79 protein-coding genes (1 of these 79 running past the window's edge) are annotated in these 115,343 nt (G+C 45.6%); 31 read left to right on the forward strand and 48 right to left on the reverse strand.

Annotation, left to right across the window (positions count from 1 at the left end):
* Window positions 1–7,785 (reverse strand): Ig-like domain-containing protein (locus KIT90_RS00005; RefSeq protein WP_285374343.1); only part of this gene is annotated, 7,785 nt, incomplete at its 3' end.
* A gap of 291 nt (window positions 7,786–8,076) precedes the next feature.
* Between KIT90_RS00005 and KIT90_RS00010 the strand changes: the two genes are divergently transcribed.
* The 3 genes from KIT90_RS00010 to cqsA all read left to right on the forward strand — a co-directional run bounded on the left by KIT90_RS00010 (window position 8,077) and on the right by cqsA (window position 11,921).
* Window positions 8,077–9,063 (forward strand): peptidoglycan DD-metalloendopeptidase family protein, encoded by a 987-nt coding sequence (locus KIT90_RS00010; protein ID WP_285374344.1) that lies wholly within the window; start codon window positions 8,077–8,079, stop codon window positions 9,061–9,063.
* A gap of 321 nt (window positions 9,064–9,384) precedes the next feature.
* Complete coding sequence (gene ylqF / locus KIT90_RS00015) at window positions 9,385–10,329, forward strand: ribosome biogenesis GTPase YlqF (protein ID WP_009704187.1); 945 nt, start codon at window positions 9,385–9,387, stop codon at window positions 10,327–10,329.
* Between the two features lie 290 nt (window positions 10,330–10,619).
* Window positions 10,620–11,921 carry an alpha-hydroxyketone-type quorum-sensing autoinducer synthase gene (gene cqsA / locus KIT90_RS00020; RefSeq protein WP_285374345.1) on the forward strand — a complete coding sequence of 434 codons (1,302 nt, stop codon included), beginning with the start codon at window positions 10,620–10,622 and terminating at the stop codon, window positions 11,919–11,921.
* 155 nt (window positions 11,922–12,076) lie between these two features.
* Here cqsA and KIT90_RS00025 read toward each other — a convergent pair whose 3' ends face one another.
* Window positions 12,077–14,122: a hybrid sensor histidine kinase/response regulator gene (locus KIT90_RS00025; RefSeq protein ID WP_032801937.1), complete on the reverse strand. Its 2,046-nt coding sequence runs from the start codon at window positions 14,120–14,122 to the stop codon at window positions 12,077–12,079.
* A gap of 303 nt (window positions 14,123–14,425) precedes the next feature.
* Here KIT90_RS00025 and KIT90_RS00030 point away from each other — a divergent pair, with 303 nt between their 5' ends.
* Window positions 14,426–15,043, forward strand: coding sequence for an HAD family phosphatase (locus KIT90_RS00030; RefSeq protein WP_285374348.1), 618 nt, complete (start codon window positions 14,426–14,428; stop codon window positions 15,041–15,043).
* A gap of 67 nt (window positions 15,044–15,110) precedes the next feature.
* On the opposite strand, the gene KIT90_RS00035 is transcribed toward KIT90_RS00030, so the two are convergent.
* Window positions 15,111–15,659 carry a GNAT family N-acetyltransferase gene (locus KIT90_RS00035; RefSeq protein ID WP_005437703.1) on the reverse strand — a complete coding sequence of 183 codons (549 nt, stop codon included), beginning with the start codon at window positions 15,657–15,659 and terminating at the stop codon, window positions 15,111–15,113.
* 293 nt (window positions 15,660–15,952) lie between these two features.
* Here KIT90_RS00035 and KIT90_RS00040 point away from each other — a divergent pair, with 293 nt between their 5' ends.
* From KIT90_RS00040 to KIT90_RS00055, 4 genes are all read left to right on the forward strand, one after another.
* Entirely contained in the window at window positions 15,953–17,077 is a 1,125-nt protein-coding gene (locus KIT90_RS00040) for a fatty acid desaturase (protein ID WP_020197465.1), read from the forward strand.
* Window positions 17,078–17,452: 375 nt separating this feature from the next.
* Window positions 17,453–18,820, forward strand: a complete 1,368-nt coding sequence (gene dcuC, locus KIT90_RS00045) for an anaerobic C4-dicarboxylate transporter DcuC (RefSeq protein WP_005437706.1) — start codon at window positions 17,453–17,455, stop codon at window positions 18,818–18,820.
* Between the two features lie 244 nt (window positions 18,821–19,064).
* Window positions 19,065–19,655 carry a LemA family protein gene (locus tag KIT90_RS00050; RefSeq protein WP_285374352.1) on the forward strand — a complete coding sequence of 197 codons (591 nt, stop codon included), beginning with the start codon at window positions 19,065–19,067 and terminating at the stop codon, window positions 19,653–19,655.
* On the forward strand, window positions 19,655–21,538 hold the full coding sequence (locus tag KIT90_RS00055; protein ID WP_285374353.1) for a M48 family metallopeptidase: 1,884 nt from the start codon (window positions 19,655–19,657) through the stop codon (window positions 21,536–21,538). The genes KIT90_RS00050 and KIT90_RS00055 overlap by 1 nt, the downstream gene beginning before the upstream one ends.
* A gap of 65 nt (window positions 21,539–21,603) precedes the next feature.
* Here KIT90_RS00055 and KIT90_RS00060 read toward each other — a convergent pair whose 3' ends face one another.
* Window positions 21,604–21,960 carry a hypothetical protein gene (locus tag KIT90_RS00060; protein WP_009704179.1) on the reverse strand — a complete coding sequence of 119 codons (357 nt, stop codon included), beginning with the start codon at window positions 21,958–21,960 and terminating at the stop codon, window positions 21,604–21,606.
* Window positions 21,961–22,536: 576 nt separating this feature from the next.
* Here KIT90_RS00060 and KIT90_RS00065 point away from each other — a divergent pair.
* Together KIT90_RS00065 and KIT90_RS00070 are read left to right on the forward strand one after the other, a co-directional pair.
* Entirely contained in the window at window positions 22,537–23,769 is a 1,233-nt protein-coding gene (locus KIT90_RS00065) for an OFA family MFS transporter (protein WP_009704178.1), read from the forward strand.
* A gap of 95 nt (window positions 23,770–23,864) precedes the next feature.
* The gene (locus KIT90_RS00070; RefSeq protein ID WP_285374354.1) at window positions 23,865–25,481 is read left to right on the forward strand and encodes a VRR-NUC domain-containing protein; all 1,617 of its coding nucleotides are present in this window, start codon (window positions 23,865–23,867) and stop codon (window positions 25,479–25,481) included.
* An 18-nt stretch (window positions 25,482–25,499) separates the two neighbouring features.
* Here KIT90_RS00070 and KIT90_RS00075 read toward each other — a convergent pair whose 3' ends face one another.
* Both KIT90_RS00075 and KIT90_RS00080 read right to left on the reverse strand, forming a co-directional pair.
* Window positions 25,500–26,573, reverse strand: a complete 1,074-nt coding sequence (locus KIT90_RS00075) for a tetratricopeptide repeat protein (protein WP_285374356.1) — start codon at window positions 26,571–26,573, stop codon at window positions 25,500–25,502.
* 10 nt (window positions 26,574–26,583) lie between these two features.
* Window positions 26,584–27,906: an anaerobic sulfatase maturase gene (locus tag KIT90_RS00080; RefSeq protein WP_005437723.1), complete on the reverse strand. Its 1,323-nt coding sequence runs from the start codon at window positions 27,904–27,906 to the stop codon at window positions 26,584–26,586.
* Window positions 27,907–28,082: 176 nt separating this feature from the next.
* Between KIT90_RS00080 and KIT90_RS00085 the strand changes: the two genes are divergently transcribed.
* From KIT90_RS00085 to KIT90_RS00100, 4 genes are all read left to right on the forward strand, one after another.
* Complete coding sequence (locus KIT90_RS00085; protein WP_285374357.1) at window positions 28,083–28,871, forward strand: SUMF1/EgtB/PvdO family nonheme iron enzyme; 789 nt, start codon at window positions 28,083–28,085, stop codon at window positions 28,869–28,871.
* Window positions 28,872–29,043: 172 nt separating this feature from the next.
* The gene (locus KIT90_RS00090) at window positions 29,044–30,024 is read left to right on the forward strand and encodes an HAD family phosphatase (protein WP_005437725.1); all 981 of its coding nucleotides are present in this window, start codon (window positions 29,044–29,046) and stop codon (window positions 30,022–30,024) included.
* Window positions 30,025–30,161: 137 nt separating this feature from the next.
* Window positions 30,162–30,809, forward strand: coding sequence for an AcfA family outer membrane beta-barrel protein (locus KIT90_RS00095; protein ID WP_005437726.1), 648 nt, complete (start codon window positions 30,162–30,164; stop codon window positions 30,807–30,809).
* Between the two features lie 17 nt (window positions 30,810–30,826).
* A complete protein-coding gene (locus KIT90_RS00100; RefSeq protein WP_005437727.1) occupies window positions 30,827–31,162 on the forward strand; it encodes a YgiW/YdeI family stress tolerance OB fold protein in 336 nt (111 codons plus the stop codon).
* Between the two features lie 65 nt (window positions 31,163–31,227).
* On the opposite strand, the gene yegS is transcribed toward KIT90_RS00100, so the two are convergent.
* The 20 genes from yegS to KIT90_RS00200 all read right to left on the reverse strand — a co-directional run bounded on the left by yegS (window position 31,228) and on the right by KIT90_RS00200 (window position 50,874).
* Entirely contained in the window at window positions 31,228–32,130 is a 903-nt protein-coding gene (yegS, locus tag KIT90_RS00105; RefSeq protein WP_285374361.1) for a lipid kinase YegS, read from the reverse strand.
* A 12-nt stretch (window positions 32,131–32,142) separates the two neighbouring features.
* Complete coding sequence (locus KIT90_RS00110; protein ID WP_005437729.1) at window positions 32,143–33,045, reverse strand: LysR family transcriptional regulator; 903 nt, start codon at window positions 33,043–33,045, stop codon at window positions 32,143–32,145.
* Window positions 33,046–33,184: 139 nt separating this feature from the next.
* Complete coding sequence (locus tag KIT90_RS00115) at window positions 33,185–33,610, reverse strand: bifunctional diaminohydroxyphosphoribosylaminopyrimidine deaminase/5-amino-6-(5-phosphoribosylamino)uracil reductase RibD (protein ID WP_027726810.1); 426 nt, start codon at window positions 33,608–33,610, stop codon at window positions 33,185–33,187.
* 207 nt (window positions 33,611–33,817) lie between these two features.
* Entirely contained in the window at window positions 33,818–34,255 is a 438-nt protein-coding gene (locus KIT90_RS00120) for a F0F1 ATP synthase subunit epsilon (protein ID WP_005431788.1), read from the reverse strand.
* A gap of 15 nt (window positions 34,256–34,270) precedes the next feature.
* Complete coding sequence (gene atpD, locus KIT90_RS00125) at window positions 34,271–35,656, reverse strand: F0F1 ATP synthase subunit beta (RefSeq protein WP_005431749.1); 1,386 nt, start codon at window positions 35,654–35,656, stop codon at window positions 34,271–34,273.
* A gap of 23 nt (window positions 35,657–35,679) precedes the next feature.
* Complete coding sequence (gene atpG / locus KIT90_RS00130) at window positions 35,680–36,540, reverse strand: F0F1 ATP synthase subunit gamma (RefSeq protein WP_005431811.1); 861 nt, start codon at window positions 36,538–36,540, stop codon at window positions 35,680–35,682.
* A 21-nt stretch (window positions 36,541–36,561) separates the two neighbouring features.
* Window positions 36,562–38,100 carry a F0F1 ATP synthase subunit alpha gene (gene atpA, locus KIT90_RS00135; RefSeq protein WP_005437731.1) on the reverse strand — a complete coding sequence of 513 codons (1,539 nt, stop codon included), beginning with the start codon at window positions 38,098–38,100 and terminating at the stop codon, window positions 36,562–36,564.
* A 12-nt stretch (window positions 38,101–38,112) separates the two neighbouring features.
* The gene (locus KIT90_RS00140; RefSeq protein WP_005431763.1) at window positions 38,113–38,655 is read right to left on the reverse strand and encodes a F0F1 ATP synthase subunit delta; all 543 of its coding nucleotides are present in this window, start codon (window positions 38,653–38,655) and stop codon (window positions 38,113–38,115) included.
* Window positions 38,656–38,663: 8 nt separating this feature from the next.
* Window positions 38,664–39,134, reverse strand: a complete 471-nt coding sequence (locus KIT90_RS00145; protein ID WP_005431830.1) for a F0F1 ATP synthase subunit B — start codon at window positions 39,132–39,134, stop codon at window positions 38,664–38,666.
* 43 nt (window positions 39,135–39,177) lie between these two features.
* Complete coding sequence (gene atpE, locus KIT90_RS00150; RefSeq protein WP_004727739.1) at window positions 39,178–39,414, reverse strand: F0F1 ATP synthase subunit C; 237 nt, start codon at window positions 39,412–39,414, stop codon at window positions 39,178–39,180.
* 49 nt (window positions 39,415–39,463) lie between these two features.
* A complete protein-coding gene (atpB, locus tag KIT90_RS00155; RefSeq protein WP_005533315.1) occupies window positions 39,464–40,231 on the reverse strand; it encodes a F0F1 ATP synthase subunit A in 768 nt (255 codons plus the stop codon).
* Window positions 40,232–40,630 carry an ATP synthase subunit I gene (locus KIT90_RS00160; RefSeq protein ID WP_005431832.1) on the reverse strand — a complete coding sequence of 133 codons (399 nt, stop codon included), beginning with the start codon at window positions 40,628–40,630 and terminating at the stop codon, window positions 40,232–40,234.
* Window positions 40,631–41,236: 606 nt separating this feature from the next.
* Window positions 41,237–42,544, reverse strand: coding sequence for a BatD family protein (locus tag KIT90_RS00165; protein WP_285374365.1), 1,308 nt, complete (start codon window positions 42,542–42,544; stop codon window positions 41,237–41,239).
* Window positions 42,541–44,292: a VWA domain-containing protein gene (locus KIT90_RS00170; protein ID WP_285374366.1), complete on the reverse strand. Its 1,752-nt coding sequence runs from the start codon at window positions 44,290–44,292 to the stop codon at window positions 42,541–42,543. Before KIT90_RS00170 ends, KIT90_RS00165 begins: the two co-directional genes overlap by 4 nt.
* Entirely contained in the window at window positions 44,285–45,376 is a 1,092-nt protein-coding gene (locus tag KIT90_RS00175) for a VWA domain-containing protein (RefSeq protein WP_039989357.1), read from the reverse strand. Before KIT90_RS00175 ends, KIT90_RS00170 begins: the two co-directional genes overlap by 8 nt.
* Window positions 45,369–45,920 (reverse strand): DUF4381 domain-containing protein, encoded by a 552-nt coding sequence (locus KIT90_RS00180; RefSeq protein WP_285374367.1) that lies wholly within the window; start codon window positions 45,918–45,920, stop codon window positions 45,369–45,371. The genes KIT90_RS00175 and KIT90_RS00180 overlap by 8 nt, the downstream gene beginning before the upstream one ends.
* A complete protein-coding gene (locus tag KIT90_RS00185) occupies window positions 45,921–46,883 on the reverse strand; it encodes a DUF58 domain-containing protein (RefSeq protein WP_285374369.1) in 963 nt (320 codons plus the stop codon).
* Between the two features lie 12 nt (window positions 46,884–46,895).
* Complete coding sequence (locus KIT90_RS00190; protein WP_020196641.1) at window positions 46,896–47,879, reverse strand: MoxR family ATPase; 984 nt, start codon at window positions 47,877–47,879, stop codon at window positions 46,896–46,898.
* A gap of 65 nt (window positions 47,880–47,944) precedes the next feature.
* Window positions 47,945–49,261, reverse strand: coding sequence for an anaerobic sulfatase maturase (locus tag KIT90_RS00195; protein WP_285374371.1), 1,317 nt, complete (start codon window positions 49,259–49,261; stop codon window positions 47,945–47,947).
* Between the two features lie 95 nt (window positions 49,262–49,356).
* Entirely contained in the window at window positions 49,357–50,874 is a 1,518-nt protein-coding gene (locus tag KIT90_RS00200; protein ID WP_045414723.1) for an arylsulfatase, read from the reverse strand.
* A gap of 139 nt (window positions 50,875–51,013) precedes the next feature.
* Between KIT90_RS00200 and KIT90_RS00205 the strand changes: the two genes are divergently transcribed.
* On the forward strand, window positions 51,014–51,871 hold the full coding sequence (locus KIT90_RS00205; protein WP_285374374.1) for a LysR family transcriptional regulator: 858 nt from the start codon (window positions 51,014–51,016) through the stop codon (window positions 51,869–51,871).
* On the opposite strand, the gene KIT90_RS00210 is transcribed toward KIT90_RS00205, so the two are convergent.
* The 3 genes from KIT90_RS00210 to KIT90_RS00220 all read right to left on the reverse strand — a co-directional run bounded on the left by KIT90_RS00210 (window position 51,858) and on the right by KIT90_RS00220 (window position 57,727).
* Window positions 51,858–54,212, reverse strand: a complete 2,355-nt coding sequence (locus KIT90_RS00210; RefSeq protein ID WP_285374375.1) for a tetratricopeptide repeat protein — start codon at window positions 54,210–54,212, stop codon at window positions 51,858–51,860. The genes KIT90_RS00205 and KIT90_RS00210 overlap by 14 nt on opposite strands.
* Before the next feature lie 142 nt (window positions 54,213–54,354).
* Window positions 54,355–55,902: an arylsulfatase gene (locus tag KIT90_RS00215; protein WP_122070712.1), complete on the reverse strand. Its 1,548-nt coding sequence runs from the start codon at window positions 55,900–55,902 to the stop codon at window positions 54,355–54,357.
* A gap of 277 nt (window positions 55,903–56,179) precedes the next feature.
* Complete coding sequence (locus KIT90_RS00220; protein ID WP_009704161.1) at window positions 56,180–57,727, reverse strand: arylsulfatase; 1,548 nt, start codon at window positions 57,725–57,727, stop codon at window positions 56,180–56,182.
* Window positions 57,728–58,072: 345 nt separating this feature from the next.
* Between KIT90_RS00220 and KIT90_RS00225 the strand changes: the two genes are divergently transcribed.
* The 6 genes from KIT90_RS00225 (at window position 58,073) to KIT90_RS00250 (ending at window position 66,672) form a co-directional block, all read left to right on the forward strand.
* Window positions 58,073–59,638: an arylsulfatase gene (locus tag KIT90_RS00225; RefSeq protein ID WP_005437756.1), complete on the forward strand. Its 1,566-nt coding sequence runs from the start codon at window positions 58,073–58,075 to the stop codon at window positions 59,636–59,638.
* Window positions 59,639–59,844: 206 nt separating this feature from the next.
* On the forward strand, window positions 59,845–60,603 hold the full coding sequence (locus KIT90_RS00230; RefSeq protein ID WP_285374377.1) for a response regulator transcription factor: 759 nt from the start codon (window positions 59,845–59,847) through the stop codon (window positions 60,601–60,603).
* Complete coding sequence (locus KIT90_RS00235) at window positions 60,600–61,940, forward strand: sensor histidine kinase (protein WP_285374378.1); 1,341 nt, start codon at window positions 60,600–60,602, stop codon at window positions 61,938–61,940. The genes KIT90_RS00230 and KIT90_RS00235 overlap by 4 nt, the downstream gene beginning before the upstream one ends.
* Window positions 61,941–62,048: 108 nt before the next feature.
* Window positions 62,049–63,974 carry a TonB-dependent receptor domain-containing protein gene (locus tag KIT90_RS00240; RefSeq protein ID WP_285374380.1) on the forward strand — a complete coding sequence of 642 codons (1,926 nt, stop codon included), beginning with the start codon at window positions 62,049–62,051 and terminating at the stop codon, window positions 63,972–63,974.
* Window positions 63,975–64,104: 130 nt separating this feature from the next.
* Window positions 64,105–66,462 carry a fatty acid cis/trans isomerase gene (locus KIT90_RS00245; RefSeq protein ID WP_285374382.1) on the forward strand — a complete coding sequence of 786 codons (2,358 nt, stop codon included), beginning with the start codon at window positions 64,105–64,107 and terminating at the stop codon, window positions 66,460–66,462.
* A gap of 18 nt (window positions 66,463–66,480) precedes the next feature.
* Complete coding sequence (locus KIT90_RS00250; protein ID WP_005447215.1) at window positions 66,481–66,672, forward strand: hypothetical protein; 192 nt, start codon at window positions 66,481–66,483, stop codon at window positions 66,670–66,672.
* Between the two features lie 66 nt (window positions 66,673–66,738).
* Here the strand turns inward: KIT90_RS00250 and torS are convergent, their stop codons facing one another.
* Window positions 66,739–69,702 (reverse strand): TMAO reductase system sensor histidine kinase/response regulator TorS, encoded by a 2,964-nt coding sequence (gene torS / locus KIT90_RS00255; protein WP_038896261.1) that lies wholly within the window; start codon window positions 69,700–69,702, stop codon window positions 66,739–66,741.
* A gap of 43 nt (window positions 69,703–69,745) precedes the next feature.
* Between torS and torT the strand changes: the two genes are divergently transcribed.
* Window positions 69,746–70,795 (forward strand): TMAO reductase system periplasmic protein TorT, encoded by a 1,050-nt coding sequence (gene torT, locus KIT90_RS00260; protein ID WP_080637388.1) that lies wholly within the window; start codon window positions 69,746–69,748, stop codon window positions 70,793–70,795.
* A gap of 63 nt (window positions 70,796–70,858) precedes the next feature.
* On the forward strand, window positions 70,859–71,314 hold the full coding sequence (locus KIT90_RS00265) for a methylglyoxal synthase (protein ID WP_005437764.1): 456 nt from the start codon (window positions 70,859–70,861) through the stop codon (window positions 71,312–71,314).
* A gap of 79 nt (window positions 71,315–71,393) precedes the next feature.
* Here KIT90_RS00265 and helD read toward each other — a convergent pair whose 3' ends face one another.
* Window positions 71,394–73,463: a DNA helicase IV gene (gene helD / locus KIT90_RS00270; protein ID WP_285374384.1), complete on the reverse strand. Its 2,070-nt coding sequence runs from the start codon at window positions 73,461–73,463 to the stop codon at window positions 71,394–71,396.
* A gap of 292 nt (window positions 73,464–73,755) precedes the next feature.
* On the opposite strand from helD, the gene yccS reads away from it, so the two are divergent.
* From yccS to KIT90_RS00285, 3 genes are all read left to right on the forward strand, one after another.
* A complete protein-coding gene (gene yccS / locus KIT90_RS00275; RefSeq protein WP_009704156.1) occupies window positions 73,756–75,909 on the forward strand; it encodes a YccS family putative transporter in 2,154 nt (717 codons plus the stop codon).
* Window positions 75,910–76,152: 243 nt separating this feature from the next.
* Window positions 76,153–76,314, forward strand: a complete 162-nt coding sequence (locus tag KIT90_RS00280; RefSeq protein WP_162998341.1) for a hypothetical protein — start codon at window positions 76,153–76,155, stop codon at window positions 76,312–76,314.
* 114 nt (window positions 76,315–76,428) lie between these two features.
* The gene (locus KIT90_RS00285; protein WP_005437768.1) at window positions 76,429–76,695 is read left to right on the forward strand and encodes a hypothetical protein; all 267 of its coding nucleotides are present in this window, start codon (window positions 76,429–76,431) and stop codon (window positions 76,693–76,695) included.
* A 99-nt stretch (window positions 76,696–76,794) separates the two neighbouring features.
* Here KIT90_RS00285 and KIT90_RS00290 read toward each other — a convergent pair whose 3' ends face one another.
* Together KIT90_RS00290 and KIT90_RS00295 are read right to left on the reverse strand one after the other, a co-directional pair.
* On the reverse strand, window positions 76,795–95,424 hold the full coding sequence (locus tag KIT90_RS00290; RefSeq protein WP_285374385.1) for a retention module-containing protein: 18,630 nt from the start codon (window positions 95,422–95,424) through the stop codon (window positions 76,795–76,797).
* 282 nt (window positions 95,425–95,706) lie between these two features.
* The gene (locus KIT90_RS00295; RefSeq protein ID WP_009704152.1) at window positions 95,707–95,970 is read right to left on the reverse strand and encodes a hypothetical protein; all 264 of its coding nucleotides are present in this window, start codon (window positions 95,968–95,970) and stop codon (window positions 95,707–95,709) included.
* 322 nt (window positions 95,971–96,292) lie between these two features.
* On the opposite strand from KIT90_RS00295, the gene KIT90_RS00300 reads away from it, so the two are divergent.
* Window positions 96,293–96,541 carry a YgjV family protein gene (locus KIT90_RS00300; RefSeq protein WP_005431786.1) on the forward strand — a complete coding sequence of 83 codons (249 nt, stop codon included), beginning with the start codon at window positions 96,293–96,295 and terminating at the stop codon, window positions 96,539–96,541.
* 80 nt (window positions 96,542–96,621) lie between these two features.
* Here KIT90_RS00300 and KIT90_RS00305 read toward each other — a convergent pair whose 3' ends face one another.
* Together KIT90_RS00305 and KIT90_RS00310 are read right to left on the reverse strand one after the other, a co-directional pair.
* Complete coding sequence (locus tag KIT90_RS00305; RefSeq protein ID WP_009704151.1) at window positions 96,622–96,903, reverse strand: DUF2218 domain-containing protein; 282 nt, start codon at window positions 96,901–96,903, stop codon at window positions 96,622–96,624.
* Between the two features lie 79 nt (window positions 96,904–96,982).
* On the reverse strand, window positions 96,983–98,989 hold the full coding sequence (locus tag KIT90_RS00310; RefSeq protein WP_285374388.1) for a TonB-dependent siderophore receptor: 2,007 nt from the start codon (window positions 98,987–98,989) through the stop codon (window positions 96,983–96,985).
* 116 nt (window positions 98,990–99,105) lie between these two features.
* Here KIT90_RS00310 and KIT90_RS00315 point away from each other — a divergent pair, with 116 nt between their 5' ends.
* Entirely contained in the window at window positions 99,106–100,077 is a 972-nt protein-coding gene (locus KIT90_RS00315) for a helix-turn-helix domain-containing protein (protein WP_285374389.1), read from the forward strand.
* A gap of 109 nt (window positions 100,078–100,186) precedes the next feature.
* A complete protein-coding gene (gene cueR / locus KIT90_RS00320) occupies window positions 100,187–100,573 on the forward strand; it encodes a Cu(I)-responsive transcriptional regulator (RefSeq protein ID WP_005437780.1) in 387 nt (128 codons plus the stop codon).
* Window positions 100,574–100,617: 44 nt separating this feature from the next.
* Here the strand turns inward: cueR and vctC are convergent, their stop codons facing one another.
* Genes vctC through KIT90_RS00340 form a run of 4 tightly spaced genes read right to left on the reverse strand, consistent with a single transcriptional unit; the run spans window position 100,618 to window position 104,184 of the window.
* Entirely contained in the window at window positions 100,618–101,373 is a 756-nt protein-coding gene (vctC, locus tag KIT90_RS00325) for an iron chelate ABC transporter ATP-binding protein VctC (protein ID WP_285374391.1), read from the reverse strand.
* Between the two features lie 2 nt (window positions 101,374–101,375).
* A complete protein-coding gene (gene vctG, locus KIT90_RS00330) occupies window positions 101,376–102,326 on the reverse strand; it encodes an iron chelate uptake ABC transporter permease subunit VctG (RefSeq protein ID WP_285374393.1) in 951 nt (316 codons plus the stop codon).
* Complete coding sequence (vctD, locus tag KIT90_RS00335; RefSeq protein WP_038867975.1) at window positions 102,319–103,254, reverse strand: iron chelate uptake ABC transporter permease subunit VctD; 936 nt, start codon at window positions 103,252–103,254, stop codon at window positions 102,319–102,321. The genes vctG and vctD overlap by 8 nt, the downstream gene beginning before the upstream one ends.
* Window positions 103,255–103,275: 21 nt before the next feature.
* The gene (locus KIT90_RS00340; RefSeq protein WP_285374397.1) at window positions 103,276–104,184 is read right to left on the reverse strand and encodes a siderophore ABC transporter substrate-binding protein; all 909 of its coding nucleotides are present in this window, start codon (window positions 104,182–104,184) and stop codon (window positions 103,276–103,278) included.
* A 246-nt stretch (window positions 104,185–104,430) separates the two neighbouring features.
* Between KIT90_RS00340 and KIT90_RS00345 the strand changes: the two genes are divergently transcribed.
* Window positions 104,431–104,595 (forward strand): DUF3012 domain-containing protein, encoded by a 165-nt coding sequence (locus tag KIT90_RS00345; RefSeq protein WP_285374398.1) that lies wholly within the window; start codon window positions 104,431–104,433, stop codon window positions 104,593–104,595.
* A gap of 76 nt (window positions 104,596–104,671) precedes the next feature.
* Here KIT90_RS00345 and KIT90_RS00350 read toward each other — a convergent pair whose 3' ends face one another.
* The 9 genes from KIT90_RS00350 to rbsD all read right to left on the reverse strand — a co-directional run bounded on the left by KIT90_RS00350 (window position 104,672) and on the right by rbsD (window position 113,503).
* Window positions 104,672–105,352: a Crp/Fnr family transcriptional regulator gene (locus KIT90_RS00350; RefSeq protein ID WP_122070733.1), complete on the reverse strand. Its 681-nt coding sequence runs from the start codon at window positions 105,350–105,352 to the stop codon at window positions 104,672–104,674.
* A 121-nt stretch (window positions 105,353–105,473) separates the two neighbouring features.
* Window positions 105,474–106,205 (reverse strand): nucleoside phosphorylase, encoded by a 732-nt coding sequence (locus KIT90_RS00355; RefSeq protein WP_285374399.1) that lies wholly within the window; start codon window positions 106,203–106,205, stop codon window positions 105,474–105,476.
* A 4-nt stretch (window positions 106,206–106,209) separates the two neighbouring features.
* Window positions 106,210–106,947 (reverse strand): nicotinamide riboside transporter PnuC, encoded by a 738-nt coding sequence (gene pnuC, locus KIT90_RS00360; RefSeq protein ID WP_285374401.1) that lies wholly within the window; start codon window positions 106,945–106,947, stop codon window positions 106,210–106,212.
* A gap of 501 nt (window positions 106,948–107,448) precedes the next feature.
* Window positions 107,449–108,462, reverse strand: coding sequence for a substrate-binding domain-containing protein (locus tag KIT90_RS00365; RefSeq protein ID WP_285374402.1), 1,014 nt, complete (start codon window positions 108,460–108,462; stop codon window positions 107,449–107,451).
* A gap of 15 nt (window positions 108,463–108,477) precedes the next feature.
* Entirely contained in the window at window positions 108,478–109,398 is a 921-nt protein-coding gene (gene rbsK, locus KIT90_RS00370; RefSeq protein ID WP_285374403.1) for a ribokinase, read from the reverse strand.
* Between the two features lie 204 nt (window positions 109,399–109,602).
* The gene (gene rbsB, locus KIT90_RS00375) at window positions 109,603–110,481 is read right to left on the reverse strand and encodes a ribose ABC transporter substrate-binding protein RbsB (RefSeq protein WP_009704137.1); all 879 of its coding nucleotides are present in this window, start codon (window positions 110,479–110,481) and stop codon (window positions 109,603–109,605) included.
* A 92-nt stretch (window positions 110,482–110,573) separates the two neighbouring features.
* Window positions 110,574–111,557: a ribose ABC transporter permease gene (gene rbsC / locus KIT90_RS00380; protein ID WP_005435746.1), complete on the reverse strand. Its 984-nt coding sequence runs from the start codon at window positions 111,555–111,557 to the stop codon at window positions 110,574–110,576.
* The gene (gene rbsA / locus KIT90_RS00385) at window positions 111,554–113,059 is read right to left on the reverse strand and encodes a ribose ABC transporter ATP-binding protein RbsA (RefSeq protein ID WP_045483229.1); all 1,506 of its coding nucleotides are present in this window, start codon (window positions 113,057–113,059) and stop codon (window positions 111,554–111,556) included. Before rbsA ends, rbsC begins: the two co-directional genes overlap by 4 nt.
* A 24-nt stretch (window positions 113,060–113,083) precedes the next feature.
* The gene (gene rbsD / locus KIT90_RS00390) at window positions 113,084–113,503 is read right to left on the reverse strand and encodes a D-ribose pyranase (RefSeq protein ID WP_005435742.1); all 420 of its coding nucleotides are present in this window, start codon (window positions 113,501–113,503) and stop codon (window positions 113,084–113,086) included.
* 505 nt (window positions 113,504–114,008) lie between these two features.
* Between rbsD and KIT90_RS00395 the strand changes: the two genes are divergently transcribed.
* Window positions 114,009–115,343 carry the 5' portion of an EAL domain-containing protein gene (locus KIT90_RS00395; protein WP_285374406.1) on the forward strand. Its footprint extends 1,002 nt past the window's final position, so only the first 1,335 of its 2,337 coding nucleotides appear in the window; it begins with the start codon at window positions 114,009–114,011; its stop codon lies beyond the right edge, outside the window.

Raw genomic sequence — 115,343 nt, forward strand, 5'->3', positions numbered from 1 at the left:
CAAGATTGGGGTAATTGGCAATTCATATGACGTATTATCCTCGCCCACATTTCCTACTAAGTCTTTATATTGGCTCACCACTAGGCCAACGCCTAGTTCTGGTGAGTCCGGCACATTCACGGTTCCGGTCCAAACTTTCTTATCAGCAGGATCAGCCGTTAGCGAAGTAACATTGTTCGTTCCCAATGTTGCCGTGGCCTCTTGCAACTCTTTGTCAAACTCAAGCTTAACGTCTACTGCCTTTCCAATTTCTTGATGCAGTGGATCAAACGTTACTTTAGTAAGCGTAGGTAACACACCTTCTACCCCCAGAACCAAACTATCCCCTTTTCCGGGGATAGTGTTGATGCTCTTATAGCTCTCATCATCGACCCGAATGGTTATGTCTTTATTTTCTCTTTCTGGTGTTATGTATTTGACTGTCCAAGTTATGTTGTCAGTGGTACTCCAAGATAAAGGTTTTAACTCACCACCATTATTCTCATCTAACTTTACGTCTGAAATATCGAATTCTGTGACTTCTTCAGTAAAAGTAAACGTAAGTGGGACTTCGACGCCACCAGCCAAAGGTGTGCTTGCTGTAGTCGATATTGTTAGCTCAGGGACTGTTGCTGCTTCTACTTTGTATATTGTCGTTTTTTCCGTTTGATTGCTGACAGCATCAGACGCGATTACTTTTATCGTGTAATCTCCTGGCGATAATAAGTAGTGGAACACATAAGGGTCGCCATCGTTAGTAGGTTCCGTGATTGACTGCGGCCCTACTGGTAGACCCGAACCATTATCAGCCGTTGATGTTACCGAACTTAAGTTTTTATCAGTCACATCAGCAGTTACATCCAACTTATATTTATCATCCGTCGGCGTCATAGAAACTTGATCCGCAGTGATACCAGTGATAACCGGTAACTCATGATCAACAACAGATTCGATACCTTTGGCATCATAAGTCTTATTAAAAAGCTTAAAGTCTGTAACAGCACGTCCCATTGAGTCAGTGACTGTCACTTTGTACATGTATTCAGCTTGGTCATCAATTGCAAAATCCATGGTACCAGTCGCGCTTGACGACGCGACTCTTCCCTCAAAATTAAGCTGTTCTCCGGCTGTTGGAACCATATCAATGGAATAATGAATTGCCTTGACATGCTCCCCCTCTGTAGACGTAATCGTGAACGATTGACTTTCTTTGGTGAATGCTAGCTTGCCTCCCAGCAAGCTAGTCATGTCATTAAATGAGAGAGTAATAGTCGGCGCTGTCAGATCAATATCGATTGTCTGGTTTTCACTCCAACCTACTTTATCCGTAGCTTGAATGCTAACTCGAAGCTGACTTAACCCTTCTAATTCAGTTTTTGGAAGTTCAAAATAGAGATGTGAGTTATCCACACTTGCCTCTTTGTTGAAAACATGACTCGGGTTCGTTGTTGTATATTTGACAGTAGCGATACCGCTGCCTTCATCTCTGATAGAAAACAGGAATCTAACCAAACTAGGGTCTGTAGGTGATTCACTGACAGTAACATCGCTATCAATTATTGGTTTGCTGTTATCAACCATCACGTCAACTTTGGCTGAACTTGAATCCTCCCATACATCAAGCGCTTGAATGGACGGACTGATCACCTGACCATCTAAAGTGTCACTAAGAGGCGCTTTAAACGTAGAGCATGAGTAGTCATCTCCGCAGTCATTAAATCGTGAGAAATTATCAGGGTTATCTTTTAAGCTATATGACTGACCATCCACTGTGGCAATGAGATTTTCTAGGATAGAGTTATTCCCAACCTTCACTTTGAAGTCCATTGAAAGTTCTGAACCTCGGATAATACTATCGTTCTCAGGGTTCGTTATTGCGATCTGAACTGAACCAGGTGGCGGCAACAACAACTCTAACGCATGATCAGGAGCTGCATTACCTGCTCTATCGGAAAGGTTCTTGATAGTGTAAAGATGCTTTGATATCCCTGAAGCGATAATGTCTGAATAAAGCTCAGTATAGGTGCACGTAGTGAGATCTGCACTAGTACTACAACTTTTCGGCTCAAACGTTAGGTTAAACTTGCTTCTTACCAGTACAGGACGCTTAGTTAGCTCAGTGTTCACTCCGGATAAATTATCTCTAAAGTTCAGAGTGATACTTAAGATTTTGTTTCCATCAGCATCGAAACCAACATTGTTGCTATCAAGCTGGTAGGTATCTTCCTGAGCGGTTGGCGCATCAATATCCATCATGCTAAAGCTAAATTTACTGACCGTCTCTTTATCGTTCTTACCAACAGTTCTGGTGATTAAAACGACAGGCGATACCGACATATTTACGTCCGTCGTCACACTACACTTATAATTTTCTTGCGGATTATTGATCACACCAGAATACGCGTTGCTTGAGCCATCATCTGGCGCTTTGTCCGAGGTGTAATTTTCTCTTACCCAACACTCGAGCGTCTCGGCTTTAACCTCACCCGCAGGTCCGAACTCTACATCCAACGTTTTCCCGGAAATATGAGCTTGGAAGTTCTCAGGTTGAGCAACTGATAGCACCACCCCTTCACGTTGAACGTTTATGATTTCGGATCTTTCAGTTACGGGGCGATCTCCGGTGTTGTATAAAACATTGTTGTATACTTTAAATTTCAACTCGTAGCTACCGTCATTAGAAAGCTCGGCAGAAGTTAGCCTGCCTTTCCATTTTCCAGACTCCTCTTCGCTGAATTGTATACTGTTTGTTGTATCACCGTACTTATAAGTAGCTTCTACTTGAGGAATGCCACTTGCGTCCTCAGCATCGATGGTAATGATCACAGGATCATTACGTGTAATTAATCCATTTGTAATCTCTGTCCCATCTTCATAAGAAAACGACACACTCTTTATGGTAGGCAGCTTATTTTGAACCCTAATTTCATAGTCTATTTCCGTGGTATTTCCACGAACATCAGCACCCTTCAGTCTTATAGTTCTAGTAGAGCTATCACCGTCATTTTGTCCGCCTAAGTTGACCTTCATATCCTCTTCGACTTGAGTATCGGGATTAGAAGGTGTGTCGATAAAACTATTGAATTTCAGGGTATCTTTGTTTACCCCTTCAGTAGATGGCGCACCTGTTTCATTCAAGTCTTGAGCATAAAGAGTAAAGACATAATCACCACGATAGTAACTTTCAGGCTTAAACCCATTCAGTTGTAAGTCAGGTCCTTCCCGATCCAAGATTATGCTTCTTGCCTCTGTATCGGAATAAAAGCCATATTCATCTATCGCTTTAACAAATAGATCAGCTCTATTGTTCTCATCGATCGTAATATTGCCACTTTGAGTACTATTGATCTCAATGTCGAAAGGCTGAGCAGGGTCTTTAGGTTCAATTGAACGTATCGCTTCACTGCTTCCAACCTGCCAAATTTCTACATTGCTCACTTTTGAATCATCTTTCACAGAGGTTAAGCTAACTTTAAAGTTCGGACCTAACACTCCACTCTTTCCAGAGTTGCTGTCAACCACCCAAGGAGTAGCAAGCTCAATCTCAGGGCCTTTGTTATCTACTTGAAAAATGAACTCACCAGTTGCTTCCGCTTTAGGATACGCGCTGTCAATCGCCTTGACATAGAACGTATTTGTCTCTTCATATTTAAATGCGTCAGCAACTAGACGTACCTCTACATTCGGTTGGGTACCAAATAGATAGGGCTCTTCACTCTCAACTGGTTCAGTTTCATAATGCTGTAACGTAAAACGCTTACCAAACTGAGTTTTCATATCCACTTGCACTTCACTCAGTGGACTTAAGTCACCGGCGTCAATATCAGGAACCCACGCTGAGTTCCCTCCCAACCGTTGGTCAATTACCCCACCGTTTACTGCAGGTGCTTCCGAGTCAATTAGTATGTCGAATTTAGGCACATTCACAGTTTGCTGGTTAACTAGGTTTCCTAGGTTATCTTCAGCATTAACATTGACTTTCCAGTTACCATCGCCAGGATAGATAACTTTGCCTTGGCTCTCACAAAGTACTCCTGTACAAAGTTTTACAACAAAAGCATCTTGTTGATTGCTAGCGAACTGCTCGCTCGAGTATTCAACGGTCGCGTTGTTCGAATAGTTCACAAATGACAAGCTTCTTTTATCTAATTGGTCACCAACTACATCTTCAACTTTGAAGGTTAACTCATGCACAGAGTTCGCGTTCAGATAAACATCTTCCCCAATAGGTTGATTATCTGTGTCTTTAGGCGGTATGTAACTCGCCTTCGGATAGTCATTATCAACGTATAAACTCTCAACATGAGGTTCCGCCTCGCTATATCCATTGCCTTTGGTATCGAATGCCGCTGTCTCTAGCGCAAACTCGATGATATCGGTGAGATCTGTTGATTCTGTATTCAGGGTAAAGAAGTACTCTTTTCTAAATTTATTACTATCGCCAGATTCTTGTGGTTTAAGTTCCAATGGAATTTCAGTATTAGGGTCTCCCATTGCATACCACATACTTTGGAATTTCGGGGCTTGGTCACCTTCCTCTACAACCCCAGATGGATCTTCTAACACTACTCTAGATACCACTTCACCCGCGATATAGCGCTTGTTGCCAACCATTGTTTCACGGCCAGTCTCTATTGTTAGTGTTTGTTTCGGAGGATAAATATCAATACTACCGCCACCACTATCAAAGATATTGTCTTCGCCAAGTTTAGGATTAGCCGTAGAAATATCATCGGCATAAAGCTGAGCAATATTATCTGGGATGCCGTATTTTTCAGTCATGATATCGTAGTAAGACTGAGCAAGGTCTTTGCGGTAGGTATCAGAGTCGAACTCGTAATCATCCAATTTGATTTGATTCCCACCAGCGCCAATTCCGTTTGCTTTACCATCGTAGCTAAGATCGTCATAAATAGCGGAGGCGAAATCAGAAGAGTTATTACGAGGTGTGTCCTGAGCTAAGTCGTCAATGGCTTCAACAAGAAAACGATGCAGGTAGTCGTTAGAGAGATCGCTAGGAATTGGCTCCTTCAGCATCTCGTTTGTAGCGTAAGCCGTTACGGTTGGATCGAATCCAAAGAACGATTCGTTACCGCCCGCTAAAGCGTATTTCACTTCTGTCAAAATTTGTGAGGCGCGTTCTGACGTTTTGTCACCGGCTTCTACCTGATTCCAACGATAATCGAACAAACCTGTCTGGTAAGTGGCAAGCTCGGTCACGTAATACGTATTCGAACCGTCAAGTTCAAAATATGCGCCGATATTGGCATTGTTTAGATTAACGCTCGCTTTGGCGCCTGCATCATCTTTCCATTGGTAGTAGTGAGGGTCTGTCCCTTCTACACCAATTAAACGTACTCGCATGAATTCATAATTGACAACGTCAGTCGTGGTCTCACACGAAGCCACATCAAGCGCGCTAGTTTGATCACTTTCTGGCTGCTGAATGGTGGTACAACTTGCTAGAGAGGTGAATTCACCATTTGGGTTCAAACCTTCTAATTGCACACGTGCACCAATGAAAGGGGTCACAACCGTCATCGTAGGTAGGTCAAAACTGCTTCGGAAGTAAACTTCTTGGGTCGCACTTTCATTGTCGGACTCGTCGATGGTTTGAATCACCAGTTTCTGACTGGCGTTTTCTGAAACGTTTTTAAAACCATCACCAAGTACCTCTTTTACGAAAGGAACGTAGTAAATAACCTCATCGACTCTGCCTTCGCTATCTAAAATAGTTTCGTGAGGAATACTCGCGGTGATAGTGTCCGTCGAGGCCACGGTTTGTGTTGTGTTTTGAAATGCGTAGTTGTTGTCGTTGTTTTGGCTTACGTAGTACTTCACGACTAGTTTAAGTTTGTCAGCACTTGAGCCTAAAACAGTATCAGAGTTCACATCGGAAACTCGAACTCGTACGTAAGGGATCTTATTCTGTTTTAACAGGTTAACGTTAAAGTTCGCGAAATCAACGCCATCAATTGATTTCAAGCCAGAAGCAGCATAGACATAATCGATCTTCAAGTAGTCTCTACTCGACTGAACATTGTCTGATGTATAAGTATCTTGCGTGTAAACCCCTTCGTACGTAGACCTTTCTCCATCGACGGTCACATTAACGTAGTTCATCGATGTCCCTTCAGGGTACGTAATGATCTGAGCAGGAGCTTGATCGTCACGGCTTACTGCATGCTGGTATTCACCGACGTTGTCTTTGGTGTCAGTGGCCTTAACATCGAACGTAGTCGTAGATAAGAATTCGTCCGTCGAATAGGCTTTACTAAATTCACAAGCACTGCCCGACTCTGCCGTTACAGGAGTACAAGCCACATCTTCTGGGAGCCCGCTTTTAAATGAAACGCTGACAGACTTAATGTCTTGAGACGCTTCTTTTACTATGCCTTTTAATACGTACTCTTGAAGTTCGTTGTTGATAGCGCTTGCAGAAGTAACAGAGATGACTGGGGCATCATTATCCCACTCGAAATTTATGTAATGGCCTGAATTGCTACCAGGAACAAGTTCATTACCTAAAACGTCTGCCGTGTAAAACACCAAACGAGCAGCTGTTACATTAGAAAGGCCTGTGTCTGAGTCAATCTCAACGGCATCAATGGCTTTTGTATCGACACTTACTTTGATGTTTGTTTCACGAACACCGACTTCAAATCCGCTTGCGTCTACCGAACAAAACTCACTGCCAGAAGTCTGTTGGTCGTTACATTTGAATTCGCCTGACCAAGCACCATGTAATTGGTATTGCACATAAGCAGAAACAGATTGAACACCGATATCATCATTAAGTCTGATATCTACGCTATCTGTTCTTGCTAATACATCACTATCGGTGCGCGTTACGGTCGGTGGTGTTGTATCGATTTCGGTTTCATCACGTGGTGGAATAACACCATCGGTCGTACCATGGCTTCCCAAGTCATTAATTTTTTGACTAAAAGCAACGTAATCATCAGCATCCGTACCTGAGATGTTAAGCTCTGGGTCGTTCACTACAATCAAAACGTGTTGAGAAAGATCTTGAGTGTAAATGTCGCTGGTAATTCTCTGCTGACCAAACGTAAGCGGCGTCACTGCACCTGTCGAGTCACTGATTTCTAAGCCGTCTAGAAGACCATCAGCGATGACATCACGAAATTGAATGTCAGCGAAATGCATTGAGGTATAGACGTTATCTTCTGACTGACCGTATTTTTCGATAAGATCATAAGAAAATGAAGAGTATGCTGTTAGCAAAGCTCCATATTGGTGACCAGGAGTGGCAAAGCTACTTTGACCACCTTTCGTTATGTCAATCGGAGTGGTTTCATTGACATTGAACCCGTACATCCCATTGATGCTATCTAAGGCTTCAGAGACCGCATCTGAGCCAGATTCCCCACCGGAAATCTTAAACTTAGCTAAACCAGAAACGATATTCGTCAGTGGTGTGAGCATTAATTTTTGGTCACTACCTTCACTAAAGTTCACGACCCCCTCTAAACGCAAGGTTTTATTCGCGCTCGATGACACAATTTCTTTTGTGAGAGGATCGGTGTAGCTACCTTGCTGCGCGACGACATACAAAGGCATCGAAGAGGATTCGAATTCAAGCTTGTAATCACCAAAGGCATCAGAAGTCGTGCTTGCAAGCAATCTGCCGACTTTTCCATCCTTGTATTCAAACACCTCGATCTTGGCGCCATTGACCGGAGCGTCAAAAACGTTACCTGAGATGCTTCCTGTATTCCTAGCTGGCGGTGTATTGTCACCACCATCCCCACCGCCACATGCACTCAATAAAAGTGAAGCAGCCATGAGACCTAACGTTGGTTTTAGCGTATTTTTAGTGAACATAGTAATTTGGCAGAGTATATTTTGCCGCGATTATATTATTGTCTAGGATTTTCTCAACGTGACAAAATAACCATAAAATCAAACATAAACGCTAAGAAAATAGGTAGTTTTAAACCTCTTTAGCAGCGCTACTTCACATCTATCGTTATTTAATTAGTAAAAACACAGGAATTGGCTATAACGGCGTGTAAGATTTTATTTTAAATATTATACTCCCCTCAATTTTTCGCCTTTAAGCATAATTTCGATTTAATGACAAGTTTAATATTAAGACAACATACACAAAACATTGCTCTACCCCTTGTGCTCATTGCATTCGTCATCATTGCCGGCGTGTCTTTTACTCATCATCTACTTACTCCTGAAGAGCAACCAAGCGTAGCCACCCAAAAACCTCAAGCCGTTGTTTCTAATAAAATAATCCACAGTAACATCGAACACATCTACGAGACGTACTTTCAGCGAACCAAGATCACCACAGGCGTGATCGATTACTCTTTCGTGACTTCTTTGATTAATGCAGGATTATCTCAGCGAGAGATAAAATCTTTGATAAAATTAATCGAAAATGAATTCGACATTATTGGTTCGGTAAGAAAAGGTGACAAGTTCTCAATAAAAACCCGAACCAATAGTTATAATGAAAAATACATCAGTTCTTTTTACTATTCCGGTAGTAAAAGAGACTTCTTTGTTATTAACGATGGCGACAATAACGCATACGATGAATATGGCAATAAGTTAATTCGAAAGCCATATTATTCATTTCCACTAGCGAAAAAGTACAAAATTAGCTCTGGTTTTAATTTGAAGCGAAAACATCCAGTAACAGGTTTAATCGCACCACACTTGGGTACTGATTACGCCGTCCCAATTGGAACACCAATACAGAGTATTGCAGATGGTGTCGTCGTGAAGTCACGCTACAATCGTTTTGCCGGTAATTACATTAATATCCGCCACACCAACGGTTCTATGTCTCGTTACTTACACCTGTCTCGTAGCGATGTTCGTGTGGGTGACCACGTAACGAAAGGACAAACCATCGGCCGAACTGGTAATACGGGAAGAACAACAGGCCCTCACCTGCACTTAGAATTAATTGTGGATGGTGTGCCTGTTGATTACGCTCGTTACATCCGCACTAACCCTGCTCCACCGGTGAACATGCAAATGATGTTAGCTGCAAGAACTGAGCGCGCAGAACTGATCAACGAACTACTCGACTCCGCCTCTTAACGCCCTCTTGTCTCTTCTAATTCAGCTCATTGCGGCATAGTTTTCTACGACACAATGAGCTGATTACGCTTGAAAGAGAACACCCTTCGACTTGAAAGTAACCGCATTGCCGCTAAAACAGGGCTTAAGCCCCTAAATATCTGTCTGTCAGTCTGCTCTAACATTTCCGCTCTCTCAATAAAGTGTTAAGATCCTCACATGACTCGCTGTAGTGGTAACGAGTGGTGATGATTACTCCACTCCCTAAACATCCCCATAAATGATGTAACTAAGCTAAGTAACCCACCAGCATAACCATGAAACAATAAGGCGATTTTTCAAATGGTTAACAACTCTATCCAGTGGTTCCCGGGCCACATGCATAAAGCACAAAAAGAGATTGCAGAAGCGATCCCTCAAATAGATGTCATTATTGAAGTGCTTGATGCTCGTATCCCTTTTAGTAGTGAAAACCCTATGATCGCGGAGCTCAAAGGCGATAAGCCAGTAGTAAAAGTGCTTAACAAACGTGATCTTGCGGACCCGGAGTTAACTCAAGTTTGGATTGACCACTTCGAGAAAGAGCACAACGTAAAAGCGATTGCTATTACCACCTCTCAACAGGCTGAAGTCCTAAAAATTATGGAGTTGGTACGTAAACTTGCCCCGCATCGTGAAGAAATTGGCAAGAACATTCGTACCATGATCATGGGTATTCCAAACGTTGGTAAATCCACCATTATCAATGCGTTAGCGGGCCGCACTATCGCAGTGACGGGTAACCAACCAGCGGTTACACGTCGTCAGCAACGTATTAACCTTCAAAATGGTATCGTTCTTTCTGACACTCCGGGGATTCTATGGCCAAAAGTAGAAAACCCACACAGTGGCTTCCGTCTTGCTGCAACCGGCGCGGTAAAGGACACTGCAATGGAATACGATGAAGTCGCGTTCTACACGGTGGAATACCTAGCGGCTCACTACCCTGAAAAGCTAAAAGAGCGCTACCAAATCGACGAACTGCCACAATCGGATATCGAGATGATGGAAGAGATCGGTCGTCGCCGCGGTGCATTACGTGCTGGCGGACGAGTAGACCTTCACAAAGTGTCTGAGATCCTTCTTCATGAACTTCGTCAAGGCACATTGGGACAAATCACTCTTGAACTGCCTGAGATGATCACTCAAGAATTGATTGAAGTAGAGATTGAAACCGCTCGTAAAGAAGAAGAAAAAGCAAAACGCAAAGAAGAACGTCGTAAGCGTTACCTTCGTAACAAGCGATAATCCCTCTCTTAACTTCCCTCCTAAGGCACGTGATACACGTGCCTTTTTTTATGCTTAAATTTTTTCATTGCAGTGCAAAAGAGCGACGCTTTTCTCATTATTTATGGAATGAAAACCACTAAACGTAGCGCTACCTACATCCACTAACAATTTGTCCTCCAGTTAAATTTTGTAGGAAAAATCGAACAAATTCATAAATATTAATTATGTGTTTTAACGGTTATTTTTTAAGCGCGATCTTAGTTAGACCCCCGAATGGTAAGGAGTTACAAAGCTCACCCAACCCTTAAATGCCGAGTTTGCAGGCGCACGCAAACTTATGCAACTTGGCTAATGACACCTCACTCATATTAGTCAAACTATATAACTGTCAGCGCTGGCGTTTTTCTGTATTACGAAGAGAACTTATTATGAGTGATAAACTGAAAACGAAACGACTTCCTTCCTTTGTTGAGGAACGCCTGGACTTTTATATTCAAGATCTGATTGAACAGAACGAGAACCAAAAGCACTTGGTATTAGGGAAACGACCGCAACCCGAAGCTGTGGTCATGCAGAGTAACGATTACTTATCGCTATCTCATAACCAACAGATTCAAAAAGCTCACCGAGATGCGATATCTGAGCATGATGATAACGTCGTTATGTCTGCGATTTTCTTGCAAGATGATGATTCGAAGCCTGCATTTGAAACGCAACTTGCGGATTACGTCGGCATGGGGAGTTGCTTGCTTTCCCAATCGGGATGGGCTGCGAATATAGGATTGTTGCAGACCATTTGTCCGCCTGAAACGCCGGTCTATATCGACTTCTTTGCGCATATGTCCTTGTGGGAAGGTATTCGGGCCGCAGGAGCACAAGCGCATCCGTTCATGCACAACAACATGAGCCACTTGCGTAAGCAGATCCAGCGTCATGGGTCAGGCGTTATCGTGGTAGATTCGGTCTACAGCACGATAGGCACGATCGCCCCACTCCACGACATCTACGAAATGGCGCGTGAGTTTGATTGTGCTTTAGTGGTGGATGAATCCCACTCGTTAGGAACACACGGCCCCAACGGCTCTGGCTTGGTAAAAGCGCTGGAACTCACTGATCAAGTAGATTTCATTACTGTCAGTCTGGCAAAAACCTTTGCTTATCGAGCAGGAGCGATTCTCGGCCCAGAAAAACTGGCGCGAACGTTACCATTCGTTGCGTTCCCGGCCATTTTTAGTTCAACGGTTCTGCCACAAGAAGTCATTCGACTAGAGAAAACGCTCGAAGTGATTAAAGAAGCCGATGATAAACGAACTATGTTGTTCAATCGCGCTAAAGAGCTCAGAACGGGCCTTAAGCAGATTGGTTTTAATATCCGCAGTGAATCACAAATTATCGCGTTAGAGTGCGGTAGCGAGCGTAATACCGAGCGAGTACGTGACTTCTTGGAAGAACGTAATGTCTTTGGCGCTGTATTTTGTCGCCCGGCAACGGGAAAGAATAAAAACATTATTCGATTCTCAATCAACGCCGACATGACGTCTCGTGACATTGACCATGTGCTGACAGCATGTCAGGAAGCGTATAACCATCCAGAACTAGAGTTTGTTTAACAGATCATAAACGGCACGTTTGAATGGAAGCTTGTGACTGCCGAAAAACAAAGAGCTCAGCGTTATGCTGAGCTCTATTATGACCGTTTGCTTCCCCGTGGTGATACCGGGTTAACAATACGAGGAGTTAAGACGACTAGGTTAAGAACGCTAGGTTATATCCAATTAGCAATCTTGTCGAACAGCCTGTTCTTGTCGGCTGGTTTTACGATGAAATCCGACATCCCCGATGAGCCAATCTTATCTAGTGTAATCGGTGAGCTGTCGCCAGTATGCGCAATGATAGGCACCGTTGAATACGCCTTGTTTGAACCTCGAATCCGACGGGACGCCTCCACACCATCCATCACAGGCATTTCAATGTCCATTAAAATCAAATCGACATCGTTCGCATCTAACGCGTTGATTGCTTGCTGGCCATCTTCTTTCTGAATCACGTCGAAGCCCTGCTTCTCGAGCAACATAGCCGTAAACTTGCGTAAAGACTCGTTGTCGTCCACCACCATAATGGTGCGCTTGTTTGTCGAATCCAGAGGTTTCACCGGCATCACTGGCACTACGTAATTTGCATCATAGAGCAGACGGTCGATGGTTGCTCTGGTGTTTAGCAGCCATGCTTGGGTTTCTACCCAAATCGGCTCGAAAGACACGTTTCTTGCGCGTTGAATTGGATGGTGCTCAAAGAGATACACGATTCGTGCTTCAGTAAAGGAGAGCAAAGATTCAACTTTATCGAGGTGACTCCCTCGCACGTCTAAGCTTTCCATGTCGATCAGTATTAAATCAAACTCGAATTCGTACTCTTTCTTCTTCATCATCGCTGGTACATCAAGTACCGTGAGCTCGAATCCCATAAAGCGCGCAATATCAGTGACTTTCGAGACTAAAATGTTTTGCTCACTCACAAACAAAATCGTTTTTAGCTTCGTTAATTCACTCTTAATCTCTTTGACTGCGTTTGAGCCAATAGTTGGGAACGTCATGGTAAATTGTGACCACTCGCCGACTTCCGATTGACAACGGATATCGCCACCAAACGAGCGCATCACTTTCTTACAGAAAGGCAAACCAAGGCCGTAGTTTCCGGATTTACCCGTGGTATAAAAGTCTTGGAAAATACTCTGAAGTACATCCGGAGAAATGCCCGAACCATTATCTGTCACCACGATTTGGTTAGTGAACTCATCGCTATACATGGTGACGTGAATATGGAAATCTTCGGAACTACGATGATGGAACGCATTCTTGAATAAGTTGTACATCACATACTTAAGCAATGTATCGCTGCCTAAGAAATCGAACTCACTTCTTACGTCTAAAGAGATCGCGAAACGGTCGGTGGAACGTTTGTAACTGAAACTTTCGATCGCACTCTCGACAACGGTTTGTGCTGAATGCTTTTTGAATGTTGAGCGAGATACACGGTTCTCATCAATTGAAGTAAGCAGCAAATCAATGGTTTCATTCCCTGAGTGGATGATCTTCATCGCGTCACTGCTAACTTCTCGTAACAGTGTCACGTCTTCATCGCTTAACGTGTATTGCGCCTTCTTACCCTCTTTTGGATTTGGCAGAACCGATTGAATGACATCAATAGAAGTCAGCAAACCGCTCAGTGGGTTTCGCATCTCATGTGCAATGCCGGCACCAAAAGATTTCGCCAATGATACTTTTGCTTCGTGCTCAACCTGATTTCTGAAGTAGAACAAGTTACCGAACAGGTAGATAAACAAGAAGATTGGAACGTGTGTCCAATCCATTGTGAGTTCGAGGTGGAACCCTTGCGCTATCCAAGCGAAGAATGTCGCAAGCCCAATACCGGCAAAGGTCTGAGCAAACATGACCCAAGTGATATGGACGAGCAGAATATGAAGAAATATCGCCGACATAAACGACATCACCCATACATTCGACCAGTTGTTCATCAGCAACATGTAAAAGAAGAAACAGGGTAAGCAGAGCGTTATGGCGACTTGATAATAAGCAGGTAAAAACCGACGCCATTCAAATGGCACACGGTTACGATAAATGATACCGAAGAATAAAATTGAGCAAAGGACACGAAGTGGCAAGTTTTCGTATGGTTGTGGGAACATAAATGCCCAGACCACGTAGTAAATTGGAAAGCCGACAAAACCCATCCATCCTACAAGGGTAAGATTGGGTTCTGCGTACTGATATACTTTGCGAATCGCGTCCATATTTACTTTATCTACTGAGCCTAGCGTTTACTGATTTTGTGTTTTGCATTGTTTTGTTTATATTTGCTTTCCAATTATATATTAGTTAACGCACATAAGCAGTGAGACATTAATCAAATATTTCGCGACGCTCTACTTTAAATTCAGCGCTTTATATTCACAAAACTAATAATTAGGCAAATTTGATTGTTAATTCAACAGAAAATGGGATGTAACGCAAAGCCTTGTACATGAATGCCGTGCAACATACACACAGCGAAGCAACCCACTCTCTCCTATTCAACTTATCAAACAAGGACACCTATGCAATCAATAGCAATCAAAAATGTCGTATTCGATGTAGGTAATGTGTTAGTGAGATGGTCGCCATTAGAAATTGTAAGGCTGACATTTGGCAATGATGTCGACGCCGAGGCGTTAGCCAAAGACTTGTTTATGAACGCAATCTGGTTAGATTTGAACAAAGGGCTTATTACTGAAGCACAAGCAAAACAGCGATATCAATCAGAAAAAGCACTTTCAGATAGCGATGTCGAACGTTTCTTTTATTACGTGAAACACACCCAATTACTGATGTATGGCAGTGTCGAGCTTCTCAAACGCATCAAAGCCGCAGGATATAACGTGTTCGCACTGACCGACAACGTGGTAGAGATCGTCGAATTTCTAAAAGCCACTTACGACTTTTGGCCACTATTTGAAGGCGCGACAGTATCAGCAGAGCTGGGATTGTTAAAGCCTCAGCCAGAGATTTATCAAAGCTTGTTGGAAACCCATCAACTCCTAGCACAAGAAACCGTGTTCCTTGATGATATGCCTTATAACGTTGAAGGGGCACGAGCGGTAGGGTTAGCGGCAATTCAATTTAAACATGCAGAACAGTGTGAACATGAGTTAAAAGCGATGGGATTACGTTTTTAGGGTGATACGAACTAAAAAGAGCAGCACGTCGCTGCTCTTTTCTGAATTAGGCTTCTGGTTACAACCGTTACGAGTAAACCACGTTTTCTTCTATGCCATTAACCAGTGATTGTGCATTTGACCAACGGAACACTTTCTCAAGGACTTCACCACCACCCGGCGCTTTCCAATTGCGTTCTTGGCATTCTTGTCCACCAATATGCTGGTAGAACTGGATGGCTGGTTCATTTTGAGAAATCACTTCAAGGTACAAGCCACTGTCTTTAAAGTACTGTTGTTGCCATTCTGCAACCGCCAATAAAAGTTGCTTCCCGATCCCGCGACCGCGATAACTGTCATCCACATGAAGCGCTTCAATAAAACTGCCGCGTTCAAAATCATGATTCCCAAACACACAAACAAAACCGAGAAGAAGCCCGCCCTCTTCGGCTAACACAACATGCTGGTTGAATGGTGGGTTGGTTAAGCGAGTTTGCCAAATCAACAATTTATCGTCGATGGCTTCGCTATCAAGGTAACCATCACTTAGCATACCACGGTAGTGACGCTTCCAACTGTCCACGTGCAACTGCGCGATGCGTTCATAATCCTTATATTCCGCTAATCGTAATTCCATTACGTATTCCTATGTTCTTTTATTGCTTCTCTAACGAGCTTTGGCATTTTCCACCTCTTTAACTACATATTTTTGGCAGATTTTACAAATCTATAGCCACAGCTCATTGATTAATACTACTCATTATTCGTTTAAAAGCAAAAAATCCCACTGACCACACCAGATTATTGCGAGTTTGACCTTAGCGATAGAACTGTCACAACTCGAAACAAAGTCGCCTAACTTTAGTTTGACTTACACGTGTACGCTGATATTCTAGCGAACAGTTGTTAGCTCAAAGTTAGGGACACATCGTGACGCATAATAAACCGCCCATTATCTGGTTGAATCTATTGATATTTTCTGCCAGTTTTATTCTGACTTTTGTTGTATTGCCTTGGTATGCATACCACTACGGATTAGGTTGGGAACATCTGATCTGGGGTATCATCGCCTTTAGTTTTACCAATCTCTCCATTACCGCGGGTTATCACCGTCTGTGGAGCCACAAAACCTATGAAGCCCACCCAGTTTTACGATTCATCTTTGCCATCGGTGGTGCTTTCTCTCTTCAAAACAGCGCAATGCATTGGTCTTCTGACCATCGTGTTCACCACAAACATGTAGATGACAATGACAAAGACCCGTATTCAGCGAAGCGCGGTTTTTGGTACTCCCATATTGGTTGGATGCTTCGCGATTACAACAAGTCAAAAGAGAACGAGTACACGAACTGCCGTGATTTGAAACGAGACAAGATCGTTGCATGGCAGCACAAGTATTACGTTCCTTTGGCCATTGCCACTAATATCGGCTTCCCTCTTGCACTAGGTCTTATCTATGGTGACATCTGGGGAATGTTCTTGATCGTTGGTGCCGCTCGTCTGTTCTTGAGCCATCACACCACATTCTTCATCAATTCGCTGGCGCATGTTTGGGGTAAACAGACTTTCACCGATAAAAACACCGCTCGTGACAATGGCATCTTAGCCTTCTTCACTTTTGGTGAGGGTTATCATAACTTCCACCACATCTTTGAGAACGATTACCGAAATGGTGTGTACTGGTGGCATTACGACCCGACTAAATGGTTGATCAAATCATGCTCTTGGCTTGGGTTAACAACCAAACTTCGTACGACATCGACTTTCCGTATCGAAAAAGCGCGCGCAACTCAGTTGCTGAAAAAGGCAAAAGAAAAGTTAGAAACGAAACCGAATAGCCAATCGATTCGTGACCAACTTCAGCAGGAATTCGATGCACTCGTACACCACATGCAAGAATATTATGAAGCGCGAAAAGAAGTGCTTGGTGAGAAAACAGCAACCGTAGTGAAAAAGTACGAACGTTCCGTATCAAAGCTGAAATACGAACAAATTAAGGAAGAATTTGAACGTCAACAACGCAGTTGGAACCTCTTAGTGCGACGCTACGCATAACGTGTAGCTCGCGCTTCAATATAACGACGTCAAAACAAAAGCTCCGTTCATTCGGAGCTTTTTTGTTCAATCAAGCCCCTTTAACGTGATCTAGCTCGAACTATCGCTTTTCCCACTTTTTAATCATTTCGTACGATTTTTATTCGACAAATTGTTCATATTTTCGTTTCTTTAAAAACAACAAAACCAGTACATAACACCTGAAAAACGTAATTTAAACAATATAATCCAACGCAATTATTTATTAATCTATTATTTGTTTTAGATCATGCTAGCTCTAATTTAGTCTCGTGCCACAGGAAAGAATTCTGTAAATTCTCTGACATAAACTGAAACAGTTTCTTTCTTTTTTTCATAATATCTGGAGACAACCCTATGTTAGAGCTCTTAATTGGCTTGGTAGTGACCATTGCTGTGGGTTATTTCATTGTCAAAGGCTACAAAGCCGCTGGCGTGTTATTAACCGCAGGTATTAGTTTGCTTCTTATGACTGGTCTACTTGGCCATGACGTTCTGCCATCAAAAGTAACCTCAACGGGTAATATGGTGACGGACGCACTAGAGTACGTAAAATACATGCTTCAATACCGTGGCGGCGGCCTTGGTATGCAAATCATGCTACTTTGTGGCTTCGCGTCTTACATGACCCACATCGGCGCAAACAATGTAGTAGTAAAACAGTTCTCTAAACCGCTTTCTGTTATCAAGTCTCCATACGTCCTTTTGGTAGCGGCTTACATCGTTGCATGTTTGATGTCTCTTGCAGTGAGTTCAGCAACAGGTCTAGGCGTGCTATTAATGGCTACCCTATTCCCAATGATGACAGCAATGGGTATCTCTCGCCCTGCTGCGGTGGCAGTGTGTGCTTCACCAGCGGCAATCATCCTTTCACCAACTTCTGGTGACGTGGTTATCGCGGCAGAAAAATCTGGCCTAGCGCTTGATGTGTTCGCGGTTCAAACCGTACTGCCTGTGTCTATTTGTGCAATCATCGTAATGGCTGCAGCGGCATTCTTCTGGAATAAATACCTAGATAAGAAAGACAACACGCCAATGGAAAAGATTGACGTATCTGAGATCAAAGCAGATGCGCCAGCGTTCTATGCAGTTCTTCCTTTCCTACCAATCATCGGTGTATTCCTATTCAACGGTCGCACAATTCCTGGTCTGACTCTAGACATCTACACTATCGTGGTAGGTTCTATCTTCTTGGGTGCTGTAATTCACTACGTCGTGAACAAGTTTGACGGTAAGAAGTCACTCGAAGATCTTGATTCTTGTTATGCGGGCATGGCAGATGCGTTTAAAGGCGTGGTAATGCTGTTGGTTGCGGCGGGTGTGTTCGCGCAAGGTCTTATGTCAATTGGTGCTATCGATAACCTACTTCATCTTGCAGACAATGCAGGCGCTGGCGGTATCGCGCTAATGCTTATTCTAACCGGTCTAACTGTTGCTGCTGCGATTGCGACGGGTTCTGGTAACGCTCCATTCTACGCATTCGTAGAGCTTGCTCCTTCACTGGCTGCGAAGATGGGTCTTAACCCTGCGTTCCTAATCATCCCAATGCTACAAGCATCTAACCTAGGCCGTACTATCTCGCCAGTATCTGGTGTAATCGTTGCGACTTCTGGTATGGCAAACATCAGTCCGTTCGAAGTAGTAAAACGTACATCAGTGCCAGTTCTGGCAGGTCTGATTACTGTAATCATCGGTACTATGGTGCTTGTACCAATGACGGCATAAACTGCGGTTACATCGCGTCAATCAACAAAGGCTCGGCTTCTATGTCGAGCCTTTTTTATTCTACGACTCTTCTCTTACGCCCTTCTCTTCTTCATTCATCAGTCCTTCGTTTTATTAGGTAGTGCGTTTTATTAAGCAATGCGTTCCATATTTTCAAAGTGCTCCACATTCTCAGCAGTCTGATTTGCTTACTATCTCAACAGCTTATATAAAAATCTCATACATTCACAAAATGGAACTTACTATGACTTCACTTATTGTTTTTATCGTCATCATTTTGCTTATCGCGGTGTTTGCGGTCAGCATTTACAACAAGCTAGTGACGCTACGTAATCGCTTTAAAAACAGCTTTGCTCAGATTGAAGTACAGCTGAAACGACGTTACGACTTGATCCCAAACCTTGTTAGCATCGCAAAAGGCTATATGGAACATGAGAAAGAAACGTTTGAGCGAGTGATTCAAGCTAGAAACCAAGCAATCTCTGGTTTAAAAGCAGCCAGTAACGCACCAGACAGCGACGCAGCCATCAGTCAATTAGCACAAGCAGAAGGCATGCTACAAAATGCGCTAGGTAAGTTAAATGTGGTTGTAGAAGCGTACCCAGAACTGAAAGCCAACGAAACCATGAGCCAACTGCAAGAAGAGTTAACTAGCACAGAGAACAAAGTCGCTTTTGCTCGCCAAGCCTTTAATGATGCAGTCACCAGCTACAACACCTACAAGCAAACTTTCCCACCAGTCTTGTTTGCCAATATGTTTGGTTTCCAAGACGGCAAGTTGTTGGAATTTGCAGATACTGAAGCCATCCAAGAAGCACCTAAGGTTGAGTTCTAATGAATTTCTTTGACCATCAAGATACCGCGCGACAACGCACCGGGCTTTTGGTGTTTCTGTTTTCCTTAGCGGTATTTGTCATTACGGGTTTGGTCAGCGTCCTATCGATTGGTATTTACTATGGGGTGACGGGTGAGCCATTTGATCAAAACACGGCCATTAGCTATGTCTTACTGTGCTTTGCGGGTGTCGTGTTGATCGTAGCAATAAGTTCGATGATTCGCCTATCTGACTTATCTTCGAACGGTGGCCGAGGCGTTGCAGAAAGCATTGGTGGTAAGCTGATTTCCTCCAACACGATAGACGCCAAACACAGGCGACTGCTTAACGTGGTAGAAGAAATGGCGATCGCGTCAGGGATTCCCGTTCCTCCTGTTTATGTGATGCAAGAAGAACGAGGCATCAACGCGTTTGCTGCAGGTATGAGTATTGATGATGCTGTAATCGGTGTTACACAAGGCGCACTAGACACCTTCACACGTGATGAATTACAAGGCGTGATTGCTCATGAGTTTAGCCACATCTTAAACGGTGACATGCGCCTGAACACACGTTTAATCGGGGTACTCTTCGGCATCACTTGCATTGCCCATTTCGGTCATCTGGTGTTAGACAACACACACCACACCAGTCGCGTCTCAAGAAGCTCTTCCGATTCAGATAAAGGCTTTGCCGTCATTATGTTGATAGCGATTGTCTGCTTGATTCTAGGCTGGGTTGGCACTTTGTTTGGTTCAATGATCAAAGCGGCAATCTCAAGACAAAGGGAGTTCTTAGCCGATGCGAGTGCGGTTCAGTTTACCCGTAACGATCAAGGCATCGCTGGCGCTTTAAAAAAGATAGGTGGTTGCAACGCTGGGTCTTATCTTAACGCCAAAGCAAGCAGCCAAATGAGCCATATGATGTTTGGTCAGAGCAACTTATCTGGCTTTACTGGTTTATTTGCTACTCACCCACCACTTGAAGAAAGGATTCGCCGGATTGAGCCTAATTGGGATGGCAGCTTTTTGAGTAAAAGTCGTAGCCAAGGAGCAACTTTCGGTAATGAACAAGTCAGTGGATTTGCGTCGGATGCCGACTTTAGTACCCAAGACTTAAGTACCCAGAACGTTGAGCCACAGAGTGTCGCGCCAACTTCCTCAGAGTTAAGTGAGACAGGGAAACAGCTCATTAGCCAATTGCCACAAGACTTGGTCGACATAGCACGTGAGCCTTATAGCGCTCGTTTTATTGCATTGCTGCTGATCTTTGATGGCAGCGATTTGCAACGTGAGATGATCAAAGGTCATATTCCAATGGTGTCGCACGCAAAGCTATTACCTTGGTTAGATTACGAATTACCAACGCATTTACGCCTTCCTCTTTTGGAGCTAGCGATCCCTGCCCTAAAAGCACTCAGTGAAGGCCAAAAGAACCGGCTGTGTGAAGTGCTGCGTGAATTATCACAAACTGACAATCATTACTCTCTCGGTGAGTGGTGCGTCATTAATTTACTTGAGAAGCAGCTCATCGCACCTTTTGGATTTACTCGCCAGAACAAAACCCTTAAGCAATTGGAAGAAAGTGTACATTGGTTACTGAGGGAGCTCGCTTGGGTCAGTCACTCAGAGCCACAAGCGGCGCAACTTGCATTTAATTCAGCCCTAACATCTTTAGGTTTCGCGGAAGTAACGTTAGAGCCTGCAAACAAGAATTGGCGCTTGAGCCGCGCTGCATTAGAGCTGTTGTTGCAACTGAAACCGGTTCAACGACGTCAGTTCGTTAAAGCATGCCGCTTGGCCATTGAATCGGATGGGAAGATCACCGTTGCAGAGGGCGAATTGTATCGAGTGATAGCATGCTTTTTGGAAGTACCAGAGCCTCCGCTGACTGTGACGCTTTAAACACAGAAAGCAAAACGCCAGCGATAATCGCTGGCGTTTTTGTGTTCATCAATTGATTACTTTGATTAAGCGGCTTTGAAGCGCTCAGGAATCTTGGTGATGCTTTGACGGTAGCTGAACCATAGGTAGGTTACTGCTAGTGAGAAGAACAAGTAAGACAAAGCAAATACGATTGGAGACGTAATCAGCTCAGCTGACATACCCCACATCACACCGACCACAGTAATCGTCAATTTAGACAACATGCCACAGATCAGTAAGAACAAAGCAAGCTGTGGGAAACGCGAACTACGGAATGCGAAGAAGTAGCAGCTACCTACTGCAAGCGATGCAATAGAAAGACCTAGCATGAATGAATGGATGTGATCTGCTGATGCGACACCTGCAGAAACAGAAGCCATAAGTAATAGGAACAATTTCATAAGTCACCTCACTACAAGTAGAGAAAAGCATCCTTTCATTAATGAAAACTCATTTTGCGCCCTATTTTGCTTATCTATTTAGCAATTACAAGCACATTTTTTGCTCGCTTTGTGTTCAACCCTCCCTTTTGAATCTAGTTATTACAAGCGGTTAACATTCTCGAATTTATAAACCCTTTAGATCCTGCACTTACAAAAAGCAGTCTCTATTTTGGCCATTTTTGTTACAGAGCATTAACACTTAAACATTTTGAAACTTTTTGCTTAAACTGTGAGCCAAACACCCATGTTCGAGCTATCAACCTTGTTTCACTTAGGATCTCACTACCAAACCAAAGCTTCTTTACGTTAGATCAACATTTTCTTCATATATAAAACGCTCTCATTACAATCATTTTTAATGTTTCAAATTATTTTTAGCCACTGGGGTAAAAAGAGATTCCAATCACACATTTATTGGTTATAATCCGCGCTCATTACGTTATGTGTTGAAAAACGCAAACTTATTTTGAGTAAACCCTATCTTTAAACCGACCCCTCTTTGCTATCTGCCAAGAGGTATTACTGAGAACAAAAATGAGCAAGATTGATAAAGCTATGCGCATCCTGTTAGCAGGATTCTGTATCAACCTTTGTCTTGGCATCCTGTATGCTTGGAGTGTATTCAACAAAGCACTAGTGACTGAGTCAGGCTGGAGCGCAGCAGAAGCATCTGCACCTTACGCGACTGCAACTATTACTTTCTCTATCTGTCTTCTTGTTGCAGGTATTCTTCAAGACCGTATGGGTCCACGTTTGATCCTAATCCTAGGTACTGTTCTAACAGGTCTAGGCATGATCGCGTCTGGTTTTGTTAACTCACCACTAATGCTGAACATCACTTTCGGTGTAATCACTGGTGCAGGTATCGGTTTTGGTTACGCGTGTCTTTCTCCTTCAGCAATGAAGTGGTTCCACGCATCTAAGAAAGGTATGGTTAACGGCATCATCGCAGCAGGTTTTGGTCTAGCAGCTATCTACCTGGCTCCTGTGACTTCTGCACTGATCGACAGCATGGGCATCCAAACGAGCTTCCTAGTTCTTGGTGTTGGTATCCTTGCTATCGCTGTTCCTCTAGCAGCAACAATCAACAACCCACCAGCGGACTACACGCCAGCTGAACCTAAAGTAAAAGAAGGTCAAGCACCTAAGGTTGTGAAGAAATCTGACGACCTAACTTGGAAAGCAATGCTTAAAACGCCACAGTTCTACTCTCTATGGATCATGTACGCGTTTGCAGCTTCTGTTGGTCTTATGATCATCGGTAACATCACAACTATCGCAAGCGTTCAAGCGAACCTACCAAACGCGGTTTACCTAGCGTCTATCCTTGCGGTCTTTAACTCAGGCGGTCGTGTAGCGGCAGGTATGCTTGCAGACAAGATCGGTGGCGTGCGTACTCTTCTTCTAGCGTTCGTTCTACAGGGCATCAACATGGTTCTGTTCGCAACGTTCAAAACTGAGTTCACGCTAATCATCGGTACAGCAATCGCAGCAGTAGGTTACGGTACGCTTCTAGCAGTATTCCCTACTCTAACGGCTGAATTCTACGGTCTGAAGAACTACGGTACTAACTACGGCGTGCTTTACACAGCATGGGGTATCGGTGGTGCAATCGGTGCAGCTGTTGTTGGTTTCTCAATGACTAACGGTGACGGCTACGGTCTTGCTTACACTATCTCAGCAGTAATGATGGCAGTGTGTATCGTACTAGCGTTCATCACTAAACCACTGACTGAAGCGAAAGTAGCACAACTGAAAAACGCTTAATCGACAGTCCAGTTCTATTTATCTAATAGATCTGCAGAAATTGATTCGAAAAAGGCTTAACCTATGGGTTAAGCCTTTTTTATTGTTAGTTGGTTATGGAAAACACCGTCGAACTCGCGCCAGATTACTATCTCGATAACTTCTTCAAGCTCACACAGCACGCTACCGAGTGGTACAGCGACTTACTTAGTGCAGGTGAACATCAATGGCTGTCCGCGTTTGGTTGCTTAAACAAGCCTGCACAGTGCCTTCTCGTACGTCTTTACAGCCGCAAAGGGTGTTGGTTTCGCAGCGACAAACTCAACTATCAAGAAATCGAGAATATCCAGTCGGCTTTGGACGAATTGGCAGCTCATGATTTTGTCTCGCTCTCCCCTGACCTAACAACGCAAGAGTTAGCAGCGAATCTACTAACCAAACCAGAGATCGTCACACTCTATCCTGAGCATCCTAAATCCCTCAAGAAAGAAGCGTTAGTGGCATGCCTAAGTGAAGAGCGTTTCGAGCTATTTGAGGCTCTGGATTTCATGGTGATTAAGCTTAACTCCGCACACATGATTGATGTTTTGCTGACACTGTTTTTTGCTAATACCCATCAAGACCTCAGCCAGTTCGTGCTTGATGACTTAGGCTTACACCAGTTCGAACAATACCAGTTAAGTAAAGCGCGTCGATTCTTCGAGAGTAGAGAGCAAATCGATCGGCTTATTGAACTCAGCCAACTCTCCAACCTTTATTGGCAATGCGACAGAAAACAAAAAGCGAACCTCGATATGCTTATCGAAGCAATGCCAGAAAAGGTTGAACATCGCTACGTCGACCGTAAACGCGAGCACATGATTAACGACATTGCCCGTGATTACGAACGCATAAACGAACTTGAGATTGCAATTGCGTTGTTTGAAACAACGACACTCGCGCCAAGCAGAGAGCGTCGTGCTCGCATATACGACAAGCTAGAACAAAACGAATTATTTAGTGACATTGTCACTGATATGCTTACCCACCCTATTGATGTCTCTGAGTTTGAGGTGGCACAGAAGCTCGAACAACGCGTTAAACGTAAACAAGGCTTGAAAGTCCCGAGAGCCACCAAGCCAAAATGCAGCGAATACCACATCGAATTGGATCTATCTCAGCAACGTGTGGAGCTGGCAACCAAAGCGCATTTCGAAAGTTTAGGTTGGACCGTCTTCTATTCCGAGAATACCCTGCTCAACAGCTTGTTAGGTTTAACCTTGTGGGATGCGATTTTTGCACCGATAGAAGGCGCATTCATTAACGCTTATCAACATCGACCCTTGGATTTGTATCACGCCGATTTTGTCGATAAAAGAAAGCAGCTTATCGACAATGCACTTGGGCAAGTTCAACAAGGGAATAAACCGGCGTTGTTTGATACATACAGAGATAAAGTTGGGATCAGTAATCCCTTCGTCAGTTGGGCATATGTGAACGAAGAGCTGATATCTCTAGCTCTTGAACACATCCCTAATGACCTGTTGGTCGAACTGTTTAACGTACAGTTAAGCGACTTAAAACTCTATCGAAACGGTATGCCGGATTTGATTGCTTTTAAAGATGGGAAGTTTGAATGGATAGAAGTGAAAGGTCCAGGCGATAAACTCCAAGATAACCAATGGCGTTGGATCAAGGAGTTCAATCGCCTCAATGTGCCGTTCTCAGTCTGTTATGTAACAGCACAAGCTTAGGAAAAGAGCCAAATAGCCTTAGCTGCTTACTTTGGCGTTCTTCTGACCTTTCTTCTCTTTCAATTGATCAATCACGTAGCTTGGTGCGACTTTCTCTAGTTCGCCCAAGCACTCATCTGTTTTCGGGTTGTCGTAACGAACATAGATGTCGCAAACCGCATAAAGTTGCTCTGGCGCACCAGAGATCAAATATGCTTGCTCAAAAGACTTCACCGATTTGTCTAGGTTGTAGTCTTCTTGCAGTACGCCATTTAGATACCAGTAGTAGCTGTTATCTTTCGCCATGTTGGCCGCTTTTTCGATTTCTGTCGCTGCATTCTTCTTCTCATCCAAACGTACTAGTGTCAGCGCTTTCGAATAGTGCAAAGACGCATTGTCAGGATGAAGTTTGATCGCAGAATCCAACGTCTTGACCGCATCAGCATCGCGTTGCTGCGCTCGGTAGTTGTCGGCCAAGCTTAGCCAGATTTGTGGATTTTCAGGCTGATTGGTCACCAAAGCTTGATAGATTTTATCCGCTTTATCCCATTCATGGTGCCAACGATAAACATCCGCTAACAGCAGTTTGGAGCCGTCGTCTTTCTTGTGCTCTAAGTAGCTGATCAGTTCAGCAACCGGCGCTTCCAGCGTTTGCTGTTGCTCGCTGCTCACGTTGGAAAAGTCACGCACTAAGTTGGTCGCAGCAGTAATACGGACCATGGCCTCTGGATCACTCAACAGTGGCTCAATCATGCGCCAGCGATGTTCAATCGTGTAAGGTTCTGCTCCCACAATCGCGGCCTCACGAACCGCTGGGTCTTGGTCTTGAAGACTGCGTGCAACTGCCACCAGCGCGTTTTGACTTGGATATTTTGCCAACTCATGCAACGCTTCAATGCGCTTTTCTACTGGTTGTTTCACGTCTTGTGCTTGATAAGACCACTTCGCAACCACTTGCTGTGGCGACATCTGTGCTGAATGGGTTTCCTCAGCACTTGTCACGCTCGCAGAAGAAACTTGGTCCGGTGCCAGCAAGGTCTCATCCTGCGCTGCAACAGATTGGCTTACGGTGACGCCTAGAGCGATGGCTATTAACGTTTTTGAGAATGTCATATCAATCCCCTTAAAATTTGGTTTCGAATACAGGACGCTTCGCCGCTTGTTGGCGTAACACTGCATCACTGTATTTGCCATGTGCCACAGGGTTACCCGTTGCACGAAGAATGTATGCCATTGCCTTATCAGCATGAGAGAAGAACTTTTTCCAACCTGCACACAGGTAGTTCAACCCAGGTTCACCGTCTTTGGTGCGAATGAAACGGTTTTTCGGACACTCGCCGTAGCAAGCAAATTGGTAATCACACTGTTGGCACTGCTTGGTTAGCGAGCGAGTCTTGGCAAAGCCAAACTTTTGTTGCTCAGGACCATACGCCAAGGTGTCTAACTTTTCGTGGTGGATGTTGCCAATCTTGTATTCTGGATAAACGTAGTGGTCACAAGCGAAAACATCACCGTTTGGTTCCATTGCCAAGCCTTTGCCACAAATCTCACCTAGCGTACAAAGTGGGTTTTTACGCCCCATCCAAGTCTCTACACTTGCTTCAAAGTACTGAACAAACACCTTGCCAATGTCGTGTTGAATCCACTCATCAAAAATCGCGATAAGAAAGTTACCCCACGCCTCGTCTGCCACACACCATGGCTCAACCACAGAGTCTTTGTGACCAGGAATAAGACGCTTGTCGCCTTGTTTCAGCTGCTCTTGCGGCTCCCATGTTTGGGGTGCGGTAGTACGGAACGTTTTCTGTTCTACGATGGGAATAAACTGCATTTGCGGAGAACGCACTTCATCACGTAGGAATCGGTACACCTCAAGAGGATTACGGCTGGTTAGATTGTTTACACAAGTTAGCGTTGCGAACTTCACTTCGTGTTTGTGCAGCAGTTCAACAGCCTTCATCACTTGGTTAAACGTGCCACGTCCTGCGCGGTTGGTTCGGTAAGCGTTGTGCATCATTTCTGGCCCGTCGATACTCAAACCGACCAAAAAGTTATTTGCTTTTAGAAATGCACACCAATCGTCGTTGAGCAACGTGCCATTGGTTTGTAAATCGTTAGAAATGACCACGCCTTCAGGCTTGTACTTAGATTGAAACTCAACAATCTTTTTAAAGTAATCCAAGCCCAACATCGTTGGTTCACCACCCTGCCAAGAGAAGATGATTTCCGGCGTGTTCTGTCCTTCAATATACTGACGAATGTAGGTTTCTAACGTCTCTTCATCCATCACAGGCGTGCAGCCTTTTTTGTACTCAAGTAAGTCCTGTTTGCTGAGGTAATAGCAGTAAGTGCAATCAATGTTACAAGCCGCCCCAATGGGCTTTGCCATGACATGTAAACGCTTAGAGGCTTTACCGTTGAACTGAGGACCTTGAGTAATGTGCATACGTCACCTTTTTCGTTATGAAATGCAGCTGAGAACGCTCATAAGCGTGCCATTCTCACCTTGATGACCTAATCATAAATCCCATTAATACAAGAGGCTTGTTATACCGTTTATAACCTTTTTTCATAGCGTTTATTGCTAATATTTATCGTGACTTTTTTGGCGAGAAACTATTGATGAAATCATTTAAAAGCAAATCGTTAGCCGCACTTTCCATTCTATCATTCAGCGTATTAATGAGTGGTTGTGCGACTCAATCACCGCACCCTATCGCGCTCAACATTGATCAAGACATGGTGTTGGTTGAAGGCGGTTCATTTGTCATGGGATCGGACAGCGACTCCGCCAAGAAGGCAGAAACCCCAGCACGCGAAGTAAAGGTAGACGGCTTTTACATTTCCAAATTTGAGGTCACTCAAGAGTTGTTTGAATCTGTCATGGGTTCTTCAATGAGTTACTTCCAAGGTGCAGACATCCCGGTTAACAACTTGAGCTGGCAGCAGGCGAATTACTTCATCGAGAAATTGAACGAGCTGACCGGTGAAAACTACCGCTTACCGACAGAAGCGGAATGGGAGTTTGCCGCAAAAGGTGGTAACAAGAGCCAAGGTTTCACTTACGCAGGTTCAAACAACATTGCTGATGTGGCGTGGTATGCCGACAACTCCAAAAACCAAGCTCACCCCGTTGGTCAAAAGCAGCCTAATGAACTTGGTCTGTATGACATGACAGGTAACGTTGGTGAGTTCGTGATCGACGCGTATGACGATACTTTCTACCGTTATGGCCCAATCGAGAACCCAAACAACGCTAAAGATGAAAAAGCCGGCCTAGCACACAAGTCTGTCAGAGGCGGTAGCTTTGCCTATGATTCTGATGAATCAGAGAATTTCCGTCGAGATTTCGCAAGCCAGTCTATAATTATGTCGGACATGGGACTTCGCCTTGCTAAAGATGCTGATTAAGCACGATTACGCATGAGAAGCGACGTTACTGCCCCTTTGCGCATTCTTACCAATTAACACGTCTCTTGGTTAGGGAAATGGTTAGGGAAAGAGGCTAAATCCACGTTGTTCTCATTTACATTTCACCTCAAATGTATACAAACAATACATTCAAACTTAGGTAAATAATAATATGAAGAAACACATCTGTGCCCTTGCAGTCTTATCTGGTTTATCGTTCTCAGCGATGGCTTTAGATTGCGACCCAAGCTTGCTGCCTTCTTGGAAAGATGGAGCGAGTAAGACCGCCATCGTAAACTACGTTGACCAATCTTTGGATACCACAAAATCGACATTCATCCCTGAGCAAGATCGTATTGCCGTGTTCGATAACGACGGTACGTTATGGTCAGAGAAGCCTTTCTACTTCCAACTGGCTTATGCGCTAGACGAAGTAAAAATCATGGCAAAAGACCACCCAGAATGGAAGACGCAAGAGCCGTTCAAATCAGTATTGAACGATGATATCGAAGGCGTTTTTAAGGGCGGTGAAAAAGCACTGCTTGAGATCGTTAAAGTCACGCACAGCGATATGACGGTTGAAGAATATCAAGAGAAGGTCGCACAGTGGCTGAAAGCTGCAAAAGATCCACGTTTTGGTAAGGCGTATACCGAACTGACTTACAAGCCAATGCGTGAAATGGTGACCTATCTGCAAGAGCATGGCTTTAAGACCTACATTGTCTCTGGTGGCGGCGTGGACTTTATGCGTGTTTGGGCACCAGAAGTGTATGGCATTCCTGAAGAACAAATCATTGGTAGCGCGCTAAAATACAAGTACGACTACAACGACGGTAAACCAACCGTGACTAAGTTAGGTGAAATCCTAACGATTGATGACAAAGCCGGTAAAGTGGAAAACATTCAACACATCATCGGTAAGAAACCTGTTCTCGCAATTGGTAACTCAGACGGTGACCACGCGATGATGCAGTGGGCAACCAGTCAGCCAAACTCGATGGCGATGATCGTTCACCACACCGATGAAGATCGAGAGTGGAAATACGACCGTAAATCCAGCGTCGGCCACTTAGATAAAGCGATGGATGAAGCCAACCAACGCGATAACTGGCATCTTATCGACATGAAAAACGAATGGTGCACCGTCTACTAACACCATTACGACTTCTTTAAAAGCTCCCCTTTTGGGGAGTTTTTTTATTCATTTTCAATCGTTAGCCTTTTCTTCACGATCACTTCACGACTCTTCACACACAATGCCTCCCATCAAAACGAAGAGGTAAAAACAGAATGAAAAGAACAGTCCTGACGATTCTAGCAGCAAGCTCATTTTCGGTAGCAGCAGCGCCTTATGTGGGTTTGGAGTATGGATTCGGCACCACCGACCACGATTTTGAAACATCTTTTGACGCTGACGGTGTGAATCTAAACCCTGAATTGGAAGACGGTATTTTTGGTGGCTTTGTTGGCTACTCTATCAACGACTCTTGGGCGGTAGAACTGGGTTACAACCAATTTGAACTAGAAGATAGCCGTTCAAAAAACCTAGGCATCCAGAATATTGATGGAAAAGATTACCACCGCGAAATGGAATGGGATTCATCCATCAAGGCAAAACAAATCACCCTTGCGCCTGTGTTTAGCTACGCATTAAACGACAAATGGACCACCAAAGTAAAAGCGGGTCTGAGCTACACACAATACGAATCGAAAGCCGGTAAGTACGAAGAGCACGAGCTGGTTTCAAATGACGATGTGGAAATGAGCAAAACACTTTTCCACAGCACAGAAAAGAATAACGAGTTGGGTGCCGTGTTCTCTGTTGGTGCGGAATACAAAATCTTCCCTCAATTGACCATCGGCGCAAACGCGAAGTACCAACTTGATAGCTACGCAAACACAGCATCAATCAACGTAGGTTCTACTTACTATTTCTAAATTAGGAAGCCATTAGCATGAAAAAACTGATTCTTGCGTCAATGCTCGCCCTACTTTCAGGCTCAGCATTGGCTGCCTTTACCGGTCCTGAAACCGCTGCAATCAATACCGTCAAAGAAGCACAAAAAGCGGCTGATGACAGCTATGTGTTGTTAACGGGTAACATTGTGCAAGCGTTGGGCAATGAGACTTACCTATTTAAAGACAACACGGGTGAAATCCAAGTCGAGATCGACAACGAAGACTGGATGGGACAAGACGTGTCGCCAAAAGATCAAGTTGCTATCCGTGGTGAAGTGGATTCGGAATGGACTAAAACTCAAATTGAAGTCGATACCATTCAGAAACTTTAAGCACTAGCGATTATCCCTTGTTTCAATTAAGCAAAAGCCACCGTCAGCGGTGGCTTTTCGTTTTTCTAGTGAACACTCAAGCAAGGGCAATGTGGTGGAAGCACCAAGCGAATGCTTCGTGGTTTGACATCAAATCGAATCTTATTAGAACGGTAAGGCTCGCCGTCTAAGTTCAATGGTAGCGTTTTAGGAAAATCAATCTCCAACCAACTCGCCTGAGTATGCTTAACAAACTGCCCAGTCTCAGTTGGATTTTGAATTTCATCAATTACTTGAGGTAGCTCATGGGGCAAGAATGGATGCACCAAAGTAATGTCCATTAAACCATCATCAATAAGTGCGTTTGGCGCGAGCTCTTGTCCGCCACCAGCTAAACGACTATTACAAAACGCGCCAACGAGAATTTCTCCCTGATAGCTGCCCTGTTCTATCGTCAACGAGCCATCATAAGGTTTAAAGCCTAACGCTTTTACTAGTCCTGTTAATGTGTAAGCGCCACCACCTAAAAAGTTCTTCAGCTCTACGGGCGTCTCTGCGGTAATCTCTGCACCAAAGCCTGCTGCTGCAATGTTCATAAAATAACGGTCGTTGGCTTGAACGCTATCTACCGCAACGGCGTCACCATTAACCGCAAGCTCAATGGACTCTCGAATCGTAGTTGGGATTTTGGTTGCAGTCGCAAAATCATTCGCCGTCCCCATTGGTATAATGGCCAATTCAGGCCGAGCATTCGCGTCAATCTGGTTGAGCGCTGTGACTGCTTCGTTGACAGTCCCATCACCACCCGCGACAACAATACGTCTAATGCCTTCATTGACCGCTTCTTTAACTAAGCGCCCCATGTCTGCAGATTCCCAAGTCACACGAACTTGCAAATCTACCCCCTGCTCTCGTATTCGCATGATCTCATTACGGAGTTCAGGGGTTCCGGCTTTCTTACCGTTTAGAATGGCACGTATTGTCTTCATGCTCGCTCCTCGTTATCGAATCGTTTTACCCGCTTGTTTTAGCTGAGCTCTTAACCATTGATGCGCGCTTTCATTACTGCGGCTAGAGTGCCAGATCGCACAAAGGTCATGCACACTGTCATTGAAAGGCAACGGCACGGCTTTAATGTCATAGGTTTTTGAGAAGTGTTCGATGGTCGACAGTGGCAACATACCGATGTATTCACTGCCGTTGATCACTGGCAACATTTCCATTGCACCCGCCGCACGATACACAATGTTGCGACTCGCCAAGTCTTCAATGTCTTCACCCGTTAACAAACTATTGCGAGCGTGCCAACGAGATACAACAACGTGTTCTTCCGCCAAAAATTGCTCAACCGAACAGGAATCTTGAATGCGCGGGTGCTCAGAGCTGCATACCACCATCAATCGCTCAGAAAAGATAGGGTCCATTTTTAGTACCGTTCGCCCACGCGGCGGCAAATCAATGATCAAATCGTATCTTTGTAAACGTAAGTCGCTTTCGTAATCTTCGGTAAACAGCGGATGCACTTCTAACCCGATATTAGGGGCTTGCTCGCGGATCTGACGCATCAGTTGTGGCATCAACTCATAGCTCGCGACAGATACACAGGCGATCGAAAAAATGCGGTTAGAAACTTTAGGATCGAAACTGCTAGAAGCGGAAAGCGTAGAGGTGAAGTTTTTTAACGCAGCAACCATGGCGGGATAGATATCCATCGCAAAGCTGGTTGGCTCTACACCAGAAGTACTTCGGTGGAAAAGTGGTTCATCGTAGATATCACGCAGGCGAGCCAGTGCTTTGCTCACCGCAGGTTGGCTGATATCAAGACGAGCAGCGGCCTTAGACAGGTTCTGCTCTTCGTAAATCGCCACAAAAATTGGGATAAGGTTTAAATCGGTGCTCTTCATTTTGCAAACATAAAACAGGACATGGTCTTATTTTAGCTAACAGTATGATAGTTAACGACTCAGAACACCGGATTTGAGCGTCTATGCATGTTTTCGCGAGTTTTAACCCTACATTGACGAAGAATATTCTGAAAATCGCTCAGGATTTTCCTAGGTAAGGGGTTAAAAAGGCACTCACCTCTTCGCCACACAAACCAATTTCTACTTCTACGCCGCCTTCTTTTAGGATGTCGATACCACGACCAGCATTTCGAGGGTCAGGATCTAACATGGCAACCACCACTTTTTTGATGCCGCAAGTCACTAAGGTTTTTGCGCAAGCAGGTGTACGTCCAACAAACGAACACGGCTCTAGTGTTACGTACGCGGTCACGTCACTTAAATCGCCGCTGTAAGCTTTGAGAGCTTCAACTTCTGCATGATTGCCGCCAATCGCCTGTGTATGCCCCTCTGATACGATTTCACCGTCTTTTACCAGCACGCAACCGACAGGTGGGTTTGGTTGACAAGCAGGCAGCGCGTTGCGTGACACTTCCAACGCACGAAGCATAAATTGTTGGCTCATTTGGATCTGATACTCGTTATTCAAAATTTGGGTGATGGATTCTAACGCCAGCATGCTTTCCTCGCTATATAAAAGTGTTTGCAAAGCTCTTACGTTTGGCCTCTCCAAACAAATCAATCCCTGTCGGATATTCATAAAAAATAAAACGGGGCGAACCGAAGTTGCCCCGTTGATTACCACTCTTCAGACCGCATTCCGAAAAAGTGACTAACGAATTCTCATCGTTAGTTCTACTGCACGAAGTTGCGCCAATGCCTTGTTCAACTCCATGTGTGCCTGTGCAAAGCTGATGTCGTCCACATGCGCGCGAATGTTTTCTTCCGCCGCTCTGCGAGCTTCTTCTGCCCTTGCTTTGTCGATGTCTTTACCATGAAGCGCAGTATCCGCTAGCACAGTAACCACATCAGGTTGGACTTCGACCAAACCACCAGAGACATACAGAATCTCTTCAGGCTTCGACAAGTCACCGGTAATACGAGCAACACCCGGCTTGATTTTACTGATCAGCGGTGAGTGACCAGGACGAATACCTAACTCACCATCCGCACCGGCTACCGCGATAGCGTGTGCCGGACCTGAGTAAAGTGTGCCCTCTGCACTTACCACATTCAGCTGAAACGTATTTTGTGAAACCGCTATGGCCATATTGCCTCCCGCGCTTTACAGTTTTTTCGCTTTTTCAAGCACTTCGTCGATGTTGCCGCAGTACATAAATGCCTGCTCTGGGATGTCATCGTACTGACCATCAAGCAGCGCTTTAAAGCCTGCAATGGTGTCTTTCAGTGGAACGAATACACCCGGTTGACCCGTAAACACTTCAGCTACGTGGTAAGGCTGAGTTAGGAAACGTTCAACTTTACGAGCACGAGATACCAAGCGCTTATCTTCTTCAGAAAGTTCATCCATACCTAGGATGGCAATGATGTCTTTTAGCTCTTTGTAACGTTGCAGCGTTTGCTGAACTTTACGCGCTACATCGTAGTGCTCTTGACCAACCACTTGAGGATCAAGCTGACGTGATGTTGAATCCAATGGGTCAATCGCTGGGTACAGACCCAAAGCAGCGATGTTACGAGACAGAACGACAGTCGCATCCAAGTGCGCAAACGTAGTTGCTGGCGATGGGTCGGTCAAGTCATCCGCTGGTACGTAAACCGCTTGGATAGACGTGATAGAACCATTCTTAGTCGACGTGATACGCTCTTGAAGCACACCCATCTCTTCTGCCAGTGTTGGTTGGTAACCTACCGCAGATGGCATACGACCAAGCAACGCCGATACCTCAGTACCTGCCAATGTGTAACGGTAAATGTTATCCACGAACAACAGTACATCACGACCCTCATCACGGAAACGTTCTGCGATGGTCAAACCTGTTAGCGCAACACGTAGACGGTTACCCGGTGGCTCGTTCATCTGACCGTAAACCATGGCTACTTTGTCGAGAACGCCCGCTTCCTTCATTTCGTAGTAGAAGTCGTTACCCTCACGAGTACGTTCACCTACACCGGTAAATACCGACAAACCTGAGTGAGCTTTAGCAATGTTATTGATAAGCTCCATCATGTTTACCGTCTTACCTACACCCGCACCACCGAACAGACCGATCTTACCGCCCTTCGCGAACGGACAAATCAAGTCGATAACTTTAACGCCCGTTTCCAGTAGCGCAGTGCTGTTAGATTGCTCTTCGTAGCTTGGTGCATCACGGTGGATCTCGTAAGACACTTGCTCACCGATTGGACCACATTCATCGATTGGATGACCCAACACGTTCATGATACGACCTAGGGTTTCTTCACCCACAGGTACCGTGATTGGGTTGCCCGTAGATTCCACTTCTAGGCCACGTTTAAGGCCATCCGAAGAACCCATTGCGATACAGCGAACCACACCGCCGCCCAACTGTTGCTGAACTTCCAGCATCAGTGAGCCATCGCTGCCATCGTTGATTTTCAGTGCATCGTAAACTTTCGGGCCTTTGCCTTGTTCGAACTCGACGTCGACCACCGCACCGATGACTTTGACGATTTTGCCAATACTCATAATTTAAACCTCAAATTCTCTCTCTAAACCGCTTGTGCGCCGGATACAATTTCACTCAACTCTTGAGTAATCGCCGCTTGACGCGCTTTGTTGTAAACCAGTTGTAGGTCTTCAATCAGTTGCGCTGCGTTATCAGTCGCGGCAGACATTGCCATCATCCGCGCGGCTTGTTCACAAGCGATACTCTCAACCACACCCTGATAAACCAGTGATTCCACATAGCGTTGAATCAGGTGGTTGAGAATGTCTTGAGGAGACTGCTCGTAGAGGTAATCCCAACGAGCCTCTTTATCACGTGAAATGTCTTCTTTCGGGAACGGCAGCATTTGCAATACCGTTGGTTTTTGCACCATGGTGTTTACAAACTGGTTGTAAACAAGGAACAAGCGGTCGATTTTGCCTTCGGAGTAGTGCTCCATCATGGCGTTAACCGCACCCAGCATATCTTCCAGTTTTGGTGCATCACCAAGGCCAGAAGTCTGTGCCATTACTTTCCCGAGGGACTGGAAAAAGCTGATTGCTTTCGAACCAATGAGCGTCGTATCTACTTCAACGCCCTTCTCTTGCCAGTCCTGCATTTCTGCCAATACTTTTTTGAACAAGTTACTGTTCAGGCCACCACACAAACCTCGATCGGATGAGATGATGATGTAAGCCACTCGCTTCACTTCACGTTCTTGAAGGAAAGGATGGCTGTACTCCAGCGTACCGGACGAGACGTGACCGATAACCTTACGCATGTTCTCTGCGTAAGGACGGGACGCCTGCATGTTCTCCTGCACTTTGCGCATCTTGCTGGCGGCGACCATTTGCATCGCACTCGTAATCTTTTGCGTGCTACTCACGCTAGCAATTTTGGTGCGAATCTCTTTGGTATTTGCCATAACGGACTCCTGTTAGTGGTCCTACGATTGCAGCGCAGTGAACTCTTTCAGCAAGCTGTGTAGCTCACTCTCGATCTCGTCGTTGTAATCACCGGATTGGTTGATCTTGTCCAGTAGCGGCTGCGCGTTTGTACGACCAAATGCCATCAACTCTTCTTCAAAACGAGAGATTTGGTTTAATGCCACATCAGTGAGGTAACCTTTCTCTGCTGCAAAGATCGCCAGTGCTTGCTCAGCAACCGTCATTGGTGCGTACTGTTTCTGCTTCATGAGTTCCGTTACTTTCTCACCGTGATCAAGCTGACGACGTGTCGCTTCATCTAGGTCAGAAGAGAACTGAGCAAATGCGGCCAATTCACGGTATTGCGCCAACGCAGTACGAATACCACCAGACAGTTTCTTGATCACTTTGGTTTGCGCTGCACCACCTACACGAGATACCGAGATACCTGGGTCAACCGCTGGACGTAAGCCTGAGTTGAATAGCTGAGTTTGTAGGAAGATTTGACCATCGGTAATCGAGATTACGTTGGTTGGTACGAACGCCGATACGTCACCCGCTTGGGTTTCGATGATTGGCAGTGCGGTTAGAGAACCTGTTTTGCCTTTTACTTCACCGTTAGTGAATCGCTCAACGTATTCTTCGTTAACACGAGCTGCACGTTCTAGAAGACGTGAGTGGAGGTAGAAAACATCACCCGGGAAGGCTTCACGACCTGGTGGGCGTTTTAGAAGTAGTGAGATTTGACGGTAAGCCACCGCTTGTTTTGATAGATCATCATAGACAATCAGCGCATCTTCACCACGGTCACGGAAGTATTCGCCCATGGTACAACCTGCGTATGGCGCTAGGTATTGCAGCGCTGCCGCTTCTGATGCCGACGCAACCACAACGATGGTGTTTTCTAGTGCGCCGTGCTCTTCTAGCTTGCGAACCACGTTGGCAATGGTCGATGCTTTTTGACCAATTGCGACGTAAATACATTTAACGCCCAGTTCTTTTTGGTTGATGATGGCATCAATCGCCATCGCGGTTTTACCTGTCTGACGGTCACCGATGATCAACTCACGTTGACCACGACCGATTGGCACCATGGAGTCTACCGCTTTGTAACCGGTTTGGATTGGCTGGTCGACAGACTTACGGTCGATAACACCAGGGGCAATCACCTCAACTGGGTCCATACGGTCGAATGACACTGCGCCTTTACCATCGATTGGTTGACCTAGCGTGTTCACTACACGACCTAGCAAACCGTTACCGACTGGCACTTCAAGAATACGACCTGTGCCTTTTACCTTCATCCCTTCTGATAAGTCCGCATATGGACCCATCACAACGGCACCAACGGAATGACGCTCTAAGTTCAGTGCCAACGCAAAGCGGTTATCTGGCAGTTCTAGCATCTCGCCTTGCATAACATCTGCAAGACCGTGAATTGTGATGATGCCGTCACTCACAGAGACGATAGTACCTTCATTTCTCGCTTCACTTTCGAGGTTGAAGTTAACAATTCGCTCTCTGATTAATTCACTGATTTCATTTGAATTTAATTGCATTTCTATACCCCGTTACACATGTAGGTTGGTCGCCAATCGGCTTAGGTTGGTGAGGACACTGCCGTCATACACGGTCTGCCCTGCTGTGATCACCACACCACCTACAAGGGATGGATCCAGTTGTGTTTCTAGTGTGATGGCTTTACCGTATTTTTCGGTTAACGCTTGTTTAAGCCTTGCCATCTGTTCCTCATCCAGAGGTTCTGAAACACGCACTGTTACTGTCATGGTTCGTTCGTAATCCGCTTTCATCTCTTGGAACTGAACGTTTACTTCACTGAGCGCTTTTAGACGCTTGTTCTCTTCCATAATGCGAAGAAAATTCTCGAAGTTTTGATTCAACCATTCACCACCAGCATGAAGAATCAGATCCAACAATGGTTGTTCAGAACCGTCTTCATCAAGGTCATTCAAGACCAGAAGCGTGTTAGGTTGTTCCAAGACCACTTGGGTAATCGCAAACATTTGTTGCCAATCGTCCAAGCATTCTGCGTCGCGTGCGTAATCAAACGCCGCTTTTGCGTAGGGTTGAGCTACCACTGTCAATTCGGACATGTGCCCTCCTACATTTCGTTGATGAAGCGGTTCACCAAGTCGCGGTTAGCCGAGCTATCCAGATTGCGATTAATCAGCTTGCTGGCACTTTCAATCACCAGATCCGCCATTTCATCTTTCAGCTCTTGGCGAACTTTGCTGCGTTCGCTTTCCACTTCTGCTTTGCCTTCTGCGACAATGCGCGCTTTCTCTTGATTTGCCAGATCAACCGCTTCCGCAACCATCTGTTCTTGACGTTGCTTACCTTGGTTGATGATGGCTTGAGCTTTTGAGCGAGCTTCTGTCAGTAGCGCTTCACCATTCGCTTTTGCCAGTTCTAACTCTTGTGCTGCTTTTTCTGTTTGCTCAAGACCTTGGGCAATTTCAGCACGACGCTCATCAAGCAGTTTTACAAGTGGTGGCCAGACATATTTCATGCACAGCCAAACGAAAATCACGAAGGAGATCGCCTGACCAAACATTGAGGCATTTAAGTTCATAGCACCCTCTCTTCTATAACGTTATGAAAATTATTAATTCGAATTACGCTACAGCGAAGATGATGTACAAGCCGATACCAACACCGATCATTGGCACCGCGTCCACAAGACCCATCATGATGAAGAACTGAGTACGAAGCATTGGGGTCAAATCAGGTTGACGAGCCACACCTTCAAGGTATTTACCTGCAAGGTTACCGATACCTGCTGCGGCACCCGCTGCACCAAGACCGATCAGTAGTGCACCCGCCACGTAAAGAACTGCGCTAACGATATCCATAACAACTCCTAGAATTGAATTTTTTAATTAAGAAACAAGATTTTTGAAATTAATGCTCTTCAACAGCCATGCCGAGATAAACCACGGTCAGTACCATAAAAATAAATGCTTGAAGAACAACAATAAGAATGTGGAACAGTGCCCAAGGAACACTTAGTGCCCATTGCATCCACCACGGCATTAATGCAATTAGAATGAAGATCATTTCACCTGCATACATATTGCCAAACAATCGAAGACCTAAAGATATTGGTTTAGAAATTAACGTTACCAATTCAAGAACTAAGTTCACTGGATATAACAGCGGATGTGAAAATGGTTGAGTAGTTAACTCTTTAATAAAACCTTTCACGCCTTTGTTTTTAAACGTATAACCTAACACCAAAATAAATACGCCTAATGCCATCGACATCGTAATATTGACGTCGGCAGATGGTAAGTCACGGAAGTGTTCAACGCCTACAGCACGAGTAAGTGCAGGAATTAAATCAATCGGTAACAAATCCACGGCATTCATTAATAACACCCAAACAAATATTGTCAGTGCTAAAGGACCAATTAACTTGTCCTTGGCTTGAAATATTTCTTTTACGATGTCATCGACGAACTCAAATATTATCTCGATCAAACACTGGAATCGTCCTGGTACTCCTTTCGTTCCTTTCGTCACCGCATAACGGAATGAAAGGATGAAAACGAGCCCCGTCAGCCAGACCATGATCATGGAATCAAGGTTAATTCCAAACCAACCGTCGCCGGCGGTGAGAAAGGTCAGGTGGTGCTCAATATATTCATGAGCGGACTGGACAGTCTCCATTTATGCCTTCCTTTCGAAGCGGTCTCTGAACAGCGGCGTTAAGAAGTGACCAAACATCGTCACACAAAAGCCTATCAGGACCACGATGTTGCGAAGAGCCATAAATCGAAACGTCAAAACAAACATCACAATGGTGTAAATGACTTTGATATTTCGACTCAGATGCATGAGGTCACGCAAACTCTCTTCTGGTTTCACCCTAGATTTAATGGACGCGAATACCATGCCGAACAGAGATGGAAGAATCGCGATAAGCACCCCAGTAATCGCTGACTCAGCACTGAGAGAGCCGCTTCGCATGTACTCATACGCGATGAATACCAGACCCAAAGTTGCTTGAGCAATCAGAATCCTCTTGCCTGCCACCAATATTGGATCGTCGTGAATATTAGCTTCCATAAATCACCCTTTAAAATAATTTCGAATTAAACTTCTGATAATTAAACTTCACAAAATAAAGCTGCCTAGTGACGACGGATTATATTAAGATAAATTTAATACACAGAATTAAATTTAATCTGATAATTATTATTCACATATTTAAAAATCAAAACGGAATCACTCCGTATTTCCGCTTCCCCAGAAATATACACCGATAATTTTAATAATCTAAATCGAAAAACTTGCAAATTATCATTCCATTTTTGAAGTGTTATTTTATTTGAACAAACCAAAAATGAAATATACATTGATTAAGCCGTCTTTATCAGGGTTAAGACGAAAAGCTTGTCACATGGAAGTGACACTCCATCAGAAAGGAATTAAAATGATTTTAGGTTATATATTTTCAAATATAGCAGTTGTAAATATATAACCAATTAATAAACCTGTTTAATATCGCAATGAAATATCTTTTAAATAGAACCTTAAAAGATAAGAATTAAATATATTTAAAATATATTATTTCTTTACGTCAGTTGTAGCACGTCAAAATAGACATCCCATTTACTTATTGCGATTAAAAAGAATAAAAAAAGGACGCTGAATCAGCGTCCTTTTTCGTTTTTATTTCTTTTTACTTGTCTGCTTATCGAGTTGCGGCAAAGCCTTTGGTATCGCCCACTTGAGGCGTTTTGGCTTCAGCGCTTGTATCCCTTTCCAAAGCGCATTCATCAAGCTTGCATCCTCCTGCCCCTCTTGTAGGCGCTGTGAACGCTTCTGCCAAACGTCAGTGTCACTGGCTTTACTCATTTCAAGACCACCTGTGTTGCTTCTCAGCTGCTTATACAAGCTTGCTCGAGCAGCGCCCCATCGATTCGCTTTCACCATTCGTCTGAATACCAACCATGGCGGCGTAGGACGAGAACGATAATAACGGTGAATGCTCAAGGCGGCGATAACGAGAACAAATAGCGTCACTGCGCTGCCAATCAACCAGCCAGAATAAGCTCTAACAAAGGATTTAAATGTATGCTTGGCTTTGAAGGTCTTACCCTCAATCACCACCGTTTCCAGCGCTTTACTCTTGCTATTCCACCATTGGAACTTGTGTTCAGGCAAGGTGAACTCACCGCCCTGTTGGATCACATACACGCTTTCTTCTATTCGACTCGAATGGTAATCGCCACGCGTTTGCTTATCGTCTAAGCGGTTTGGTTGAGGATACGCTTGATAACTGGCAGTAGAATCATTGGATAACAAGTCTGGAAGCAATACTGACAAACTGTCTTGTGCATTGATCGTTATGGTGCGAGTGATTGCATCACCGACTTTCAGCTCATCGTTAGACGTTGTCCATTTCTGATCCACACTCACCTTAGTCGCGGTAAACCATGCAGATTCATCACTGAGCAACCCAGAAGGCATAGACGCTTCGAACTTAATTGGCTGCGTATAAAGCGTACCAGCCACTTTCGAACCATCAGGCGCAGAGACTTGCACACCAACGGCGACAGGTGGAATCACAAACTGCCCTGAGGCTTGTGGATACAAAGTTATTTCCCAGCGCTGACGAGACCACGTTTGCCCCCCTTTACGTTCGGTATAGTTGGTTGCCAATTGGTTACGCTGCTTTGCAATCACGTTGGGGATTTCTACGCTGCCAATGCGTGTACCACCGGTGAACCAACGAGGCGTTGCAACTTCGATGTACAAGATCACCTGCTCATTCACACTGAACTTAGGGGCTTCCTTCGTATCGGCCCCTGCTCCCTGCTTGCCAACCCACGCTAATAACTCTACGTCATTGCTGCGCTGCAAGTCTTGAATATCTTGTGCGTTCGCCAAGCCAGTAAAAAACAAAGTAAACATCATCAAGATGGTACTTAAACGCCCAACCACGGAGTCAGCGCCAAGTTTGATTGCATTCATCATTGTGCTTGCTCCTCTTCTTGTTGTGGTTGCGGTTGTGGCTGCGGTTCTGTTTTCACGGGCTCACGCAGTTGAATTTGGAATTTAGCGCGCAAGAAGTACTTAGGATCGGCCTCTACGCGTTTTAACCACTTATCCGCCAATTCTTGGCTGCCAAGGATTTCGTTCGCATTGAGTTTCTCTTTCAGCATTAATTCAGCCGCGGTTTTTTCGTCCGCCCCATCTGCCGTTTGCGGGTTGTCACCCAGTTCAAACGACTCTTCGGGTCCGTCTGTTGTCCCTGCTTGGCTTTCACTGGTGCGATTAATTTCTTCGACAATGCCACCAATGACTTTTAGGTTGTGCTCAACATCTGGTCGCAATTGCTCACTCAAGGTGTCTTTGTCTACCAGTGTTTGCAACAAATTACGCGCGGCCAAGTACTCACGTTGACGTGCCAACGCACTCGCAGCGTTGTACAAGCCATAGTCTTTTACCGCATCTGACGGTTCGTTTTGCATCTCCAAGAAAGCGGTATGAGCCAGTTTGTATTCGCCTGCGTAGTAATAAGCCGTCCCTTTACGCAACGGATCCGTAAAGTGCTTTGCTGCCTCAAGGTATTCGTTTTTGTTGAACAAACGTTGCCCTTGTTGATTTGGGGTGAGCCATAAATCCCACCACCATTGAGACGCTTTATCCCAGACGGTTACCTCTTGCACCACTTCAGGCTTATCCGCTTTGAGCGAGACTGTTTCCGCCATTGCTTTTGGCGTCATAAATAGGGACGTTGATACCATCGCCACCACACACCATTGCACTAGCCAGCCTTTGCGGAACCAAAGCATCATAATGAGAGCAATTGGGAACAACAGTTGATAGCCCATGTCTTTCCAAGGCATGGATGATTCGCCATTGAGTTGCATGTTTCGCTCAACAAAACGATTCAGCTTCTCAATGTCGCTGTTATCTACCGTCACTTCAACAAGGCGTCCACCTGTCGCGCTGGCAAGATTATTTAACGAGTCCAAATCGACCGGGTTGTTAGAAACAATGTCCGAGTTACCCGCTGCCAAGATAAGCAATTGATAAGGCTTGTCTGCAAAGTAGTTTTTGTAAGCGGTAATGGTTGCAGGGTTCACGCCATCTGTAACCAACAGAACCGTAGAACCCGGTTGGCCTTGTAATTGTTGGTCAATCAAAGGTAACGCCGTTTCAGCAAGTTTACCTTCCACTGGCATGATTTCTGGCGTTATCGCCGCTAGAAACGGTTCGAATACTTTGCTGTCCTGCGTTACAGGCATCGCGACATGAGCAGAACCCGCATAGACAACCAACCCAGTACTGCCACCTTTTCGAGCTGCCAATAGGTCACGGATCTTTTGCTTTGAGCGTTCCAAACGGCTTGGCGGAAGATCTTTTTGCAACATTGAATCGTTGTTATCTAACACCACCAGCATGGAGGCTTTGTCTTCGCCAAACGGTGAAGCTTGGCGCTCCCAAGAAGGTCCGGCACAGATGATGATGGCAATCGCTACTATCACCATAAGTAGCTTGAGCGGCAGTTGTTTTCGCCAACCATAGTCGCCAATCGTTAAGGCTTTACGTAAATGTTCAGGAAGAATGTCTTTCCAGCTTGGTTTGGATTCTTCTCGCCATCTTAACCAAAGCAAAAGAAACATCGGGATGAACGCCAATAGCCACATTGGACGAATGAAATGGAACTGTGTGACAAACTGTTCTAGCCCCATGCTAGAGAAAGGAGAATCAAACATGGTGCTCTCCTTTTACGTTGTCTGATTGTGCAGAAGCTTCACTGTTCACTGATAGTCGACGACGCTTAAATGTCGCCAACGAGAACGCGGTTAAATACATCGCAACCACCAAAGCCATTAAGTAATGATGCAAACTTTGCTTAGGACGGTAAGTTGTACTTTCATAAAGCTGTGGCTCTAACTTACCAATCTCATCATAGGCTTTAGCAAGTTCGTCACGGTTGAGTGCTTCAAAAGCCTCACCACCGGACTCTTTGGCAATACGTTTGATCGTATTCATATCTAGTGCAGTTTCACCCACGGTTTGTGGGTCACCCATTGCAATCACGTGGATACGTACATCTTTGGCTTTCGCGACTTTCGCCGCATCAATCGGCTCAACGAAGCTTCCCGTGTCATTACCATCCGTTAGAACAATGGCGACTTTCTCTTTACTCTCTTCTACGTCGGTACGCGACTTTTCGCTTTGCTCAAACACCTTAATCGCCAAGCCAATTGCATCACCTAAGTGAGTGCTTTGCCCAGCCATCGCCACATCCGTTTGGTTAAGCAGCTCTAACCATACTTTTTGGTCTGGTGTGAATGGGGTTTGCACAAATGCCGCATCGCCAAACAAGATCAGACCTAAGCGGTCGCCTTTGCGCGTTTTGGCAAAGTCACTCAAAACTTCTTTAGCTGCATCAAGACGAGAGATCTTTTCACCGGTTTTGGATGTGAAGTCTTGCTCTGCCATTGAGCCAGACAAATCGACGACGACCATAACATCTCGGCCTAAGCTTTCACGCACCTGTGGCTCGCCAAGCACTGTTGGCTTTGCCATTGCGGTCACGACCAAAAGCCAAGAGATGATGAGCGTTGCGCGCTGCCACCAGCTAGGAGTGAGTTGGCTTGCGCCTTCTGACGGCGTTTCACCAATGGCGTCCACAAGCTGACTAAAGAACGGCACTTTGATGGCCATTTGTTTGGTGCGGTAAGCTGGGACGAGGAAATACACCACTAAAGGCAGCGGCAGGATGATGAACCAAAGCGGATGCTCAAATTCAAAACTGCTCATGCCAAGCCATGAAGCAAGAAGATCACCCATGGCGACCTCCTTTTAATGCACGCGCTTTGTAGGCAAGCGTGCGCTTTTCAATGTTGTGAGCGTTCTCATCGTGCTCTTTCACCCACTCAGTTGCGCGTTCAAGAAGTTGTAAACGCTCTGTTTTTTCCAGTTCAACACATGGGTCAACGATACTTTGCAGCCATCGCTTAGAGACTTCGTCATCAAACACTTTATGCTCTGGATTAAGCTCATCTAACTTGCGCAGGAACGCAGTATCAAATAAGCGAGCATGAGAGCTATCAAGGTGAATCAAGACGATTTTCAGAATCGAGAACAGCGCTTTCGGCATGCTGGCGTCATCTGGTGTTAAACGAGAAATCGCTTCAATAGCTTCTTTACGGTAACGGTTATCCCACCAATGGTGTGCCAGTCGGTAGCCGACATACATGAGTACAATCGCACCGACAATTGCAAGGATCTTCCAACCTATGGTTTGCGGCACCCAGCTTACGCTTTCTGGCACCGCGACGTCATGCAGCTCACGCAGAATATACGTGCTTGGAGGCGTGTGTAAGTCTGTCATTTATCGGCCTCCAACGAGTTTTTGGAATTGAGTAATGTGATCACCTGTTGTATCGATTTCGATATGAGGCAGCTTTTTGATTGCCATGAGTTGTGCCAGTGATTGACGTTGTAACTGGGCTTTCTCAACCAAACTGGCGCTGGCGGCATCGACTTTGGCTTTACTGTCTAGGTTGAGCTGGTAACGACCATCACCAATCACCCATTTCACTTTTGCCAAATCTTGAGGAAGCGACTGCTCTAAAGGATCGCTTACCATCACCGCGAGAACATCGTTGTGCTGTTGAAGCTGCTTAAGGTGATCAAGATGGTGCTCTTCGCAATCTCGCCAATCACTGATGAAAATCAGCGTGGATTGCTTTAGCTTCATCCGTTTGATGAGCTCAATCCATTTACTGAACGTCACTTTGTCTGAATCTAACGAGTCCACATTTAAGCGCTGGTTGGCCTGAGAGAGTCGTTTCAATTGAGCGAGCAAATCGTTTTGGGAACGCTGAGCTTTACTGTGATGTAGAGCAGAATCAGAGGCGATAACAAACCCGACTCGGTCACCGTCTTTCAATACTCGCCAACCACACATAGCCGCCACTTCAGCAGCAACCACAGATTTCATGACCTCGGTAGAGGCGAAAAACATCGCACTGCGCTGATCTACACAAACAATCACATTACGATCTTTTTCTTCGGTGTAACTGCGCACATGAGGCTTGCCTGTACGCATGGTGACTTTCCAATCGAGGTTTCGGATGTCGTCCCCTAGTTGGTAGTGACGCAGTTCTTCAAAGTTCAAACCACGTCCGCGGAACAATGAGTTATGACGACCAGAAAGCACACTGCCCGCTTTTAAGTGAGGCAGTAAGCTGAAGGATTCGGCTTGCGCTTGTAAACGCACCAATCGTGAGTAATCGCAATACAAGCGAGGGTCGAGCCCTTGGGATTGAGGAGCAAGCGTTGGCTTTGCCATAGTCCCTCCCGCTTATCCGATTTCTACACAATCAAGCAACTCTTGCACTACACGTTGATGATCAACACCATCGGCAAGTGCATCGTAAGAGAGTGAGAAGCGATGTCCCAGTACCGAAGGCACCATTGCACGCACATCATCAGGCGTTACATGGTCACGCCCTTGTAGCCACGCATAAGCGCGCGCACATTTGTCTAACGCAATTGAAGCGCGAGGACTTGAGCCGATTTCAATCCATTTTTGTAGCTGGGAATCGGCGTAACGCTCTGGTTTACGTGTCGCCATGACTAGCGCCACAATGTAGTTCTCGACTAAATCGGAAACAGTAATGTTTGGTAATTGGCGTCGCGCTTCAATAACGAGCTCTGGTTCAATGTGTTGTGGCGTCACTAATTCGCTACTGATTTCTGAACCCAACTCTTCGCTGCGCACCAAGCGAATAATGTCACGCTCTGCTTCATCTTCTGGGTAGTCGACGGTCACTTTCATAATGAAGCGGTCCATCTGCGCTTCTGGCAATGGGTAAGTACCCTCTTGTTCAACTGGGTTTTGCGTTGCAAGCACCATAAACAACTCAGGCAAGACGTGCGTCTTATCACCCACCGTAATCGTACCTTCTGCCATCGCTTCTAGCAGTGCAGCTTGTACTTTTGCTGGCGCACGGTTCACTTCATCCGCCAACACAATGCTGTTGAAGATTGGCCCCGGTTGGAAGTGCAACTGAGGCTTACCATCCAACTCTTGGTACACTTCGGTACCTGTTACGTCAGAAGGTAATAAGTCGGGAGTAAACTGAATACGACCAAAGCTGGTGTTAAGTAGGTTCGCAAGCGACTTCACCGAGCGCGTTTTTGCCGTTCCCGGTAAGCCCTCTAAAAGTACGTGACCATTGGTCAGTAACCCTATCACCAAAGCCTGAACCACATGGCTTTGTCCAATGACGCTTTTTTCAGTTTGTTCGATTAATTCATTAATGGCTTGTTGTGCGTGGTTCATAGTCTACCTATTGAGTTTACGGGAGCCTGAGCGTTAAAAGTTGAGTATAAGACTGAAAGTAATAACTAAAGGTTATATTCGCTATATTCACCTGAGTTGTAAGACTTTATTAACCTTGATATGCCAACCAGAATTGGCAGCGAATGGTCAAAGAACATTTTTATTCCCGGACACAAGTAGTTTAGACCAGCCTCACCATTCGGCGCGGTAAGTAGCCGATTTTTTGGGCATTCTCCCCAGCAATACTGCAAATAAGGGCAATCAAGGCAGTATTGCGGCAAAGAGGACTTTTTCGCCATGCCAAAGCTGTATTGGCGAGTCGAGATAGCAATTTCATTCAGAGATCGGTCATGAATGTTAGCCAGTTGGTATTCCGGATAAACGTAGTGATCACAGCTAAATACATCCCCATTGTGTTCAATCGCTAGACCTTTGCCGCAGAACTCTGCGCTAACACACAACTGCGAAGGCATCCCCATCACTTGCGCGACAGCGGTTTCGAAAAGGTTGACCAAGACTCTGCCAAGATCGTTGTTCACCCATTCTTCAAATACAGCAATCAGAAACTCGCCCCACTCTTCTGCATCGACCGACCAATCCGTAACGACCGACATCAAATGCCCCGGTCTTGCTAATTCGCTGCCAAGTTTTGGCGACATGTTTTCTTTCCAGAAATGAGGAGCAGTTTGAGTGAAAGAGCGAGGTTCAACACAAGGTGTGAATTGGATATAAGTGACACCGAGTTCTTGAGTGAGAAAGCGATACACTTCGAGCGGATATTTGGCGTTAAAGCGGTTTACTGTCACCAACGCATTGAATGACACATTATGACGCTTCATCAGATCAACGGCTTGCATGACGCGTTGAAAGGTCGGCTTTCCACTTCGGGTTTTGCGGTATTTATCGTGGATAAATTCAGGGCCATCTATCGATAGACCAACCAGAAAACCATGGTCATGCAGAAACTGACACCAAGCCTCGTTTAATAACAGGCCATTGGTTTGAAGGTCGTTTTCGATGCGAACGCCCGGCTTTGCGTATTTGTTCTGCAGTTCGACGATCTTCTTGAAGTAATCCAAACCCAACAGTGTTGGCTCACCACCCTGCCAAGAAAACACAATCTCGTCACCGTCTTGGCTTTCGATATAGCTCTTTATGAATGCCTCAAGTGTTGCATCATCCATTTTTGGCTGAGTACCTTGATTGAGTAATTCATCTTTATGCAGATAAAAACAGTACTGACAATCGATATTGCATTTCGCCCCGCCCGGTTTCGCCATCACGTGAAAACGTCGTTCAACTTTTTCACTGTTAGATGCAAACGCCGTTTTGAGGGGAGTTAATGCCATTTGAGTTGTATGAATGTGAGTTTGTTTTTTCATAAAGAACGATCTCGAAAGCAGAAGAAAGTCAGCGCCCAAGTTGGGCGCTGTATTTAAGGACAATAACTAGGGTCTATCGACCTATGGACAAAACGTTATTTCGGAACAAACGAGCCCGGAGCCATACGCGGCGGGTACTCTTTGAAGGTTTCCATGACCTCTTTTACTTTTTCAACCGCAGGCATCATCAAGAATGAACGTTCGTACATCCAACGGTCGTAACCCATACCAGTATCGCCACGCTCAAATGGGTCGATACTCAAATCATAGATTTGTGGTACACGGAGTTTGGTAAATGGTTTCTTCCAGATATCCAAACCGGTTTCGTTTTCTTGGATCATGAAATGGTATTTGTACTTACCGTAACGCAGAGCCAGTAAATCGCCGTCATCACTCCAGTAAACGAACTCGTTACGCGCAGACTTGTCCGTTTTACCCGTTAGGTATGGCAGTTGGTTGTAACCGTCTAAGTGAACGTTGTAGTTCATATCGCCCACTTTCTTGCCTTTCAACAGTTCTTCTTTGACGTTGCTGTTGCCCGCGGCAGCGACCAATGTTGGTAAGAAATCTTCCAAAGACACAATGCCGTTAAACGTCGTGCCCGCTTGGATATGACCTGGCCACTTAATTACTGCAGGAACGCGGAAGCCACCTTCCCAACCGGTGTTTTTCTCACTACGGAATGGCGTCATACCCGCGTCAGGCCACAAGTTGATCATTGGGCCGTTATCTGTGGTGTAAACAATGATGGTGTTGTCATCAACGCCAAGCTCTTTAATCTTATTGAGCAAGTGGCCAATTTGATCATCGTGTTGCTTCACGCCATCGGCGTAGAAACCTGCGCCTGTTTTACCTTTGTAGTCGTCTGGAACGTGCGTGAAGTTGTGCATGCGCGTGGTGTTAAACCACGTAAAGAATGGCTTGTCGGCTTTGACTTGTTTCTCGATAAACTTCTCAGCTTCATCTAGGAACTCGTCATCAACCGTTTCCATGCGTTTACGCGTTAATGGACCCGTGTCTTCAATCTTGCCATCCGCATAAGAATGGATCACACCACGAGGACCGAACTTCTTCTTAAATTCAGGATCTTGTGGGTAGTCTACGTTCTCCGGCTCTTCTTCCGCATTTAAGTGGTAAAGGTTGCCAAAGAACTCGTCGAAACCGTGGTTGGTCGGCAAGTGTTCATCGCGGTCACCAAGGTGGTTTTTACCAAATTGGCCCGTTGCGTAACCAAGGTCACGTAGCAGTGTCGCAATAGTTGGATCTTTCTCAGAAATCCCTTCTTTCGCTCCTGGCAAACCAACCTTAGACAAGCCGGTACGTTTTGGCATTTGTCCCGTGATGAACGCAGAGCGACCTGCGGTTGAGCTTTGCTGAGCGTAGAAGTTCGTAAACTTAGCACCGTCTCTTGCAATGCTATCAATATTTGGTGTGCTGTAAGCCAGCATGCCACCGTTGTATGCACTCAAGTTCCAGTAACCGACATCGTCACCAAAGATAACGAGGATGTTAGGTTGTTCTGCCGAATAAGCGGTCGCTGATGCCGCTCCGATCGCAAGCGTACAAGCGTTTAATACCAGCTTCTTGCCGCGTTTTTTATCGTGGTTTGCCATAAAAGGGCTCCATAAATCTGTTGCTGCTAATCTTGATAGAAAATCAGATACCAAGATTTGATTAAGATAAAACTTGTTATTTGACGGATAAATAGAGTTCAGATACGTTGATATATAAATTTAGTTTATAGGTAACAAGATGGACTTAAACTTGATTCAAACTTTTTTGGTGGTGGCTGAGTATCAGTCCTACACCAAAGCGGCCGACCATTTAGGCCTTACGCAACCTGCGGTGAGCGCTTCGATTAAACGGCTCGAACAAGTGGTCGGAAAACAGCTTTTCGTCAAACAAGGACGAGGAATTGCACCTACTTCAACCGCGTATCAACTCATGCCGCAGTTTCGTCAGGCAGTGAGCATCGTAGACAACGCCATTTCAGAAAGAACCACTTTTCAAGTCTGCTGCTCCGAAACCTTACTCCACAGTTTAAATCCGATTGAAAACGTGGTTTTCCACGAGTCTCCACCGGAAAAATACTTGTTGTTTGAACAAATTCGTCAGCAAAAAATGGACTTGGTGATTGATACCATCATCACCAAAGACTCCTCTTTCGTGATTGAAAACGCCTACCATGAACCTGCAATGATCATCTGTCGGCAAAGTCACCCAAGAATCCAAGGAACGTTGAGTCGAGAAGATTTTTATCGCGAAAATCACTGTATGTTTTCAGGTAAATGGAATAACACTTCTGGCTTCGAACAGCTGGCAAAAGAGCCGATTCAGGAGCGAAATGTAGAGATCGTAACGTCATCGTTAGCAGGTATGGCAATGTACGTAGCACAGCGAGATTGCTTAGGTGTCGTCTCTCGTTCGTTTGCGATGAAATGGAGTAAGGCACTCAAGTTACAGGTCCTTGAGTGCCCGATAGAAATCGACCATATTCCTTATAAATTTGTGTATCACAAGCGCGATGAGCACAATCCTGCTCATCAGCGCTTAAGGGAACAGGTCAAGCAACAACTTGAGTTTGCCCATGCTGCTCCTATTGATTTATAGAAGCTCTTAAACGCTGAATCACATCAGCTGGCGCAAACTCTCCTAGTTGCTTCAAACACTGCTCAAAAGCAAATGCAACAGAGCCGTCTTTGTAGTTTCTAGCCAGCACCTCACATTCCGCAAACAAGTGCTGTGGGTTGCCTCCCACTTTGTAAGCGGTGTTCAACGCTTTACTGGCCGCAAGCACGTCTGATTTCTCCAGAGCGAGCCCATAAACATACCAATACTGTGGGTTTCGCTCTGCGGTTTCCGCCGCTTGTTTTAAGTATTGGTTGGCCTTCACACTGTCACCCACTCGCAACCAAGCTAAACCCGCACTGTATGGCAAAGCACTCGATTTCGGCTGAGCTTCAATCCCTGCCATCAAGGTTTCTAATGCTTTTTTGTCGTTGCCCTGTGCACGATACAAATCGGCTAAGTTTGCATAGCTGTTCTCGAAATAAGGTTCAATTTCAATCGCCTTTTGGTAAGACGCAATGGCTTTGTCTGTGTCACCAAGGTCTCGATAGACATTCGCTAGGTTCGTTCGCCCAAAGCCTCGGTCAGCATTAAAGCGTTGGATTGCCATGTAGTCTTCCAATGGCTGTTTGATCTTGTCACGCTGCAGAGGATTCATTTCCGGATAATGGCGAACCAGTGCACCTGCGGCTTCTGCACGCACGGATAAGACTGGGTCGCTCAATAATGGTTCGAGGATTTGCCAACGGTCACTGAACTCATAACCAGAAGAACCAGCAACAGCCCCTAGACGAATCATGTCACTTTCATGCTTCACCGCACGAGCCAGAGATACTAGGGTGTTTTGTCCGGTATTGCCGCCCATGCGCTCTAACGCAGAGGCACGAATAATGTCACTCAACGATGAGTCTTGAGCGGAATACGCTAACGCATCAGGCGCACCACGATGACCAATAGAGTCGGCGTAGAATGCCACCGCAAAGTGTTGTTGGTTACGGTATTTCGAATTCGGGAACCATTCGCCTATTTTCTGATCCGCCCACTGGTTGGTTTCGTCTTCATGGCATGATGTACAGACGTTTGGCGTATTGATGTGTTGGCTTAGATCCGGACGTGGCACATGCCAGCTGTGGTCACGACGCGGGTCAACTTGCATATAGGTCGTTTCCGGCATGTGACAAGTGGTGCATTGGGATGCCTCGGTATTTGCCTCGTGGAACGTGTGATTCTCCGGCATGTAATCAGATGCAATATGGCACTGAGCACAAACCGCTTCTTCAGGGATTTTTAGCTCTGCGGTATGAGGATCATGACAGTTGGTACAGGTTACCCCTTTCTCTGCCATGGCTGACTGTAAAAATGAGCCATAAACGTAATCTTCATCGTAGATTTGACCATCGTGATAATAGAGCTCTGGTGTAATTAAGCTGAGGCGATATTTATCTAGGAACGAGCCTTTAACGTGGTCTGCACTTTCATTTAACTGTGTACGACGACTATGGCACTGCGCACAGGTTTGAACTTGATGAGTCATCGCGATTTCTTTTGGCTGGAGCGTACTGTGCCCTTCTTCGTAGACCCACTCTTTTACTGCCATACCTAAATCTCGGTCAAAACCATAATGGTTCGCTGAGGCGATGGTATTACCAGATTTTTCCGCTTGTTTGGCAAGCTCTACGTGCTCACTGGCAGGGCCATGACATGCTTCGCAACCGACATTGATTTCTGACCAGGTCGTCGAATACGTATTGGCTGTTGCATCGTAGTTTTTTTCTAGATTGGTTGAATGGCAATCGGCGCACATGAAGTTCCAATTCTGACCCGTGTTCGTCCAGTAGAACTCATTTTTTGGGGTGGTATCGGGATAAAGATGAAACCAGCGCTGTCCGCCTTCTTGCTTGGTTCTCGAATCCCAAGCGAAAGGAATTAACTGCACACGTCCGTCTTCGAACTCCACCATGTATTGTTGGAGCGGCTCCCACGCAAAGGTGTAGCTGATTTTGTAATCATGCCACTCACCATCAGAACCTTGGATATTGACCCAATACTCTTCCCCTTTTCGATAAAAGCGATTTGGCTTCCCTTCAAATGTGAATGTGTGGTCATCAAAGTCACCGAGTACAGATTCCGCATCGGCATGACGCATCGCCATATCGTGATGAGAACCTTGCCACGCTTCGGTTTCTTTCTTGTGGCAATCAATACACGCTTCACTACCAACATAGGTAAGCTGCGAGGAATCGATTGATTTAGGTGTGTCCGTCCCTACTTGCTGCTCAACAAGAGGTTCTTGTGAAGAAAGCGTTTCTTGTGCAAACAGAGAAAAACTGACGAGCGCTGCTAGGCCGATCAGAGCCTGCTTCCAACATGCCCACTGAGTCATAACTGTCCTTGTGTGTGATTCTTTTTATTCTAAAAACAAATATAGTTGAGATTTTGAGCAAAATGACTGAAATGTAAGAAAAACTTCCAGCCGACATCACAAAGAGGCTCATTGAGCCCCTTCGTTTTGTTAACTAATAAATCTATTGATGGTGATTCTCTTGAAGCTTTTCCATTACTTGATCAAGAGAGAAGCTAGCTGCCTTCTGTCTTGGAGGGAATTCTTCAAACGTCGCCAAGAATTTACCGACATAGGCTTGCGCAGGAACCAGCATATAGGCATGGTCAATCACCCAGTCATAGTATGTATTAGAAGTCACATCAGCCACTTCATATGGGTCCATACGTAGGTTAAAGATTTTAGGTACTCGCAGTGGCGTGAATGGTTCTGCCCAAAGACGAAGCGTGCCTTTTGCACGTTGCTCTAAGAACACGATTTTCCAATTGTGGTAACGAAGTGAACTCAAATCACCGTCATCAGTGAAGTAGAAGATCTCTTCACGAGGGCCTTGTTCTGTTTTACCGGTTAAGTACGGCAAGAAGTTGTAGCCATCAAGGTGAACTTTAAACGTCTTGTCCCCTGCAGTATGACCTTTCAACAGTTTTTGTTTGATTTGGTCATCACCCGCCGCAGCAAGTAGTGTTGGCATCCAGTCCATGTGGTGCATGATTTCATTAGAAACAGTGCCCGGTTCAATCTTACCCGGCCAACGAACCATTGCAGGAACACGGTATGCCCCTTCCCAGTTGGTGTTCTTCTCCCCACGGAAAGGCGTTGTGCCTGCATCAGGCCACGAGTTCATGTGTGGGCCATTATCGGTCGAGTAGAATACGATGGTGTTGTCTGTAATACCTAGATCATCCACTTTCTTCAACAGTTGACCTACGTGGTTGTCATGTTCAACCATCCCGTCTGCATAAAAGCTGATGCCAGTGCGGCCAAGGTTGTCCTCTTTGACGTGAGTACGAAAGTGCATGCGGGTTGCATTCCACCAAACGAAAAACGGTTTCTCAGCCTTTACTGCACGATCCATAAAATCAAGCGCCGCGTCTAACGTTTCTTCATCAACAGTTTCCATGCGCTTACGCGTTAATGGCCCCGTATCTTCAATCTTACCGTCAGCGAAAGACTTAATGACACCACGAGGGCCAAACTTCTTACGAAACTCCGGATCTTTCGGGTAATCCACATTCTCAGGTTCTTCCTCGGCATTCAGGTGGTAAAGGTTGCCAAAGAACTCATCAAACCCGTGGTTCGTAGGAAGGTGCTCGTCCTTATCTCCTAAGTGGTTTTTACCAAACTGACCTGTCATATATCCCATGGGCTTGAGCATTTCTGCAATCGTTGCGTCTTCAGCCTGTAGCCCTAAATCAGCCCCCGGAAGACCAACTTTACTCAAACCTGTTCTCAGAACCGATTGTCCAGTAATGAAGGTCGAGCGACCTGCGGTACAAGATTGCTCACCGTAGTAATCGGTAAACATCATGCCTTCGTTGGCAATGCGATCGATGTTAGGCGTTTTGTATCCCATTAATCCAAATGTATAAGCACTGATATTCGATTGGCCAATATCATCGCCCCAAATGACCAATATGTTCGGTTTCTCTGCGGCAAAACTACTACTCGTCGCCCCAATAAACGCTGTTGTAAGAATGGCTAATCGGCGTTTCAAACCGTATTTCGTTCTCATATAAACCTCTGTTTAGTAATGTAATGTGCCTCCTGCACAACAAATTTATATTTCACGAACCAATGAGACCAATAGGCATAATATAAATCTCACCCAAACTTAATGCCTAGCGAATTGGACATTTCGTCCAGTTATATAAGCAAAGTAACCAGACACCATTCTCTACCCTAAAACCGTATGACACTTGGTTTAACATGGGGTTAACGATGATGACAAAAGCTGAATCCAAGGCAAAAAAAAGAGGCTCCGAAGAGCCCCACGTTTACTTGCAATCAATTTATTTATTGTGACTTTCCTGCAACTTCTCCATCACCTGATCAAGTGAGAAACTTGCTGCTTTTTGTCGCGGTGGGAATTCTTCGAACGTTGCTAAGAATTTACCCACATAAGCCTGTGCTGGAACCAACATGTATGCGTGGTCAATCAACCAGTCGTAGTATGTATTCGACGTGATGTCCGCCACTTCGTATGGGTCCATGCGTAGGTTGAAGATCTTAGGCACACGTAATGGTGTAAACGGTTCAGCCCAGATACGTAGTGTTCCTTTTGCGCGCTGCTCTAGGAATACAATCTTCCAGTTGCGGAAGCGAAGTGAACTCAAATCACCATCATCAGTGAAGTAGAAGATCTCTTCACGTGGGCCTTTCTCTTCTTTACCAGTTAGGTAAGGCAAGAAGTTGTACCCATCAAGATGGTTCTTAAATGTCTTATCACCTGCCGTGTAGCCTTTTAGCAGCTTCTCTTTGATTTGATCATCACCAGCAGCGGCTAGGAGCGTTGGCATCCAGTCCATGTGGTGCATAATTTCGTTGGAAACGCTGCCCGCTTCAATCTTACCAGGCCAACGAACCATTGCAGGAACACGGAACGCACCTTCCCAGTTGGTGTTCTTCTCACCACGGAATGGCGTTGTACCCGCATCTGGCCAAGAGTTCATGTGCGGGCCGTTATCGGTTGAGTAGAATACGATGGTGTTGTCTTTGATGCCCAAGTCATCCACTTTTTTCAGTAGCTCGCCTACTTGGTTATCGTGTTCAACCATACCGTCGGCATAAAAACTGATGCCTGTTTTACCCAAGTTTTCTTCTTTCACGTGAGTACGGAAGTGCATGCGTGTTGCGTTCCACCAGACAAAGAAAGGCTTGTCTGCTTTTACTGCTCGATCCATAAAATCAAGTGCCGCATCTAGCGTTTCTTCATCTACCGTTTCCATACGCTTACGCGTTAGAGGACCGGTATCTTCGATTTTGCCGTCAGCAAAGGATTTAATAACACCGCGAGGACCGAATTTCTTACGGAATTCTGGATCTTTCGGGTAGTCCACATTCTCAGGTTCTTCCTCGGCGTTCAAATGGTAAAGGTTGCCAAAAAATTCGTCGAAGCCGTGATTGGTTGGAAGGTGTTCGTCTTTGTCGCCAAGGTGGTTTTTACCAAACTGACCTGTCATATAGCCCAGTGGTTTAAGCATTTCTGCAATCGTTGCATCTTCAGCCTGAAGACCTAAATCTGCACCCGGAAGGCCAACCTTACTTAAGCCAGTTCTCAATACCGTCTGTCCGGTAATGAAGGTAGAACGGCCTGCAGTACAAGATTGTTCACCATAGTAGTCAGTGAACATCATGCCTTCTTTTGCAATGCTATCGATGTTCGGTGTTTTGTATCCCATTAAGCCAAATGTGTACGCACTGATATTAGATTGACCGATATCATCGCCCCAAATGACCAGAATATTCGGTTTCTCTGCTGCGATACTGCTACTTGTCGCGCCGATAAAAGCGGCGGCAAGAATCGCTAATCGGCGTTTCACGCCATAATTCGCTGTCATATAAACCTCTGTATGTAATAGAAAAGTGCATCCTGCACACAAACGTATAGCTCACAAAACAGACTAATGCGAATCAAATAGCATAATTATACTTTGGTTAAAACTAAGGTCTTATATCCCTATTTAGAAAGCGGATTAACGTGACCTGAGTCTCGCTTCAGTTTTCCCCACAAATCCTAAGGTTGAAACAATCAACTGATAAAACAACAAGTTATTTCTCTACATAACTTATGGTTATAAACACTATAAAGCGACATTCTTCAATTGCATCATTAACTTAATAGCCAACGAAGCATGGGCGGTACCTAAGCTTCTTTTCCAACTTACAACCAATTTGGAGTTTTTATGGCTAACCAAATGAGCAAGCTGGCTGTCGGTCTCGGCGTACTGGCAACCTCAAGCGCAGCAGTGGCGGCAGACAAACCAAACATCCTAGCGATCTTTGGTGATGATGTTGGTTACTGGAACATCAGTGCATACAACCAAGGTATGATGGGTTACGAGACCCCGAATATCGACCGTATTGCAAACGAGGGTGCACTATTTACTGATCACTACGGTCAGCAATCTTGTACTGCAGGCCGTGCAGCATTTATCACAGGCCAAGAACCGTTCCGTACTGGCTTGCTTACAATCGGTATGCCAGGCTCTACTCACGGTATCCCTGATTGGGCACCGACCATTGCAGACCTGCTTAAAGGTCAAGGCTACATGACGGCTCAGTTTGGTAAGAACCACTTAGGTGACCAAGACCAACACTTGCCAACTAACCACGGTTTCGACGAGTTCTTCGGTAACCTTTATCACCTCAATGCTGAAGAAGAACCAGAAACTTACTACTACCCGAAAGATCCTGAGTTCCGTAAAAACTACGGCCCTCGTGGTGTAATCAAGTCTTTTGCTGACGGTAAGATTGAAGATACAGGCCCAATGACGCGTAAGCGTATGGAGCACGCGGATGAAGAATTCCTAGAAACGTCACTGGCGTTCATGGAAAAAGCCGTGAAAGCAGACAAGCCATTCTTCATCTGGCACAACACCACTCGTATGCACGTTTGGACTCGTCTACAAGAGAAATACCAAGGTAAATCAGGCGTAAGTATCTACGCTGACGGTATGCTTGAGCACGATGACCAAGTAGGTGTTCTACTAGACAAACTTGATGAGCTAGGCGTTGCTGATAATACCATCGTTATCTACTCAACCGATAACGGTGCAGAAACAGTAACATGGCCTGACGGCGGTGCAACACCATTCCACGGTGAGAAAGGTACCACTTGGGAAGGCGGTATGCGTGTACCTCAACTTGTTCGTTGGCCTGGCGTAATTGAACCAGGTACTAAGATCAACGAAATGATGGCGCACCAAGACTGGCTACCAACACTAATGGCAGCAGCTGGCGTTCCTGACGTGAAAGAGAAGCTAGCAAAAGGCTACAAAGCAAACGGTAAAGACTGGCGCGTACACATCGACGGTTACAACTTCATGCCTTACTTCCAAGGTAAAGAAGAGAAAGGCCCTCGTGAGTCACTACTTTACTTCACCGCAAACGGCGAGCTAAACGCAGTACGTTGGAATGACTGGAAACTGAACTTCGCGGTTCTTGAAGGTGATATCTCTAACGCGATTCGCTTCTCTCCAAACTGGCCACAAATCATCCACCTACGTGCTGACCCATTCGAGAAAGCACCGCACGAATCAGGTATGTACCTGCGCTGGATGGCTGACAACATGTGGTTGTTCGTACCTATCCAAGACGTTCTTGGTGAATTCTTCAAGACGCTGCCAGATTACCCAATGCAGCAAGGTCAGATGATGAACCCAGCGTCAATTAGCTACCAATCTCTTGGCCTGCAAGGCAAGATGAAGCAGCTAGAGCAACTTCAGCAAGAAGTTAAAAAAATGAACTAGTTTCTTTTGCAACTACCGAAAAAGCCCACCGACTCAGGTGGGCTTTCTTTTTGTCGCGGCCTTCCCCGCTCAAGCAAAACTTCTAAACAAGTCGCACTTTGAAGCCTCTTTATAAATAACTGATAGCTTTCTCATTCACCACGTTGATTTTAACCAAGTCATTATTGATAATAGTTCGCATTATCGATAATGAGTGATATGTCAACATGTTTAGCCCAACGTCAGCCCCCGTTCAGTCAAAGCCAAGCTGGTCATCGAGTTCACCCGTTCCTGCTCCTTCAATCTTATTGGTCGAAGATGACCCAGATCTCAACCTTCAACTCACCCGACTGCTTAAAGAGCAACGCTATCAAGTTATCTCGATGTTTTGCGGGGATGAAGCCGTTAAGGTTTTTCAGCAGCAAGACTTTGATTTGGTCATACTCGATGTCAACCTCCCCAACCTCGATGGTTTCGAAGTGCTTAATGTCATTCGTTCTCAGTCACAAACACCCGTAGTTATGCTGACTGCATTTGGCGCAGAAGAATATCGAATTCAGGGTCTTAAATGCGGAGCGGATGATTACATCACCAAACCCTGTAACTTCACCGAAGTGAGTTTACGTATAGAAGCAATTTTACGTCGCACCCAACTCACCAAGCAGCCCAATTCCGCAACGCAACTCAGTGAAAGAGAGTTACTTCTCGATAAGCAAACTCACACGGTAACAATCCATCATCGCCCTGAGATGGACCCCATTCAATTAACACCTATTCAATTTAAACTGTTGTGGACCTTAATCGAGCACCGTGAAGAAGTACTGAGTAAACCCTTCCTTTACCAGACCGTCCTAGAGCGTCAGTTTAGCCAATATGACCGAGCCTTAGACATGCACTTAAGCCGCGTGCGCAAACGCCTAATCGCGGAAGGTATGTCTAACGACCGTATCCAGACCGTGCATGGCAAAGGGTATATTTTCAAATGAAGAAAATGTTGTTCTGGCGACTGTTTGTCGTCTTATCTCTCGGCGTGGTCATCTTCTTTTCTTTGATTCATAGCGCTGCCATTCTTTCTAATGAAAAGATGAGCTACCTTAAGAAGTCTCATCGTCAGCAGATCCTCGACTGGGGCTCTACTGCACAAACATATATCGACCAACAAGATTGGCAAGGTTTGGACACTTGGTTAGAAGAACTCGCTGCGAATGAGTCTACTTGGGCAACGGTTCTGCAATCACACCTAGACGTAAAAGGCGGCAATCCACTCAATGAGCGCTTTTGGGAAGGCTACGGCATTGGTCGAAGTGTTGAGTGGAAAATCCACCTCGATTTTCCAGATAATCCAATCATGGAAGTGCCACTTTCTCCTTTTGGGTATCATTTTCTGATTCTACTGCCTGACCGAATGCGCCCCGGCACTTACATGTCCCATGCGTTTTGGTTGTTCCGTTTTGTGATTCCATTTCTCTCTTTATTGGCACTCACGGTGTATTTGTACCGTTACGTCATGCGTCCATTACAGCAGTTCCACCGAACAAGCCAAGCTTTCAGCCAAGGGGATTATTCGGCGCGGATCGGACAGACCATGAAATTAGGCAACGATGAAATAAGCCAAGTCGCACGCACTTTCGACAAAATGGCGGAGCGAACCTCAGATGTGATTCAGCACAACAGAAACTTAATCGCCGACATGTCACATGAGATACGTACCCCACTCGCTCGTATAGAAATGGCCATAGACTGCGTCGATAAAAACATTGAGCGCGAGCAAATGTTGCAACGCATTAAGAGTGACACTCATAAGATGCGCAGTACAGCAGAAGACACTCTCACCCTTGCATGGATTGAAAACGAACAACCAAACCTCAGAACGGAAGCATTTGACTTAGCGGAACTGGTTGAAATCATCGTTGAAGATGCACGATTTGAATACCCCGATAGGCACGTGTTCCTGCAGCAAGACGAACCATTACCTATCAATGATTCCAACCAAATGGCACTTAGCCAATCGTTAGAAAACGTCATTCGCAACGGTTTACGTTACACCCAACCCAATGAAACGCTAAGAATTGAGGTGCGAAGCAGTAGCGAGCATTATCAAATCGTCATTACCGACTCTGGGCCCGGTATCGACCCAAGTTTGTATCAACAAATTTTCAAACCTTTCTTTAAGGCCAATAATCAAGTCGCATCACGTAAGGGCTTTGGTGTTGGGTTGGCATTAGCAAAAAGGCATATTGAAGCCGTTGGCGGCAAGATCGTTGCCTACAATGCGCCGGAGCGAGGTTTAGTGATGGATATTACCTTGCCTAAACGACGTTAAGCATCACGCGTAACAAGGATTGTAACAGTTGTAAAAGTCGTTTACTCAGCGTGGAAGAATCACCAAAATCTCACTCGATAATAATTCTCATTAACAATGGAGGTTACGGTGTCTGCTTCAACCGTATTTAAGTTAAGCCCACTTACCATCGCGCTTTTAGTGGCGTCACAAGCGACTTACGCCAAGGATGATATGGAAGTTATCGAGGTGACCGGTCACACACCGGAAGGTGTAGATATCTCGATAGACTCTGACCAACTAGCAAAATCCCAAGCTCAAGATCTTAATGACATTTTCAGAAAGGATGCCGAAGTCAGTGTCGGTGGCTCATCAGGGATCTCTCAAAAGATCTACGTTCGAGGTCTAGAAGATACGATGCTGAATGTCTCTATCGATGGTGCAGAACAATCCGGTAACCTATTCCACCACCAAGGTCGATTATCTATCGAGCCAGAACTGCTTAAGCAAGTCGATGTGAGTGCAGGCGCCGGACGAGCAACAGACGGCCCTGGTGCACTTGGTGGCGCAATTAAATTCACCACAAAAGATGCACACGATCTACTCGCTGCGGACCAAACCTATGGTGCGATGTTAAAAGGTGGCTACTACACCAACAATGAAGGCTACAAAGTATCGGCAAGTCTTTATGGTGAAGTCGCCGATCAACTTGGTTTGTTGGCATCATTCGGTTACATCGATGGTGACAACATTCAAGATGGCAAAGGTGAAGAGCAGCCTTATACAGCGCTAGAGCAGCAAGTGGCCCTCCTTAAGCTATCCGGTCAACTTAATGACGAACACTACCTCTCAGTAAGCTACGACTATCGTAATGACGACGGACGACGCTTGAATCGCCCGCACTTCCAACCAAGTTTCAAAAACGAACCTTTAGACCAAGAGACGGATCGTTCTACGTTCACCTTAAACCACAAGTACAGCGCGAGTGATCTATTCAATCTCGATACGACCTTCTACTACACGGACAGTCGTCTTGCCCACAAAGATCACCCACGTTGGGGAACGAGCGATGGCTCAATTCAAACCTCGGGCGTGAAGATCTTTAATACCAGTAAACTCACCGACCATACTTTGGTTTACGGCCTAGATTACAAGAAAGACAAATCAGAATTTGAGACCAATTACGATGGCAAAAAGGATGATGAAGAGAAAGGCACTGTCTACGGTTTGTTTGTTCAAGACGATTGGATGCTGACAGACGCTCTCATTCTCACCGCAGGTGCTCGTTATGATTGGTATGAACTTACCGATAACATGGACCAAGACTTTGACTCAAGTGGCTTTAGCCCTAACGTTGGTATCAATTACAACGCCTTTGAAGGTTTGAACCTATTCGCGAGCTATGCGGAAGCGTTTCGTGGGCAACAAATCAAAGAGTTATTTGTCATCGACTACCGCGAAAATGATCCAAACCGTAAGCCAGAGGAAGCGCGCAACCTAGAGCTGGGCGCAAACTACCAGTATGACGAATTCTTTGCTGGCTTAACCTTCTTTGACAGCACCATCAAAGATGTCGTCACTAATCAAGGGGCCGTGTACACCAATGTTGGCGATTTAGATAACCAAGGCATTACCGCCTACCTAGGTTATGCGATTTCAGATGTGTCAGCTCGCTTGAGTTACAACCAATCACGCCCAGAACTCAATGGCACTCCACTTTCGGATGAAGACTTGACTCTAGGCACATCTATCGGTGACACTTGGGTGCTTGATCTAATCTATCAGCCGATGGAAACACTGGAGTTTGGCTGGAATGCTCGATTTGTTGAACGTTTAACCGACGTGGCTGATCCAAGCGTTCATCCAGAAAAGCCAGGCTACGGCGTACACGATGTTTACGCATATTGGATGCCAATTGCTGGCGAAGAGTTATCTCTAACCTTGTCAGTTAAGAACGTATTCGACAAATACTACTTTGACCATGCGTCGTACATGGCATACATCGGTAGCCCTGTTGCCCAAGGCTACGCAAGCCCGGGGCGAGACTTCCGCTTTAACGTGACTTACGCGTTCTAGGTTTGTCTCTTACTTTGGCATTGACCTAACAATAACAACCCGGAAATCGGAGCAATTTGCTCCGATTTTTGGTATTTGGCGACTTATTTTGCTTTAATTAACGCAAATTCAATTTACTCAAAATAACTCAATGAATTTACGTTTAATTTTCACACTGTGTATCGCCACTCTGTTTGCAGGTTGTGCGACCTATGCGGGCCTAAACTACGACAAACTGTTTGGCCCTGAAGAAGTTCGCGAGCGTACTGTTGCTCTTGAGACGCCCAAAGCGGACTTCTTTCAACATGAAGTAAAACCTATCGTCGATAATCGATGTGTGGTTTGTCACGCCTGCTACGATGCCCCTTGTCAGTTAAAACTCTCTTCCGTAGAAGGCATTGACCGTGGTGCAAGCAAAGCTTTGGTTTACGAAGGCACACGCTTGACTGCAGCGGCCCCAACTCGCTTATTTGAAGACGCGCAAACTACGCAAGAATGGCGTGATGCTGGCTTCCATCCTGTGCTCAACGAGCGTGAGCAGAGCATGGCGGCTAATATGGATGCAGGTTTGATTGCTCGTATGCTTCAACAAAAGGAACGTCATCCACTCCCTGATCAAGTTCAATTAGAAGGCTTCGATTTTTCCATCGACCGTGAACAAACGTGTCCGACGATTGAAGAGTACGCAAAATACGAACAAGACAACCCGACATGGGGAATGCCTTTCGGGATGCCGAATCTAACGGCGATAGAATATCAAACGCTCATGCTTTGGCTGGAAAATGGCGGCATCATGAATGCGCATATCCCGCTTACCGAGCAACAAAAAGCTGAGGTTCAGAAATACGAGACGCTGCTGAACAAGAGTTCTCGCAAAAACCAACTCGCCGCTCGTTATATTTACGAACACCTTTTCTTATCGCACCTGTTCTTTTCTGAACTGGATGCTGAGCAACCACGCTTCTTTACTCTCGTCCGCTCCTCAACGCCACCGGGAGAGCCAGTAAAACGCATCTCAACGCGTCGTCCGTATGATGATCCGGGTGTTGAGCGCGTGTACTACCGCATCATTCCCGAGCAAGGCACTATTGTCGATAAGACGCACATGCCGTTTGCGCTGAACAAACAACGTATCGAGAACTGGAAAAAATGGTTCATTGATGCCGATTACGAAGTGGCAAAATTACCAAGCTACGAGCCTGAAATCGCAGCTAACCCAATGACCGCCTTCATCGATTTACCGGTGAAGTCGCGCTTTAAGTTCATGTTGGACAACGCTCAGAACACCATCATGGCTTACATCAAAGGCCCAGTATGTCGTGGTCAGTTGGCATTAAACGTAATCAATGATCGCTTCTGGGTATTCTTCCTAGACCCAGACAAAGCCGACATTCCTGAAGTCAACGAGTTCTATCGCTCGCAAGCAGCTAACCTAAAACTTCCCGGCGAGCTTGAGAGCAATACTGTGCCAGTTACCAACTGGGTGAAATACTCACGTCAGCAAGCACGCTACCTAGAAGCGAAGTCTGACTTCATCAACAAGTGGTTTAAGAACGGTGAGCACCTATCGACCGACGTAATTTGGGACGGCAACGGTACAAATCCAAATGCTGCTCTTACAGTCTTCCGTCACTTTGATAGTGCGTCAGTTGTGCAAGGCTTGGTAGGTGAACAACCGAAAACGGCTTGGGTTTTGGACTATGCTCTGCTTGAACGTATCCACTACCTACTTGTTGCCGGTTTCGATGTGTACGGTAACTTTGGCCACCAGCTGATTACCCGAATGTTCATGGACTTCTTACGCCTTGAAGGGGAAAGTAACTTTATTGCCCTACTTCCTGCTGATATGCGCCACCAAGAACATTCAAGTTGGTATCAGGACCAACCGCGTCAACTGAGTGACTTCTTACAACGCAACGTTGCACCATTTAGCCAACCGACCAGTGTGGTGTATCACACCGACGATCCTAAATCGGAGCTATTGGATATTCTGCGCAAGCAAGTATCACCAGTCTTATTGCCACGATACGACATCGTTGATACCGCGCTTACCGTGGAGAATGAGCAGCAGTTGGCGAGCATCAACCAAGTTCGTGGTGAAGGGCTAAAAACGGTACCGCAAATCACAATGCTGATGGTACGCAGCAAATCTGGTGAAGATGAGCTTTTCACTCTTATTCATAACAACGCTCACATCAACATTTCTAGCTTGTTTGATGAGGAGAGCAATCGAGACTTCGCGAACGACGACATGACCATTGTTCGAGGCGTGGTTGGCAGCTATCCAGCGGCGTTTTTCTCTATCGAAGAAGATCAAGTAAAAGAATTTGTCGATCAATTTAGCACCCTTAAATCCGAGGATGATTACGTTAAGTTACTGGATAATTTTGCTATTCGCCGAAGCTCTGAAAAGTTCTGGCCATTTAGCGATCGTATCCACGATTGGTATCGTACAAAACAACCGATCGAATTTGGTTTACTTGACTATAATCGTTTTGAGAATCGATGATGATTTAAGGGGGTTCTCATGAGTATCCGAGACAACATCGCCGCTCTCGAGCAACAGATATACGTTGCCTGCTCAGAGGGGGATTACGACACGGTCAACATGCTTGAGCACCAACTCGAATACTTGCGTGGCAGAATGGAACATCCGTTCGAAGATGATCCTTATGCTCTAGACACTCGGTTCGAGTGGGAAGATGATCTGACCGAATAGAAAAAAACCTCCGGCGCAAACCGGAGGTTTTTGTATATAAGTGGCGCTGAAATCAAACAACCGACGTTATTCAGCCATTAGCTCATCCAGCGCAATCACTGAATCACTCACCTGCCCTTTCAAGTCGGCTCTAAGCATTGTGTAAGCCTCTAATGACTCTGATGCAATCTCGATGCTTTGGCACGTATTCATTAGAGCTGTCAAACCTAAACTGCCTGCGCTGCCTTTTAGTTTGTGAGCGAGATCTTTTACAGCACGACTTTCACCATTTTGTGCAGAACTTTCCATTTGGCTCAAAACATCAGCGCTGGTTTGTCGGAACAAGTCGATGATGTGAAGCATTTTCTCTTTGCCCAAAATCTTCATGTCTGACTGAATCACATTAGGGTTGATGATAACCATCGCTGGCTCCTCTGCTGTTAGGTCTGTTGTGACGGACACAGTGTCGTTGTCACTTGTTGTAATTATCTCATCCTGAGCAAGGCACTCCCCACTTTGGGGAAGCAGTAATTGTTTGCCATCCAACATATCTTGGATAAGTGCAGAAAGCGCTTCTTTTTCCATCGGCTTAGGCAGATATCCGTCAAAGCCCGCCGCCAAATAGCTTTCCACTTCTTCAGCGAATACATGAGCAGAAACCGCGACCATTGGCGTTGGATTGAGTGCTTTATCCGAAGGCTTATTGCGCTCGATACGTTTGAGGCGGTGGATTAAATCAGCACCATTGCAATCTGGCAAGTTGATATCGACCAATGCAATGTCGAAATCATGCTTGTCAATGATCTGTTCCGCCTCTAACCCATTTTCTGCCAAAATAACTTCGTGTCCCATGCTCTCCAAGAAGCCTTCTGCTACCACACGGTTCACTGGGTTATCTTCCACAACAAGCACCTTCGCTCGAATTTTACAACGCGCACTAGCAATCGATACGGTTTCTACCGGTTCGCTTTCCTCTAAAGGAATCGAGAACCAGAAACGGCTACCGTGTCCCTCGTCTGAGTCTACTTCCAAGCAACCACCCATCGCTTGGATAATGCGTCGACTGATCGCTAAACCTAATCCGGTTCCGCCAGTTTGATTCATGCCGCCTTCAGCCTGAGTGAAGGCATCAAACAACGTCTTTTGATCTTTCTTGGCAATACCGATACCCGTATCAGAAACTTCAAATAGCACCTGAGTTTCATCTTCTGGATTCAAGCTAACGTAGATGTCGATTTCACCCTGCTCGGTAAACTTAATTGCGTTACCAACAAGATTGTTCAACACCTGATTGATGCGAATGACATCACCTTTCCAGTAGCGGCCTACATCGCTTTCAATGTGGTAAGAGAACAGCAATTTTTTCTCTTGTGCTTTGCCGTTCATCAATTGGAACGTATCTTCAACCATCTGGTGTAAATCAAAGCCCAAGCTGCGGATTTCCAAATGTCCCGCTTCGATTTTCGAGTAATCCAATACATCGTTCAAAATCGCGAGTAGCGTTTTACCACTGCGGTTGATGATTTCAGCGTAACGTTTCTGAATTGGGTTCAAACCAGAATCAATCAATAGACGTGCCGTACCAAGAACACCATTCATTGGGGTACGAATTTCATGGCTCATAGTTGCCAAGAACGCCGATTTAGCACGACTTGCTTGTTCCGCTTGTTTGCGTGCTTTTGCGTGGTTCAGCACTTCTTCGTTCAAGCGTCGGTTCGCTTGTTTCAACTGAGAAGTACGCTGTTCGATCAACTCTTCTAAGTGTTCTTTATGCTCTTCCAACTCACGTTTCGCTTGCGCTTCACCTTCTGCCACCACTTTTAATGCTTGCGCGGTGTTTCTCGCCGTGATGATCGCCTGCCCCATGTGTGCCAGCTCATCTTTGCCCTTCACTTCCAGCTCTACTGCGAGGTTACCCTGCGCAACCGAAAGCAATGCAGAAGAATATTCACCCAGGCGTTTGATAACCGAAACATAAACCACGCGCCAAAGGATGAGTACAACGATAATCAAACCGATGATGGAGATCACCGTCAGTGACCACTGTGCAAACTTGAGCGTACTGGTAAGCTTTTCAACCGCAATTCTGGTTGTCTTGTTGGAATCATCCACCAGTTTGTTTACTGTCCCGTTTAGCTCAGAAAAGAGTTCGAGGGTTTTCTGCATTAACTGCTGAGATTGCTCGTTGTTCTCATACTGCTGAAGCAAAATAGTGAACACCACCTGACGCTTTCCAAGTTCGGTAAGCAATTGGCTCATTTGCTCTGAACGCGTCGGGTCTTCTACAGCAAGCACGCGGCGCTTCATGATTTTCAGGTTATCTTCAAAGGCGGTTTGAATTTGTTGGATGCGGTCAACATTGGTGAGCGTGCGCGCTTCTTCAATTTGGTTAAGCATTTTGAACGCCAGCAAGTGCAGCTCATGAAGTCGTTCTGTCAGGTCTAGATCGACTTCAACAAGAGCATCCAAAGCTTGGAATGCTTGCGCTTTCTTATTCGCGTCAAGAAGGTCATAAATGTGCGTTACGTTCGCGACCGCAATCGTGCTGGTGTTTTGCACTTGGGTACGAGTCAACTGCTCTAGCTCTTCACTCAGCAAACGCATTTCTTCTACGCGCGTGTCGATCTCTTTCGTCAACCACAGCTTACGTTCTACTGTAACGCCAAGCTCTGCTAAGTTATCAATGACGTTCTGGACATTGTTTTCCAATGCTTCAAGAAGCTTGGAGTCAAACGACTCACTGCCAAGCTCTTTAATATGCGTAAGTAACGATTCGAGCTGTTCAAAAAGAACGCGCCCAGCTTCTTTACGTTCTTGCTCATTCTGAGCATTAGAGAGCATTTGTACCGACGAGATAATTCGTGTACTGAGCTCAGAAACTTGTCGAGCTTCTAGCATTGCCGGAATGGCACTGTCCACGACGTTCCTTTCTGTTTTTGCTACCAGAGAAAACCCTGATACACCGATTAATGCTGATATCATCACCAGCATTGCCATCGCAATGAAAGACAACAGCAGTTTTCGACCGATGCTTGCAGTAGCTAGCAACATATTTTCCTGACCTTAATGTTCGTGTTCGGCGACATATTACGTTATATTTTGCAGTGTTTACTTAATCTATGCCAACGAACTTCATTTCATGGTTATAAATCAGCGTTCATTTCGCACAATTTTCAAGCATTCTACACTCGCATTGTCACTTTTCGCTTCAGTGCCTACTTTTGCGGCTGAGAAAATCTGTGCCATATACCCTCATTTAAAGGATTCATACTGGTTGTCAGTAAACTATGGAATGGTTTCCGAAGCGGAGAAACTCGGTGTTGACCTTCGTGTTCTCGAAGCTGGCGGCTACCCGAACAAAACGCGCCAGGAACAACAACTCGCCCTGTGTACCCAGTGGGGCGCAGACGCCATAATTCTCGGCACTGTTGATCCGCAAGCTTACGAACACAATCTACAAAGCTGGGTCGGTAAGACGCCGGTTTTTGCCACCGTCAATCAACTTGATCTCGACGAAGAACAATCAAAGTTACTCAAAGGCGTAGTCGGTGTTGACTGGTACTGGATGGGCTATGAAGCGGGTAAATACCTTGCAGAGAAACACCCAAAAGGATCAGGAAAAACCAATATCGCTCTTTTGTTGGGCCCTAGAACCCGTGGTGGAACAAAGCCTGTCACAACTGGTTTTTACGAAGCCATTAAAGACAGCGATATCCGTATCGTCGATTCGTACTGGGCAGATAACGACAAAGAGCTTCAACGTAACCTTGTGCAACGTGTCATTGATATGGGCAACATTGATTACATTGTTGGCAGCGCGGTAGCGATTGAGGCTGCCATCAGCGAGTTGCGCAGTGCAGAAAAAACCGAGGAGATTGGTTTGGTTTCTGTGTACCTAAGTCATGGTGTCTATCGCGGCTTATTGCGCCACAAAGTTTTATTCGCCCCAACAGACAAAATGGTGGAACAGGGTCGCCTTTCCGTCATGCAGGCAGTCCACTACTTGCGTCATCAACCGTATGAAAAACACGCGTCTCCAACCATTAAAGCGCTGACGCCAAAGACACTTCATGACGACACAATTGAAGATTCGTTATCTCCGTCAGAATATAGGCCTACATTCAGCGTTAAGGCTGTTGATTGATGGGCAAAAAACGTGTTTTATTGGATGCAGCGAATTTAAAATCATAAAAACGGAAATAACTTGATGCAAAAAACAACTCGTACCATGCCAGCGCACAAACATGTGGCATTGGTTGCCCACGACAACTGCAAACCTGAATTGCTTCGTTGGGTAAAAGAGAACAAAGAGAAGCTGCAAAGCCACTTCTTGTACGCGACCGGTACAACGGGTCACATGCTGAGCAAAGAAACTGGCCTTGCAATCAAGAGCATGATCAGTGGCCCAATGGGTGGCGACCAACAACTTGGCGCTTTGATTTCTGAAGGCAACATTGACGTGCTTGTGTTCTTCTGGGATCCACTGAATGCTGTACCTCATGACCCTGATGTAAAGGCCCTACTGCGTATTGCAAGCGTATGGAATATTCCTGTAGCAACGAACCGTGCAACTGCTAAATTCCTATTCAACTCTCCGCTGATCGACCAAGAAGTGGATATTGAAGTACCAGACTACGAAGCATACCTTGCTGAGCGCACGTAATTCCTATTAACGACGCTTCCAAATACAACAAAGGCGATACTCAGTATCGCCTTTGTTTTACCCGAGTAATGGGAAGGTATTACCTTGAAGTAACAATCGGATAGTCGCCATTCACCAGTTCTTGTACAAAAGCAGAACCTGCACCTGTGTGGGTGATCCAAACCTTCTCTTTCGCACGAGTCAACGCAACATAGAACAAACGACGCTCTTCTGCATAAGGGTATTTGTCTTTTGACTCACTCAATGCCCCATCGATATGTGCTTGCTTCTTCTTCGCTGGGAATTGACCTTCATCCACCGACAGAATAATCACAAAGTCCGCTTCTCTGCCCTTACTTGCATGACACGTCATAAAGCGAATCTCAAGGTTCGGGAAACGCTTCAACCAATCGTCATATAGATCGGGTTTGTGATAATGGTTTCGCCCTAACAGCAGCACCGACTTAGTTTTCTTCGCTTGTTGGTTCAGTTGGTCAAGGATTTTCTCAACTTGGTTGCTTGGTGCAGTATGAACACTCTTCTGTTTACGCTGCTTGTGGCTGTTAAGCGTCTTCGGCAACTGAGATGGGTTCTCTTGGACAAAGGTATTCGCCACATCACCAATTTGGTTGTTGAAGCGATACGTCGTGTCTAAGTGATGCACAGTTGAATGTGTAAAACGTTCTTGGAAACCAGTCGTCAAATCCACATCTGCACCTGCGAACTGATAAATCGCCTGCCAGTCATCACCTACTGCAAACAGAGTCGCGCCAGTTTGCTTCTCGGTTGATGCACATAACGCTTCAATCAACGCTAAGCGGTCTGGTGAGATGTCTTGGTATTCGTCCACCATGATAAAGCGCCAAGGTGAAATGAATTTACCTTTCGTCACGTAATCTGTCGCGCGGCTGATCATGGTTGGAAAATCAACCTTATTGGTTTCCTTAAGCATCTTTTGCCACGCACTAAAACATGGCCAACAAAGTGCTAGCTCACTGTTCAAACGCGTGTAATCTTGATGATTCACAAGCTTTTCTTGAACTTGTTTCTTAGTTAAGCCAACGGCAGCCAATTGCGAAAGTTGGTTATCGAGCCAAGCGATCAGTTTCGGGTTTTCCGAGTGGCTACCAAGCTCATCATCGCCTTTCAAGTAGGCAATCGGCCATTTATCTAAATGCTTTTGCCAACGCTTAAAGTTGGTTGGCGTCATCCAATGCTTCTTGAGCCAATCTATGCACCATGCTGAGCGTTGATTGTCGTCCAAAGCAAGTGGGCTAATTTCAACCGGTTGAGGTTCAACTTGATTAAGGATGCGTAAGCCAAGTTGGTGGAAAGTATTCACTCGCACGTTTTCTGCCGCAAGCCCCACTTTATCGACCAATCGCTCTTTCATTTCTTTTGCGGCATCACGACCAAATGCCAACATCAATAACTCTTCTGCCTGCGCTTGGTGGCTCTGAAGTAAATACGCCACACGAGCGGTCAGCACACTGGTTTTACCGGAACCCGCTCCTGCAAGCACAAGGTTATGATCATCATTGAGCAGCACAGCATGCTGTTGAGAAAGGTTAAGCGGTGAAGACTCGATACGGCTGAACAGAACTTCCCAGTTTGGACGTTCATTCTCTAGCCATTCATGGTTACGTTCACTCAAGGTCTGAGAAGTCTCAGACAACCATGGTTCAATCTCCGCCATACGCTTAGGCATACGCATTTTCGCTTCTACCAAGCTGGTTTTGATTTCAACAAGTTCACCGTTAAGTTGGTCGACCCAATTTTGCACTCTCGAGTGCGAGAGATAAGCCGGAAGATGCTTGAGTTGATACAATTCGTCTTCCCACTTAGGGAGGTATTCAGCAAGTTTTCGGCACTGAGTATTGTGCCAGTCTTGATATTGACGAACCGCTTCAACCGCAAATTTACGACATTGTGGCCAAGGCAAACCTTGCACTAACCAGCTTTGCTGCTTGCCATCTTGTTCATGAGCGAAAAACTGCAGAGAGCTCCAGAGCAAGCCACGCTTAACGCCAACTTTACCATTCCAAATCGTAAATGGAATGTGCTCTTCACTGCCGACTGAACTTAATAAAACACTGTTTTCTTTTATTTCGACTTGGTAATACTCATTTTGAATAAAAAACTGTGCTTTATTGGTGGCAGTAAGCTGCATGAAAGGTGCGCCTTTTGATAGAGAAGTTCTCGTTTTATATCATTTTAGTCAGTTAAATTGTAGCGATGGATGAAGCACAAATCGCCTTCTGTCGGTATTCTTAATTAAAATTCACATTACTGTTGAATTTGTGAACAGCGGTTCGTTCATGAATCGCTCTCAACAAGTTAAGTCAATGACAATTCTGTTGATTTCCTGAACAAGTGACGTTTTTTATTAAATTAGGTCATAAACACGCTATAGTGAGTTTGTTAAAATTCTCCTGTTTTCCACCGGCAACGAAAGGCGCATCGTGCAAGCTGCTTTAAAACTTCGCCTCTATTGGGCAAACAAAACCATTAACTACAGCATTCTGATTCTTATCACCCTTTTAGGCGTGGTGATTCCTGCTTGGTATTTTAAGCAACATACCTTGATTACTCCTCTTATCTTGGGTGTGATTGCTGCCGCTTTGGCTGAGAGCGACGACAGTTTCACGGGCAGGATAAAAGCGCTCATTCTTACCTTTATCTGTTTCGCCGTCGCTGCTTTCTCAATTGAGATCTTATTTGATACGCCGTGGGCTTTTGCCATCGGCCTGTTTATCTCGACGTTCGGCTTTATTATGCTTGGCGCTATTGGGCCTAAATACGCCAGCATCGCGTTTGGCTCTTTATTGATTGCCATTTACACCATGCTTGGCGCTCATGAAAGCACCAATATTTGGTTCCAACCATTGCTACTATTGACTGGCGCGGCGTGGTACTACTTCATGTCGATGATTTGGCAGATGTTTTGGCCACTTCAACCTGTTCAACAAAGCTTGGCGACGGTGTTCTTACAAATCGCCAACTACCTTGATGCCAAGGCGAAGCTGTTCCACCCTGTCACCAACTTAACCCCACAGCCTATGCGCATCGAGGCGGCGAAGCTAAATGCTGCGACCGTAAACGCACTGAATGCTTGTAAAGCAACGCTGTTAAGCCGTTCTAAGCGCGGTCATATCGATGGTCCAAGCGACCGCTTCCTTAATATTTACTTTATTGCACAAGACATTCACGAGCGCGTGAGTTCAAGCCACTATCGATACCAAGATTTGGCTACCGAATTTGAGCGCTCAGACGTTTTGTTCCGCTTTAAGTACTTACTTGAGTCTCAAGCGCAAGCTTGTCGCGATATTGCTCATGCGATTCGACTAGGTAACGAATACACCCATACTGATCAATCTATTCTTGCATTGGCAGAGCTACAAAACTCCTTGGGCTACTTGGAAGAACAAGAACAAAGCCATTGGAAGCGTTTATTGGCTCAGCTTACTTACCTGTTCAATAACCTAGCGACGGTAGAAAAACAGCTCAGCAACATTAATAACCCAGACGCGGAGCGGCTCGAAGAAGATGTGCTGGATGATACGAACCCACATACGCTGAAAGCCATGTGGCAACGCATCTCAGCGAATTTACATAAAGACTCGATGCTGTTCCGCCACGCACTGCGCATGTCGATTGCCCTAACTGCCGGTTACGGAATTATCCAAGCGTTCGACATTGACCGTGGTTACTGGATTCTGCTTACCACGCTATTTGTTTGCCAACCTAACTACAGCGCAACACGACAAAAACTTACTGCCCGCGTTATCGGAACACTCGCAGGTTTGTTGATAGGTGTGCCCTTGCTGACCTTCTTCCCTTCTCAAGAAAGCCAGTTGGTCTTCATTGTCATCTCTGGGGTGATGTTCTTTGCGTTTCGCATCAACAACTACGGTTATGCAACCGGCTTTATCACCCTACTCGTGTTGTTCTTGTTCAACCAATTAGGTGAAGGTTACGCCGTAGTACTGCCTCGACTTGCTGATACCTTGATTGGCTGTGTGCTGGCGGTTGGCGCCGTTTTAGTCATTCTGCCGGACTGGCAATCTAAGCGCCTGCATAAAGTGATGTCCGACGCGATAGATGCCAATAAGCAATACCTTGGTCAGATCATCGGCCAGTATCGGATTGGTAAGAAAGATAACCTCAGCTACCGAATCGCTCGTCGTCAGGCACACAACACTGATGCCAACCTCTCTTCCGCGATCAGCACCATGTTGGCGGAGCCGGGGAAATATCGAACGGCAGTGGATGAAAGTTTCCGTTTCTTAACGTTGAATCATGCAATGTTGAGTTATATCTCAGCGTTAGGTGCGCATCGGACTCGGATTGACGATGAATCCATCCACCAGCTTGTTCTTGATGCTCATCGATGTATTCACCAGCATTTGGACGTGTTACATCAACAATTGCATCACAACAGCGAAGAGTGTGATTTGTCGTCGATCGACGATACTAATTTGGAACAACGCCTGAATGAATGGCGTGATGAAGATGATCATTCTGCTCGAATGGTGCTTCAGCAATTGCACCTCATCTACCGCATGCTGCCTGAGTTGCACTCTCTTGCCTCTAAGTTTGCCGTTCGTGTGAACTAAACAAGCCTCTTGAACCAACGAGGCATATTAAAGGGGTAGACTATGATTCTACCCCTTTATGATTACCGCCTTTATTCATAGGAAAAGTCTTACAAGTTACTTGAGGCTTACTGACATTACTCGGACAAAAAAACACCATTCAAAAACTAACCTAAGAATATTAGAACATTCTTTAATTGTGACCATGGAGGTCGCTGAGGTGGGTGGATGAAGGAGAAGCCCAAGAAATGTGAGGAGATCGAAATGACTACTCAACAGTTTAATGAACTGAGACAAAAGATTAATGAGCTGACAGCGAGCCAACTAAAATCGCTTCAGGGTGACATTAGTCAATCGCTTAACAAAAAGGAAAGCCCGCTTCTTTCTAACGAAGAACGCGATATGCTTTCAAAACTGTTTGCATAATCAAACCGTTCGAATAAAGAACTTGCACGAAATTGCAACACTTCCTATGCTAACAAAAGCATAACAAGTGAGAGAGTTAACATGCCAGTATCAGGAATACAGTCCGGATATAATATGATTCAGCTGTCGCAGAAGATGGCTGAAGGTGCTGCGCATGAAATTCAACAAGACTTTGTGAAAGAAAACGATTTAGCGTTTAACAAAGTTGACCTCGTCAAAGATAACGAGCTTAATTTCAATAAAGTCTCCTCTGAATTGCCTTCAAACCCAATCGAGCCTCTCGTTAACTTAACTCAAGCTGCAAGCTATAACCGAATCGGTGCATCGGTTGTTGATAAGAACAATGAAGTGATCGGCAGCCTACTCGACATTCACGTGTAAACAACGCTTTAAATACCAATCAGCACACTGCTTTTTATACCAGACACAAAAAAGCGCGATAACTCTAAGAGCTATCGCGCTTTTTGCTTTTAGGCTGTTTTAGCCGTTGGCAAGCACATTATTGTTTAGCAGTGACTCAACGATCTCGTTTGAACTCAGACCGTTAAAGTCCAGCGCATCACCTAAGTGTTCAACCACGATGGTTTGATGCACATTGGTGTCGGTCGTGATGTTTAACGATACCGCCTCGGTAGCCGCATCGTAGTCTGCCGAAATGTGTCCAAGCAAATCATCCATATCGATCATCGGATTGTTAAGATCAGAGATGACCTCACGCAAATCGATACTGTCTTCGTTCACAGTAAAGTCAGTAATGGTATCCACTGCCCCTTCGTCAACGGAATCCACCGTCCACTTGAAGGTATCGCTGCCGTCACCACCGGTTAGGATGTCTGAACCTAGGCCACCGATCAGCACATCATCACCATCGCCACCTACGATAAGGTCGTCACCTTCCCCACCGATTAAGTTAATGCCTGTGTCTCCACCAACTAGGTAACTGTCGTCCGTTGCGCTTGACTGATCAATATCGTCGTTATCACCGCTCACATCCAAACTAATTTGGACAGGCGAAGACTGCGCTTCATCACCATTGGATTCTGTTGATATTGCAGTAACCGAAATATCGTAAGAACCGATATCAATACCGCTGTTGGTGTCTGTCGCCACAATTTCTAGCGTATCAATTTCATCGCTTGGTACTGTCCAAGTGGTGCCATCGAAGCTAATGCCTGATGGAGAAACACCGCTTGTCACCTCTGCACTAGCAGGTACACCTGTTAGTTCCAGTGAAAGTACCTCGTCAATGTCAGTCAACGCCGCCATGATACCCACAATTGCAAGACCTTGACTACTCGCGGTTTGGCTAGCAGCAATTTGACGAACGTAGTTAAACTGAGGATCGATACCCAGTGTTGGGGCATCAGCCACAGGATTCACATTGATAGTGAAGTCTTGATTCGCCTCCAATGCTGTACCCGATGCATTTTCGAAGTATACGCCGTTGTCTTCGACTTTCACCGATAAGGTAATTGAAGCGGCATCCACGTCTCCTGCATCCACAAATACGCCCTCAGAAGCATCTGTCGCACCAAGAACGGAGTTAATGTTATCTGGTGTTCCCATTAGGATAATTTCACCAAACATACCCGCACCTACAGTGACACCACTACCTGCCGGCGGCTCAACACGAACGTCACCTTCAGTCACTGCTAGCGTCACCGTCATGATTTCGTTCGCCTGTGCACCAGTGAAGTCGATGTCGCTTACACTAATTCCCGTAATTTTCTGGCCATCGGCTTCGTTGATCGTATCCGTTACCGACGTAGCTGTGATTTCAGGTGCGTCATTGGTCGCTTCAACATTCAACACTGCTGTGCCCGCAATTGTGATTGGGTCTGGCGCACCGTTAGTGGTTCCGTCATCTGTGATTTCATAAGTGAAGTTAACGTCACCAAAGAAATCTGCAGCAGGTTCAAACGTCCATTCTGTCGCGCTGACTTGCGTTAACGTACCCGCCGAAGGATCCGCCAGAGCAACATTACTAATGGTCAAGTTATCCGATTCAGGGTCACTCGCATTACTCAGAAGTTCTGTCGCAGTAATCGTCACCGCGCCACCATCTTCTTCCGTACTGCTTAGCGTTACTTCAGATGTCACCGGAGAATCATTCACCTCGGTGACTTCAAAGGTTGCTGTTCCTGACACTGTCTGAGGATCAGAAGCACCATTCGTCGTACCGTCATCGGTAATGGTGTAAGTCAGGTTCACCGTACCGTTGTAGCCCGGAGCGGGTGTAAATGACCATGTACCTGAGACGTTATCGAAATCCAATGTACCGCTACTTGGGTCGACCAATTGAACGCTACTCACTGTCAACGTGTCGTTCTCAATATCAGACGCATTCGCCAACAAATCAGCTTGGGTAATCTCAACCGCCGCACTGTCTTCCGCAACATCAGAAAGTGTCACTTCAGACGTTGTTGGTGCATCGTTTACTTCCGTTACATTGAAAGACGCGCTGCCATTAACCGATTTAGGATCGGATGCACCATCTGTCGTGCCATCATCTGTAATGGTGTACGTGATTTCAACTGGACCGTTGTAATTTGGCGCTGGGGTAAACTCCCACTCACCAGTACCGCTGTTGAAAGTAATGCTACCCGAACTTGGATCGGTTAACTGAACATTACTAACAGTGAGGTTGTCGTTTTCTACGTCTGTCGCATTCGCAATAAGATCCGCTTCAGAGATAGAGAACACACCACTGTCTTCTTCAACATCCGGTAGCGTCACTGGCGTAGTTTCTGGGGTATCGTTCACCGCTGTCACTTCAATATTGAAGCTGCCGCTGTTGGTATTTAGGGTGTCATCTACCCCACCAATCACAATACCTTCATTGCCTTGGTCATCAACAGTCACGTCCACCTGAACGTCACCAAAGAAGTTCAGGTCTGGATTGAACTCAATCAGGCCGTTTGCAATGGCATTGTTTAGATCGGCCACAGTGCCTTTCAGCTCAACGGAATCCGTACCATCACCGCTCACGGTTAGGTTGTAAGTAGTGATAAGCGTTGGGTTGAGCTCCAAGATACCGCTGTCTACAGTAACATTGAGCACGTATTCAGCATTCGGATCATCTAACACCGCATCAACGTCTGTGATGCTGAAGCCATCAAGCAGCAACGGAGTATCCTCTTGCGTTTCAACATCCACTGTATTCACGAACTCTGGGCGGTCGTTAACAGCTTCTACTTCGACATTTACATCGAACTCTTTCGGTGTGCCTAGGCTTTGGCTTCCATCTAAGCCAGTATCAACGGCCTGCACTTTAAACTCCAATGTGCCATTCCAAGAATTGTCGTTGCGATCGCCAGAGTTAAAGACCACTTTATCCAGATCTTGAGCATCAATCTCTAGAACGAACACACCGCCACCTTGATCGACAAATGCAGTGCCGTCGGTAAGTTCAATGCTTGCACCGTCTGGTACATTCGCGATTTCTACACGAAGTGTTTCTGGATCGTTCTCTTCATAATTCGCACCATCACCAATCGACTCTTGGTTATCGACCACAAGAGCATTGATATTGATTTCAATGTCTTCACCCTCATTACCTGAAACTAAGGTATCTGGGTTTACATCAACATCATCACCAATTGGATCAATGATCACTTTGAAGTTGCCAGTGTGTTCCGTAGGTACTTTAAGCAACTCTTCCTGTGTGAAGGCAGTAATGCCAATATCAACTTCACCGCTGAAGTTTTTCGGTGGTTGGATTTGAATTGAGCTCAAATCAACAGATGTTTGTGTCAAATCATTCAGTTGAATACTCCACTCACCACCACCGTTGTTTTTCACCGTGTAATCAGGAGAGCTAGAAGTCACAATAAAGTCGGTCGGTAATCCAGTAAGCTTCAAGGAAACAAACTGTTCTGAACCATCATTATCGTTCAGACTCACCGATACGCCGGAGCCTGACTGCGTCAATGAAATAAGAGTATCTTCATCGCCTGTGACAACGATAGGTTGAGAAGGATCTGCACCACTTATCGTAATGTCATCAACCACTGGTGTGATTTCAAACGACACGTTATCAGTGAAGGTGCGAACATCGGTATCGTCGCCAGGGTTAGCAAGCGTTGTTTGATCGATGATTGCTGTATCCGTGATCTCCCCTTCGATATTAATTTGAACGGTATTTTGACCGCCACCAACTGGGTAATTCTCTTTCGGCTTGAACAACACTTCATCCAATGCGCCCGCAGCAATTTCAGCAGCACTGAACTCGATACTTGTGCCTAATGAGTTGCCACTCGCGTCAACAAACTCACCTAATGTCGTATCATCAAGCGTGAGCTTAATGTTGGTGAGCGTCTCTCTGCCCGCTTGCAAGTTATTACGGTTGTCAGCAAAGTCGACATTCAAGTTGAGCTGAATCAAGCCATCTTCGTAGCCAATACCATCATTGGTTGGGACATCATTGTTAAGGTCGTTCACTGGTTGCTTGTCAGCATCTAAGCCTAACGTACCAGTGATATCGACTGTAACATCTGGTGTCACATTGCTATCAAGAGGTTGATCACCCGAAGAACCTGGGACATCCGCAACTGGCAAGATCTGAACAGGTAGTGACTCTAGCGTCGTGTTTTCATCACCCGATTGAGTATCGGTGGTAACGAAGAGAACTGGCAGCGTGAAGTCACCAGCCCAGTCTTCGGCAACACGTAGGGTCAAACCATCGAGGCCAGTAATGTTGCCACTCGCATCAATCGAAGCTTGGAACACGTATTTGCCGTCAACGAAGTCAACATCAGTGCCGCCAATAACTAGGCCCGGAGGTACACCAGGTGATGAAGGGTCAATAACAAGCGTTAGGACATCTTCTACGCCATCAGCATTGATGGTGCTGACTTTAGATGACAATTGCGTACCCAAATCAACAGTATTGTCTTCGTTGCCATCAATTTGAACCGTGTTATCAAGGTCAATTTCAGCCGCTACGCTGGTTTGAGGCGTGATATCTGTTGGGAACTCGAGTGTAATGTCAGTCTGACGTTGAACTGTTGCGTCTTCTTCGATCGTATCTTCACCCAAGTCGTTCACTTGTGCGTAGATGGTCAAGCCAATTGAAGAAATACCGTTGTTATCACCGTCGTCGGTGTCATCATTAGGTGTAAGATCCAAACCTGCTGGCGCAATAATCGAGAAGTTTTCTTCATCAGTGATCGTCCAGCGACCACCACCTTCATTTGATGCGCCAACAATGACTAGCTGATTCAAGATTTCTGGGTCAGTAATACTGAATTGAACTACCAATTGAGTCACGACTTCATCAGAAGAATCATCAAACTCTTGATATTTGATGATGTTAGCACCGGCTTGACCACCAGCACTGGTGTTAATCGTGAAATCGATATGGCCTTGAGCATCAGCCCGAACTACATCGGTCGTTGTACCACCCGATTCTTCAACCAGTAGACGAGTTTGATCAGCGACATCACCTGTTAAGTCCTCTGGTTCAACAACCGGATTCACTTGAACATTAACTGTACCGTTAATCACGGTAGATGCGATGCCCTCACCCGGATTGCCTGAGTCGACATACTCTGCATCAATTTCTTTCACCGTCACCTGTGTACTCAAGCTAAAGTCAGTACTTGAGTCCTGTTCAAGCTGGACTTGAATATAGCCATCTTGAGTGATTCTGGCAGAGAAGTCTTGCTCTGACTCGTTAGTTCCCGGAGTGAGCGTAATGCTGCCACCTGTCACGGTTTGCGCAACACCGTCAACATAAACAGTACTGCCATTTGGGAAGCCAGTGATTGTTAGGGCAGCAAAGAATTCGTCCGCATCCGGGCTTTGCGTTGCTGTCGGCTCCCAATCAATATTAATGCGCGTGTCTTCGTTGCCTTCAGAACTAACGACATAGTTGTCTTGAGCATCAATCACAGGGGCAACTTTAACGCGGATTTCACCAGTTACCTCACGCGTATGACCATCGTTCTCAGTCACGATAGTGGTTGCTGTGATGGTAATATTTTCTGTCGACGACGCTTCAGGTCGAATAACGATGCCCGAGTTTACGTTAGCATTGGTAATGTTTGCTTCGTAAATAGGTTGGCCTGCTCCATCGTATCCAACAAACGTTAGGTCGATAGAGGCACCATCGTTATCAAACAGTTCCACACCATCAGGGATGTTAGACAGCAATACCGTGATGGACTCTGAACTATCAGCTGGATTGTCTTTCAGTTCTCCTGATACCACGCTAAACGCGAGATCAACTTGACCGTTCTCATCGATTTCGGCTTCGATTCCTCGAACGGTACCATCATCGAACACGTTCCAAATGCCAGTTTTATCGTTCAGTTCGATGTCTGGAATATCCGCAACACCTTTCACCGATACAATCACCGATTGCGTGCCCAAAGAACGAATGTCCTGAGCGGCGCCCCCTGATAGAGAGGCGTTGTCTTTCACAATACCTTCTACATCAAACGTGAAGTCTTCGTTACTGTGTAATGGAGGAAGCACTTCAACATTAGCAAGGCTTGATTCTGGAATTTCGTAGTAAAGAACATTACCGCCACTGTCTGTAACTGCATTGATTTGGCTTGGATTTGCTGTATCAAGCCAAACCAACGTCACACCATCAATGGAGAAATTGTCAATGCGTACAAACAGTTCTTCAGAGCCATCAATATCATCTGATGGGCTCATCGTAATGACCTCGCTCAACTGAAGCGGATCGTGGTCTGTCACAGGGTCGACGGTATCTTGAGTTCGAGCGTTATCCTCAAAAATGTTGATGCGATTCACCACAAAGTCTGCTTGGTCAGCGACAGGGTTAACGTCAATCACAATTTCTTCGGTTTCAGAACGCGCCGTTTCTTTGCCCGTCAGAGGGTTATTACTCTCAGTCGTAATCGCGGTTACATCTAGCTTAATTTGGCCAGAGAAGTGCTCCGAAGGATCCACTTCAACCTCGTCAATACGACTCGCATCCACTAGGTATTTGCCACCTGCTTCTGGAATAGGTGTACCATCTGAGTAAACCAACGTCGCATTGTCTCCACCCTCGGTAAAGACAAGTTCATATACGATAGACTCTGGGTTACTGATATCTTGCGTGTTCGCTTCAATGTCTAACTCAACATTGTTGCCATCTTCATCAACGGTGTAATCGAAGGTGCTGCTAGCGTTCCACGTTGCAATATCAGCAACCGCATCAACTTCAATATCCAAGCGACCATTAATCGTGTGGTCTGGCGTACCATTGTTAAGAATTTCCACACGGATACGAGGATCGATACCAGAAGCATCGGTTGAGGAATGGCGATCTGGTACAAAGTACAAGTTATCTAGCGAGACAAGCTCACCATTGAATGATTGCTCGACATTTGATGCATCAAGAACAACCGTATTGCCGACAGGCGTTAATTCAATGTAGTTGCCGCTACCGTCTCGATAGTAGAACGTACCGTTGTGAGTATTGGCATCTCGAATAGTGATGTCACCTAGGCTCTCGTTACGATCGATATCATGCAAATCGATAACCAAATCGACTTTCGCTGGCGTCACATCCAAGGTTGATAGGTTATCTTGGGTATTTGCAGAATCCACACCTGCGACAACACCACCACGACCTTGGTCCTCGAACGCGGTGACGGTTGACGTATTAATCTGCGCGTTACGGTCGGTGATTGAGATATCAACATCAGCATCACTAGTATCACCGTCACCATCGGTTGCAACAACGTTGATGGTGAAATCAATCGAATCGGTTTCTGTATGGTCAAGATCGTCATTTGGACGGAAAGACACGCGGCCGTCGGTTCGCACAATCAAACGACCGATTTCGGTATCCACTCCGTCAAGAACTTTGTGAACGAACACAACTTGGTTACTGCCGTTTAAATCAACAGAGTCCGAGTCAACACCGTTTTGCTTGAAGTAAATACCCGAATCATCAGCCGAGAATGAAGTCACTTGTGCGCCGTCCGCACCAAGATCATCATCACCCTCTACAGGGTCTCGGAATAAGCGAACCGTACGGTTACCTTGTCCCTCAATACGCGAAATAGACGCATCGTGCAGGGTTGGAACATCATCGGTAATCGTCACTGGTAAGTTAATGCCGGCCGTATCGCCATCGACATCGGTCGCGAAGACTGGAAGATCGAGTATGAGTGTATCTTCGCCTTGGGTTGAATGGTCTAGCGCACCCTCAAGCGTAAACTTGTAAGAGCCGTCAGCGTTCAAAACTAGCGTGAACACTGAGTTACCATCAGGTGTTTGACCTTGATAAGTAAAGTTGTTGTTGCTTACCGCGGTTTGAACTAAAGTTACCGCGAGACCACCTGAAGTGACTCCTGGGATCGGGTTAGAAGTAAGCTCCAACTGGTAAGAGACAACTGTATCTGCCCCTTCTACCGTATCGAAATTGCCTGTTGCTTCTAGGCTGTCTTTGTTGGTTGCCTGAGAGCCATTAGCGAGATCATCCTCGTCAACAGCCAACGCATCTGCTGATGTAATTTCAGGAATGTCATCAACAATGGTGATTGGAAGGTTCAGTGATGATGACGTATCGCCATCAAAATCTGTCACTGTAATTGGGATATCAATGACAAGGTTGTTTTCACCTTGAACAGCGTCATGGTCGATTGGCCCCAACAGTTCAAATTGGTAACTGTCGTTATTCGCATCAAGAGACAAGGTGAAGATCTTAGTTGATGTGCCAGTAATGACCGCTTCGTAACTGGTTACACCACCAACCGAGCTCACCACATTCAACTCGATGCTGTTGCCGTTCGAAGTTAAGCCAGACACAACGGCATTGAGGTCAGAAACTTGGTAACTGACAATCTCATCCGAACCATCAACGACTTCAAATCCACCAGTTAATACCGTTGAATCGCTACTTGTCGTGTCTGAGCCACCAGCAAGATCATCTTCATCGACTGTTTGTTGGCTAGTGTCTGTCACTTTCACAATCGCAGGAACATCGTCCACCACGGTAATCGGCAAGGTGATATTATTTGAAACATCGCCATCAAAATCGGTCGCGTTGACTGGGAAGTTGATGACTAACGAGTTCTCATCGTTACCCGCAGGATGATCAAGTGCACCCAACAGTTCAAATTCATAACTGTCTGCTGAACCATTTAGCGTCAGTTTAAAGACGGTGTCCGTCGTACCTTGTACATAAGCTCGGTACTCAATCACACCGTTTGAGTTTGAAAACTCAACCAACTCAAGCGGTTGACCACCTGAGGTAAGTCCAGATACAGGCGACGTTAAGCTATCCAACTGGAAGCTAACGATAGAGTCGGCACCATCCGTAACGTCAAAGTTGCCACCAATGATATTGGATTCTGGCGTGTCGTCCGAACCTTGGCTTGGAATATCATCCTCATCCACAGACAAGGTACTACCAGAGCTAATAGCATCAATGGTTGGTTTGTCATCTACGATGGTCACTGGCAAGGTCGCAGTGATGGTATCGTTGTCGCCATCTGTAATCTTCACAGGTAGATTCAACAAAATCTCATCAGAGTTAACCGCGTGATCTAACTGACCAGATAACTCAAAGTCGTATTTACCATCTTGATGAAGTGTCAACGTGAAGACCGTCACTCCACCCGGAGTTTGTCCCACGTAAACAAGCGCGTCAGCAGTTGAGGCGCCAACGTCTTGGGAAAGTGTTACCTCTTCTCCACCCGATTTCAGATTCGGGATAGGATTTGAGCTTAGATCCAATTCGAAAGCATCAATACCATCTGCGCTAGTGACTTCGAACTCACCTGATACCGTTAATGGCTCTTTCGTTCCATCAGAACCAAGAGGTAAGTCATCTTCGTCGACACGTAGACTTTCAATATTGGTAACAACTGGAACATCGTCCACAACGGTAATTGGCAATGTGAAGGCTGGTGAAGTATCACCATCATTATCTGTCGCCGTCACAGGGAGGTTAATAACAATCTCGTTTTGCTGATTACCATCTGGATGATCAAGCGGCTTCTGTAAATCGAACTCGTAGGTGTTGTTCGTTGCATCCAACGTCAGTTCGAACACCACTTCAGTAGGATTGCCAGCGACACCTTGGTATACGTTCACGCCGTTTGCGCTAGAAGACAGAACTAAGGTGATAGCTTCACCATCTGAAGTCAGAGAGGCAACAGGTGTGGTCAGGTCACTCAGCTGAATAGAAGCAACTTGGTCAGCACCTTCGGTGATATCAAAAGTACCTGAAATAACAGTATCTTCTGCACTTGCAGCATCCGTACCTGCTGGTAGGTCATCTTCATCAACGGTTTGTTCGCTGCCTGCTAGTAAACCGTCAATGGTCGGAACATCATCCACAACCGTAATTGGTAAGGTGATGTTGTTCGACACGTCTCCATCAAAGTCAGTCGCGTTTATCGGTAAATTGATGATCAGTTCATTTTGTCCATCAGCATTTGGATGATCGAGAGGAGCAAGCAAATCGAACGTGTAGCTGTCATCAGAGGCATCGAGGGTTACACGGAATACTGGTGTCGTCGTGCCATCAATACGAGCTTCGTAAACTGAGACGCCACCTGCGTTTGATACTTCAACCATAACCAGTGATTGACCACCAGAGGTCAGGCCTTGTACTGGCGTGGTTAGGTCAGAAACGCCATACTCCACAATGCCATCAGAGCCATCAGTCGCGATGAAGTTACCTGCAATGCTGTTCGACTGCGTACCATCGGATCCGATTGTTGGGATATCGTCCTCATCAACCGTTTGCACACTTGTGGCTTCGATGCCACCAAGTGTCGGCTTGTCATCAACGATCTTGACAGGAATTGTCTCAGCAGAGGTATCGCCATCAAAGTCGGTCGCGATGATTGGGAAGCTCAGTGTCAGCTCGTCACTATCTACCGCGTGGTCGATTGGACCTTCTAACGTGAAGTTATAAGAGCCATCGGTATTCACTGTCAGCGTAAAGACCGCTTCAGTCCCCGCTGCCGCTTCGTAAGTAAAGCTACCATCGCCGTTTGCGGTTTCCGTCAGTGTGACTGCCACGCCTTGTGATGTGAGTCCAGCTACTGGTGCTGCAGAAGCATCGAGCTGATAGCTCACCACTCGGTCCGAGCCTTGTGTGGTGGTGAAGTTGCCATCGATTGAAATCGGGTCAGTTTGGTCTGAGCCAATCGTACCTAAGTCATCCTCATCAACGGTAATCGCATCAACATCGGTAATAGTTGGCTTATCGTCCACGATGGTGACTGGGATCGTTTCTGTGGTGGTATCACCATCAAAATCCGTTGCGATGATTGGGAAGTTCAGCGTCAGCTCATCACTGTCTACCGCATGGTCGATTGGCCCTTGAAGCGTGAAATTGTATGAGCCATCCGTGTTTACTGTTAGCGTAAATACGGCTTCAGTTCCTGCTGTCGCTTCATAAGTGTAGCTACCGTCGCCGTTTGCAGTTTCCGTCAGCGTGACGGCCACACCTTGTGATGTCAGACCATCAACTGGTGTTGCAGCAGTATCTAATTGGTAGCTTACTACCCCGTCAGAGCCTTGCGTTGTAGTGAAGTTGCCATCGATTGAAATTGGATCTGAGCCGTCAGAGCCAATCGTCGCTAAGTCATCTTCATCCACGCGGATCGCGTCTACGTCAGTGATGCTTGGTTTATCGTCAACAATGGTGACAGGCAATGTTTCTGTCGACGTATCACCATCAAAGTCTGTCGCGATAATCGGGAAATCAATTTGTAGGCTGTCACTATTTACCGCATGGTCTAGCGGACCTTGCAGAGTAAAGGTGTAGCTGCCGTCTGGCTTCACCACTAATTCAAATACGGCATTGCCGTCTGCTGTGGCAGTGTAAGTAAAGCTGCCATCACCATTTGTTGTCTCAGTAAGCACGACAGGCTCACCATGAGAGGTTAACCCTGCTACTGGATCTGCTGTTGCATCAAGCTGGTATTTAACAACGCTGTCCGAGCCTTCAGTTGTGGTGAAAGACCCCGACATAAACGCATCATCGTTTTGGTCTGAGCCAATTGAGGCGAGATCATCTTCGTCTACCGTCAGTGGGACAACATTATCGATGGTTGGAACGTCATCAGTAATCGTGACTGGAATGGTCGCGGTCGTCGTATCGCCATCAAAGTCTGTAGCAATGATTGGGAAGTTCAGAACTAATTCATCGCTGTTTAACGCATGATCCACCGGACCTTCTAGACGGAAGTTGTATGTGCCGTCTGCATTCACGTTCATGGTGAAGACAGGATTGCCATCCGCGGTAGCCACGTAAGTAAAGCTGCCATCGACATTCGCAGTCTCTACCAAAGTAACAGGCTCACCTTGGGAGGTTAATCCCGAAACAGGATCAGAAGTTGAATCAAGTTGGTAGCTCACCACTCGGTCTGAGCCTTGAGTAGTAGTGAACACGCCTTCAACAAACACAGCGTCAGTTTGGTCTGAGCCAATGCCTGATAAATCATCTTCATCCACAGCCAGAGGCACAACATTATCGATGATTGGCGCATCATCCGTGATCGTGACTGGAATGGTCGCCGAAGTCGTATCACCATCAAAGTCGGTGGCAATAATTGGGAAATCAATCGTCAGGCTGTCGCTGTTGGCGGCATGGTCAATCGGGCCTTGCAGCGTAAAGTCGTACGTACCATCTGTTGCGACATTCAACGTGAAGACAGGATTGCCGTCAGCGGTGGCCACATAGGTAAAACTGCCGTCACCATTCGCGGTTTCCACCAAGGTAATCGCCTCACCTTGAGAGGTCAGCCCCGCAACAGGATCTGCTGTTGAATCCAGTTGGTAGCTCACCACTCGGTCAGAGCCTTGTGTGGTCGTAAACGCGCCTTCAACGAACAGATCGCCGCCTGGCTCTGAGCCCACACCGCTAAGGTCGTCTTCATCGACACTCAACGCATCCACCGCTGTAATGGTCGGTACATCATCAACAATCGTGACTGGAATGGTTTCAGTAACGGTGTCGCCATCAAAGTCGGTTGCGATAATTGGGAAGTTAAGTGTCAACTCGTCACTATCAACCGCGTGATCAATCGGCCCTTCTAGCGTGAAGTTGTAAGATCCATCAGTATTCACTGTCAGCGTAAAGACCGCTTCAGAGCCCGCGGTTGCTTCGTAGGTAAAGCTGCCATCACCGTTTGCAGTTTCAGTTAATGTGACCGCCACACCTTGCGATGTTAAACCGTCAACTGGTGTTGATGAGCCATCTAACTGGTAGCTCACCACTCGGTCTGAACCTTGTGTGGTGGTGAAGTTACCATCAATAGAAATTGGATTGCTTTGGTCTGAACCGATTGACGCTAGGTCATCTTCATCAACCGTAATGGCATCTACGTCAGTAATAACTGGCTTATCGTCCACGATGGTGACCGGGATAGTGGCATTTGTGGTGTCACCATCAAAGTCGGTCGCGATGATTGGGAAGTTGAGCGTTAACTCATCACTATCAACAGCATGATCGATTGGGCCTTCAAGCGTGAAGTTATAAGAGCCATCAGTGTTCACTGTCAGTATAAAGACCGACTCGGTGCCTGCTGTTGCTTGATAGGTAAAGCTGCCATCGCCGTTTGCGGTTTCAGTTAGCGTGACTGCCACGCCTTGTGATGTGAGTCCAGCCACTGGTGTTGCAGAAGCATCGAGCTGATAGCTCACTACTCGGTCAGAGCCTTGTATGGTGGTGAAGTTGCCATCGATTGAAATCGGGCCAGTCTGATCTGAGCCAATCGTACCTAAGTCATCTTCATCAACGGCAATCGCATCAACATCGGTAATGGTCGGTTTATCATCCACGATGGTGACTGGGATCGTTTCTGTGGTGGTATCACCATCAAAATCCGTTGCGATGATTGGGAAGTTCAGTGTCAGCTCATCACTGTCTGTCGCATGGTCGATTGGACCTTGCAGCGTGAAGTTGTATGAACCATCCGTATTAACGGTCAGCGTAAATACTGCTTCAGTTCCTGCTGTCGCTTCATAAGTGTAGCTACCGTCGCCGTTTACGGTTTCAGTCAGCGTGACGGCCACACCTTGTGATGTTAGACCATCAACTGGCGTTGCAGCAGTATCTAATTGGTAACTCACCACCCCATCAGAGCCTTGCGTTGTAGTGAAGTTGCCATCGATTGAAATTGGGTCTGAGCCATCAGAGCCAATCGTCGCTAGGTTATCTTCATCCACGCGGATTGCGTCTACATCAGTGATGGTTGGTTTATCATCAACGATGGTGACAGGTAGTGTTTCTGTCGAGGTATCGCCATCAAAATCTGTTGCGATAATCGGGAAGTCGATTTGTAGACTGTCACTATTCACCGCATGGTCTAGTGGACCTTGCAGAGTAAAGGTGTAGCTGCCGTCTGGCTTCACCACTAATTCAAATACGGCATTGCCATCTGCTGTGGCAGTGTAAGTAAAGCTGCCATCACCATTTGTTGTCTCAGCAAGTACGACAGGTTCACCATGAGAGGTCAACCCTGCTACTGGATCTGCGGTTGCATCAAGCTGGTATTTAACAACGCTGTCCGAGCCTTCAGTTGTGCTGAAAGAGCCCGACATAAACGCATCATCGTTTTGGTCTGAGCCAATTGAAGCGAGATCATCTTCGTCCACCGTGAGTGGAACAACGTTGTCAATGGTTGGAACGTCATCAGTAATCGTGACAGGAATAGTCGCGGTCGTCGTATCGCCATCAAAGTCTGTAGCAATGATTGGGAAGTTCAGTACTAATTCATCGCTGTTTAACGCGTGATCGATCGGCCCTTCTAGACGGAAGTTGTATGTGCCATCAGCATTCACATTCATGGTGAAAACAGGATTGCCATCCGCAGTTGCCACGTAAGTGAAGCTGCCATCAGCATTCACAGTCTCTACCAAAGTAACAGGCTCACCTTGAGAAGTTAAACCTGAGACAGGATCAGAAGTTGAATCAAGTTGGTAGCTCACCACACGGTCTGAACCTTGAGTAGTCGTGAACGCGCCTTCCACAAACACAGCATCAGTTTGGTCTGAGCCAATGCCTGATAAATCATCTTCGTCTACAGCCAGAGGCACAACATTATCGATGATTGGCGCATCATCCGTAATCGTGACTGGAATGGTTGCCGAAGTCGTATCACCATCAAAATCAGTGGCAATAATTGGGAAATCAATCGTCAGGCTGTCACTGTTAGCTGCATGGTCAATCGGGCCTTGCAGCGTAAAATCGTAAGTGCCATCTGTTGATACGTTTAACGTGAATACCGGATTGCCGTCTGCGGTCGCCACATAAGTAAAGCTGCCATCACCGTTGGCGGTTTCCACCAAGGTAATCGCCTCACCTTGAGATGTCAGACCCGCAACAGGATCAGCGGTTGAATCCAGTTGATAGCTCACCACTCGGTCAGAGCCTTGAGTGGTCGTAAACGCGCCTTCAACGAACAGATCGCCGCCTGGATCTGAGCCCACACCACTAAGATCGTCTTCATCAACACTCAACGCATCCACCGCTGTGATGGTAGGTACATCATCAACAATCGTGACTGGAATGGTTTCAGTAACGGTGTCGCCATCAAAGTCGGTTGCGATAATTGGGAAGTTCAGTGTCAACTCGTCACTATCCACCGCGTGATCAATCGGCCCTTCTAGCGTGAAGTTATAAGAGCCATCAGTATTCACTGTCAGCGTAAAGACCGCTTCAGAGCCCGCTGTTGCTTCGTAGGTAAAACTGCCATCACCATTTGCGGTTTCTGTTAGCGTTACCGCCACACCCTGTGAGGTTAAACCGTCAACTGGTGTTGATGTGCCATCGAGTTGGTAGCTCACCACTCGGTCTGAACCTTGTGTGGTGGTGAAGTTGCCATCAATAGAAATTGAATTGCTTTGGTCTGAACCGATTGACGCTAGATCATCTTCATCAACCGTAATGGCATCCACGTCAGTAATAACTGGCTTATCGTCCACGATCGTCACAGGGATCGTGGCGTTTGTGGTGTCGCCATCAAAGTCGGTCGCGATGATTGGGAAGTTGAGCGTTAACTCATCACTATCAACAGCATGATCGATTGGGCCTTCAAGCGTGAAGTTATAAGAGCCATCAGTGTTCACTGTCAGTGTAAAGACCGACTCGGTGCCTGCTGTTGCTTGATAGGTAAAGCTGCCATCGCCGTTTGCGGTTTCAGTTAGCGTGACTGCCACGCCTTGTGATGTGAGTCCAGCCACTGGTGTTGCAGAAGCATCGAGCTGATAGCTCACTACTCGGTCCGAGCCTTGTGTGGTGGTGAAGTTGCCATCGATTGAAATCGGGCCAGTCTGATCTGAGCCAATCGTACCTAAGTCATCTTCATCAACGGTAATCGCATCAACATCGGTAATGGTCGGTTTATCATCCACGATGGTAACAGGCAATACGATTTGACTTGTGTCACCATCGAAATCAGTAGCAATAACATTAAAATCGAGGGTTAAGCTGTCGCTATTTGCCGCATGGTCGATTGGACCTTGCAGCTCAAAACTGTACGAGCCGTCGGTATTCAAAATTAATGTGAAAACTGCGCTGCCATTTGCCGTTGCGCTGTAGGTGTAACTGCCGTCTGCATTTTGCGTTTCGGCAATGGAGACGGTCTGACCTTGAGATTGCAGGCCATTTAAAGGATCAGCGTTTACATCCAACTGATACTGTACGACGCCATCAGAGCCCTGAGTCGTCGTGAACTGACCTTCAACCAGCGTTGGCTGTGATTGGTCAGAGCCTACCGAACTTAAATCATCTTCATCGACGGTAAGAGCAACAACGCCGTTAATGGTTGGCACATCATCAGCAATGGTTACCGGTAGAACAAGTGAACTGGTGTCACCGTCAAAGTCCGTTGCGACAATATTGAAGTCTAGAGTTAAGCTATCACTACCCACAGCATGATCGATTGGACCTTCAAGGGTAAATGAGTAAGAACCGTCAGGGTTCACTTGTAAGGTGAAGATAGCGTCCCCTTCTGCCGTTGCAGAATAGGTAAAGCTGCCATCTGAGTTGGTTGTTTCCGTCAGAGAGATAGATCGACCCTGAGATTCCAACCCATTGAGTGGATCAGTGCCGCTTTCTAATTGATAACTTACAACACGGTCTGAGCCCTGAGTCGTCGTGAAACTGCCTTGCGCGAGCACAGAGTCGCTTTGATCGGAGCCGATGCTTGATAAATCGTCTTCATCGACGGCTAGTGCCTCAACGCCATCAATCGAAGGAACGTCATCTTGAACTTGAATGACAATTTGCGCGGCTTCTGGTGTGTTCGAACCGTCGGTAATAGAGGAACGGTCACCATCCGCATCTACCGCGTAAACTGGCAGTGAGAAAGTTAGCGAGTCATCGTTAGCACCCGTATGGTCGAGTTGTTCATACAAGTTGAATTGGTATTCGCCCAATGCAGGCGCATCAATCGCCACATCAAATACGGTGATACGCACGCCATCCAGCTCGATGAAGCCTTCGTAAGTACGTACGCCATTACTCTCGGACGCTAGTTCTAGTTGAACAACCTGCCCTTGAGATTGGAGTTCTCCACCAACATTAAACTCTGTAGGTTCCAACTCGTAGTGATCAATGATGTCACTTCCGACCGCTGTCGTGATCGACCCAGTCCCACTTGTTACTACCGCGCCTTCCTGTGAACCTTGGTCAACACCCGCCTCGTCTAAAGACAATCCCGTCACGTTTTCGATCACAGGATTATCGCCATCAAGGATGGTCATCGTAAAGGTGTTGCTTGCCGTATCTTGGTCAAAGTCGACGATTGTGGTTGGCAAAGAGAGCTCAATCGTATCTTCACCGTTTGTTTGTTCTAACGGCTTAAATTGCTCAAATTGGTAGGTGCCATCGGTGTTCAAACTAATGGTTAAGACGGCTTCATTCGAGCCAGCAATGGACAAGGTGATAGTACTGCCGTCTTCAGAGAGTACCGCTTCTGTCGCCTGATTATCACTCAGTAGGCCATCGAACTGACTAAGTCCTTCTTGATTAAACGTGACCGTTGCCAATTGATCGCTACCAATATCAACAAAGGTGCCAGTAATTGGTGTAGAAGAAGATTCAACGTTTTCAAAAGTAACGTTTTGCGGCGCAGGATCATCGCCATCAATAACAATTGTCGTAAAATCAATAGGCGCTTGAATGCTGTTACCACCTATATCTGCACCTGTAATATCAAAAGCAATATTGATTTGATCACCGACGATCGATACTTGGCCATCAGCAACAGACGCAACATGGTCAATACCCTGGTTAATCGTGGTAACGACCTCTAACTCTAAATCACGGCCTAGAGATGTCGCTTCTATCTCGATACGAAGCACTTCGTTACCTTCTTGAGTACCGATAATGGCATTTTGCGCTTCGTCATAAACGAACGCCACTGGCTGACCACCAGAGGTAATATCACTGTTAAGCTCAGTTAACAAAGACTCTAAAGAAGACGTTTCAGGTACAAATGAAGCGGTATCAAGTGCGAGATCCCCTGCTTCAACCAACACACTAGAAGAAATGGTTTGCGGGTAGCTTGATAGAGAAATTGAGCCTTCTGTTACTTGAGAAGAGAGAGACTGACCACCGTCAGCAAAAATGGTGATGTCGAGGCCATCAATATCATCGTCGGTTTCGGTATCACCGCTTGGAGCCGATGTCTCGAAGAAGGTTGAAGCGAGTACTTCGGGATTGTTGTACTCAATGGTAACAAAGCCCGCATTCGCAGAACCGGAACCACCACCTCCGCCAGGAACTGCAGCGGTTGCCTCTAAAATGGCGGTAGGGTCGGCACCTTCCAAAATGGCTTGTTGAATCGCAGCCACGTCTTCTGCACCAAACTCAGCATTTGCCGCTGCCGTTGGGTCAACATTGACTTGTCCGTCAACAGGCGCTTGAACGACCGCTTCCGTCGATGCAGCTTCAGGTGTTGGCGCTGGAATACACGCCACACAATTCTCGTCTACTAGATAGAGAGAACCTTCCGCTATCACTTCAATCGAAGCGCCATTTTCCGTGATGATTACATCACCCGGAACCAATACATCCCCGACGTTAATCGCCCTAACCTTTCCCTCAAGGTTTAAAGCGTAAACATCCCCTTTGACAGCATCTACTAATACTTCCTGCGGCACAGCTTGTGTACTCATCTGACCCCCGCTAATTGGTCAACGTCTTCTCGTTAGACCTTTATACATTATTTTAGTTTATCGGCTTATGATTCACCGTTTATCACAACTCTGATTTAACTAAGTATTGAGTCAATAAACAATCATATTTTGCAGTTTCGTTAATCGTCAGATACGAAAACTGCACCTAGTCACAATTATGTGACACCAACAAACCACTAAAATACCAACCAAACATATGAAAATAATAGACTATTAATGAAAGCTTAGTATTTATAAATAAAAAGACGAAGTGACGTGAAATTATGAAGTTAAGACTAATCCGCCCGTACCGATAAGAAGCGGTAGAAATGCGAACAAAATGTCGTAGCTTGAAGATCGTTTCGCAAGTCGGATAAGGAAAGGTGAAGAGAAAAACATCACCATCAAATACTGAACGACATAGTCAGAAGGAATCAGAATCAGCATCAGAACATGTGTTAATACGTGGATAGCCACTCCCCACGAATGAGGTTTGGTACGCATCATCAAGGCAAATGAAAACAGAAAGCTAATGGCAACAGGCATAAATTACACTTAATTAATAATGATTCTCATTTTCAATATTATGTTATTGTCCTAATTCCTTCAACTCAGTTTTGTCTATTGTTTGCATCGCTATTATCAATCAACATAATAAGTAAAATTATCAATGAATTTTTTCCTAAACGTTTGCGTAATCGCTAACCTTCTCTTAACCTTGATTTGAGGCTTTCATCACGGTTTTTCCATTGCTATAGTTCACCCATCAAAACGAACAAGACCATTCGAGGCATGGAGCTTCCTCGTTAATCTCAAGATGAGAAGAAGTGGTACCGACAAAATTCGGCAGATTTAAGAGGGTCAAATAATGGAAATGAACATGGTTGAGATTCTAGGCTACGCGGCTTCTATCATGGTTGCTATCTCACTAACTATGAAAGATATCGTTAAGCTTCGTATCCTTAACTTTATCGGCTGTGCACTTTTCACAGCGTACGGTTTGATGATCGATTCATGGCCAGTAGTTCTAACTAACGGTTTTATTGCATGTGTTAACGTGTACTTCCTTGCTAAAATGCAGCAGGAAAAAAAAAGCCTAGCGCCTGAAGAGGCCTAGGAAAAACGATTTTGGAAAGCCCGTAAGTATCATGCTTACGGGCTTTTTTGTTTTTGGTCGCGAGTGTCGATTCGCTTTCGCTAGCGTATCCAGTTCAACTTCAGAGTTTCGCGGCGGGAGAACATTTCTACATGAACCGACACAACGCCCTTCACTTTTTCTAATGACTCTTCAGAGTCCGCCTCACAAGTTATCAGTAAACGCTCCCCTTCTAACTTAAACTCCGTATTTCCAACAGGAAATGTCACCAAACCTTTTTCATCATTCCAAGTCGCCGGCACTTTACGCGCAAAGTGGCGACACAAAGTCACGAGATATTTCGCCGCATGCTCGCTTTCAATTACAGTGGTTTCTTTGATCATTTCAGTCCCTCGTCACTTTCATAAAAAAGGCTCTCGTACGAGAGCCAAACATCTAAGGTTGTTGTTATTGCCCTTAGAGTTAGAATTGATAAGCGGCAGACAACTTGTAGTTACGCCCTGGTTCGTAATCGTCTAACGTAATCCCCCTTGCTGTGCCTGAACGAGAGGCGTGGGATGTGTAGAGCTCATCAAATACGTTATCAATACCAAAGGTGACCGATAACCCGTCAACGTCAGAAGGTACCCATTGTGCGTACAAGTTGTGAACATCGTAACTGTCTTTCTTCGGTTGGCCGTCAAACACGTTGTCTTCCTCAAGCACAAACATTGAGTTCCAGCCGAAAATGGTTCCTAACGAATCAGATTGGTAATCCAGCGTTAAAGCGATGCTGTCACCCATGTCAATACTGCGGCCATTACCACCCGCTACTGGGCCGCCCGTATCTTTGTTCTTTGTATCCGACTTAGAGTAAGACAGTTTGCTGCCGAAGCTCTCGTAACCATAGAAAGCACTCGCTTCAAAACCTTTGATCTCGACATCACCCTCATTGTAAATAAGGTATGTTTGAGTCGCTCCTTGATACGCTTCTGCAATGTAGTCATCAATATCGGTTTGGAACACGGTTAGGTTTGCGCCAAATGTGTGTTCATTTACCGTCTTATTGAAACGAACGCCACCTTGGGTGTTGAGTCCCGTTTCTGGCTTCAAACCATCTTGTAGATAAGCCACATCTTGATAAGCAATAAAGGTTTCCATTAGCTCTGGACCTTTAAATAGCGAGCGAGAACTTGCAAACAGAGTCCAGTCTTGTGTTACTGCCCACTCTGCCGCTAGTGCCCATGTCACTTCGTCGTAATCGTTGTTACCTGTTTCAGCTTTGCGTTGGTAGTCGTCAAATCGTAGGCCGGCTGTGATCGAAAACGCGTCCGAGATAAAGAATTGGTCTTCGACGAACAAAGCTGTAGAAACCGCAGATTCATCCATGAACTTGCTGCTGCCATAGTAACTTTCAGAAGTCTTATCCATGTAATCAAGGCCGTAAGTCGCGCGATGGTCAAAGCTACCCAGAGTGAGCAATGATTGGAATTTTGCGCTTAAGCCAAAGTTCTGGTTTTTCGCGGTATTTTTCGATAAGCGGTTTGTTGGCCAACGCGGCGCCATGACAGATTCATCACGGACGATTTCGGTTTCAGTGTTGTATAACGTGACGTTCCCTTGGTGTTGCTCACCACGAAGCTCATAACTTAATGTGACCGTGTCACGATCATAATCGGTTGGAATCAGAAGCTCACTCGACAAACCATTATTGGCGTCACCAGACATATCGGGGCGTGGGTTGTAATCACCACTGTCACGATACATATCGTATGAGATTTCTAGTCGGTGAATATCGCCAAACTCATAACCGAGCTTACCTAAGATGTTGTAAACATCTCCTTTCGCACCAAAGGTTTTATTGCCATCACCATCTTTAAAGTCATCACGTGTTACGTAGTGACCATAGACCATCGCGTCCACATTTTCAGACAGCAATCCATATAGTGTTAGAGAACCTTGTTGGTTGTCGTTAGACGCATAACCGCCGTAAACGCGAGCACCAAAGTTTTCATCGTAACGCAGCAGATCACGAGCATCTTTAGTTTCAAAGTACACTGAACCGCCAAGACCGCTTTGGGTAACTGAGTTATTACCCACTTGGATATCTGCTGACTTTAGAATGTCTGGGTTGAGTGTAAGGTTACCAATATGGTGGAACATGTTGGCATGCTGAGAGGCACCGTCTAAACGGATATCAAGATCGGTTTCACCCAGACCACGAATCGTAATACGTTGATTGACAGAGTGTGTACCACCCACGTCGACGCCGGGAATATCACGAAGCAAATCAGACATGTGGTCAGCTTGTTTGAGCGACATGTCGTCGGCAAACATTGATTCGGTGTTACTGGATACCTTCGTACCCCATACCACTACCTCTTCGAAATGAGAATCTTGATCTTGGGCTAAAGCGGGATGAGCAAGCGCCACCCCGACTGCTAGGCATAGGCTTGAAAGCTTAATTGGTGAGCTAACTGGGCTTTCCATAAACGTCTTCCTAAATATAAATGATAATAATTCTCACGTATGATAGGGTCGCTATTGATAAATACAAAGACGAATCACTTATGCGAAATCGCATAGGTGTTATGAGGAAACGTCAAATGGCGGAAGAGACCAAAAAAAGAACTAAAATTGCCAAAGTAGCTCTAACCAAAAAGCTTGAGCAGACGGAAAAACAGATCATTGTGACTCAAGGTCAAAGCAACCAAACCCAACTTGCGGAAGGTCAATTCCTCTCCTACCAATACAACGACCAAATCTTTGTTCATGGCGGACGTTGCATTGAATTAGTCGATTCGAATATCGTTTCAACCGCACATTCTGCACTACTGGTTACCATTCTGTTGGAGGGGAAACTCTCTTTTGGCTACGATGACCTCGAATTTGATTTCGACGCAAGCAAAGGCCCACAAGGCGTGGTTGTTAACCTAGCTAAGCCTGCAAACTTCCGCCGCTCGCTGATTCAAAACAACCGCATGAATAAAATTAATATTCTTATTAAGCCACCTTGGTTGGAATCGAGAATGGCGGGACATTGCGGTCACAAACGCTTTATTGAAACTCACCAAGCCTTTTACACGCTGGAGCTTAATGAGACGTTAATTGATTTGACACGAGCTCTCACTCAACATGAATCTCCGACAAACATGAAAGATCGTATAGAGGTAGAGTGTTTGATTTACCAAGTGCTCTACCACTCGATTGGGCAAATGCCAGACGACTACTGCGCGGAGTGCGAAGAGAAAAAGCGTTCTGGCGATGCTCGAATCGAGGATGTAGTCAGTTATATAGAGACGCACCTCGAAGAAGATTTAACCTTAGAACGCTTAGCAGAACAGTTCTCGATGAGCGTCTCTAACCTCCAGCGTCGCTTTAAACAGTCTTTTAATATGACCGTCAACGGCTACATCCGTCACCGCCGGTTGGAGATTGCTCGTCAGCATTTGGAGCGTGGATTAGTCACCATCACGGAAGCGGCATACGAGGCGGGTTACCACCACCCATCAAACTTTACCAACGCCTTCAAGAAAGTGTTTGGTGTTCCGCCACACGAGGTCGTAAACAGCCATTGATGGTATTCGTGTCAACGCCACAAAATAGGTTTGCTCTCAAAGCCATTTGGGAAGATAAACACTTGGCGTTATACTCGCGAGAAAGGTTTTCTGAAATACAGAGGTCATCATGAATATTGGTGCAGTTGCGAAATTAACAGGGTTGTCTTCTAAGTCGATTCGTATGTACGAAGACAAAGGCATCATCTCGTCACCGGCTCGCAGCGATTCAGGCTATCGCGAATATTCTGACAAACACATCCAAGAGCTCAACCTTGTTTCCCGAGCGAAAAACGCAGGATTCTCACTGCAAGAATGCAAAGAATTTGTGCAACTGGCGCACAACCCGAATCGCAAGAGCAGCGAAGTGAAAGCGCGTACGATGGATAAGCTTCATGAGGTTGAGCAAAAGATCGCTCACTTGTTGGAGATTAAAAAGCAATTAGAAGGTTGGGTTTCATCTTGCCCAGGCGATGCCGAGAGCCGATGTCCAATCATTGACGAGCTCACCAAGTAAGCTCGCCAACATTTCTATTTCGTTTTAATTTAATGGATATAGCTTTAATGGTAAGTGCACATACGCTTGCCATTAAGCTCAATGATATTAAAAGGTGTCTCGTAGATATCTTCTAACGTGGATGCCTGAATCACCTCCTCTACTTTGCCAGTAGCAACCACTTTGCCCTTCTTCAACGCAAGGATCTCGTCGGAGTAACAAGCCGCAAAGTTAATATCATGAATCACCACGACCATGGCTTTATTCATATCGTGCGCAAGACGTTGAACGACTCTCATGATTTGTAGCGAATGCTTGATATCAAGGTTATTCAGTGGCTCATCAAGGAAAACGTAATCCGTATCTTGGGCTATCACCATCGCAATAAACGCCAACTGTCGTTGACCACCACTCAATTCATCTAAGAACTTATCTTCAATTTCTTTCAGGTCTAAGTAGTCAATTGCTTGCTCGATGATCGCATGGTCATCTTTGGACAAGTTACCTTTTGAATAAGGGAATCGCCCAAACGAGACCAATTCTTTTACGGTAAAACGCATCGTGATCGTGTTTGCTTGGCGCAACACTGCCAGTTTTTTCGCAAGTTCTTTTGTGTCCCATTCTGCAATCTCTTTGCAGTCAATCATGACACTACCGCCATCTCGCTCGGTTAATCGTGACGCCATCGACAGCAAGGTACTCTTTCCTGCTCCGTTTGGACCAATAATCGATGTCACCTTCCCTTTCTCAAATTGGGCATCCGCACCATCAACCACTTTGTTGGAACCAAATGCTTTGGTTAATTTATCTATAACTATCATGTTTATACGACTTTGTTTTTCAGCAGTAGATACAAGAAGTAGATACCACCAATAAAGTTAATCACCACGCTCAGCGTCGTTTCAAATGAAAACAGGTTTTCTATAATCCACTGCCCTGACAACAAGGCACAAATTGCCATCAATGAACAACCGACTAACAAGGTACGATGCTGGTAAGAGTGGAACATTTCACGGCTCAAGTTCGTCACCAATAAACCAAAGAACATGATTGGCCCGACTAAAGCCGTCGAAATGGCAATGAGAACCGCAGAGAGAATAAAGACATTGCGCGTCACTTTAGGGACATCAACGCCTAAGCTCTTAGCGTTGTCTTGGTCGAGCCAAAAGACATCTAAGGTGCGATGCATGCGATACAGCAACCAGCAAGCGATGAGCAATATTGGTGAACTGAGATACACCAAGTTCACCTTCACATTGTTGAAGCTGGCGTACAGTTTAGATTGCACAAACGCAAAGGTATTTGGGTCCATCAGAAGGGAGAAGAACACCGCAATATTGCTAAACAACTGCCCAAAGATCAGCCCAACCAACAACAAAGTGATGAGATTGCGCCCGCCTTTTGAAAAATAAAACCCAAACAGCAACAGCGAAAAGCCTACCATCACCAATACAGCAATCGAGAAGTTGATGTAAACATTCAGAACGAGCGCGCTTAAACCACCAAACAGCAAAACAATCAGCACTTGCGTCAACACATACAACGCATCAAACCCCATGATACTTGGAGTAAGAATCCGGTTGTGGGTAATGGTTTGGAACACCAATGAAGATTGAGCAATCGCAATACCCGCCAACACCATGGCTAGCACTTTAGGCACACGTCGCGACAAAAAGTATTGGTAGTTATCTGCTGTTAAGCCAATACCAACAAACAGAAACGCAAAAAGCAGCGCGACGGCTGCCAATAAGAACAGTTTTTGGGAATCACGCACTTTGCTTACCTCGCAACAACATCGCGATAAACACCACTCCGCCCAAGATACTGATCACGATTGAAATCGGCATTTCATGAGGGAAGATGATCAATCGGCTAACCAAGTCACAAGCTAAAACAAGTATTGCCCCGTACATAGCGGTAAGCGGGATATTGCGTTTAAGATTGTCGCCATAGAAGTAACTGACTAAGTTTGGAACGATAAGCCCAAGAAACGGCAGTTGACCAACGATCATCACCACACTGGCAGACATTACCGATACCAAAAGTACACCTAACGTCACCACTTGCTGATAGTTAAGACCAAGGTTTACTGCAAAGTCTTTACCAATGCCAACAGCAGAGATACGCGCAGCAAATAGGTAACTTAAAAGGGCGACGGGAACAGCAATGTAAAGCAGCTCAAAGTCACCACGTAAAATGTTGGCAAAATTCGCCACACTCCATGCAGACAGGCTTTGCAGCGCATCGTATTTGTAGGCAATGAAGGTAGTAACGGCGTCAACAACGTTACCAAAGATGATGCCGACGAGCGGTACAAACACGACACTTTTGAATTGAATGCGTTGAATGAACTGGACGAACATCAAGGTACCCAGAATTGAGACTGCAAAGACAAGCCAAAGCTGTTCGCCATTACCAAAAAACACCACACTCATTACGTAACCGAGCATGGCACACTCAATCGTGCCCGTTGTTGAAGGCGCGGCGAATCGGTTTTGGCTAATTTGCTGCATCACTAATCCAGCGATGCTCAGCCCTGCTCCAGCAAGAAGAATGGCAAATAAACGCGGAATTCGGCTAGTAAAGAAGAGTTCTATTGCTTTTGCATCGCCCGAAAACAACTGTTGGGGTGTCATATTTGCCACCCCAACAAACAACGATGCGACGCTTAGAACAATAAGAACAAGCAATAACTTTTTCAAAGTTAACCTCAGCTAGCTTTTTTACAGATCGATCGTGTGTTTGATTTCACTCACCATCTTTTCCGTCGCGGTTACGCCAGACATTGCTAAGTACCAAGCATCAACATTTAGGAAGGTTATTTTCTTGTTCTTGTAAGCCGAAGTTGCTTTAACCAAATCGTTATCCAACGCTTTAGCGAGGTCATTGTCAGACTTTGCGTGAAGTGAGTTTCTATCAATGACTAGAATATTCTTCGGGTTAGCTTCGCGGATAAACTCGTAAGAGATGACATCACCGTGCGTGCCTGTTTTGAGGTTCTTCACTGTTTCAGTAAAACCAAAATCTGTGTAAATCGCGCCAAAACGAGACTTCGCACCGAATGCACTGATGTTGTCTCCGATACTCAAAATCGTGAGTGCATCATTATTATTGGTTTGGTTGTATTCGCGAATCGCCTTGAACTGTGCATCCAAGTTTTCGATCTTTTGCTCAACCTTGTCCTCTATGTTGAAGATCTTACCAAGATTACGCCATTGTGCTTTTGTGCCCTGCCAGTAATCTTCTTTCTCTCCTGATGCAAAAACGACTGTTGGTGCAATTTCACTTAACTCATCGTATTTCGATGAACCACGAGGACCAACCAAAATCAAATCTGGTTTTTGCATATAGATGGTTTCGAAATCTGGTTCAAACAAACTACCAGCAGAGGTGTAATTGTCTTTATTGTATTTCGATAAGTATTTAGGAAGATGCGAGGCATTCGAGACTGCAACAGGGTCGATATTAAAGCTATCGAGCATATCAAGAGGGCCAAAGCCAATCACAACCACACGCTTTGGTGATTGTTCGACTTCTGTCGTTCCCATGTAGTGATCGATTTTGACGGTTGCAGCAAAAGCAGGTGAGATTGTGAGCAGCGAAACAAGAGCCGCACTGACGAGTTTTTCCATTATTTTAAACCTTAAATGAGATCCATTATCATGCGCATTCGCAATATATCGTTACTCACATAGGCATTCAACCGATTATTTAATAACTTTACATTCGTTACACTTCTAAATTGGCTTAATAAATCAACAAATTACACTGTACCTATATCGGATTTGAGACGGTAAGCGCAAAATAATAATTTTCATGTTTATCTCGTGATCGAGTGCTTATACTTCAAAACAAGTCTTATCAAAAAGGATTAGAAAATGAAGAAGTTAGCATTAATGGTTTTTGTCGCAGCGCAACTGATAGCTTGTACAGAGGTGGGCAGTGAAGCGTGGTGTAACGACATGAAAGAAAAGCCAAAAGGCGAATGGACCGGTAACGAAGCGTCTGATTTTGCTAAAAATTGTGTTTTTAAATCAGAATAAACACACATTGTTCTGATTGAACAACAGATAAACCAGATAGCCCGCAGCTTTTATTTTTAAAATGGAATCGTGCGGGCTACTCGTAGGCATCAAGAAACGCTTTTAGTGCAAGTTCATCAACAATCTCTAGCCCCTGTTCGCCCTTTCTGATCAACCCCTTGTCCATTAAATCTTTCACCGCTCGGCGATAAACACGCCCGGAAGTGCCAAATCTTTCGGCTTCTTGGTTTACTTTGCCAAATCCACCCAACAAGGTATTAGTCTGTTTTTGCACCAACAAATCATAAGCAATGTTGTAAGTAATTGGGTGTAACAAGCGATTGGTGTAAATGTCCATTGAATCCTGATAATCCTCCGCCAAAGCAGAGGCAAAGAAGAACATCATGTCAGGTTGCTGATGTAGCGCCTCAGTCAGTTTTTGGATACAGATGATATCCACTTGCATGTGTTCATCAGCTACCACATTCCATTGGCAAGGCGTTTGTGTGAAGTACTCCATTTCACCATAGATGTGATAATCGCAATTGGCTTCACCCAGTTGGAAACGACGTCCATTAGCTGCAATGATACTCATCGAAACTCGACCAACTGGCACAACATAAAGATATTGAAGTTGTTCACCTTGGCGAAGAAGCTCTTCACCAGAGTCAAAGTATCGACTGCCGATTTGGCATTGATAGATTAAGTCACGAAACTCAGCACTTTTCTGTTCTAGAAAGCTTTTGAAACGTCCAGTCGGATAAGGGCTTATTTTCACGTGAGTTTCTCTTTAATGACAACAATCTCAAGTAGATTGTACTCGCTAGAATCGTTTGATGACAGCCAATAAAAAGCGACACCAAGGTGCCGCTTATAAAATTAACTAAGCTGTGATCTGGTTAACTCTGTGCAATTAAGGCTTCAAGAGCAGCGTAAGACGCTAAACGCTCCCCTTCCATCATCACTTGCGCTTCGTCTACGTACTGCCCTACACCTTCTTTCACATCCTGCTGATACAAAACCACATTGTTCAGAATGGAGGCGACATTCAGACCACGCAGTCGACCGACAGTAAACAAAGCCGAGGTTTCCATATCCGCACCGAGAATACCTTTCTTGTTCCAGTACTCGCAGATCGCTTCTTCGTCGTCGGTATAGAAGCTGTCATGGGAACGAACCACACCTAAATGATAGCGCGCCTCTTTTGCGGCTAAATAGCTGTCCAGCGCTTTCAGTAATGAAAAGCTTGCGTAAGCCGGATACGAAGAGCGAACGTACGCTTTCGAGCCACCTTCGTCTCGTACTGCGCCTTCAACTACAATCAATTCACCAAGTTGGATGTTGGATTGCATCGCGCCAGCCGATCCCACTCGAATCACATCTGTCACACCACACTGCTTTAGCTCTTCCACCGCAATGATCATAGAAGGTGCTCCGATACCAGTACTGCACACTGATACGCGCTGACCTTTGTATGTTCCCGTAAACACTCGATACTCACGGTTTTCAGAGACCAATTCTGCGTTATCAAACAACGCGGCAATACGGTTCGCCCGATCTGGCTCACCACAGACGATCACTCGAGGCGCTATTTGAGTACTGTCTACACCAATATGTGGTTGTTTCATCATTGGCTTAACCTTGAGCTGTCGCTTGCGTTAGGGTCTTCTCACCGTTGCGTTTTGCGCTACGTGCCCACTCTCTTGTGCCGTTTGCTGCGATGAACATGAGAATCGCGTATTGAACCGACATTGCGTACACACCTTGTGTCGCGTAAATACCCACGCTGATGATGTTGATTACGACCCAAAGAATCCAGTTCTCAACGTACTTACGTGTCATCAAGATTTGCGCCACGATAGAAAGCACGGTCATGGTTGCATCCCAGAATGGGAAAGCATCTGGCTCCAACACAGGCTCAGATAAACCTGCACCGAACACGTTTAGCGTATCAACGGCAATGTTAGCCAACGCAGAGAAGAATGGGTCGATGTAAATCGTTAACATCGCAATCGCAACAACACTTACTGAAGCTGTCGCGATCAGCTTCTGTTTGCTTAACCAACGCACCTCAAGTGTCTCACCTTGTGCATTTGGTCTTGTCCATGCATACCAGCCATAGATGTTGGCGCAGAAGAAGAAAAGTTGAAGCAGAAGCAATCCGTAAAGCTGAATCTGGAAAAAGATAACGGCAAAAAGTGTTACGTTCAGCAGACCGAACAAGTAATTAATGGTTTTTTCTTGGCTCGCAAACCAAATACAAAGCAGACCGAAAACCGTACCAAACGCTTCGATCCAGCTCATTGCATAGCCACCACCAATAGGAATGTTAACAAGGGTGTTGTTGATGTCTAACAGGGCAAATAGGTCCATGAAGATGTCCTTTATTATTGTGCTTGGGATGCGCTCATCTTATTGCCTCGCAGCAAACAAAAAGGAGGACATTTGTCCTCCCTTTGATGTATCCGATCATAAATCAGATCAATAATTTTTTTATATTGTAGTGTTCCCACTACGCAGTAATGGTTTAAGACTCTAAACCCGAATAACGTTTTTTAAACGCCGATGCCGAAGCAAAGAGTAATGTTGCTAAAAGAGTAATAACAAAGCCGATTGAGAATTCAAAAGCTTCGTTGACTAATAGTTGATAGCAACTTAATAAAAAAATGAACGCAACCGCTGTAACATTCAAACGATGAAACCAAGGGTGTTTCACCGAGAACTTCGCGTATCCCTTTGACAACATATTGCTAATCCACCGAATATATAATTAACACTTCTATTTATAATGAAAGTTAATACTAAGCCTTTCTCATACAAAGAGAAATAATTTATTACTAATTTCTAGCAAAATGTCACAACGGAAAACGAGGGCTATTGACTAGACACAACCTTCACACTGTTACGCTCAACCAATGTTGGTTCAAGCTGAACAACCTGAGCTTCATCAGATTTATCATCCAATTTTCGCAATAATGTTTCGACTGCAGCTTGCCCTAGACGGTATTTCGGTTGGTGAATTGTTGTCAGAGATGGAGACATAAATTTGGCGATATGGATGTCATCGTAGCCAATAATGGATAACTGCTCTGGAATTTTAATACCTAGCTCGTTGGCCGCGTTAATTGCGCCCATTGCCATCATGTCGTTGGAGACAAAAATCGAGCTTGGTAACGGACCACGTTCCGCCATTTTCTTGAAGGCTTGATAACCACCTTCGCATTCAAAGTCAGATTCAACAATCCAGTTTGCATTGAACTCAAGCTCAGCTTCAATCATCGCTCGCTTGTAGCCTTCATAACGCATTTGCGCTTGATGCTTGATTAGTGGACCTGTAATACAACCAATCTCTTGGTGGCCGCAGTCGATAAGGTATTTAGCAGCAAGATAACCACCACGAAGTGAGTTGTCTTGGATCTTATCGCTAGTGAACAATATTGGGCCCCAGTCCATGACTACAACCGGAATATCAGGGTAACGTTCGAATACATCAATACGCTCCCCTTCTAACGATGAACACATCAAAATCAGGCCATCAACGCGCTTTTGCAACAACGTATTGATAGATTCACGCATTCGCTCGTTATCGCCTTCTGTGTTACACAGGATCAGACTGTAGCCTTTGTGGTAGCAACTGCGCTCAACACCTTTTACCACTTCACCGAAAAATGGGTTGGTTGAGGTGGTCACTAGCATACCAATGGTTTTGGTGCGGTTCACTTTGAGGCTACGCGCCAAAGCAGACGGCGCATAGTAATTGAGTTCTTTGGCAGCGTTGTTGACTCGTTCCGAGATCTCTTCGCTGACAAAGCGAGTTTTGTTAATAACATGGCTCACAGTTGAGGTGGAAACCCCTGCCAGTTTTGCGATGTCTTTCATCGTTGCCATGTTATTACTCCTTGATTATTGGTGTTGAGCCAGAAACTCCTCAACCTCTTTGCGGGTTGGAATGGAGGTTTGCGCGCCAAAGCGAGTTACTGAGATCGCTGCTGCTGCGTGGGCAAACTTAATCGCTGATTCTAAAGGTAAGTCTTCCAATAAACCAGTAACTAATGCCCCATTAAACGTATCGCCCGCCGCTGTTGTATCTGTTGCCTCTACGCGGAAGCCAGGAATGATTTCACCACGACCATTTTGACTCAGCCAAACTCCTTTCGCACCGAGCGTGATCATGACGATTTCAATGCCTTTCGAATGCAGGATGTTCGCCGCTTCTTGTGCACTGTCATCGTCTGTTACCGTCACACCTGTCAGTACTTCCGCTTCCGTTTCATTTGGTGTAATCACATCTATGCAAGACAGTAATTCGTCTGACAGCTCGCGAGCTGGCGCTGGGTTCAGAATGACGTTGGTTTTGGCATCTTTCGCGATTCGCGCTGCTTTCTCGATGCCGCACATTGGCGTTTCTAGTTGCATCAACAAGTAATCAGCATGACGAATGCGCTCTAGATCAGGCTCAATCGCCTCTGCTGTCAACTTTGCGTTGGCTTCTGCTGAGATACAAATGCTGTTCTCACCGCTGTCCGCCACTTGAATCATGGCAATGCCCGTTGGACAGTTTGGCTGCATCTTCACACCATTGATGTCGATGCCATCCATTTTGAAGTTCTCACGAATGTTGATGCCGAACGAATCATCACCCACACACGCAATAAAGCCGATGTCTGCGTTTAATCGAGCTGCCGCCACAGCTTGGTTGGCACCTTTGCCACCAGGGATAACTTGATAGTTGCGACCATGCAGCGTCTCGCCAGGGCGAGGGAAAGAAGGCACTTGAAGAACATGGTCAGCGTTTACACTACCTAACACCACTAACTTATTCATACGGTTATCCTCGGTTCTGATTGAACCCTTTATATTTGAACAGGAGTAATAGGTTTACGCTCTTTGAAAAAACGTAAGCGTATTACGATTCAACTAGATTTAATTTTGTAACTTACCACTTTCGTTGTTTGGAATGACCCAACACATTCATTGGGTCATTCCGTTATCTTCAACAAAGAAGAATCACTGAGTCGAACGTTAAACTTACTTAGTCACGACTTTAAGCGGAACAGGAATGTACTCCTCAACCTTCTCGCCTTTCAATACTTTCGCTGCAGTTTCTACACCCAACGCACCAATAAGATCTGGTTGCTGTGCAATCGTCGCAGCTAGCTTGCCACGGTTTACAGCAGCGATACCATCGTCGGTACCGTCAAAGCCAACGATCATTACGTCTTTACCTGATGCCTGAACTGCGCGAAGCGCACCCAGTGCCATCTCATCGTTCTGAGCAAAGACCGCTTGAACATCTGGGTTCGCTGCAAGCAAGTTTTCCATTACGTTCAGACCTTTAGTACGGTCAAAATCAGCAGGCTGACTTGCTAGTAGCTCCATGTTGCTGCCCTTCACTGCTGTCATGAAGCCTTCACCACGCTCACGCGCCGCAGACGTACCTGCAATACCCTCTAGTTGGATAACTTTCGCTTTCTCACCTACTTTTTCCATGATGTAGTGACCTGCCATTTCACCACCAACTACGTTGTCAGAAGCGATGTGGCTCACTACGTCACCACGGCTTGCACCACGGTCTAGTGTCAACACAGGGATCTTAGAACGGTTCGCCATACGAATCGCGTTGGACACAGCGTCTGAATCTGTTGGGTTAATCAGAATCGCTTTTACGCCACGAATCGTTAGGTCTTCGATGTTTGATAGTTCTTTACTCGGGTCATTTTGCGAGTCCAGTACAATCAAGTCATATCCCAGTTCTTTCGCTTTCGCTTCTGCACCGTCTTTCATCGTTACGAAGAAAGGGTTATTCAGTGTAGAAACTACAATCGCCATTGTATCTTGAGCGTGCGCCGCTACCGATACGGTTGAAGAAAGAAGTGCAGCAGAGATAAGAGTTGCGAGTTTTTTCATCGTTCTAGTCCTTTGTGTAGGGTGAGCCAGCACACGTCCTCTGGCTCGATTTGTATTCAGGATTTAGTGGAGATCTTTATTTTAAATATCAATTACTTGTTTTTGTTGTCTACCAGTACTGCTAGCAAAATAACCACTGCTTTCGCAATCATTTGGTAGTAAGAAGAAACATCGAGTAGGTTCAGCGCGTTGTTTAGGAAGCCGATGATCAGAGCACCAATCAAGGTTCCCATGATGCGACCTTTACCGCCCATCAAGCTGGTGCCACCAAGAACAACCGCTGCGATTGCATCTAGCTCATAACCCATACCTGCTGTTGGCTGCGCGGAAGAAAGGCGAGACGTCACGATGATGCCTGCAAGCGCTGCCAACATACCGCAGATGGCGTATACACCGATTTTCACACGGTCAACGTTGATACCAGAAAGGCGCGTTGCTGATTCGTTGCCACCAAGTGCGTACACGTAGCGACCAAAGCGAGTGTGGTTCAGTAGGTACCAAGCCGCAGCAAAGACAATCACCATCAACCAAACAGGAACTGGGATACCAAGTGCGTAACCTGTACCGAACCATGCAAATGCATCTGCTGTATCGGTAAAGCCCGTTGAGATAGGACGACCGTCGGTGTAAACCATGGTTACGCCGCGTAGTAACGTCATAGTAACCAGTGTTGCGATAAAGGCTTGAACCTTACCCTTGGCAATGATGATACCGCTGATCGCACCCAGTGCCGCACCAGCAAACAGCGCTGTCGGAACCGCAATAAGCACCGGCACTTCTAACGCAATCATGCTCGCCGCGAAAGCACCACATAACGCGAGTACAGAACCAACACTTAGGTCGATGCCTGCAGTCAAGATAACCAACGTCATACCTACTGCAATGATTGCGTTAACTGAGGTTTGACGAAGAATATTAAGAATGTTGTCTACCGTAAAAAAGTTCGGGTTCAAGAATGAGACAACAACAATTAAGAAAATCAGTGCAATCAGTGACTTTTGCTCAATCAGCCACTCTTTGGTGAACAACTTTTTGCTGTTCGCTTCGGTTGGTTTGCTCATGGTCTTAGTACTCATGCTGCTTCCTCATTGATCTTTCTGCCTACGGCACAAGCGAGTAGTGTTTCTTGGTCGGCGTCTTTCGCATCGAATTCGCCAGTAATACGACCTTCGTGCATCACCATGATGCGGTCACTCATGCCTAGCACTTCAGGCATCTCAGAAGAAACCAAGATGATGCTCATGCCATCGGCTTTAAATTTGTTGATTAGCTGGTAGATTTCTTTCTTAGCGCCTACGTCGACGCCGCGAGTTGGCTCATCCAAAATCAGAACTTTAGGTTTGGTCATCAACCCTTTTGCGATAGCCACTTTCTGCTGGTTACCACCAGAAAGGTTGCCAATGATTTGGTCTCGGGTTGGCGTTTTGATGTTGAAAAGCTTGATGAAGTCCTCCACCGCTACCACTTCTTCGCCATGCTGGATTTGGAAGCCTTTGGTGAGTTTATCCAGTGCACACAGAGACATGTTCTCCTTCACGGATAACCCCAGCACCAAGCCATCGCCTTTACGATCTTCAGAGATGTAAGCAATGCCATTCGCCAGACCATCTTGTGGGCTAACCGGGTTAATGGTCTTGTTGTCTAAGTTAATAACGCCACGCTCACTTGGTAGCGCGCCATAAATCACCTTCATCAATTCAGTACGCCCTGCGCCCATCAAGCCCGATACGCCAAGGATCTCACCGCGTTGAAGAGTGAAGTTAATGTCGTGAACACCAGAGCCCGTCAAACCAATCACTTCAAGACAAACGTCACCATGCGTCACATCGATACGCGGGTATTGCTCTTCCAACTTACGACCAACCATCATTTCGATGAGTCCATCTTCGTTAGTGTCTTTAACTTGGCATTCGCCGATGAACTTACCGTCACGTAACACAGTAATGTCATCACAAATTTCGAAGATTTCTTTTAGACGGTGTGAGATGTAAACGATGCCGCAACCTTGGTCACGAAGTTCGTTAATCACTTTAAACAACGATTCCGTCTCTTTGTCAGTCAATGCGTCCGTAGGTTCATCCATGATGATGACTTTGGATTCGAAAGACAGCGCTTTCGCAATCTCAACCATTTGCTGTTCACCAAGGCTCAAATCACCAAGCAGCGTTTTCGATGAGTGCTTTACGTTAAGGCGTTGAAGCAACCTGTCTGCTTCTTCATACATCTTGCCCCACTGAATACGCCCCATAGAACCGGTAAATTCACGGCCTAGATAGATGTTTTCGGCAATCGTCAGTTCCGGGATCAAGTTCAATTCTTGGTGAATAATACTGATACCGGCTTCTTGTGAGTCTCGTGGACCTTTAAACGCCGCTGGCTGACCTTGGTATTTGATGCCTCCTGCATCCATGTGATAGATGCCCGTTAACACTTTCATCAAGGTCGACTTACCTGCCCCGTTCTCTCCCATCAACGCCATAACACGACCTGGGTATACGTTAAGGCTGGCTTTATCCAACGCCTTAACACCCGGGAACGCTTTCTCGATGTCGCTCAGTTGTAGAATGGCTTGAGTCATAATTTGTCCTCAATTAGTTGTGGCTTAAAAAACCACGCCGGCTTGGAAAATCACGTTCGCGTAAGGTGTGCACTCGCCTGTTCTAACAACAGCGCGGCTTTGTTCTGTGCGAGCTTTAAAATCTTCATGCGACACATAGTTGATCGCGATTTGTTTGCCTGTTTGCTCACTTTCTTTGGTTAGCTCAGTGATTAAAGCATCATGGTGAACTGGGCTAACTTTGGCGAATTCTTCAGCAATGATGACCCCTTCAATTTGGGACTCAGACAGAATCACGCGAACGGTATCTAGAAAGCCTGGGACTCCGTGCGTCAACGCTAAATCAATGCGTTGTACATGGTCAGGAATTGGCAAGCCCGCGTCACAAATGGTGATTTCGTCGGTATGACCCAGCGTCGCCACCAAGTAAGAAATTTCTGAGTTAATTAGGGTACTTTTTTTCATCTCATCGACCTTTCGGTTACACGTTCATACAACTTTGAGTTTCATTTCTTAGTATTGACAGAAAACTCATCGAAACGTTTCGATGCAATAATAGGACGGCAATGAAAATTGGCTAGTGACAAATCGATAAGGTGTGAGAATGATCCGTAATTGAAGCTTGTGCGATGAAGAAAAAGATATTGGGGTCACATTTCACCATCGAAACGTTTCGATGAAGCAAAAATCCATAAGATGGAGACTGTCTTAACAGTATTACTCATTTGCGCATTCATCCCGCAAATGTATTTTGTGCTTTTGAAACGGTACAAATATGTCTAAAGTTTGAGACTTCTTCTGGTCAATCTCGTAAAAAACCGCACACAGCATCACAAATTAAGTAAGGGTGTCTGACTTTCGAAAATCACCCACTTACAATTTGAAAAACACAGAAATACTATCGTCATCCGTTCGGAACCTTTAAGTAGGGAACGTTTGTAGGGACACAAACGGAAATTGAAGAACCATAATGAAACTAAGCAATAGAGTTGTTTTGCTTGTCGCGCCAGTCATTCTTATTAGCGCGTTGGTGTCGAGTTACATCATTTATAGCATTCAAAAAGTCACATTGATCAAGCGAGAAGACAGCTACATTCAGCTGCAAATGGAGAAGCTCGCAGGGCAATTTCGTCAAGCCAATATCTTCCTCAACAGTTACGCCTATACCCTAGGGAAAAGTGAAGTTTTACAGGATTACTTCGTTAACCACGAAGACCCGTACCGAGAACGACAGCTATTCAACCGATTGGACGAAACGGTGGAAGTGCTGAGCCATGGTTATAATGGCGATGCGAACATGGCAATACTGGATGGCGACCAACACCTACTCTATTACACCGAGAATCAGTTTTATGAGTCCAACGGCAGCGTCGATCCTAAGATTCTCGAATACGTAGAAAAGAGCTATGCCCAGCACGGTAAAACCAGCCATACAGGCTTTATTTACAACTCAAGTGGGCAAAGCATACTCCTACAATACGAACTGTTCGATAAGCGAACGGGCGAGCACCCACCCAGCTTTGATCCGCACAACGCATTCTTTGTTGTCGTCTCCGTCTCTCTCGAAGCTTTTAATGACATCAAACACGAAATAGAATTTGATACCCACAGTGTCATCACATTTTCTGACAAACCGATTCACCTAGATATCCCCCTAGCCCAAACTATTGAACTCTTACCCCATTTCCACGCAATTTTGTCACCGGCAGAGTATTTAATGTGGAATAAGGTCGATAAGGTCTGGTTGGAGCTGGCTCTTTCGTTTGGTATAGCGTCGTTTTGTACCATCACTTTGATTGTCTTAGTCTTGTATCGTTACGTGCTCAGCCCGGTATCGAAACTGGACAAACAACTGCGCGAAATAGAAGCAAACAAGCGCACTAACATTGAAAAGCTAAACAGTGACGATGAAATTGGTCGCCTCTCTTCGCGCTTCTTCGACATGTATGAAGAACTCAATAACATCTATCATAAAACCAAACACTTAGCGGAAACAGATCACCTAACTCAACTCGCGAACCGTCATCGTTTTCATGAATTGGCAACTCGTGAGTTAGCCGATCCCTCTGAGCAACTTTGGGTTGTTTACATCGACCTAGATAACTTCAAGTACGTGAACGACAAATACGGCCACGAATTGGGTGACAAGCTTTTACAAGTCTTCTCTCGCCATATAAAAAATGTCTGCCAGAAGTTTACCCAACAACACAACAGTCCTTGCTTTGGAGCTCGCTTGTCTGGCGATGAGTTCGCCATCCTGCTGAGTACAAACCAAAAGAACGCTGACATACCAGATATGTTCGCT

Origin of the sequence: Vibrio sp. B172a (assembly GCF_030248355.1) — a bacterium.
Lineage (GTDB): Bacteria > Pseudomonadota > Gammaproteobacteria > Enterobacterales > Vibrionaceae > Vibrio > Vibrio owensii.

Bases quoted from the DNA above. Each gene is read 5' to 3' on its own strand.
- KIT90_RS00010 (WP_285374344.1), top strand. From the start codon at position 8,077: ATGACAAGTTTAATATTAAGACAACATACACAAAACATTGCTCTACCC.
- ylqF (WP_009704187.1), top strand. From the start codon at position 9,385: ATGGTTAACAACTCTATCCAGTGGTTCCCGGGCCACATGCATAAAGCA.
- cqsA (WP_285374345.1), top strand. From the start codon at position 10,620: ATGCCGAGTTTGCAGGCGCACGCAAACTTATGCAACTTGGCTAATGAC.
- KIT90_RS00025 (WP_032801937.1), bottom strand. From the start codon at position 14,122: ATGGACGCGATTCGCAAAGTATATCAGTACGCAGAACCCAATCTTACC.
- KIT90_RS00030 (WP_285374348.1), top strand. From the start codon at position 14,426: ATGCAATCAATAGCAATCAAAAATGTCGTATTCGATGTAGGTAATGTG.
- KIT90_RS00035 (WP_005437703.1), bottom strand. From the start codon at position 15,659: ATGGAATTACGATTAGCGGAATATAAGGATTATGAACGCATCGCGCAG.
- dcuC (WP_005437706.1), top strand. From the start codon at position 17,453: ATGTTAGAGCTCTTAATTGGCTTGGTAGTGACCATTGCTGTGGGTTAT.
- KIT90_RS00050 (WP_285374352.1), top strand. From the start codon at position 19,065: ATGACTTCACTTATTGTTTTTATCGTCATCATTTTGCTTATCGCGGTG.
- KIT90_RS00055 (WP_285374353.1), top strand. From the start codon at position 19,655: ATGAATTTCTTTGACCATCAAGATACCGCGCGACAACGCACCGGGCTT.
- KIT90_RS00060 (WP_009704179.1), bottom strand. From the start codon at position 21,960: ATGAAATTGTTCCTATTACTTATGGCTTCTGTTTCTGCAGGTGTCGCA.
- KIT90_RS00065 (WP_009704178.1), top strand. From the start codon at position 22,537: ATGAGCAAGATTGATAAAGCTATGCGCATCCTGTTAGCAGGATTCTGT.
- KIT90_RS00070 (WP_285374354.1), top strand. From the start codon at position 23,865: ATGGAAAACACCGTCGAACTCGCGCCAGATTACTATCTCGATAACTTC.
- KIT90_RS00075 (WP_285374356.1), bottom strand. From the start codon at position 26,573: ATGACATTCTCAAAAACGTTAATAGCCATCGCTCTAGGCGTCACCGTA.
- KIT90_RS00080 (WP_005437723.1), bottom strand. From the start codon at position 27,906: ATGCACATTACTCAAGGTCCTCAGTTCAACGGTAAAGCCTCTAAGCGT.
- KIT90_RS00085 (WP_285374357.1), top strand. From the start codon at position 28,083: ATGAAATCATTTAAAAGCAAATCGTTAGCCGCACTTTCCATTCTATCA.
- KIT90_RS00090 (WP_005437725.1), top strand. From the start codon at position 29,044: ATGAAGAAACACATCTGTGCCCTTGCAGTCTTATCTGGTTTATCGTTC.
- KIT90_RS00095 (WP_005437726.1), top strand. From the start codon at position 30,162: ATGAAAAGAACAGTCCTGACGATTCTAGCAGCAAGCTCATTTTCGGTA.
- KIT90_RS00100 (WP_005437727.1), top strand. From the start codon at position 30,827: ATGAAAAAACTGATTCTTGCGTCAATGCTCGCCCTACTTTCAGGCTCA.
- yegS (WP_285374361.1), bottom strand. From the start codon at position 32,130: ATGAAGACAATACGTGCCATTCTAAACGGTAAGAAAGCCGGAACCCCT.
- KIT90_RS00110 (WP_005437729.1), bottom strand. From the start codon at position 33,045: ATGAAGAGCACCGATTTAAACCTTATCCCAATTTTTGTGGCGATTTAC.
- KIT90_RS00115 (WP_027726810.1), bottom strand. From the start codon at position 33,610: ATGAGCCAACAATTTATGCTTCGTGCGTTGGAAGTGTCACGCAACGCG.
- KIT90_RS00120 (WP_005431788.1), bottom strand. From the start codon at position 34,255: ATGGCCATAGCGGTTTCACAAAATACGTTTCAGCTGAATGTGGTAAGT.
- atpD (WP_005431749.1), bottom strand. From the start codon at position 35,656: ATGAGTATTGGCAAAATCGTCAAAGTCATCGGTGCGGTGGTCGACGTC.
- atpG (WP_005431811.1), bottom strand. From the start codon at position 36,540: ATGGCAAATACCAAAGAGATTCGCACCAAAATTGCTAGCGTGAGTAGC.
- atpA (WP_005437731.1), bottom strand. From the start codon at position 38,100: ATGCAATTAAATTCAAATGAAATCAGTGAATTAATCAGAGAGCGAATT.
- KIT90_RS00140 (WP_005431763.1), bottom strand. From the start codon at position 38,655: ATGTCCGAATTGACAGTGGTAGCTCAACCCTACGCAAAAGCGGCGTTT.
- KIT90_RS00145 (WP_005431830.1), bottom strand. From the start codon at position 39,134: ATGAACTTAAATGCCTCAATGTTTGGTCAGGCGATCTCCTTCGTGATT.
- atpE (WP_004727739.1), bottom strand. From the start codon at position 39,414: ATGGATATCGTTAGCGCAGTTCTTTACGTGGCGGGTGCACTACTGATC.
- atpB (WP_005533315.1), bottom strand. From the start codon at position 40,231: ATGGAGACTGTCCAGTCCGCTCATGAATATATTGAGCACCACCTGACC.
- KIT90_RS00160 (WP_005431832.1), bottom strand. From the start codon at position 40,630: ATGGAAGCTAATATTCACGACGATCCAATATTGGTGGCAGGCAAGAGG.
- KIT90_RS00165 (WP_285374365.1), bottom strand. From the start codon at position 42,544: ATGATGAATGCAATCAAACTTGGCGCTGACTCCGTGGTTGGGCGTTTA.
- KIT90_RS00170 (WP_285374366.1), bottom strand. From the start codon at position 44,292: ATGTTTGATTCTCCTTTCTCTAGCATGGGGCTAGAACAGTTTGTCACA.
- KIT90_RS00175 (WP_039989357.1), bottom strand. From the start codon at position 45,376: ATGGGTGATCTTCTTGCTTCATGGCTTGGCATGAGCAGTTTTGAATTT.
- KIT90_RS00180 (WP_285374367.1), bottom strand. From the start codon at position 45,920: ATGACAGACTTACACACGCCTCCAAGCACGTATATTCTGCGTGAGCTG.
- KIT90_RS00185 (WP_285374369.1), bottom strand. From the start codon at position 46,883: ATGGCAAAGCCAACGCTTGCTCCTCAATCCCAAGGGCTCGACCCTCGC.
- KIT90_RS00190 (WP_020196641.1), bottom strand. From the start codon at position 47,879: ATGAACCACGCACAACAAGCCATTAATGAATTAATCGAACAAACTGAA.
- KIT90_RS00195 (WP_285374371.1), bottom strand. From the start codon at position 49,261: ATGAAAAAACAAACTCACATTCATACAACTCAAATGGCATTAACTCCC.
- KIT90_RS00200 (WP_045414723.1), bottom strand. From the start codon at position 50,874: ATGGCAAACCACGATAAAAAACGCGGCAAGAAGCTGGTATTAAACGCT.
- KIT90_RS00205 (WP_285374374.1), top strand. From the start codon at position 51,014: ATGGACTTAAACTTGATTCAAACTTTTTTGGTGGTGGCTGAGTATCAG.
- KIT90_RS00210 (WP_285374375.1), bottom strand. From the start codon at position 54,212: ATGACTCAGTGGGCATGTTGGAAGCAGGCTCTGATCGGCCTAGCAGCG.
- KIT90_RS00215 (WP_122070712.1), bottom strand. From the start codon at position 55,902: ATGAGAACGAAATACGGTTTGAAACGCCGATTAGCCATTCTTACAACA.
- KIT90_RS00220 (WP_009704161.1), bottom strand. From the start codon at position 57,727: ATGACAGCGAATTATGGCGTGAAACGCCGATTAGCGATTCTTGCCGCC.
- KIT90_RS00225 (WP_005437756.1), top strand. From the start codon at position 58,073: ATGGCTAACCAAATGAGCAAGCTGGCTGTCGGTCTCGGCGTACTGGCA.
- KIT90_RS00230 (WP_285374377.1), top strand. From the start codon at position 59,845: ATGTTTAGCCCAACGTCAGCCCCCGTTCAGTCAAAGCCAAGCTGGTCA.
- KIT90_RS00235 (WP_285374378.1), top strand. From the start codon at position 60,600: ATGAAGAAAATGTTGTTCTGGCGACTGTTTGTCGTCTTATCTCTCGGC.
- KIT90_RS00245 (WP_285374382.1), top strand. From the start codon at position 64,105: ATGAATTTACGTTTAATTTTCACACTGTGTATCGCCACTCTGTTTGCA.
- KIT90_RS00250 (WP_005447215.1), top strand. From the start codon at position 66,481: ATGAGTATCCGAGACAACATCGCCGCTCTCGAGCAACAGATATACGTT.
- torS (WP_038896261.1), bottom strand. From the start codon at position 69,702: ATGTTGCTAGCTACTGCAAGCATCGGTCGAAAACTGCTGTTGTCTTTC.
- KIT90_RS00265 (WP_005437764.1), top strand. From the start codon at position 70,859: ATGCAAAAAACAACTCGTACCATGCCAGCGCACAAACATGTGGCATTG.
- helD (WP_285374384.1), bottom strand. From the start codon at position 73,463: ATGCAGCTTACTGCCACCAATAAAGCACAGTTTTTTATTCAAAATGAG.
- KIT90_RS00280 (WP_162998341.1), top strand. From the start codon at position 76,153: ATGACTACTCAACAGTTTAATGAACTGAGACAAAAGATTAATGAGCTG.
- KIT90_RS00285 (WP_005437768.1), top strand. From the start codon at position 76,429: ATGATTCAGCTGTCGCAGAAGATGGCTGAAGGTGCTGCGCATGAAATT.
- KIT90_RS00290 (WP_285374385.1), bottom strand. From the start codon at position 95,424: ATGAGTACACAAGCTGTGCCGCAGGAAGTATTAGTAGATGCTGTCAAA.
- KIT90_RS00295 (WP_009704152.1), bottom strand. From the start codon at position 95,970: ATGCCTGTTGCCATTAGCTTTCTGTTTTCATTTGCCTTGATGATGCGT.
- KIT90_RS00300 (WP_005431786.1), top strand. From the start codon at position 96,293: ATGGAAATGAACATGGTTGAGATTCTAGGCTACGCGGCTTCTATCATG.
- KIT90_RS00305 (WP_009704151.1), bottom strand. From the start codon at position 96,903: ATGATCAAAGAAACCACTGTAATTGAAAGCGAGCATGCGGCGAAATAT.
- KIT90_RS00310 (WP_285374388.1), bottom strand. From the start codon at position 98,989: ATGGAAAGCCCAGTTAGCTCACCAATTAAGCTTTCAAGCCTATGCCTA.
- KIT90_RS00315 (WP_285374389.1), top strand. From the start codon at position 99,106: ATGGCGGAAGAGACCAAAAAAAGAACTAAAATTGCCAAAGTAGCTCTA.
- cueR (WP_005437780.1), top strand. From the start codon at position 100,187: ATGAATATTGGTGCAGTTGCGAAATTAACAGGGTTGTCTTCTAAGTCG.
- vctC (WP_285374391.1), bottom strand. From the start codon at position 101,373: ATGATAGTTATAGATAAATTAACCAAAGCATTTGGTTCCAACAAAGTG.
- KIT90_RS00340 (WP_285374397.1), bottom strand. From the start codon at position 104,184: ATGGAAAAACTCGTCAGTGCGGCTCTTGTTTCGCTGCTCACAATCTCA.
- KIT90_RS00345 (WP_285374398.1), top strand. From the start codon at position 104,431: ATGAAGAAGTTAGCATTAATGGTTTTTGTCGCAGCGCAACTGATAGCT.
- KIT90_RS00355 (WP_285374399.1), bottom strand. From the start codon at position 106,205: ATGATGAAACAACCACATATTGGTGTAGACAGTACTCAAATAGCGCCT.
- pnuC (WP_285374401.1), bottom strand. From the start codon at position 106,947: ATGGACCTATTTGCCCTGTTAGACATCAACAACACCCTTGTTAACATT.
- KIT90_RS00365 (WP_285374402.1), bottom strand. From the start codon at position 108,462: ATGGCAACGATGAAAGACATCGCAAAACTGGCAGGGGTTTCCACCTCA.
- rbsK (WP_285374403.1), bottom strand. From the start codon at position 109,398: ATGAATAAGTTAGTGGTGTTAGGTAGTGTAAACGCTGACCATGTTCTT.
- rbsB (WP_009704137.1), bottom strand. From the start codon at position 110,481: ATGAAAAAACTCGCAACTCTTATCTCTGCTGCACTTCTTTCTTCAACC.
- rbsC (WP_005435746.1), bottom strand. From the start codon at position 111,557: ATGAGTACTAAGACCATGAGCAAACCAACCGAAGCGAACAGCAAAAAG.
- rbsA (WP_045483229.1), bottom strand. From the start codon at position 113,059: ATGACTCAAGCCATTCTACAACTGAGCGACATCGAGAAAGCGTTCCCG.
- rbsD (WP_005435742.1), bottom strand. From the start codon at position 113,503: ATGAAAAAAAGTACCCTAATTAACTCAGAAATTTCTTACTTGGTGGCG.